The sequence below is a fragment of the Nocardia sp. NPDC003269 genome, assembly GCF_042888005.1.
Lineage (GTDB): Bacteria > Actinomycetota > Actinomycetes > Mycobacteriales > Mycobacteriaceae > Nocardia.
This window is the reverse complement of record NZ_JBIAPA010000002.1, coordinates 1231046-1344846: the sequence shown is the minus strand read 5'-3', so window position 1 is coordinate 1344846 and position 113801 is coordinate 1231046. Positions and strand designations below refer to the sequence as shown.

Sequence of the window (113801 nt, the reverse complement as noted above, 5' to 3'; positions counted from 1 at the left end):
ACAGCATGAACGCGATGATCCAGCCGACCAGCTTCTGATACGACTGCTTACCCGTCCCGGTCGCCGACGCGGCCGCGGCCAGCGGCAGCACGCCGGCGGCGACCACCAGCAGACCCTGCCGAACGATGGCCAGCACGATCTGGGCGAGCGCGCCGAGCAGGCCGACGATCGCGATGATCAGCACCAGACCGGGCGAGAACGCCTGCAACTTGGACGTCTTCACCATCAGCTCGGCCATGTTCTTGGCATTGCCGCCGGTGGCGTCCTGGATGATCCACTCCGAGAACTTGTCCGAGGCCCGGGTGCCCGCGACGATCACCGCGCCGAGCATCCACGAGCTGAACACGACCCGGGCGAACAACCGGAACGACTCGGCGGCCTCGCTCACGGCCGCCCCGCGTCTGGCCTCGGCCAATCGCCCGCCCGTGATGATCACCGACGCGATCAGCAACAGCATCTGGATCTGATAGGTGTAGTCGTTGATCTTGGTGAACAGGGCGCCGGAGTCGCTCACCGCCTCGTTGGGCACCTTCATCCAGAAGGTCAGCGCCAGGATCAGGGCCTCACCGAGACCCTTCATCAGCGAGTCGACCACCTTGCCGAAGGTGGAGTCCCACGCCTTGTCCTTGACCGCCGTGGCCGCGTCGCCCGGATGCGAGGCGGCGTTGCCCGCCTTGCACACCGCCGAGGCCGCGTCGCCCAGGGAGATCCCGGGAATGGCGACACCGTCGAGCGTGTCGTGCAATTCGTTGCAGGCCTGGTCGAAGCCGTAGGTCTGGCCGTAGGCCACGGTCGGCGTCGCGATCATCACGGTGAAGATCACCGCGACGATTGTGAGTATTCGCCTCAGCATTGTTGGCACCCCTCGATGGTCCGCAGGGAATCGATCCGGGCTGTGCTGCTGTACACCGATGCTCACCATTTCGTCCACCCCGCCAGCGATTCCACGTATTCCGTCTGGGTGTTGGTCGTCGACGACGGCTTGAGCCGCCAGTCGCCCGCGTCCCACACCACGATCATCCGCATGGCGGCATACAACTGCTTTCCGTCGATCACCGGCCCGCGCGAGGCGAGCCGCACGATCGCCATGTCGTCGGCGTAGTCATCGATCTTGAACGCGTCCGACGCCACGAAATAGCGGGTCACCTTCTCCGGCTGCTGCTTCGGCAGCCGGTCGCTCGACAGCGCCGAGTCGTAGGCGGCCAGCTGCGCGGTGCTGACCCGCACCTGTGTCACGTACAGCGAACGGTCGGCGGGCCTGGCGTTGAGCCGGTAGGTGATCTGCGCGGCGGCCAGCGCGGCACCCTGCGGGGTGCGCGCGTAGCCGACGGCAAGGCCGTCCTCGATCCGGGCCGGGCCGTCGGAGGTGGAGAACGGCACCGACGCGCCGTAGACCCGCTGCCAGCCGTGCGGTTTCGTCGTGCCCTCGGGCGCGGCGGTCAGCCAGTCCGAATCCACCGGCGAGCGCTGGATCGACTCGTCCTGTGCCAGCGGCTGTCCCGCCGGGTTGTTCGGCACGTCCACCCGCCTGCCGAACAGGTCGACCTCGGGATCGGCGAACCCCGTTCCGCCCGCGGCCTGCGCGGGCGGGGGCGCGGCGTCCTCCTCGGCGCCACCGCTGCTGGTGAAGTACACGACCGCGCCGACGACCAGGATCAGGGCGAGCAGCGCACCCGAGGCGATCATGCCGAAAGAAGCGCGGTCGCGCGCGCCCGGCTCCTTCACGCTCACTGTGGTGCCTCCAATGCCACGATGTCGGTGGGTAGTTCGTCGATCGCGTCGACGGGTCGGTCGGTGGACTGCGGATCGGGTAACTGCAGTCGCCAGTCTCCGCCGTACCAGCCGACGGTGGTGTGGTTCACGGCGCGTGATCTGTCCGAATATTCGGTATAGACATCGACTCGGGACTGTTCGTCACGGTATTCGGTAATTTTGTAGCCCAACAATCTCGGCGCGTACTCGGGCGCGGCGGGCCCGGTGATCGACAACTGCACCCGGTTGATCGCCCACTCGTCGCGGGCCGGTCCCGGCACCAGTTCCTGATTCACCACGGTGGCCCACTGGTTGTCGGGCGCCACCGACAACCGGATGGTGTGCGTCAGTGCCGCCAGCCCGGCGCCGCGCGGGGAGTGCTCGAAACCCGTTGCGGCGCCCTGGGTCACCGAGGCGGGGCCCTGGTCGGACTGGGGCAGGGCGATGCCCTGGTAGTCCTGCCAGCGCACCCCGGTCGGAGCGGCGGACAGATCGGGGCCGGTATCGCCGCCGCGGCCGCAGCCCACCGCCGCGGCCAGCAACGCGATACCGACCGCGACCGGCCGTGTCATGGTGCTCCCCCTCACGCCGGCAGGAACGCCAGCGCGATCGCGGACGCGGTACTGGCCACCGCGGCACCGAGCAGGCTCATCAGGACACCGTGCGAGGCGTCGTTGACGGCCAGGTCGGAGCGGAAGGCGATCCACAGCCGGCCTGCCGACAGGATCATCCAGGCCAGGCACGACAGCAGGACGAACCAGAGCAGCCAGTTGAGCAGCTGCATCATCGGCGCCAGCACGTCGGCCGGGATCTGCTTGTAGGCGAACACGGTGATCATCACGTACCGATGACCGCGTTCATGATGGTGCCCGCGCTGGTCGCGACGACGCCGCCGATCATGGCGCCCGCCACCATCTTCGGCGACTCGAGGCCGCCACCGGTCCAGCGCTCCCAGGCGAACTTGCCGCCGGCGTAGGTGATACCGCAGATGCCCGACAGCAGCACGAACCAGGTGAGATACCGCACCAGCTGCAGGATCTTCTCCGAACCGGGGGGAGCTTCCGGGGTCGGATTACCCACCTGGGCCAGGACGGTGCCGTACGTGTCCTGCACGGCGAGGAGGATCATGCTCATCGGGTGCCTTTCTCCCACTGTAAAGGTGTTGTGCCACAAACACTTCGACGCCGACACACGTTTGTACACCACCGGCGGCCGGCTTGCCCGGCGATCATGATCGACCCTCCCCCGGTGCGGGATCGTCGATGCTCGCGCGGATCGCGGCGACCAGATCGGTACCGAGCTCACCGATCTCGGCCGGTACCTCGTCGAGCGGATCGACCCGGCGCTTCCTGGGCGCGATCTCGTCTCCGGGCGACCACACCGGCAGCGCCTCGGACTCGACAAGCGTCCATTCCTCGATCCACGGCACCTGCCAGACGTGCCCGGCCAGCGAGCCGACCACGTCCCGGTAGCGCCGGATCTCCGGCGGTACCCGGCCGGGGCGGGCCGCGACCGTGATCAGGCCGAGGACCAGCGCCGGACCGGCCAGCAACGCGTGGTGCTGGCGCAGCAGGTCGTGCGCGCGGGTGAGACCGGAGATGGTCTCGCGCGCGACGAGGACGACGTAGGGGGATTCGCGCTCGTACACCCCGGGCCACTTGCCGCGCGCATCGGCGGCGGGCGCGAGGACGTGCGCGAGGGTGGTGGCACCGGAGCCACCGTGGACGCCGAGCAACCACACCAGGGGCGCGCGACCGACTCCGGGCACCGGCCGCTCCCAGATCTGCGCGCGCAGCGATTCGGGGGGTGCGACGACACCGACACCGGTGGGCGCCGGTTCACGACGACGACGAAGATTCATAGCGGCCGTCATGATGCCACCCCGGCGAGCAACCGCCCATAGGCCGCACGCGTCGGCTCGGCCAGCTCGCTGTGCCGAACCAGCTCACCGCGGGCCAGATGCGGGTCGTAGGGAATCTCGACGACCTCGCGGACCCAGCCGGACAGATGCTCGCGCAAATGCTCGGCTACGCGGGAGTCGTCGTGCGAATACTGGTGGGAGACAACGATCGTGGTATCGGCCACCACCCCGGCGCCGTCGTCGCCGTAGTGGTCGTCGAGCCATTCCAGCGTCACCCGCAGGCGGTTGGCCGCGTCGACGCGGGCCGGAATGGTCAGGACCAGTGCGATGTCGGCGTCGTCGAGCAGCGGGCGCAGTTGCCGACCGGCAATCGGGCTGCCGCCGTCGTAGACCGCGGTGTAGCCGCCGGTGTCCAAAGCCCTGGCGACAGTGAGATATGTCGCGCGCCTGCGCAGCGGCGTCGCGTCGCGCCAGAGCAGTCCGAAGCCGGAGGTGGAGCGGGACAGGCAGTCCTCGATCGGCGCCGGTTCGTCGTCGCCGCGGCCGTAGACCCACGACTGCAGGTTCACCGGGTGCAGGTGTTTGTCGGCGCCACGCAGCGCGAGATCGCTACCGGCGGCGGTCGCGTCCACCGCCACCGGCGCCGCCGCCTCGGTGACCAGTTCCGCGGCCAGCCCCAGCGTCGTCGTGGTGGTGCCGGCGCCGCCGCAGCCGCCGACGACGAGGATCGGCCTGCGGGTGCCCTCGGAACGTTCGCCGGACCTGCGCCGCAACCGCACCACCGGAGCCGGATCACGCGCCGCGTCACCCGACGGCTCCCCCGCGGGGGCGTCGTCGAGCCATCGGCTCCAGTCGTCTGTCATCGCCTCTGCTCCTTACCCTGCCGCGATGCCCGTGATGAGCGTGCGATCGCCGACCAGCGCTGTGCGCACCGACTGCTTGGTGTAGGTGGCCGGCGCGCCCGCGGGCCGGAACTCGGTGACCTCCACCGTGAACCGGTCGGCGGCGACGGTGGTGATCCGCACGCAGTGGGTGGTCCCCACCGGGATGGAATCGATACCGCGCTGGATCACGGCGGCCGGCGAGACATCGGCGTCGGGGGTCACGACCGCACGGGCCTGCTCCCCCGATCGGTTCACGTAGTAGGCGTACTGGAAGGCGAGCACGGCGTCGGGGCCGGAACCGGTGCCACCGGCCTCGGCGCTGCGCACGACGGCACCGGTGTTCTCGGTCGGGCACTGGCCTGCCGTCTCGGCGGTCAGGTTGCCCGCCGTGAAGTGCAGCGGCGGCGCGGCGTGCTTGGCGGTGTCGCCGCCGCGGCCGAACAGCAGGAAGAACACGCCGGTGGCGGCGAGGACGAGCACCAGCACCGACACGGCGAGCACGATCCAGGTCCGGTTGCGGTTGCGGCCGCGCAGCGAGCCGGAGGGCTCGAGCACCCGGGCCTCGTCGTATTCGTCGTCGGCGGCGTCCGTCCACGGGAACTGGACCAGTTCGGCGTCGTACTCGTCGTCGGGGCCCGGCGCGGGCCCGGCGACCCAATCCGACCAGCCGCCGGTGAATTCGCTGCGCCGCGCGGCCAGCTCGGCAGGCGGTGCGGGTGGGGGCTCCGGGGCGACGTCGACCGAGTACGGGCGCGCTTCGTGGACCGGGCGGTCGTGGTCGCCCGCGACGCCGTAGTAGTCGTCGCGGTCCTCGTCCCCTGGTGTCCGGCTCGGCTCCGCCGCCACCGGGGGCGGCACGGGCCCGGTGGGCTCGGCTGCCGGTGCGGCGGACGGGGCGCGCTCGGGGCGCTGCGAATATCGGGCGGGACCGTCGTCCTCGCCCGCCGCCGGGTCGGCGGTGTCCCGGCGCGCGGGGTCGGCCGCCTCGGTCTCCGGTTCGAGCGCCGAGTACCAGCGCGACAGTTCGTTGTACGACTTCAACATTCACCCCTTTCCGCGGCGCCGGGCACAAGGATTCGCATTGCAGACCTCTCGGTGATCAGTTCACAGAGAACGGACGGGTGGTGGGAGCGGTGGTTCCGGGTAACGCGGCAGGCGGAGTCGTCGCGCCGCCGGATGAGGCGCCATCGGCTCCTGTCCCGAACGGAAATTGTCCCCCACCGGAAGGTTTGGGTGTCGTAGACGCGCCGGTCGGGCTGGTGAAGATTCCGGCACCGCGTTTGTCCGATCCGCCGACCGGCACCGCGCCCTGTCCGGAGGCGCCCGCCGCGTCCCGCGCGACCGCGGCGAACCAGTCCGCGACGTACTGGGTCGGGGTCGCGCCCTGCGCGCCGACGCCCATGCGCGAGTAGGCGTCGTGACGCTGGGTGGTGTTCCAGTAGCGCACCCAGGTGGTCACGTCGAGCAACTCGGCGTTGTCGGTGATGTTCTGCTGCACGGCCGTGTACGCCTCGCTGACCAGGCGGACCCCGGTGGTCGGCGGCACCAGCTGCGGCACGGCGCCGACGAGCTTGGTGCCGAGCAGGGTCAGCCCGACCAGCGGGTTGGACAGTGTCGCGGTGGCCAATTCGGCGATGCTCGCCGGGTTGAGCACGGTCTTCACCACGGTGGTGACGGCGTTGAGCCCGATCATGCCGACCTTCAGCAGCGCCTGGTAGGCCGCGTTCACGTCGAGCTGACCGCGCGGGTCGGAGGCGTCGGCGATGCGCTGGGAGATCGACTTCTTCGGCGAGAGCGAGACATCGGCGAGCGTGCTGCCGGAGATGTCCTCGTTCACCACGGTCGTCGCGGTCTTGATGGAGGTGTAGGCCAGCGCCTGGGCGATCGAGACCAGCGAGCCGATCGGGTCGCCGCCGGACAGCTTCACCTGGCTGACGAGATTGGTCACCGCCCGCAGCAGCGGAGCGCCCTGTGGCGCGTCACAGGCGAGATCACCTGTCGCGCAGAAGCTCGCGACCCGGCCGGTGAGCTTGCCGAAGTCGGCGGGCTGGGTGTCGCTGGAACCGAGCCCGCCGCCGGGCGCGGGAGCCTGGCGGACCGCGGCGACGTCGTCGAGCGCGGCGCCGGAGGTGCCGGGCGCGGTGGTCGGCGTCGTCCGGTCGGGGGCGCCGGGGAACACCGGGGCGTTGGCGCCGCGGGTCGGGTCGGCGAACAGCGCGACCGCGGCGACCTTGTCGGCCGCCACCGTGCCGGTGCCCGCGCCCACTTCCTGGGCGAACAGCGAGGCCACGTGGGCGCCTTGCGAATACCCGACCACCGCGATCCGCGAGTCCGGGCAGCGCTGCACGACCTGGGTGGCCATCGACCGCAGCCGCTCGAGGCCGCCGTCGACCGACTGGGTGTAGGGCACGACTCCACCGGGTACCGCGCCGCCGAAGCCGGCCTCGTAGGGCACATACGCGCGATCGACCAGCCCCGGCTCGGCGGCCTTGGCGAACATCGGCCGGAAGACCGTCGACAGCATGCCGGTATCGGTACTGGGCGCGGCGTCCGGCGACGATTCTCCTGTGCCCTGGATCCCCAAGGCGTACAGTGCCGGACACGCCGAGATCGACACCTGGGTGGACGGGGCACCGGGCGCGGCCTCGTCCGCGGTGGCCACGCCTGCCGATACCGTCACCGAAGCGACGGTGAACGCGATGATCGTCCCCGTGAGTCGTGTCGTGCACCGAGCCATATCGATCCGCATCACAGTCCGTTTCGGCTGACCAGTGGAGCGTTGAAACGCAGTAAACCGTAACAGATTCCGGGACCCCGAACCCCTGCCCAAAGCGGCCCTTTCACTGCCCCCGGCAAACGCCGTTGTCCCAGCAATCTTCTGGCGATCCACGGCTGTGCCCGGGCAGACAGCGGCCCGGGCACCCTCGTGATCGAGAGTGCCCGGGCCGGGGTTCGGGTCAGGCCGCGGAGGTCACCCGGTAGACGTCGTAGACGCCTTCCACATTGCGCACGACATTGAGCAGGTGGCCCAGATGCTTCGGGTCACCCATCTCGAAGGTGAACTTGCTGATCGCGACGCGGTCGCCGTGGGTGGCCACCGAGGCGGACAGGATGTTGACCTTCTCGTCGGCCAGCACCTTGGTGACGTCCGACAGCAGCCGGGTGCGGTCGAGCGCCTCGATCTGGATGGCGACGAGGAACACCGACGACGGCGAGGGCGCCCACTCGACCTCGATGATGCGCTCCGACTGTTCCTGCAACGATCCGGCATTGGTGCAATCGGTCCGGTGCACGCTCACCGCGCCACCACGGGTCACGAAGCCCATGATCTCGTCGCCCGGCACCGGCGTGCAGCACTTGGCCAGCTTCGCCACCGTGCCCGGCGCGCCGGGGATGAGCACGCCGGCGTCGCCGGTGACTCGCTGCCTGCTCGGCGTCGTCGACGGTGTCGACCGCTCGGCCAGTTCGTTCTCGACGTCACCGATGCCGCCGAGCTGGGCCATCAGCCGCTGCACCACGTGGTGCGCGGAGACCTGGTGCTCGCCGACGGCGGTGTAGAGCGCGGAGATGTCGGAGTAGTGCAGCTCGTGCGCGACCGCGGTCATCGCGTCCACGCTCATCAGCCGCTGCAGCGGCAGCCCGACCCGGCGGACCTCCTTGGAGATCTGTTCCTTGCCGCTGTCGAGGGCCTCCTCGCGACGTTCCTTGGCAAACCATTGGCGAATCTTGGCCTTCGCGCGTGGCGAGACGACGAAGTTCTGCCAGTCCCGGCTCGGGCCCGCGTTCTGCGCCTTGGAGGTGAACACCTCCACGACCTCGCCGTTCTCCAGCTGCCGTTCCAGCGCGACCAGCCGCCCGTTGACCCTGGCGCCGATGCACTTGTGCCCGACCTCGGTGTGCACGGCGTAGGCGAAGTCGACCGGGGTCGACTTCTGCGGCAGCGTGATCACATCGCCCTTGGGCGTGAACACGAAGATCTCCGGCGACTTCAGGTCGAAGCGCAGCGATTCGAGGAACTCGGCGGGGTCGGCGGCCTCCCGCTGCCAGTCGAGCAGCTGGCGCATCCACGCCATGTCGTCGACCTCGGCGGCGTCCCCGGAGTGCTTGCCCTTGGTCTCCTTGTACCGCCAGTGCGCCGCGATGCCGAACTCGGCGGTGCGGTGCATGTCCTGGGTCCGGATCTGCACCTCCAGCGGCTTGCCGTCGGGACCGACGACGGTGGTGTGCAGCGACTGGTACACGCCGTAGCGCGGCTGGGCGATGTAGTCCTTGAACCGGCCCGCCATCGGCTGCCACAGCGAGTGCACGACGCCGACCGCGGCGTAGCAGTCGCGGACCTCGTCGCACAGGATGCGCATGCCGACCAGGTCGTGGATGTCGTCGAAGTCCTTACCCTTGACGATCATCTTCTGATAGATGGACCAGTAGTGCTTGGGCCTGCCCTCGACGACGGCGTTGATCCGCGAGGCGGCCAGCGTGTTGACGATCTCGGCGCGCACCTTCGCCAGGTAGGTGTCGCGCGAGGGCGCGCGGTCGGCGACCAGGCGCACGATCTCGTCGTACTTCTTGGGGTGCAGGATCGCGAACGCGAGGTCCTCCAGCTCCCATTTGACGGTGGCCATGCCGAGGCGGTGCGCCAGCGGCGCGATCACCTCGAGGGTCTCCTTGGCCTTCTTGGCCTGCTTCTCCGGCGGCAGGAAGCGCATGGTGCGCATGTTGTGCAGCCGGTCGGCGACCTTGATCACCAGCACGCGCGGGTCGCGGGCCATGGCGATGATCATCTTGCGGATGGTCTCGGCCTCGGCGGCCGCGCCCAGGTTGACCTTGTCGAGCTTGGTGACGCCGTCGACGAGGTGGGCCACCTCCTGCCCGAACTCCTCCTTGAGCTGTTCGAGCGAGTAGCCGGTGTCCTCGACGGTGTCGTGCAGCAGCGCCGCGACCAGCGTCGTGGTGTCCATGCCGAGTTCGGCGAGGATGTTGGCGACCGCCAGCGGGTGGGTGATGTAGGGGTCACCGGACTTGCGGAACTGCTTGGCGTGCCGCTCGTCGGCGACGTCGAAGGCGCGCTGCAGCAGCGCGAGATTGGCCTTCGGGTACAGCTCCCGGTGGACGGTGGCCAGCGGTTCCAGCACCGGCTTGACCGCCGCGATGCCGCGCTGACCGGTCATCCGGCGCGCGAGCCTGGCCCACACGCGCCGGGAGGCCGAGCTGGGCACGGAGGCGGTCGGTGACTGTTTGGCCGGTTCGGGGGTCGCCGGGGCACCATCGTTCCGCGGGGCGCCGGTGGAATCCTGCCCAACCTTCGCCTCGCCGAGTTGTCGAGTCATGCCACCGCCTCTCACGCTGCATTCGGACCTTGTCGGCCGAGTGCTGCAACCGCCCGGACCACCAACTTTAGTCCCCACACCGACCTGGTGTTCGGTTCCCTGCGGTCACAGGCGTGCGACGGTAGCGACTCGGCCCGAAAACCGGCCTCGACCTGCGAATTGTTCAGCGTTCGTCGACCGGTGGCCGCGGGCTGCGCAGGCTGTGGCCGTCGAGCCGCCCCGGTGGTACGCCGAGCAGGTCCAGGACGGTCGGGGTGAGGTCGATCAGCGTGTACGCGCTGGTCGCGGTGCCGGGGGCGAAGTCGGCGCCGCGGGCGATGACGAAGTTGGCGGTCTCGTCCGGCGTCTGGCCGCCGTGCCCGCCGGCCGGGCGGTGGCCGTGGTCGGTGGTGACCAGGACGGTCCACTGTTCGCGCGGATGGTCCGCGGCCCGGCGGTCGACGGCGGCGACGATCTGCCCGACCAGCGCGTCGACCCGGCGGATCGCCGCGAGATAGGCACGCGAGGCGCCGCCGTGCCGGTGACCCGCCAGGTCGATCTGGTCGAGGTGGGTGACGACCAGATCGGGCCCGGTGCGCGCGATCGTGCGCGCGACCTCGGTGGCGGTGGCGGCGTCGGTGGCCGACTCGTCGAGGTCGCCGGCCTCGGGCGCGGTGGTCAGCGCGAGGTCGGCGCGCCGGTCGCCGCTGCGCGCGATGGTCGCGAACTGGTCCCAGGTGCCGATGGAGACGGTGTGCCGGGCGGGGTCGGCGCGTTCGATCCGGGTGAACACGCTGGGGTGGGCCAGGAACGCGCTCGCGTCGAACTCGTTGCCGGTGATGCCGTGCTCGGTGTCCCACACGCCGGTCAGCGCGCTCGCCCAGGACGGTCCGGAGACGGTGATGTGCCCGGCGATGCTGCCGCGCGAGAGCAGTCCCTGCGCGGCGAGGTGCCGCAGCCGGGGTGCCTGGACGCGGTCGGCCTTGTCGAACAGCAGCCCGTCGATCCCGATCACGACGACCTTCGCGACCGGCCCGCCCGGACGCGGGACGCCGAACGCGGCCGCCGCGTCGACGGCGGGGACGGGCCGGTCGAAGGCGGTGCCGGAGCCCGCGGCCGAGCACAGCAGCGGGAGGGTCAGCAGGGCGGTGGCCAGCGCGACGAGCACGCGCGCCGGCGCCGACATCTCGCGCATGTCCTCACGATGCGGCAGCGCGGGCGGCCCGGCGAGGGCGGCACGGCGGTGTTCATCGACGTTTCACCGGTCGCGCGCGTCCCGGTCGCCCCGCTGAACGAGAAGCCAACAGCGCCTTGCCGCCTCGTCGCCTAGGCCGACGCGGCCAGTTCCTCGGCGAGGATCGCGACGGTCTCGCGGATCTGGTCGTCGGTGTGACAGGCGGTGACGAAGAACCGCAGGCGCGCGAGGTCTTCGGGGACCGCCGGATAGATGATCGGATTGACGTTGATCCCCCGGCGCAGCAGCGTGTTCGACAGCCGCATGGTCCGCAGGGAATCGCCGACGATGCACGGGATGATGGGAGTGTCGGCGCTGTCGCCGGTGTCGATCCCGGCCGCGCGGGCCAGCTCCAGGAACAGCCGCGCGTTGTGCCGCAACCGGACCAGCGGGGCGGGGTCGGTGCGCAGCTGCCGGATCGCCTCGGCCGAGGCGGCGGCGTTCATCGGGGTCATGCCGACGCTGTAGACGAAGCCGGGCGTCGTGTACTTGAGGAAGCGGATCAGCTCGGCGCTGCCCGCCACGTATCCCCCGCAGCCGGCGAGCGCCTTGGACATGGTGCCCGACCACAGTTCGACGTCGTCGCGGTCCACCCCGAAGTGCTCGCCGATGCCGCCGCCGTGCGCGCCGAGCACGCCGATGCTGTGCGCCTCGTCGATCATCAGCAGGGCCCGGTGCCGCTTCTTGATCTCGATGATCGCGGGCAGGTCGGGGATGTCGCCGTCCTGGCTGTAGACGCCCTCGATGAGGATCAGCACCCGGCGGTAGCGGGGCCGGAGTTCGCCGAGCAGCCGGTCCAGGGCCGCGTGGTCGTTGTGCGGGAAGGGCCGTCGCGTCGCGCCCGACAGCACACACCCCTGCAGGATGCTGTCGTGGGCGAGGCTGTCGTGGATCACCAGGTCGTCGGGTCCGACCAGGTGCCCGATGACGGTGACATTGGTGGAATGGCCGCCGACCAGCGCGATCGCGTCCTCGGTGCCGAGCAACCGCGCGAGTTCGGCCTCCAGTTCCCGATGCACCGGCTTCTCGCCGGAGAGCACCCGGCTCGCCGAGCAGGAGCTGCCGTACCGGGCGACGGCGTCCTGCACGGCCGCGACGACCGCCGGGTGCCCGGACAGCCCCAGGTAGTTGTAGCTGGAGAAGTTCAGCACCGGGACACCGTCGATCAGCGAGGTGTCGCGGGTGACGCCGTCGTTGATCAGGAAGTACGGGTTGTCCAGGCCCAGCGCCGCCGCTCCGGTCATCCGGTCCTCGATCGCCCGCACCTCCGGGAAGTCGGCGATCCGGTACTCGGGCGCGACCGGCCCCGGTGCCGGTTCGGGCGCGACCGGGGCCGGGGCGGGCGCCGGGGCCGCTCCGGCCACCTGAGCGGTGACGTACCCGACCACGTCCCCGACGGTGGTGGCGGCGCTCGGCCACGCCGGATCCACCTGTAGCCCTGGCAGCTTGCGCATCAGGCCACCGAACAGATCCGACAGCATCATCGAGTCGAATCCGAGTTCGCCGGTGAGGGTTTCGCCGTCGCGCAGCCGTTCGACCGCGAATCCGCTGACCCGCCCGCATTCGGCCAGCACGATGGCGGCGACGGCGTTCGGGTCGACCTCGGGGGTGCCGGGAGCGGCCGACGGCGGCGCGACGGCCGCCGTCGCGCCCGGCGCCATCCGCGCGAGCAGCGCGTTCTGTTCGCGGAAGAGCGCGATCATCTGGTCCATGGTGGTGTCCTCGGCCTGCGGGGCGGGTGGGGTGAGGGTGGTCGGTTCGATCCAGAAGCGGTGCTCGATGGCGAACTCGTAGACCGGCAGCCGCCGCCGGACCCGCTGGGCGGGCTCGTAGAGGTGGTCCCAGTCGGGGTCGAGGCCGTCGCGGTACAGCGCGGCGACGGTCTCGGCGAGTTCGCGCCCGGTCGCGCCGGGGCCGGGACTCGGCGCCAGGCACCGCGGCAGCAGTTCGGGGCGGGCCCGGCCGATGAGCGGGATCAGCTGACGGCGCGGACCGATCTCGACGACATGGGTGGGGTCGGTGTCGAGCGCGGCCGACAGCGCGTCGCCGAAAAGGACGGTGGCGCCGATGTGTTCGGTCCAGTAACCGGCGTCCATGGTCTCGGTCGGCTCGAGCAGCCTGCCGCGCACGGTCGAGTAGATCGGCAGAGCCGCGACCCGATAGGCGCGGTCCCGGGCGACGGCCGCGAACTCGTCCAGCATCGGTGCCATGAGCGGACTGTGGAAGGCGTGCGACACGGTCAGCGGCTTGGCGACGATCCCCCGTTCCGCGAGGGCGGACCGGATCCGGTCGAGCGCGATGGCGGCGCCGGAGAGCACCATATCGGCGGGCCCGTTGACCGCGGCCAGAGCGACCTCCGGTTCCCCCGCGAGCAGATCGGCGACCTGCGCGCGTGTCGCCCGGACCGCGAGCATCGCACCGCCGCCGGGCAATTCCTGCATCAGCCTGCCACGCGCGACGACCAGCCGGCAGGCGTCCTCGAGGTCGAGCACGCCCGCCACCGCGGCCGCGGCGAACTCCCCGATGCTGTGCCCCAGCACCCACGCCGGGCGGACACCGGCGTCGGCGAGTGCCTGCGCCAGTGCGTATTCCATGGCGAAGATCGCCGGTTGCGCGAGTCCGGTGCGATCGATGTCGACGGTGTCGTCGAGCAGCAGCTCCCGCACCGAGGCGCCGAGGTGCGCGGCCATCGCGGCGTCGACGGTCCCCAGCGCGCGCCGGAACGCCGGGCTCGCCGCGACAGCGGCCCCGGCCATCCCGGCGAATTGCGACCCCTGCCCGGTGAACACCCAGCCGACCCGCATCGGACCCGCCACGCCGCTGTCCGCACCGGCGCGCAGCCGGGCGATCGCGTCCGCCGGATCGTCGGCGACGATCGCGAGCCGGTGCCGCCCTGAGGATTTCACCCGATTACTCGTCCAGCACACCTGCGCGAACCGGTCGGCGGGGACCGCGTCCAGCGTCTCCGCCAGCCGACGTGCGTTGCGCTCCAGGCCTTTCGCGTTGTCCGCCGACACGGTGAGCACCCCGCCACCGGCCGCCGGCGGGTCGTCCCCCACCGGCGCGCCCGCCAGCACGAGGTGGGCGTTGGTGCCGCCGATCCCGAAGCCGCTGACCCCGGCCAGCGCCGGTCCGGTCAACGGCATCGGTTCGGCGAGCAGGCGCAGCCCGTGCCGTTCCAGCTGCAATCGCGGGTTCTCCTGCTCGGCGAACCGGGTCGGCGCGACGACACCGTGGTGCAGGCTCAGCGCGACCTTGATGAGCCCCGCGACGCCCGCCGCGCCCTCGGTGTGGCCGAGATTGCCTTTGATGGAACCGATTCCGCAGGGCCGGGCGCGGTCCCGCCCGTGCAGCCCGCCCAGCGCCTTGACCTCGATCATGTCGCCGAGGACGGTCCCGGTCCCGTGCGCCTCGATGAAATCGACCGCACCGGCCTCCACCCCGGCCCGGCGATACGCCTCGGCGATCACGTGCTGCTGGGCCCACCGGTTCGGCGCGCTGATGCCGTTGCTGCGCCCGTCGGAGTTCACCGCGCTGCCCTTGATCACGGCGTAGATCGGCAGTCCCGCGGCCTGCGCGTCGGCCAGGCGGCGCAGCACGAGCACCGCGACACCCTCGCCGCGGACGATCCCGTCGGCGTTGCCGCTGAACGGTTTACAGCGCGCGTCGGGCGCCGACAGCCCCGCCTGGGTGTAGAACACCCCGACCGCCGGGGTGAGTACCAGGTTCACCCCACCGGCGACGGCCTGCTCGCACTCGCCGGACAGCAGCGCGGCACAGGCGAGATGGACCGCGACCAGCGACGACGAGCACGCGGTGTCGACCGCGAGGCTCGGGCCACGCAGATCGAGCTGGTAGGACAGCCGGTTGGCGGTCATGAAGTAGCCGTTGCCCGAACCGTGCTGCGGGGTGATCGCCGCGTAGTCCGACATCTGCAGATTGGCCCATTCGTTGGCCATCACCCCGATGTACACGCCGGTGCGCGAACCGGATTGGGCCCGGGGGTCGAGGGTCGCGTCCTCGAAGGCGCGCCAGGTCGCCTGCAACAGCAGCCGCTGCTGGGGGTCCATCGTCTCGGCCTCGTGCGGGGTGATCCCGAAGAACTCGTGATCGAACGCGTCGGCGTCGTCGATGAATCCGCCGCTGTGGGTGTTGATGGTGCCCGGCCCGCCCGCCGGATCGTGGAAGTCCTCGGCGTGCCAGCGATTCGCGGGCACCGCCGAGATCGCGTCCCGGCCGTCGAGCAACAGCTGCCACAGTGCCGCCGGATCGGCCGCCTGCGGAAAGCGGCAATCCAGCCCGACGATCGCGATATCGCTCATGCCGTCCCCCCGCGGTCTGCCCGGGCGGTGACTCCCACCGCCGCCGCCGAGCACTGACCGTTCATGCCGCGTAGGCGAACTCGTCGGCGAGATAGCCGGCGATCGCGGCGATGGTCGGATAGTCGAAGACCAGCGTGGGGTCGATCTCGAGCGACCAGCGGTCCTCGATCTCCCCGCACAGCGAGACCGCCGAGACGGAGTCCATGCCGAGCTCGGCCAGCGGGATCGACGGATCCACCTGGTGCGGGGCGCGGTCGGTGTAGTCGGCGACCCGTTCGACGAGCCAGTCCTGGATCGAGGTCGACGGGTGGGCGGTGGTGGTGCGGAACATGGTCGGCTCCTGGCTGGTTGGGGTCGATCAGACGGTCAGCGCGTGGTCGAGCGCCGGTTCGAGGTCCTCGTGCAGTACCCGTTCGAGACGGTGGGTCAGGAAGGCCTCGCGCATCGAGCCGCGCTGGATCTTGCCGCTGGTGGTGCGATGCACCGAGCGCGCGGAGCGGGCGGCGACGAGCACGACGTTCGGGGCGGGCACATCGAAGCCACGGGCCACCGCGATCTTGATCGCGGAGGTCAGCTCGACGAGCGTGGTGTCACCGAGCAGCTCCGGCCGCACGCCCTGCATCACGACCAGCCGTTCCTTGTCGAGCACGTCCACCGAGACAACGGCACCCGCGTTGCCCGCCAGCGCCGGGTGCAGTTCCTGCACGCGTTCCTCCACATCGGCCGGGTGGACATTGCGGCCGTTGACGATCAGCAGGTCCTTGAGGCGGCCCGCGACGAACAGGTCGCCGTCGTGGAGCAGGCCGAGATCGCCGGTCCGCAGGAACGGCCCCTCGGTGCCGAGGTGGGCGTCGAAGGTCGCGCGGGTCTCGGCGGGCCGGTTCCAGTACCCGGCGGCGACGCTGTCCCCGCGCACCCAGATCTCCCCGGTGGCGCCGTCCGGCAGTTCTTCCAGGGTCGACGGGTCGACGATGCGGATCTCGAGGCCGTCGGCCGCGCGGCCACAGCCGACCAGCGGGGCGTCGCCCGGCCGGTCGTAGTAGACCGGAGCCGCGCCCATCGTCGCGGAGCTGGCCAGCAGCGTCACCTCGGCCATCCCGTAGGCGGGCAGGAACGCGGTGGGACGCAGCCCGGCGGGCGCGAAACGCTCCAGCACCGCCTCGATCGTGCGGGCCCGCACCGGCTCGGCGCCGCTGAGGGCGGCTTCGAGGCTGCTCAGGTCGAGTTCGGCGAGTTGCTCGTCGGTGACCCGGCGCAGGATCAGGTCGTAGGCGAAGTTCGGGGCGGCGGTGTAGGTCGCCCGGTACCGGTCGATGACCTGCAGCCAGCGCACCGGGCGCTTGATGAACGTCGTCGGCGCCATGAACACCAGGTTCGCGCCCGCGTAGGCGGCGCCGAGCAGCATGCCGATCAGGCCCATGTCGTGGAACTGCGGGATCCAGCTGACGCCGGTCGAGTCCGCGGTCATCCCCCGCGCGGCGATCGCGGCCTCGTTGTGCAGCAGATTGCGGTGCGTGACGACGACGCCCTTGGGCGTGCCCGTCGATCCCGAGGTGTACTGCAGGAAGGCGATGGTGCCGAGGTCGATGTCGGGCAGCTGCCAGGCGTCGGCGTCGCCGAGCGGCTGATCCGTGGCGACGACGGTCGCGCCGGTGCTGGATTCGACGAGCGGTGCGAAGTCGGTCGTGGTGAGCACGAGCCGCGCGCCGGAGTCGGCGATGACGCCGCGCACCCGCTGCGCGGCCCGGTCCTCGTGCGGCAGCGGCGCCGGAACGGCGACGACACCGGCGTACAGGCAGCCGAGGAAGGCCCGCAGGAACGCCATCCCGTCGAGGTAGAGCAGCACCACCGGCTGGGCCGCCTCCGGCTGCTGCGACAACCACTGGGCAAACGCGCGGGCGTCGCGGTCGAGCTCGCGGTAGGTGACGACCTCCTCGACCAGGTCACGCCCGGATTCCCGCAGGTAGATGTAGGAACGGGTGTCCGCGTACCGGGAGAACTGCTGCCTGACGTGGTGCACGTAGCTCGACTGCATGTCGTGGGTTCCTTCGGAGGGTTCGGGGGCGTAGCTACTACTCTGCGCTCCTCGGCCGCGCACCGGAAGAGACCTCAGGGGCCACCCGCCGAACCCTCAGGGTGGGCACTCCCGCCCCCTGGGTGGCGTGGGGAATCGCGTTGACAGCCGCGCACCGCTGTGGCCTGCTTGGCGGGTGGGGAACATCGCGCCGATCCGTCTCGCCGCCACCGCCGACCTGCACCTGCGACCGGCCGTCGCCGGGAAGTTCCGGCCCGGCTTCCTCGACCTGGACCGCCACGCCGACCTGCTGCTCCTCGGCGGTGACCTCACCGAGGGCGGAACCAGGGCCAACACCGAGTTGCTCTGCGCCGAATTGGCCGATCTCCCGATTCCGGTGCTCGCCGTCCTGGGCAACCACGACCACGACGAGAACCGCGGCGAGTTCATCACGCGCCGGCTCACCGAGACCGGTGTCGTTGTGCTGGACGGTGATTCGACGACGCTGACGATCCGCGGGCAGCGGGTCGGGGTCGCCGGGGTGATGGGCGGATCGGGCGGCTTCCCCGGCCATCCCGGTGATCCCGAGACGGGATCGGCCGAGCATCGGGCCAGGATGCGCCGCGGCCCGGTCGACGCCGCCCGCCTGCGCGCGGCGCTCGAGCGCCTGGACTGCCCCACCCGGATCGCCCTCACCCACTTCGCCCCCGTCGTCGACACCCTCGTCGGCGAGCCCACGTCCATCTATCCCGGCCTGGGATGTCACGCCACGGGCGAGGCGATCGACGCGGGACGCGCCACGCTCGCGCTGCACGGGCACGCCCACGCGGGCAGCGAGTGCGGGCATACCGCGGGCGGGGTGCCCGTGCGCAATGTGTCCTACCCGGTGCTGCGCCGGACCTACGCCGTCTACGACCTGCCCGGCTAGTTCTCGGTGACGTCGAAGGCCCACACGACCGCGGGCCTGCCGGTGGCCTTCACCCGCCGCCGCTCACCGGTGCGGTCCAGCCCCGGGATCGCGGCCAGCGTGCGATTGAGATTGGCGGGGTCGGGACGCGTGCCGTGCAGCGAGGTGCTCAGCTCGACCGCGCGGGTGGCGGGGAACTCCGCGCCCGCCAGCGCCCTGGTCAGCGTCCGGTCCTTCCACAGCAGACCGGCGAGCAGACTCCGGCTGGTCTCGACGATCCGGTTGTGGTCGAAGGCCAGCGGGGGCACCGCGTCGAACTCCACCCACTCGGCCGGTCCCTCGTGCTCGGCGACGACCGCCCACATGGCGATCGACAGCGTCGGCCCGCGCGGATCGCGATGCGGTTCGTCGAAGGTGACCAGCTGACCGACCGCGCCGATCGCCTCGACCGGCACACCCAGCTTGGTGTGCACCGCCCGCCGCGCGGCCTCGGCCAGCCGCTCGCCCCGGCCGAGCAGCACGCCGGGCAGCGCGAGTTCGCCGGTGAACGGTTCGAACTCGCGGGCGGCGATCCCGACGCGCACCGCGCTGTCGGTCTCCCAGCACCGCAACGTGACGACATCGATCGATACGACGGATTGCTCCACGTCGTCCCATCCTGCCGGAATCCCGCGCCGAATGGGAACCCACGCCGACGTCGGCGGGCGGCGCGGGTCCGCCGCGCGGAGACCGCCGCCGAGCTCATGCCACGGCCGGCCCGGCGCCCTGGATTCGCTCACGCGGACCGGGCGGCCGTCGCGACGCGGTCCCCGCCGGTCGCGCCAAGTAGAGGTCGGCGCACCCTGCGGTCCCGCCGGTCCGGCCCGTGCCCGGTCAACACGACCGGCACACCGAGGCGGTGGGCGAGCCAGTCCGCCGGGTCGCCGACGACGGGTTCGAGCATCGGGGTCGCCGCGGACAGCCGGTCGGTGAGTCGTTGCTGGTGCTCGAGATCACGCCATGGACCGGGCGTCAGCTCGGTGACCCGACCCGCCGCGGTGTCGTATGCCGCTGCGGCACCGAGGGTTCCGGGAGCATCGAGATGATTGACCACCAGTCCGTCGATCCCACCGCAGACCTCGATCGCGTAGCGGAGCAGGATCGGATCGAGGTGCCCCTGCCGGAACGCGCCCTGATAGGGACCGGTGCCGTTGTGCGGCTCCGGGTGTCCCAGCGGCGCTTCGGTCGGCAGCGGGCCCGCGCCGTGCCGGGTCATATAGGTGCGGGTGACGCCGAGCACCCTGGCCGTGCCCCCGACCTCGGCGATCAGGGCGCGGGCATGGCGCGGCTCGACCGTCGACCACGTGGTGTGCGGATGCAGTCCGCGCCACTCGTCGAGCAGAACCCCTTGCGCCCCTTCGAAGACGAGCCTGCCCCGCGCCGCGGCGCGGGTGAGCTCGCCGTCGTCGGTGACGCGGACCGCGCCGGCGAAATCGCGGTACATCGCCACCAGCGCGTCGACCGATTCGTAGCCGTGCGCGCTGGGCCCGATCAGCGCGTCGTAGTGCGCGGCCAGCCGGTCCAGTTTGTCGCGCAGGATCGCGGGCGTCCGGCAGTCGGCGACCGTCGGCGCGTCGTGTTCCAGTGCGTACCAGGCGGTTTCGCCGATGCCCCGACCGCAGGAACCGTGCCGCGAGGAACCCCTCGCGTCCTCGCGGGCACGGTTCGCCGCGATGTGGATCGGCGTGGTGAGCAGGGCCCGGCCGTCGACGGCGAGCAGCCCCAGCGGATCGCGCACCCCCAGTGCCGCGAGCCGCTCGGATTCGGCGGCGAGCGCGATCGGCTCCACGAGCACGTGCCGGGAGAGCACGGTCGGCACACCGTGGAAGGTGCCCGCGCCGAACTGGGCGAAGGTGTGGTGGCGGCCGTCGGCGACGACATTGTGCGCGGCCTGCGCGCCGCCGTTGAACCGCACGACCGCCGCCACCCCGAGGTCCGCCTCGGGTGCGCACAGCCAGTCGACCGTCGCGCCCTTGCCCGCGTCGCCGAAGCCAAGATCGACGACGACGAGGTGCTCGGTGTCGAACACTGCTGTACCCCTTCCCTTTTCGTGTGTCACTTGCCGGGCGGCAGGGCGCGGACGCCCCTGGGCGGCTGTGCGCCGAGGGCCCGGCTCACCGCGTCGGCCTCGTCGACCGACCCGACATCGCGCAGGTCGGCCAGGCCGGTGTCGACGTCGACCCGGTCCTCACCCAGCCCGATGGTCAGCGCGATCAGTTCGCAGACCGCGCCGGGATCGTCGAGCTTCAGGAAGTTCTGGCCGAGCAGGCCGCGCCAGTGCTCGGCGATCTCCGGATCCCGGTAGTACGACGACTGATTCGGCAGGATGTAGTACACGTGCCAGCGTTCGGCCAGCTCGCGATAGATCGACTCCACCGACACATCGCGCCGCACGTGATCGCCGATGACCGCCCTGATGTGGCGAGCCGCCAGCCGCGGCTTGTTCAGCTCGTCGCCGATGATGAACAGGTAGCCCCGCTTCCCGCGCTTGTCCCACGCGTCGGTCGCGACGTGCTCCGCCATGAAATAGGCGGCCAGCTCGTAGCTTTCGGACTTCTGCCCGCCCCCGCCGCCCTCGAGCAGGACGGCCCGCAACTGCTCGTCCATCCGATTGTCGGATTCGAACTGCCCGATCTGCAACGGCACCCGATCGGTGTCGGCGTCGCCGATCGCCCCGAACAGGATCTGCGGATCCTCGGCGTAGCCCTTGTTCTTCAGCAGTCCGTGCAGTTTGCCGAGCTTGTCCTGCATGATCCGCGGCACCCGCCCCATCGACCCGGTGACATCGAACAGCACGGCCACCGGCAGCGAGTTCCCGTGCTCGGCCGAATCCCGGCACTCCCGCGTTCCCACCCCGAACGGATCCAGCAACGGATGCGCACACCACGTGTCATACGGCCGCTCCCGCATCTGCGCGGTATACCCGAAATCGTCCTCCCCCGCCCGCGCCCGAAACGTCTTCCCCGCCCGGTACGCACTGTCATCCCAATGCCCATACCCCATCAGAACCACTCCCTCTCGTCAGCGTGCTTTTAGTCTATTCAACCAAAACAACAATCGTCAAGAGCCCCAGCCGATTCGCCGTTCACCGACACCATCGGCTACCTTCTGGCGCATGCCATCGGCTCCGCACGAAGTGGTGATCGATCTCTTCCAGCAGCAACCGGCGCTCGTCGCCCCGCTCCTGACCGAATTGGGCTGTCACCTACCCGAATACGAGTCGATCACGACCGTGCCAGGCGACGCGACAGTCCTGGCACCGACCGAATATCACGCCGACGCGGTAGTCGCGTTCCATCGTGGCGGCGAGCGGATCCTGGCCGTGGTCGTCGAGGTCCAATTGCGGCCGGACCCCGACAAACGGTGGTCCTGGCCGGTCTACGTCGCCTCGCTGCGCGCCCGCCTCCGCTGCCCGACACTGCTGCTGGTCGTGTGCCCTGATGCCAGGACCGCCCGCTGGGCCGCGAAACCGATCGATCTCGGGTATGGCAATCCGTCGGTGGGATTGTCCCCACTGGTGCTCGACCCGGCGGGAGTCCCGGTGGTCACCGACCTCGACGCGGCGGTCGATCTACCCGAACTGGCGGTGCTGTCCGCCCTGGCACACGCGCGCCATCCCGACCACCGCGAGATCTGGAAAGCCCTGCTCGCGGCCCTCGGCGCCCTGGGTGGCGACCGGGCCGCGCTGTACTATGACTTCATCCTGTCGACGCTGCCCGCCGCAGCGCGATCCGAGTGGGAGGCACTGATGGCCGCCGGGCTCCAAGGCTACGAATATCGCAGCGAGTTCGCCCGCAGGTACTTCGCGGAAGGCGAGGCTCAGGGCGAGGCCCGTGGCGAGGCCAAATCCGTGCTGACAGTGCTCGACGCCCGCGGGATCGCCGTACCCGCCGAGGTCCACGAGCGGATTATGAGCTGCGACGATCTCGACCAGCTCCAGCGATGGCTCCGCAAGGCACTCGAAGTCAACCGAGCAGCCGACCTCCTGGCCTGACGCCACCCGATCACTCTCTGCCCGACGACCCGGGCAGCGGGGTGAGGTGGTGGGCGATGAGGGTGGCGCCGGGGCCGGGGCGGCCGCCGGGGCCGGGGTGCCAGGTGACGTTGGTGGCGGTGAGGGGGGTGGCGCAGTGGTGGCAGACGACGACACCCTCGGTGATGTGGCCGCAGTCGCGGTGGACGACGGTCAGGGGTGGGCCGTCGGGGGCGGACAGCCAGCGGTCGCCCCAGGCCAGGAGCATCGTCAGGACGGGGTAGAGGTCGCGGCCGCGTTCGGTGAGGACGTATTCGGTGCGGACCGGATTGTCTTGGTAGACACGGGCTTCCACGATCTCGTTGTCGCGCAGCGTGCGCAGGCGATCGGCGAGGACGTTGGAGGCGATGCCGAGGTCGCGGCGCAGATCCTCGAAGCGGGTGATGCCGAGGAACAGGTCGCGCAGGATCAGCGGGGTCCACCGCTCCCCCACGATGCCCACCGTGCGGGCGATCGAGCACACGATGTCGGCGAACTCCGTCTTGGCCATACCACCATCGTAGTCCATTGCTTTTTGCAAGCTAGCTGGTTACGGTCGGATTGTCCGGGAATTCCGTCCGTGAGGAAGGAGTGCGATCGTGACCGACGCACTCGCAGACAGCCAGGTGGGCGATCCGGTCGCCCGGTTCCGCCACGCCACCACCGCCAACGACATCCCCGCCCTGCTCGACACCCTGACCGAGGACGCCGAACTCGTCTCGCCGGTCTCGGGCCGGCTGGTGTTCCGCGGCCGCGCCGACCTCGCCCCGCTGCTGACACTGATCTACCGCGCGCTCGCCGAGCTGCGCTGGACCGACACCATCGGCTCGGGCGATACCCGGATCCTGTTGGGCGAGGCCAGGTTCGGCCCGCTGCGGATGACCGAGGCGATGGTGCTCGACCTCGCCCCGGACGGGCGCATCCGCCGGATGCGCCCGCATCTGCGTCCCTGGCTCGCGATCACCGCGGTCGCGCTGTGGCTGGGGCCGACCATGCTCCGGTACCCGGCGGTCATCCGCCGGGCCGCCGCGCGGTAGCCCCCGCTACTCGACCAGTCCCTCGGGCGTGAGCTCGAGGGTGCGGGTCACCCCGATGTCGTCGAGGAACCGCGCGTCGTGGCTCACCACGATGAGCGCGCCCTCGAAACTCGCCAGCGCCTGGGTCAGGTGCCCCAGGCTGGGCAGGTCGAGGTTGTTGGTCGGCTCGTCGAGCATCAGCAGTTTCGGCGCCGGTTCGGCGAGCAGCAGGGTCGCCAACGCGGCCCGCAACCGTTCCCCGCCCGACAGCGCCGCCGCCGCGATATCGGCGTCGGCACCGCGGAACAGGAAGCGCGCCAACTGACCTCGGATCTGCTCGGCACTCGCGTGCGGCGCGGCATCGGCGACATTGTCGAACACACTGCGCGTCTCGTCGAACACGTCGAGCCGCTGGGGCAGCAGCCGCCACGGCACCTTCGGCTGTTCCTCGACGATCCGGCGCAGCAGCGTGGACTTGCCCGCACCGTTGCGCCCGGTGAGCGCGATCCGCTCCGGCCCGCTCACCCGCAGATCCACCACCGGACCGTTGGCCAGCCGCGCCTGCTCGAGCGTGACGACGTCCTGCCCCGGATACAGCCGGGTCCCCGGCAGGTCGATCCGGATCTCCCGGTCCGCGCGCACCAATTCCTCGGCGTGGTCGAGGGTTTCGCGCGCGGAGTCGAGCTTCTCGATGTGCGAGGTGCGCAGCTTGCCCGCCGACACCTCGGCGGCGTTCTTGCGCAACCCCGCCACGATCTTCGGCACCCGCTTGTTGTCCTGCATCTTCTGCGCGAACCGCTGCCTGCGGTCCAGCTTGGTCCGCGCCTCGACCAGCTCGCGGGCCTGCTTGCGGACATCGCTGCGCGCGTCGCGCACCGCCGCGCGGGCCGCCTCCTGTTCCTGCTCGACGATCCGTTCGTACTCGGTGAAATTGCCGCCGAAGGAACGGATCTCGCCCGCTCGCAACTCGGCGACGCCGTCCATCCGGTCCAGCAGTTCCCGATCGTGGCTCACCACCACGACCGTGCCGGGGAACTGCCGGATGACCTCGTAGAGGCGCGTGCGCGCGACCGCGTCGAGGTTGTTGGTCGGCTCGTCGAGCAGCAGCACGTCGGGCTCGCGCAGGAGTTCGGCGACCAGTCCGAGCAGCACGGTCTCGCCGCCGGAGAGCGTGTCGAGGGTGCGGTCCAGGTCGGCGACGGAACCGGCGACATAGTCCAGGCCCAGCTTGCCGAGCAGCGCGATCGCCTCGTCCTCGATCTGCCAGTGCACACCGACGGTGTCGAAGTCCTCGGGTGTGCCCTCGCCGCGCTCGATGCGGTGCAGCGCGGACCGCACCTCGGCGATGCCGAGCACGGTCTCCACCCGCTGTCGCGCTTGCATGCCGAGGTCCTGGCGCAGGTAGCCGATCCGGCCGGGTGCCGTGATCGAGCCGCGGTTCGGGCGCAACGCGCCGGTGATCAGCCGCATCAGGGTGGATTTGCCCGCGCCGTTGCTGCCGACCAGGCCGACCTGGCCGGGTCCGACGACGGCGTCGAGCCCGTCGAACACGACGGTGCCGTCCGGCCAGTGGAAGGACAGATCGGAAAGAGAAAGAGAGGTCATACGGATCCCCTTGAGGTGCGACGGAGACACGGTGCGCAGAGTGCGGACCGTCCGGGAGCGCTACCTCAAGAAATCAACGCATGACTCCGATCGCCGGGAACAAGACCACTCATTGATAACACCGCACCCCACCTTCGCGCCACCCCTTTTCCGGCACGGTGAGCGCGCTCACCCGGCGGCGTTCGATCGGGCGCGGGACAGTTCGGCCCCGTCCGCTACCGCTCGTCGTGACGGCTAGCCTGGACCCCAGGGTGATACTCAGCCGACGGAGGCTGGACCTGTGATCGGAGGACCGTGATGACGGAGCCGAAACGACTACGCGCCGCCGCACCGGGAGACGTGCGAGCCGCGGGCGACGCGCTCGGTGCCGCATTCCAGCACGACCCGGTGATGAGCTGGATCCTGCCCGACGAGCACCGGCGCGCCGTCGGCCTGCCCCGGTTCTTCGCCACCATGGCCCGCCATGTCTTCTTCCCCGCCGGCGCCTCCGACCTCGCGGTCCGCCCCGACGGTTCCGTCGCGGGCGCCACGCTGTGGACGCCGCCGGAGCATCAGCCCGCCGCGAGCGCCGAACTGCGCGTCGTGCCCGGTCTGATCCGCGCCTTCGGGCGTCGCACCGGGGCGGCCAAAACACTCGGTGACCTGCTCAAAAAGCATCACCCGTCGACTCCGCACTGGTACCTGGGGATGATCGGCACCCGACCGGAGGATCGCGGCGCGGGCTACGGCCACACGCTGCTCAGCTCCCGGCTCGATCGCATCGACGCCGACGGGGCGGCCGCCTATCTCGAATCCAGCAACCCCGACAACGTGCCGTACTACGAGCGCTTCGGCTTCACCGTCACCGACGAGATCCGGATCCCCGGCGGCCCGCCGCTGTGGCTGATGTGGCGCGCGGCTAGAGCTTGACGATCGAGGTCACCGGGTAGTCGCCCTGGTGCTCGCGGCCCTTCAGGAACTCGAGCTCCAGGACGACGGCGGCGGCGACCACCTCGGCGCCGACCTCGGTGAACAGCGCGGCCGCGGCGGCGAGCGTGCCGCCGGTGGCGAGCACGTCGTCGAGCAGCAGGATGCGCTTGCCCGCGAGCTCGACCCCGTCGGCCGGGATTTCCAGTGCGGCGGAACCGTATTCGAGCTGGTACTCGCGCGACACCACCGGCGGCGGCAGCTTGCCGCCCTTGCGGATGGCGAGCACACCGGTACCGAGGGTGGCCGCGACGCCCGCGCCGAGCAGGAAGCCACGCGCGTCCACCCCGGCGACGATGTCGGCGTCGGGGGCGACGGCGGCGAAGCAGTCGATGACAGCGCGGAAGCCCTCGGCGTCGGCGAAGACCGGGGTCAGATCGGCGAAACGCACACCCGGCGTGGGGAAGTCGTCGTGCCAGCGGGTCAACCGCGACACCGCGTCGGCGGCCTTGCCGGTCCGCGCGCTGACCTGGTCGTCGGACTCGACCACCGCGTGCTTGCTCATCGACACCTCTCCCTCACGGTCACGCCCCGCGTGACTGTCACCACTGCTCATCGCTGCAACACCCAGCGATCCATGTTCCACCCGGTTCCGGCCTGGGTCGGCCCGGCGATCCCGTTCTGCATGCCGTTGCCGAAGGCGATCAGGCGCGGCGTCGCGAACAACGGGATGCTCGGCAGCTGCGCCCACAGCAGGTTCTCGGCCTCGGTCAGCAGATTCAGCGTCACGGTCGAGTTCGTCTCGCCCGCAAGCTGATCGGTGATCGCATCGTAGCGACCGTTGGCGAACCCACCGACATCGAGGCCGTTACCGGCCCGCAACGCCGCGAACGCGGCCACCCCGGTGGTCGATCCGGCCGGGCCGGGGACCGCCGCGGTGCCACCGAGCACCGCGTCGACCGCGCCCTCGGCCAGCCTGGCCGGGGTGAAATCCGGTGCGCCCGCGTCGACCACGGTGATCCCCGCCCCGCGGCAGGACTCGGCGATCATGGCGACGGTCTTCGCCCGGCGTGCGTCCGGGGCCTGGTAGCCGATCCGGACGGTGGGCTGCGGCGCCCGCGCCGAGGCCAGGGTCGCCGTCGCGGCGGGGATGTCGGCGCCCTTGTACCGGTCGGCCCCGCCGATCACCGCCGGGTAGTACAGCGAATCCTGCTGCACGACATGAGCGTTGAGCGGACCGGCGCCCAGGCCGCTCTTCGGCGGGTCCCCGGCCTTGCCGAGGGTGTCGAACAGCGCCTGGCGCGGCACACACTGGGCGAACGCGCGACGGACCTCGACGGGACCGAACACCCCGCCGGTGGCGAGCACGAGCTGCTCGGCGCTCCGGCTGGCGACGGTCTGTTCGTCGAAACCGTCGAGCGCCAGGTCGGCGACCGACCCGGCACCCAGATCGACGACGCCGAACGCGTTCTCCTTCGCCTTCGCCGCGTAGTCGGTGCCCTTGGGCCACACCACGATCCGGCTGGTCGCCGGCGGGCTGCCCCACCACTTCTCGTTCGCGACCAGGACCAGACCGTCCTTCGCGGTGAAGGATTCGATCCGGTACGGCCCCGAAGACGGGAACTTGGTCAGGTCGAGCGAACCCGCCTTCATGGTCCAGCCCGCGTTCCAGAAGTCGGCGATGCGGCCCAGCACGGCACCGTCACCGGTCTGCAGGGCGCTCACCACGCTGGGCACGCCGACGGCCTGTGCCACCACGTGCGCCGGCATCAGCTCGGCGGCGGTGAACAGCGTCCGCCACGGCAGGTAGTGCCTGCCGGGGCGGAACACCACGGTGGCGTCCTTGGAGCCCGGCTGGCAGTCGACCCGCTCGATATCGGCGTAACCGGCGGTGCTCGCCGCGTCGAACAGCGGGACCGGGCCGCGCTCGCCCGGCCGGGTGAACCGGCCCGAGCGCGCCGACCAGGCGAGCACCAGATCGTCGCAGGAGGTCTTCACGCCGTCGGAGTACACCCCGTCCGGGTTGAGCCGGTACTGCACGGTCTGCGTCTCGCCCGGCACTTCCTTCGCGGTGCCCGCGTCGGTGTCGGCGACCTGCTGACCGTCCGGTCCGGTGTAGAAGAACCCGGTGAGCACCCGGCCGAACACCGCGGCCGCGCCGCTGCTCGCGCCGAGCGTGCTGCCGCCGTTGTAGCTGGCGACCGCCGCGTCGACGGCGTACCCGATGGAGGGCACCTGGTTCTTGCTCGAGCAGCCGGCCACCAGGCCGGTGCCCAGGGCCGCCGTGGCCAGGACGGTGATCAGTCGTATCGTGCCGCGTCGCATGATGAGACCCCCTGCTGTCGCCGTCAGTTCCTTCTCTTGTGCCGCTTCCCGCTGGGCCGGGCACCCGGCCGCGGCGCCCCGGCATCGCTCGGACGCGGACCACGCGGCGCGCCGGCGGCGGCACCCACCGGTACCCGGGCTGCCGGGCCCGCGGCCCGCTTGGCCAGCACCTTCTTGGTGTGCGCGGCCACCGGGCCCCAGCGCTCCTTGATCGACACCAGCACCGGGACGGCGAGGAAGATCGACGAGTAGGCGCCGACGATCATGCCGACCAGCTGCACCAGCGCGAGGTCCTTGAGCGTGCCGACGCCGAGCAGCCAGACCGCGATCACCAGCATTCCGATGATCGGCAGGATGCCGATGACGGTGGTGCTGATCGACCGCATGAGCGTCTGGTTGGCGGCGAGGTTGGCCTGCTCGGCATAGGTGCGCTTGTTCAGGTGCAGTACGCCACGAGTGTTCTCCTCGACCTTGTCGAAGACGACCACGTTGTCGTAGAGCACGTAACCCAGAATCGTGAGCAGACCGATCACCGCGGCGGGGGTCACCTCGAAGCCGACCAGCGAATAGATGCCCGCGGTGACGATGAGGTTGAAGAACAGCGACACGATCGCCGCGACCGACATGTCCCGCTCGAAGCGGATCGCGATGTAGATCATCGTGAGCGCGACGAACACCCCGAGCGCGATCAGCGCCTTGTTGGTGATCTGCCCGCCCCAGGTCTCACTGATCTCGGCGATGCTGATCGCGTTGCGGCTGACCTGGCCGTCGGAGTCCTTCGGCTGGAACGCCTCGAACAGCGCGGTCTGGACCTGCTCGGTCTGCGCCGCGTCCAGGGTCTCCGAGCGCACCTGGATGGTGGCCGAGGCACCGGAGCCGACCTTCTGCACCGACACCGGGCCGTGGCCGAGGGTCTGCGCGTAGACGTCCTCCACCTGCTGGGTGGAGATGTCGGCGGCCGGGATCTGGATGCGCGAACCGCCGGCGAAGTCGATGCCGAGGGTGAAGCCGCGCACCGCGATGCTCAGCACCGAGATCAGCAGCAGGGCCGCCGCGATGCCGTAGAACAGCTTGCGGCGGCTGACGATGGGGAAACCGCCGGTGCCGGTGTAGAGCCGCTCGAAGAACCCGTGCTTCGGGGCCTGCGACGCCTCGGCCTGGTCCAGGTACACCGACTCGTCGGTGGGATGGGCGTTGGTCATCGTGACATCTCCTTCGGCCTTGGCTGGCCCGCGGCGCGCTCCCTGGCGATCTGCTGCACCGAGCCGAGACCGTTCACCGACGGCTTCGCCCAGAACGGCGAGCGCGAGACGATCATCATCAGCGGCGCGGTGACCAGGTAGAGCACGATCACGTCGAGGACGGTGGTGATACCGAGGGTGAAGGCGAAGCCCTTCACCTGGCCGGCGGCGAGCAGGTACAGCACGACCGAGGCGATCAGGCTGACCGTCTTACCGGACAGGTTGGTGCGCTGCGCCCTGGCCCAGCCGCGCGGCACCGCCGAGCGGAAACTGCGGCCCTCGCGCATCTCGTCCTTGATGCGCTCGAAGAACACGACGAACGAGTCGGCGGTGAGGCCGATACCGATGATCAGACCGGCGATGCCGGCCAGGTCGAGGGTGAACCCGATCCAGCGCCCGAGCAGCACGATGATGCCGTAGACGGCGGCACCGGCCGCGATCAGCGAGAACCCGGCGATCAGGCCCAGCATCCGGTAGACGAGCAGGCAGTACAGCAGCACCGCGATCAGGCCGATGGCGCCCGCGAGCAGACCCGCCTTCAGCGAGGACAGGCCCAGCGTCGCCGAGACGGTCTCCGCCTCCGAGGTCTGGAACGACAGCGGCAGCGAGCCGTACTTGAGCGTGTTGGCCAGCTCGGAGGCGCTGTCGGCGGTGAAGCTGCCCGAGATCGAGGTGCGACCACCCATCTGCGGACCCTGCTGCACCTGCGGCGCGCTGACGACCTTCGAGTCGAGCACGAACGCGACCCGCTTGTAGACGTACTCACCGGTCAGCGCCTGCCAGGCGTCCGCGCCCGCGGACTTGAACTCGAGGTTCACCTCGTGCCGGGCCTGCTGGGAGTTCAGGCCGGAGGTCGCGTCGGCGATCTCCTGGCCGTCGATGCGGCTCGGACCGAGCAGGAACACCTCGGTGCCGTCCTGCGAGCAGGTGACCAGCGGCAGCGCCGGGTCGTCGTTGCCCGCCAGCGGGTCGGGCTTGGTGCAGTCCATGCTCGCCACGGCGACCTGCTGCACGGCCTGATCGGTGCTCTGCCGCAGCGCCTTGGCGTCGGCGATCTCCTTGGCCTGCTGCTGCTGGACGGAGGTGCCGCCGGGCGCCGGGGTCGGCGTCGGCGGTGCCTGCGCCGGGAACACCCGCGACTGCGGGGCAGGCGTGGTCGGCTCGCCCGCCGCGGGCGCGGTGGTCTCACCGGTCGCGGGGGCCGGCGTCTCGCCGGGCGCCGGCGCGCTCGTGGTCGGCGTCCCGCCCTGGGCGGGCGGCACCTGCGGCGCGGCGCCACCGGCCTGCGGCTGCGTCGCGGCCAGCACCGGCCGGATGTACAGCTTGGCGGTGGTGGCCAGCGCGCGGGCCTGCTGGCTGTCCTCACCGGGCACCGTGATGACGAGGTTGTCGCCGTCGATGACCACTTCGGAGCCGGAGACACCGAGACCGTTGACCCGGTTCTCGATGATCTCCTGGGCCTTCTTCAGGCTGTCCTGGCTGGGCCTGCTGCCGTCGGGGGTGCGCGCGGTCAGGGTGACGCGGGTACCGCCCTGCAGGTCGATGCCGAGCTTGGGCGTGGGGGAATGGTCACCGGTGAAGAACACCAGCGCGTAGATCACGGCCAGCAGCGCGGCGTAGACGCCGAGCAACCGGTACGGATGCGCCGATCCTTGGGAAGGTGGCACAGCAGGTCATCTCCTAGGCGGAAGTCGAGGTCGGAACGGGTGGGCACGACGATGCCCGCGCCGGTGCCTGCCGCAACGCGGGGCACCGGCGACGAGGGAGTGCGATCAGTCCTTGGTCAGCCGGGTCTCGGTCTGCTCCGCGGACTCCTCGACGGCGGCGTCGGTCGCGGGGGTGGTCTCCTCGACCGCCTGCTCGTCGGCCCGCACCTCGCGGATCGCCTGACGCAGCCAGGTGGTGACGACGTCCTCGGCGATCTCCAGGTCGACGGTGGTGTCGTCGAGGTCGACGACGGTGCCGTACAGGCCCGACGTGGTGACGACCTGGTCACCGACCTTCAGACCCTCCTGCATCGACGAGACCTTCTCGGCCTCCCGCTTCTGTTTGCGGATACCGAAGAACATCGGCACGAGCAGGGCGAGGATCAGCAGCGGAAACAGGAAGTCCATCGTCGAAGTCAGTCCCTAGTCAGTGGTGGACGTGCATGTACGCCTGACAGTCTGCCAGTTCCCCGCCGCGACGACACACCGGACACCGTCTCTCCCTCCGCGCGCCGCTCAGGCGGTGCGGCCGTAGGTGTAGTCGTCGAGCGGGAAGGTGACCGCCTCACGGTGCGCGTCGGCGGTGCTGGTCGGGCGCAGCAGCGCCGCCTCACCGTGCTGGTTGAAGTAGTAGCTGCGCGCGGTGGCGCAGTCGCCGCCATAGAACACCGAGGAGCCCAGTTTGTCGGTGACCCGGTCCAGGAACTCGGTGTTGGCCCGCTCGGTGACCTCGAAGGTCTGCTCGCCGCGCCGGAACAGCTCGGTGAACAGCCTGCCCATGTGCTTCATCTGCGCCTCGATGGTGGTGAAGTACGACAGCCCGCTGTAGGAGTAGGGGCTGTTGAGGCTGAGGAAGTTGGGGAACTTGGGCACGGTGATGCCCTCGTAGGCCTGGAAGCGGTTGTCGCGCCAGAACTTTCCGAGGTTCACCCCGTCGCGGCCGACGATCTCGATGGCCGGGAAGTTCACGTCCCACAGGTTGAAGCCGGTGGCCAGCAGCAGCGTGTCGATCTCGGTCTTGTGCCCGTCGGCGGTGACGATGCCGTCGGGTTCGACGTGGTCGATCGAGTTCGTCTCCAGCCGCACGTGCGGTTCGTTGAACGTCTTGAAGTACCGGTTGGAGAAGGTCGGGCGCTTGCAGCCGAAGTCGTAGTGCGGGGTGAGCTTGGCCCTGGTCTCCTTGTCGCGGACCTGGGCGAACAGGTGCGCCTTGGCCAGCGCGGCGGCCGCCTTGTTCAGCGGCTTGGCCTGCGCGTAGTGCAGCACGCCGACGACCATCAGCGCCTCGAGCATGCCCGTGTTGACCAGCCGGGCCGCCTTCTGGGTGAGCGGCACCTTGGCGAACAGCTCCTGGACGGCGCCGGGGATCGGGGCGTCGACCTTGGGCACCACCCAGATGGGCGTGCGCTGGAAGACGGTCAGCGCGGCGACCCGCTCGGCCACCTCGGGCACCAGCTGGACCGCGGTGGCACCGGTGCCGATGATCGCGGCCTTGCGCCCGGTCAGGTCGTAGTCGGCGTCCCAGTCGGTGGTGTGGATGATCTTGCCCGCGAAGGACTCGATCCCGGGGAACGGCGGGGTGTACGGCTGGGACAGGAAGCCGGTCGCCGCGAGCAGATAGCGCGCCGTCACGGTCTCCCCGCCGGCGATCGAGACCAACCACTGCTGGTTGTCCTCGTCCCAGCGGGCGCCGTCGACGACGGTGCCGAACCGCATCCGCCTGCGCAGGTCGTACTTGTCGGCCACGTGCTCGGCGTATTTCTTGAGCTCGGCGCCGGGGGCGAACAGCCGGGACCAGCGCGGATTCGGCTCGAAGGAATAGGAGTAGGTCACCGAGGCGATGTCGACGGCCAGACCGGGATACCGGTTCACATGCCAGGTGCCGCCCAGGTCGTCCTCGCGCTCGAGGATCACGAAATCGTGCAGTCCGAGCCGGTCGAGCTCGATCGCGGCGCCGATGCCGCCGAATCCCGCCCCGACCACGACCGCGTCCAACTGAGGTGCCACGCCGAACCTCCACATACATCAGGTGTCTGTAACAGAATGACACATCATTCCGTCGGCGGCGACAGTAACATCAGCCCGGTGACGAAGCCATCCGCCCGCGTCGAACAGCGCAAAGCCGAATTGCGCAGGGAGATCATCGACACCGCGTTCGACTGCTTCTCCGAGAAGGGCTATCACGCCACCGGCATCGCCGACATCGCCGTGCGCCTCGGCATCGGGCACGGCACCTTCTACCGCTACTTCGCCAACAAGCGCGACATCATCGACCACGTCATCGACGACGTGACCAGCCGCGTGTTCACCGCGCTGGCGACCGAGCTCAGCCCCGAGACCGCCACCACCCTCGACGAGTACACCGCGCTGCTCGACCGGATCGGCGAATCGCTCAACCGGGTGCTGCTCGACGATCCCCGGGTGCCGCAGCTGCTACTGCTGCACGCGACCGGCATCGACGACGAACTCACCGCCCGGGTGTTCGGGCTGCTCGACTCCACCGAGATCGTCATCACCGGCTATCTGGACCACGGCGTCCGCTGGGGTTATCTACGGGCTGATCTGGATACTCCCACCACGGCGAAAGCGGCGCTGGGGATGGTGGTCGCGGGCATCGTGCACGGCATGCGAACCCCTGATCCGGCGCTGCTCGCGGTGTACAGTCACGCGGTACGGCGGCTGTTCATCGAAGGCGTCCGAGTTGCTGCGCGATGACGAAAACCCGTGGGATAGAAGGGCAATCCTGACACAATGACCGCTGTGACGCCCGACGATGTGAGCCGCACCCACTTCGCCATGCCGACCCTGGGCCATCGCGGCTACCACGCAGACGAGGTCGACGCGTTCCTCGAACTGGTCTCGGCCACCCTGGACGGGCAGGGCGTCCTCACCGCCGACGACATCCGTCACGTGCATTTCGGCGCCCCGCGGTTCGGTGGCCGCGGCTATCAGGCCGACCAGGTCGACGACTTCCTGGACCGGGTCAGGACCGAGCTCGAATACCGGCAGAAGGGCGGCGCCCCCGTCCCCGCGGCCCGGCCCGGCGACGACGTGGCCGAGATGCTCACCCCCGACGACGTGCACCGCATGCGGTTCAGCCAGTCGACGGTCGGCAGGCGGGGGTATCACGAGGAAGAGGTCGACGCCTTCCTCGACCTGGTCGCCGCGACGCTGGCGCACAACGGTCCGGGCAGCCTGACCGCCGCCGACGTTCGCGGCGTGCGCTTCACCGACACCCGCCTCGGCACCCGCGGCTACTCCCGCGAGGAGGTCGACGCCTTCATCGACCTGGTGATCACCGCGCTCGAACACGCCGAACGCAGGCAGTGAGCGCGGTCTGATCAGCCCTGGATGCTGTGCAGTTCGGCCTCGCGCAGGTCGTCGGGGAAGACGTAGCGGCGGAACGCCCAGAACCGGAACGCCATGGCCAGCAGCACGCCCAGGATCTGCCCGGAGACGAAGTTGGCCACCGCCTGCACCACCGGATCCACGTGCGGCACCCGCAGATTCAGCACGTACAGCGAGATCGCCTGCGGGATCATCGTGACGCCGATACCCAGGGCGCTGACGGTGAAGAACAGCGCCGCCTCGTGGCTGCGCTGCCTGCCGCCCCTGGTGCGGAAGGACCACTCGCGGTTGAGGATGTAGGAGGCGATGGTCGCGATCAGCGCGCCGAGCAGGCGCGCGGTCAGCGGCTTGTCGCCGAGCACCGTCAGCTTCACCGCGTACACGACGCCGGTGTCGATGAACCAGGTGATCGCGCCGACGACCGCGAACTTCAGGAGCTCCCGATGCTTCAGGAGCAGGGAACGCAACGGCTCGGGGAATCGCTGCACCACCGCATGGACTGCCACCCGGCCGACAGTAGACGACGATCGGGCGCCTCGCCCACCTGGCTCAGTCGAGCAGGTCCATGCTCGGTTGCGGTTCGCGCCCACGCACTTCGATGGCGCCGATGACCAGATCGGGCGGGGGCACCAGCCCGAGATGCTCCCAGGCCGCCGCCGTCGCGACCCGGCCGCGCGGGGTCCGGGCGACGAGCCCGGCGCGCACCAGGAACGGCTCGCACACCTCTTCGACGGTGGCCGCTTCCTCGCCGACGGCGACCGCGAGCGTGGACACGCCCACCGGTCCCCCGCCGAAACCGCGCACCAGCGCGCCGAGCACGGCGCGGTCGAGCCGGTCCAGGCCGAGCGCGTCGACGTCGTAGACCTCGAGTGCGGCCATCGCGATCGGGTGGGTGATCACGCCGTCGGCCCTGACCTCGGCGAAGTCGCGGACGCGGCGCAGCAGGCGGTTGGCGATGCGCGGGGTGCCGCGGGAGCGGCCCGCGACCTCCGCGGCGGCGTCGTGGTCGATCTGCACGCCGAGGATGCGTGCCGAGCGCTGCAGGATCCGCAGCAGCTCGGCGGGCTCGTAGAAGTCCATGTGGCCGGTGAAGCCGAACCGGTCGCGCAGCGGGCCGGTCAGCGCGCCGGAGCGGGTGGTGGCGCCGACCAGGGTGAACGGGGCGATGTCGAGCGGGATCGAGGTCGCGCCGGGGCCCTTGCCGACCACGACGTCGACCCGGAAGTCCTCCATCGCCAGGTACAGCATCTCCTCGGCGGGGCGGGCCATCCGGTGGATCTCGTCGATGAACAGCACATCGCCCTCGACCAGGTTGGACAGCATGGCGGCGAGGTCGCCCGCGCGTTCCAGGGCGGGCCCGGAGGTGATGCGCAGCGCGGTGCCCAGTTCGGCGGCGATGATCATCGCCATGCTGGTCTTGCCGAGGCCGGGCGGGCCCGAGAGCAGCACGTGATCGGGGGTGGCGCCGCGCTGCCTGGCGCCGCGCAGCACCAGGGCGAGCTGTTCGCGGACCCGGGGCTGGCCGATGAAGTCGTCGAGCGAGGTGGGGCGCAGGCCGGTCTCGGCTTCGCCGTCGGAGTGCAGATACCGCGCGGTGACGGCGGATTCGTCGGGTTCGCCGGGCGCGAGCTCGAAATCGTCGTCCATGGCCTACCTGTTCTTGCCGAGCAGGCCGAGGGCGGCGCGCAGGGCGACGGAGGTGGTGGCGGTGGGCTGGTCGGCCAGGACGGCGTCGACGGCCGGTTCGGCCTGCTTCACCGGGAAGCCGAGCCCGACGAGCGCCTCGGTGACCTGCTCGCGGACGGGGGTGACCGGGACCTGCGTACCGGGCGGACCGGCGGGCACCGGCACCAGGTTCACCTTGTCGCGCAGTTCGACGACCATGCGTTCGGCGCCCCGCTTGCCGATGCCGGGCACCCGGGTGAGCGCGGCGACATTGCTCTCCGCCAGCGCCTTGCGCAGCGCCTCCGGTTCGAGGACGGCCAGCACCGCCATCGCCAGCCGGGGGCCGACGCCGGACACCGTCTGCAGCAGCCCGAACAGGTCGCGTGCCTCGGTGTCGGCGAAGCCGAACAGGGTCATCGAGTCCTCGCGCACGATCATCGCCGTGTACAGGCGGGTCTCCTCGCCGCGGCTGAGCCCGGCCAGCGTCGCCGGGGTGGCGTTGAGCCGGTAGCCGACGCCCGCGGCTTCGATCACCACATGGTCGAGCGCGATCTCGAGTACCTCGCCGCGAACCGACGCGATCACCCGCGCACCACCTTCCGTTGTTCGGCCAGCCGTTCTTCGTAGCGGCGGCGGACCTCGTCCGCCTGCGCCTGCGCGGCCGCCATCCGGTCCATCAGCGGCGCCCGCCAACAATGACAGATCGCCAGGGCGAGCGCGTCGGCGGCGTCGGCGGGTTTCGGGGCGACCTGCAGCCCGAGAATCCGGGTCACCATGGCGGTGACCTGCGCCTTGCCCGCGGTGCCGTTGCCGGTGACCGCGGCCTTCACCTCACTGGGTGTATGGAAGGCGACCTTGATCCCGCGCCGGGCCGCGGCCAGCGCGATCACCCCGCCCGCCTGCGCGGTGCCCATCGCGGTGCGCACGTTGTGCTGGGCGAAGACTCGCTCGATCGCGACGGCCTCGGGCCGATGCGTGTCCATCCAGTGCTCGGCCGCGTCGGCCACCGCCATCAACCGGTGCGCCAGCTCCGCCTCGGGCGGTGTCCGCACCACCCCGACATCGAGCGCGACGACCTTACGCCCCGGCCCGCTGTCCACCATGCTGAGCCCGCACCGGGTGAGCCCGGGATCGACGCCCATCACCCGCACCGGCAGCCCCTTCGAAGACACGAACAATTGTTCGAAAGTCTAGAGCATTCCCCCGCTGCGCCCGACCAACGACACGGACGCCACCCGCCGGTCAGGCCAGCCCGAGCAGGGCGTGATCCTTCGCGAATTCGGCCCAGACCCTGGCGGGATCGGCGACGAGCTTGCGCTCGCCCAGGTCGAGCAGACCGGCCACGTACGACACGGTCGCGGCGACCTCGCCGTCGTCCCTGGTCAGCGTGTGCTCGACCCGATAGGTCTTGCCGCCGCTCCAGGTCCACCGGCAGTCGATCTCCACGGTGTCGTCGGCGCGCAGCTCCCGGTGGTAGCGGACATTCAGCTCGAGATTCACCGGCCCGAGGCCCGCCGCCAGCAGGTCGGGCACCGAGACACCCGCCGCCGCCACACACGCGAACCGCGCGTGATCGGCGTACTGCTGGTAGGCCGAGCCGGTGACGTGCAGTTGGGCGTCGAGGTCCGTGACGCGCACGGGGATCCGGACCCGAAACGGCACAGCAGATTCCGTCATGCCCGCCAGTGTGGCAGCGGGGTCCGACAGGTTCCGCGCTCAGTCGATGGTGGCGCTGCAGGTGACGAAGCCGAAGGTGCCGGTGGAGGTGTCCTCGTCGAGCACCTTGCCGTCGCGCAGGATCCGGCAGCTGACGGTGCCTTCCTCCAGGCCGGTCGTCGTCACGGTGATGCTGCCCATCTTGGCGAAGCCGGAGACGGTGACGTCCTTGCGCCAGGGCACGCTCGACCCGTTCGCGGTGTTCTGGTCGAAATCGCCGCTGTAGTAGGTGATGTCGACCTGCGAGGCGGTGCCGCCCACCTCGTAGACCAGGTCGGCGCTGCTGTTGACCTCTTTGTCGACCTGCCAGGCCGCCACGCCGATGATCGCCGCGCAGCCGCCGCCGAGCAGGACCAGCACCAGCACGACACCGCCGACGATCCACGGCCAGACCGGCTTCTTCTTCGGCGGCTGCGGATACCCGTAGTTCGGTGGGTACCCGCCCTGCGGATACCCACCCTGACCTTGCGGATACCCGCCCTGATACGGCGGCGGTGGCGGCTGATAGGTCATCGGTCCCCCTCGGGCACAAGCGGATAGAGCCAGGACACTACCCGACGGAACCGACCGGCTACGGCGTGCTCGGCAAGCCGATCGCCGGGTCGACGAACCGGTTGGTGACGATCGCGCCCGCGGTGATGCCGTCGGGGACCGTGAGCCCGCGGGCGCGCAGGATGGGCGTGACCACGCCGATCACCCGGTCGACCCGCCCGGTGTCGAAATCGCCGAGGGTGGCGTCGGGTCCGTTCCCGACGATCTTCTGCGCGAGTTGCACCCGCACCGAATCGGTATTGCCGCCCGCGGTCATCGGCGGCCCGTCCGGAATCGTCTGAGCGATCCGCAGCAGCGCCTGGTTGACCGGCTCGGGATCACGGACGTAGTCGACCTGGGCCTGCTGCAGCATCGGCACGAGCTTGCTCAGGCACGGCGCCAGCGCGTCCAGCTCGCCGCTGCGCACCGACCACGCGTGCGGGTAGATCTCGTAGCCGGATTCGTGCACCAGCAGCGATTTCACCGGCTTGAGCCAGCCCTTCACGTCGTGCTCCCAGCGATACGGCTCGTTGGAGACGTACCCCTGCTGCATCGCCTTGCCACGCTCGGCCACGAAGCGGCTCGGCGTGCCGTCGAAGGAGGCGTCGGCCTGGGCGGCGGAGACGTCGCCGTGCGCGATCAGGTAGTCCATGAACAGCTTGCCCTCGCTGTAGACCACCGGCGCGCCGGTGCCCGGCACGTCCTTCCACGAGCTGACCTGCGGATATGTCGCCGGGTCGAACAGCACGATCTGCGGGTTCACGTCGAGGGAGGCGAACACCCCGGTCACCGGGAACTTGGCGGCGGCGCGCACCGCGTCGTCGGTCGGGACGAAGCCGAGGGTGATGCTCTGGTCCTGATACATCTGGGCGGGCACCGGCTGCCCGCCGAGGAACGGACCGCCCAGGCGCACTTCGACATTCACGCCGGTGTCACCGAGCGGGCCGGAGTAGGCGCCCTTCTGCACGTCGACGGTGCCATTCGGCCCGACCAGCTGATAGGCGGCGGCCCGCTCGGGCGTGGCGTACCAGTCGGTCTGGATGACGACGGTCGCCGGGCAGACCCCGGCGAGCGCGCCCTGACCGGTCGGCGCGGGCACCGAGGTCGTGCCGGTACAGGCGGTCAGTGCGGTGGTGCCGGCCAGCACGGCCGTGGCGAGGAGATGTTTCTGCACCGGAGGTTCCTTCGGGGTCGAGCGAATACGAGGGTGGGACAGTCGGGGTCAGGCGTCGCGGCGCAGACCCTGCGCGCGGTCGACGCGCCGGGCCAGGAAGTCGAAGAGCCAGAACAGGATCAGGCCGACGAGCGAGGACAGCAGCAGCGCGGTGAGCAGTTCCTCGGTGGCCAGCTGCTGGCGGTAGACGTCGATCATCCGGCCGATGCCGGGTTCGCCCTGCCGGAAGAAGAAGTCGGCGACGATGGACCCGATGATCGCCATGCCACCGGAGATCTTGAAGCCGGAGATCATCGCGGGCAGCGCGGTGGGCAACTGAAGTTTCCGCAGCCGCTGCCACCGGCTCGCCCCGTGCAGGGTGAACAGGTCGTGTTCGGCGGGCGCCACCGATTTCAGGCCGAACAGCGTATTGGTGACGACCGGGAACAGCGAGACCATGACGCACACGATCACCCGGCTGGAGAACTCGTAGCCGAACCAGAACCCGAACAGCGGGACCACCGCGAGGATCGGAATCGTCTGCAGCACGACCGCGTACGGGTACAGCGAGTACTCGGCCCAGCGCGCCTGGCTCATCACCACCGCGAAGCTCACCCCGAGCGCGATCGCGACGACCAGCCCGACCAGCGCCACCTGCACGGTCGACCACAGCGCGGCCAGGATGGCGGTCCGCGCGACCGGGTCGAGCAGGCCCTTGGCGATGACCTGTTCCGGCGCGGGCAGCAGGAACCGCGACTGCGGGTCGAGCAGGACGTGACTCACCAGCGACCAGCAGGCCAGCACCGCGACGAACACCACGATCGGGGCGAGGATCCGGATCGGGGAGATCCGGAACGGCCAGCGGCGCCGGGCCGGCGGCGCCGCCGCACCGAGCCCGGCACCGGGCACCACCACGGCGGTCACGCGGCCGTCTCCTGCTCGGCACCGCGCAGCGCCGCCGAGACCTCGGCCGAGATCGCCGCGAACTCCGGGGTGTAGCGCAGTTGCGGCAGCCGCGGGAAGTCGAAGGGCACCGCGATCTCGGCGGCCACCCGGCCCGGCCTGCCGGTCAGGACGACCACCCGGGTCGACATGAACACCGCCTCGCCGACCGAGTGCGTGACGAACACACCGGCGAAGCCGTCGCGCCGGAACAGCGCGCCGACCTCCTCGTTGAGTCGCTGCCGGGTGATCTCGTCGAGCGCGCCGAAGGGTTCGTCGAACAGGAACAGCTCCGGTCGCAGCGTGAGCGCCCTGGCGATGGAGGCCCGCATCCGCATGCCGCCGGACAGCTGCGCCGGCTTGTGCTTCTCGAAGCCCGCCAGGCCGACCCGCTCGATCGCGTCCCGCGCGTCCGCACGCCGGGTGGCCCGGTCGACACCGGCCAGCTCGGCGGGCAATTCGACATTGGCGGCGACGCTGCGCCAGGCCAGCAGGGTCGATTCCTGGAAGACGTAGCCCAGTCTGCCGGTGCCGACCGCGACACGGCCCGCGGTCGGCTGTTCGAAGCCGGCGGCCAGCCGCAGCAGGGTCGATTTCCCACAGCCGGACGGGCCGACCAGCGAGACGAACTCGCCGGGCCGGACCCGCAGGTCGATATCGGACAGGGCCCGGGTGCCGTCACCGAAGACGAGGGAAACGCCGTCGAAGGCCAGGGCCGGTTCGGGGTCGAGGCCGCTGTCGATTCTCGTATACGAGTCGGCGGCGGGCGACGCGGTGGAAGCCGTTGCGCTCATGGACTATTTCTAGTGACCGGTCGTTGCCGATCGCGGTCCGGCGGATTACACGCTTGTTTCGTATACGATCAATCCCCAGCGCTCAGCGCGCCGTTCGCGGCGACCACCCGGCCGCGCTTGAGCACCAGGCGTCGCGGGGGCAGCGCGACGACCGCGGCGGCGGGCGTCGCCCCGTCCACGACGCACAGATCGGCGGGCGCGCCCGGCGTCAGCCCGTACTCGGCGAGGCCGAGAACCTGTGCGCCGCCGTGGGTTCCGGCCCGCAGCGCCAGCTCGATCTCCGCGTCGGCAACCAGGCGGTCCCGGTAGGCGACGGTGCCGATCCGGCGCAGCATGTCGCCGTCGCCGTAGGGCGTCCACAGATCGCGGATGCCGTCGTTGCCCAGCGCCAGCGTCGCCCCGGCCGCGGCCAGCACCCGCACCGGCACCACCGGCGCCTCGCCGACCGCGCAGGTCACCATCGCGACACCCGCGGCGGCGAGTTCGTCGGCGATGCGGCGCTGCTCGTCGGGTTCCTGCTGACCCATCGCGTAGGCGTGGCTGATGGTGACCCGCCCCGCGAGCCCGAGCGCGCGGGTGCGTTCGATGATCAAGCCGAACTGCCAGGCGCCGAGGGAACCACCGTCGTGCAGGTGGATGTCGATCTTCGCGCCGTAGCGCTCGGCCAGGCCGAAGATCAGATCGAGGTGGCCGGCGGCGTCGTTGTCGTAGCCGGCGGGGTCGAGCCCGCCGATCACCTCGACCCCGTCGGCCAGCGCCGCCTCGAGCAGTTTCGCGGTGCCGGGGCGGCGGAGCAGGCCGCCCTGCGGGAAGGCGACCAGTTCCACGTCGACGCGGTCGCGGTGCCGGGCCGCGGCGGCCCGGACCACCTCGATGCCGGCGAGCCCGATCTCGGGGTCGACGTCGACGTGACTGCGGACGTGGGTCGTGCCCGCGGCGACCATGGCGGCGAGCAGGTTTCCCGCGTAGTCGACGTTCGGGATACCGAGTTCGACGCGGCGGCGCTCCCCGTTGGCGATGCGCCCGGCCAGGGTGCGGCCGCCCGTGTTCGGTACCCACGGCCCGCTCCACAGGGTCTTGTCCAGGTGGCAGTGGGTGTCGACCAGGCCGGGCAGCACGAGCGCGCCGTCGAGGTCGATCACCTCGGCGGCGGGCGCGTCGAGTCCGGCGCCGATGGCGGCGATCCGGCCGTCGCGCAGATGCACGTCGGCCGGGATCGGCGGGGCGCCCGGGGTCCACGGCCTGCCTCCGCGCAGGAGCAGTTCGGTCATCTCGGGTCCTCCTCGGGGACGATCGCCCTGGTCAGGCGGTGAGCAACATGGCGGTGCCCGCACCGGCACCGAAGACGATCACGACCCCACGGAACACGGTGGGCCGCAGGCGGTCGGCGAACCGCGCACCGAGCACGCCACCGGCGAGACAGGCGGGCGCCAGGAGGGCGACGGCGAGCCAATGCACGGGACCGAACAGCGCGACCGCGATCATCGCGGTGGTGGACACCGCGACGGTGAGCACGCTCTTGAGCCCGTTGAGCAGCTGCGCCGAGGCGTCGAGGCCGAGCGCGAGCGCGGTCAGCAGGACGATCCCCATCCCGCCGTTGAAGTAGGCGCCGTACGCGCCGCCGAGGAACACCCCGGCGAACAGCAGGAGCCGCGAATCCGATTGCCGCACGGCCAGTCTGCGGGAGAGCCACGGCTGCGCCGCGAACAGCGCGGTGGCCCCGAGCACCAGGTACGGCACCAGCGCCGCGAACACCGCGGGCGGTGCGGCGAGCAGCACGAGGACACCGCCGAGCGCGCCCGCGGTCCCGGCGATCACCAGGCGCGGCAGCAGTTCCCGGAACTCCCCCGTCCGCTTGCGCAGCGCCGCGGCGCCGCCCAGGTAGCCGGGCCACACCGCGACGGCATTGGTGACCGTCGCGGTGACCGGCGGCAGCCCGAACGCCAGCAGGGCGGGAAACGACAGCAGACTGCCGCCGCCGGCGATGGCGTTGCAGAAACCTGCCCCGACACCAGCGGCCAGCAGCAGGGCCATGTGCACGGGATCCATGACTACCTTTCCGAAGAGCGTGGCGCGATCGTATACGAACGAATAACGCGGGGCTCGGTGAGCGCCGGTGAGCCTCGCCACCGGCCGGTCGAGCGGCACCATGCCGTAGATTCGAGGGATATCGGCCGCGGATCGTAGACGAACAGCGCGGCACTCCCCCGCGATCGACCCTGGAGGCGATGTGAGCAGCACCGTGCGCCGGATGACGCCGCAGCAGGTCTGCCGGGCCATCCGCGACGACATCATCCGCGGCGACTTCGTCTCCGGCCAGCGCCTGACCGAGGACACCCTGGCCGAGCGCTACGGCGTCTCCCGGGTGCCGGTGCGCGAAGCGCTGCGCACCCTCGAAGCCGAGGGTTTCGCCACGTCACGGCCGTACGCGGGCACCTTCGTCGCCGAGCTGACCGAGGCCGAGGCGGCCGATCTCCTCGAGATCCGCGCCCTGCTCGAGCCGCTCTGCGCGAGCCGCGCGGCCACCCGGCACAGCCCCGAACAGCTGGGCAGGCTCAAAGAACTCACCTCGCTGGGCCAGGAGGCGGTGCGCGACGGCAGGCTCGACGAGCTGGCCCGGCTCAACAGCCGCTTCCACGAGGTACTGGCCGAGGCGTCGGGCAGCGCCCTGCTGACCCAGCTGATCACCCAGCTCAGCTGGAAGATCGCCTGGGTGTACGCGGTCGAGCTGCCGCGCCGGGCCGAGGACTCCTGGCACGAGCACGAACAGATCTGCGCCGCGCTGGAGGCCGGCGACGCCGAGCGGGCCCGCGCGGTGGTCGCCGAGCACATCGCCCACGCCGACTCCGCCTACCGGCTGCGCAACCGCCCAGCGGACGCGTAACACACCCGCAGCATAGCCTGCCTCCCCCGGAAACACGATGGTCGTATACAAAGACGGTCCCCCCGTGTGTCCAGGAGGTTTTCGTGGCCGATCTAGTGCTGCGCCGCGCCCGCGTCGCCGATGACGCCGAGCTCGTCGACATCGCCGTCACCGACGGGATCATCACCGCCGTCGAACCCGACCTGCGGGGCCCGGCGGCGACCGAGATCGACTGCGCCGCACGGGTGGTCATCCCCGGTTTGATCGAACCGCACGTCCACCTGGACAAGGCACTACTGGACACGCAGGCCACCGCACCCGACAACACCCTGGCCGGCGCCATCGCGATCACCGGGGAGCTCAAGCGTGGTTTCACCGCCGCCGACGTGGCGGCGCGGGCCCGCAAGGTGCTCGACCTCGCGATCGCGCACGGCACCACCGCGATCCGCGCCCATCCCGATGTCGACCCGATCGTGGGACTGCTCGGGGTCGAGGTACTGCTGGACCTGCGCGAGGAGTACCGCGGCCTGATCGATCTGCAGATCGTCGCGTTCCCACAGGAGGGCATCCTGCGCGCGCCCGGCACGCTCGAGCTGCTGCGCGCGGCGCTGGGGCGCGGCGCGGACGTGATCGGCGGGTGCTCCTACAACGAAGCCGACGTCGCGGACTGCGAACGCCACGTCGACCTGGTCTTCGAGCTGGCCGCCGAATTCGGTGTCCCCGTCGACATCCACGCCGATTTCGCCGACGACGCGACCGATCCGCGCTTCGCCATGGCCGACTACATCGCCACCGCCACCGAGCGCGCCGGGCTCGGCGGCCGGGTCGCGATCGGGCACGTCACCTCGCTCGCCGGCCGTCCACCCGGTGAGCGGCGGGCCACGATAGCGCGCCTGGCCGAGGCCGGGGTCGCGGTGGTCCCGCTGCCCGCGACCGACATGCATCTGGGTGGCCGCGGAGACGAGACCGCCGTGCGACGCGGAGTCGCCCCGGTCCGGGAACTCTGGGCGGCCGGGGTCACGACCGCCTACTCCTCCAACAACATTCGCAATGCCTTCACTCCCTACGGCAACGCCGACCTGCTCGATATCGGCCTGTTCCTCGCCCAGACCGGCCATCTGTCGAGCGCCGACGACTTGCGCCGGGTCCTGGCGATGGCCACCGCCGACGCGGCGGCGGTGCTCGGCATCGGCGACCGGCACGGCATCCGGGTCGGCGCGCAGGCCGACCTCGTCGTCCTCGGGACCCACCGGCTCACCGACGCCCTGCTCGACCGCCCCGACCGCTGCTATGTCGTGAAAGCGGGTCGCGTCGTCGCCCGCACCACGCGCACCACCGAAATCCTGCGCCCGGTACCGGTGCGGTGACCGGTACCGGATCTCGCGCCGCCGTCTCCGCACGCGGGTCCGCAGCGCGCGGCCCCGATCGTGGCGGGACCGCGCGCGGGCCGGCGATCAGACCGGGGTGCGGTTTCCCTGGTGGACCAGCGCGTCGATGCGCCGCTTGTAGGCGTTGAATTCCGGTGTGGTGGAGTCGCGTTCGGCGGGCAGGTCGATCTTGACGATCTCGCGCACGTGCCCGGCGTTGCCGTGCGCCGAGCCACCCGCCATCACCACCACGCGATCGGCCAGATACACCGCCTCGTCGATGCCGTGGGTGACGAAGACGACGGTCACCGCGGTCTCGCGGTGGATGCGCTTGAGCTCGGCCTGCATCTCGGTGCGGGTGAGCGCGTCCAGCGCGCCGAACGGTTCGTCCATCAGCAGCACGGCGGGGCTGTTGGCCAGCACCCGGGCGATGGCGACCCGCTGCTGCATGCCGCCGGAGAGCTGGTGCGGGAACGAGGTCCGCACCCGGGTGAGGCCGACGGTGTCGAGCCAGCGGTCGGTGATCTCGCGGATGTCGGGGCGGGTCATCCTGGCCTGCCTCGGTCCGTAGGCGATGTTCTCGGCGACGGTCAGCCATGGGAACAGCCCGTAGTCCTGGAAGACCACCCCGCGTTCCGGGCCGGGTCCGCTGATCGGTTCGTCCCCGACGGTGACGGCGCCGGTGGTGGTCTCCTCGAACCCGGCGAGAATGCGCAGCAGCGTCGATTTGCCGCAGCCGCTCGCGCCGACCACACAGACGAATTCCCCCGCGGCGATCTCGAGTTCGACGCCGTCGACCGCGAAGCCGGGTGCGCCGGGGTAGCGCTTGCCGAGTCCGTCGACGACGATCCGCGCCGGGCGATGCGGGCGGCGGCGGGTGGAGTAGATCTTCATACCGGTCCTGTCTGCGTGGTCACGGGAGCAGGGGCCTGCGCCCCGCGAGGAGCCGGACCAGCAGCATCAGCAGCCGGTCGGCGAGGAATCCGGCCAGCCCGATCACGATCATCACCGCGATGATCAGATCGGTCCGCGATTGCTCCCTGGCCTGGGTGATCAAGGCGCCCAGCCCGATCCGGATGCCGACCGTCTCACCGACGACCAGGATCACCCAGGACAGCCCGAGCGCGATCCGCAGTCCGGCGACGATGCTCGGCACCGCGGCGGGCAGCACCACCTTGTACAGCGTGTGCGCGGGTGGGGTGCCCAGCATCGCGGCGGCCTCGAGCAACCGTTCCGGGACCGCCCTGACCCCCGCGATGGTGTTGAGCAGGATCGAGAACACCGCCGCCAGGAACACCAGGAAGATGGTCGAGCGGTCGCCGAACCCGATGATCAGCAGCGACAGCGGCGCCCAGGCGGTGACCGGGATCGGGCGCACCAGGTTGATGGTCGGTTCGAGCATCCGGTACACCAGCCGGGAGCGGCCCATCACGATCCCGAGCGGGATGGCGACGGCGGCGGCCAGCGCGAAGCCCTGCACGACCCGCAGGGTGCTGGCGTAGAGGTGCAGCCAGAGGGTGCCGCTGTAGGTGTCGTCGATGACGCCGCCGACCGCGAGATCGGCCAGCCGCCGCGCCACGTCGTAGGGCGTGGGCAGGAACCGCATCTGGATGCCGAACGGCAGGGTCCAGCCGCCCGCGACACCGCGGTCCCACAGCAGCCCGAGCAGCAGCGGGACCGGCAGCGCCCACAGCACCGCGACCACCCTGCCCGGCACCCGCACCGCGCGCCGGGTGCCGGGTGCGGCGGCGGGCGGCGCGGTCGGCCGCTCGGTGGGTGGTGCGTCGAGCGCGGTCATCGTCCGACGCCCGCCGCGGTCAGGAACCCGGTGTCGAAGACCTTCGTCAGGTCCGGTGTGCGGGCCAGCTGGTCGAAGGCCCGCATCTGCTCGGCGAGCGCGCCGACCCGGCCGCGGTACGCGTCGTCGAGTTCCCAGCGCAGCCAGACGTTCCCGGTCGCGGTCTCGACGATCGCGCGGTCCAGGCCGAAGGTGCTGACGAGCCCGTCGACCCATGCCTGGTGATCGCCCTTCATGAACTCGATGGCCTGGACGAAGCTGCGCACGGTCTGCTGGACCCGATCGCGGTCCTGCTCGATCAGCGCGCCCCGGGTGCCGAAGACGATGTTCACCCCGCCGATCGGGGTGTCGTAGGGCGAGACGATCGCGTGCGCGCCGATCTGCTTGACGATCGACGGCGCGGTCTCGGCGCTGAGGAAGGCGTCGATCTGCCCGGACCTGTAGGCGTTGGCCATGTCCGAGTAGGCCAGGTTCACCAGCTGGACGTCGGTCGCCGGATCGAGACCGTGGGCGCGCAGCGTCAGCTTCAGCACGATCTCCTGGGAGGAGCCGGGCGGGAAGCCGATCTTCTTGCCGCGCAGGTCGTTCGGTGTCGCGATCTCGGGTTTGCCGACGAACGCCGACCCGCCGTCGGCGGCCGAGGCCACGATCCGCACGTCCTGACCCGCCGCGCTGCCCGCCAGCATCGACGGCGCGCCGAGGACACCGAAGTCGATGGCGCCCGAGGCGAGCGCGTTCTTGATGTCGGGTGAGTTCTCGAACAGCACGATGTCGTAGGTGGTGCCCGCGGGCGCGAACCGCTGCATGAAGTAGGGCGCGTAGAGGTGGGGCTGGCCGCGCAGGGTGCCGATCTTGATCGTGGCCGGGTCGCCGCCGCCGTCGGGCGTGGCGATGCACGCGGTCAGGCCGAGGACCAGCATCAGTGCGGTGAACAACGCCGAGAGGACGTGTCGCGATGGATGTTTCATGATGATTCCTATCGAGTGTCCGGCGCCGCCGCCCGCGATGCCGGGACCACGCCGTCGAGGTGGCGGGTCGTACAAAGGGTGGTCAGGCGGAACCGGTGAGGGCCGAGGCGCACCGGGCAGCCAGCCCGATCAGCGCGTGGTCGGTGTGGGCCGCGCCTAGCAGGCACAACCCGATGGGAAGCCCGTCGTGACGCGGTAGCGGCAGGGTGACCGCGGGCAGGCCCGCGATCGCGGCGAGACAGGTCAGGCGCAGGGTGGCGGTGCGCGCGGCATCGCGAGTGCGGACGTCGGCGTCGCGATACGGGGGCGGGCCGGCCGTGGTCGGCAGCAGCAGCACCCCGTCGCCCACGACATCGGTGATCCGCACCGACGCCTGGGCCACGAGATTCCGTGCGGCAGCGGCGCCCTCATCGGTGACCGTTGCCGCCCAGGCGAACCGGTCGGCCACTTCGGGCTCGAGGGCGCCGGGATGGGCGACGATCCAGTCGCCGTGCGCGGCCCACGCCTCGTGCGCCTGCACGGTCCGGAAGGCACCGAACCAGCGGTCCAGCTCGGCGCCGAGAGCGACCCGTACGGCACCGAGTTCGCGTGCGGCCCACAGGCACTGCTCGGCCGACGACGGCGCGGCGGCGCACAACGCCGGATCGACGACGAGTCGCCCGGGCTCGGTTCGCTGCACAGCACCCGGCACCCGCGGCGCTGCCGCCGTCCGAGTCCGGGCACGCGCGGCCGTGGGCGCGACGGGGCCGCATGCTCCACTGACTGGCGGATCATCCGGAGCCACGCGGCCTGGATCGGCCGGAGCCTGCCGCGCGGCAAACACCGCCTCGGTGACAGCGGCGAGGGTGGCGGCGTCGCGGGCGAGCCAGCCGATCGTGTCGAACGACGGGGCCAGCGGCAGCAGGCCGGTGGTGTCGAGACTGCCGTGAGTGGTCCGGATTCCCCAGAGTCCCTGGTACGCGCCGGGCACCCGAATAGAGCCCGCGGTGTCGGTGCCGAGCCCGATGCTCGCCTCGCCCCGGGCGACCGCGACCGCGGGTCCGCTGGACGAGCCGCCCGGAACACGCTGTGGCGCAGCGGGATTCACCGGCATTCCGGTGCGGCCGTTGCCGCCGGTGATGCTGTAGGCGAATTCGTCGGTGGTGGCGATGCCGGTGAGATCAGCGCCCGCCGCGAGGAGTGCGGCCACGATGGTGGCGTGCCGGGATTCGGGGGCGCGCTCGGAGAGGTAGGCGGCGACCCCGGCGCCGACGGGATACCCGGCCACCGCGAACAGATCCTTCACCGCCACGGTGTGCCCGGTCAGCGGGCCGGTGGCCGTCGCGGGGACCAGTGGCGCGCCGATCTCACGCCACACCGTGGTGTCCACCGCGTCGCGCACTCGCGCGGTCACCGGGCCCGCTCCAGGACGTAGCGGGCCAGCTCGGTGCTCGCGGTGTGCGCGAAGTCGGCGATGCGGATCTTGCCGTGCACGCCCCTGGTCAGGTCGACCGCCTGCGAGACGGTGAAATCGGCGGCGGCACTGAGGTAGAGGTAGGCGCGGCGGGGATCGGTCTCGAACAGCGCGCCCAGCAGGTCGACGGCGTTGCCGACGCACAGCGACAGCGCGGTGTCGAGATCGGGATCGAGCCCGGTCGGGATCACCAGCCCGTGGCCCGCGGCGAACGGGCCGATACCGAGATCGGCGACCTGGTCGGCCGCGATCAGGTCCAGCCGCACCGTCGCCCGCAGCGGCGCTTCCAGCGCGGTGAGCGCGACCTCCCCGTCGCCCTGCGCGAAATGCGGGTCACCGACGTAGAACAACGCGTCGGGCACCTGCACCGGCAGGAACAGGGTGGCGCCGGGCGTGAGCAGCTTGACGTCGATATTGCCGCCGTGCGGACCGGGCGGCACCGAGTGCGCCCGATCCGCGCTGTCGGTGGCGACGCCCATGATGCCGAGGAACGGCGCCAGCGGGAATCGCGCCTGGTGCGCGCTGCCGGGCGCGATCGGCATGGCGCCGAACCACGCGTCGGGCTCCCCGGTCACCGTGCAGAACTGGCCGTAGGACCCGTCGTACGCCGTGCCCGCCAGCATGCCGCGACCGTGCCGGGTGGAGATGACGCCGTAGGGCGCGCGCAGGGCCAGGTGCTCGACCCGGACGGCGAGCAGATCGCCGGGGCGCGCCCCGGCGACCGCGATCGGCCCGGTGACGATGTGCGGGCCCGCCCCGGCCGCGCGGGTCCGCCGCGCGACCACCTCGACCGCGTCGTCGAGGACCTGGTCCCTGGCCACGCCGTGACCGCCGAAGTACGCGGCCGGGTCGGAGCCCTGGTCGTCGAGCAGGCCCTCGTGGCTGATCGTGTCGATCACGACCGTCGCGCCCGGCGCCACGGTCGTCACCGGGGTGTCTCCCCGCTTCGGGAGCCTGCCCCAGAGCACCCGCGCCGGATCGGCGGGCACGTAGGTGGCCCCCGGGGCGAGTCCGGCGCCCTGTTGCAGGACCGGGAATGCTGCCGCGATCTGGTCGCCTGCCACTGCGGTCACGGTGGTTCCTCCGCTGTCAACGAGCCGATGCCGAATATTGGTCCGACCATCTGATTCGATAACGGTATGCCACTATGAAACCCCTTGCTACCGGGCGAAACTTGCGTAACAGAGGCTTTACGCCGGCGCAATATGTGCCGGTATCCAGGGGCTCGAGTAAGATTGGCCGGACCAATTCAGCCTCGTGAGGGAGTCCGTTCGTGAGCGTCGCGCCCATTCCCCCGCTCCGTCGCCGCACCGGCAGTGTCGGCGCCGAGGTGGCCGCGCACCTGGAACGGCTGATCATCGACGGCGCGCTGCGCGCGGGCGATCGGTTGCCGCCGGAGCGGGAACTGGCGGCCACGCTCCAGGTCTCCCGATCCTCGTTGCGCGAGGCGATGTTCGAACTGGAGTCCAAGAAGCTCGTCGACCGCAGGCAGGGGCGCGGCAGCACCGTCACCGATCCGTCCCGCGGCGCGGCCGAACTCCACGACAACCTCGCCGACCTCGATACCGAACTCGGCTACGCGACCGAGCTCCGCGATCTGGTCGAACCCCGCATCGCCCAGCTCGCCGCCCAGCGGGCGCTGGAATCGAATCTGCTGTCCCTGCACGCGGTCCTCGACCGCTCCGACGAGTCGCTGAGCCCCGAGGAATCGATGGCCCTCGACATCGAATTCCACACGCTGCTGGCCCATTCGGCGCAGAACCCTCTGCTGGTGACGCTGTGCACGATGACCACCGAGTGGACCAGACACACCCGGGTGCTCTCGCACCGCACGCCCCTGGGCCGCCGGATCTCGGTGCACGGGCACATCGAGATCCTGCGCGCGGTCGACGCCCACGACGGCCCGGCGGCGGCCGCCGCGATGGAACAGCACCTGCGCGAGGTCAGGGAGATCAGTTCGCCCCGGTAGCGCTCAGCCCAGGGCCGCGGTGAACACCGCGAGCGCGCGATCGTCGAACAGCACGAACCGCACCTCGTCGACGGCCGGGTCGGCCGCGCGCACGGTCGCCACGGCGATGCGGGCGCCGTCGTCCTTCGGCCAGCCGAAGATGCCCGTGGAGATGGCCGGGAACGCGACCGTGCGAGCACCCAGTTCGGCGGCGACGCGCAGGGATTCGCGATAGCAGGAGGCCAGCAGGTCCGAGCGGTCCTCGGTGGCCGACCACACCGGGCCGACGGTGTGGATCACCCAGCGCGCGGGCAGCCGTCCCGCGGTCGTCGCGACCGCCTGACCGGTCGCCAGGCCCTTCCCGTAGTGCGAGGCGCGCAGGTCACGGCACGCGGACAGGATCTCGGGCCCACCCTTGCGGTGGATCGCGCCGTCGACGCCGCCACCGCCGAGCAGCGAGGAGTTGGCGGCATTGACCACCGCGTCGACCGCCTGTTCGGTGATGTCGCCGCGTACGGCCTCGATCCGGGTCATCGGACCATTCTGCTCGCCGCGCCGAGCGCGACACCAGCGGATATCGCGGCGTACCGTCGACACCGTCGCAGATCGTCGCTCCACCCGAGCCGAGGAGAACCGCGCATGCCCACACCCACCGGCGAGCTCCAGCCGACACCCGACGGCCGTGATCTGCTGATCACCCGGTCGCTGGGCCTGCCGATCGAGGAGGTGTGGGCCCGACTGACCGATCCGCACCTGACCGCGGGCTGGTACGGCACCTGGGAGGGCGAAGCGGGCACCGGCAACACCATCCGGGTGCAGATGCGGTTCGAGGAGGGCGAGCCGTGGACGGGCATGAACATCGACGACTGCACCCCGCCGATCCATCTCGGGCTGTCCTCGACCGATCAGATCGGGGTGTGGCGGCTCGAGGTGACGCTGCTCGACACCGGGGCGGCCACCGACGTGCGCCTGGTCCACCACCTCACCTCGGAGTACCAGCTGGCCGAGATCCCGCAGATCGGTCCCGGCTGGGAGTACTACGCGGACATGTTCGTCGCCGCGTGCACGCAGACCGAGCGCCCGAAGTTCGCGGATTACTACCCGTCGATGGCGGCGTACTACACCGAGCGCGCGTCCTAGCCCGAAACACGCACCGCCCCGGCCGAAGTCCCGGCCGGGGCGGTGCGTGTGTGCGTGTGTCGCTACTCGTCGTCGAGCTCGGCGGCGACCTCGTCGGAGATGTCGACGTTGGTGTAGACGTTCTGCACGTCGTCGCTGTCCTCGAGCGCGTCGACCAGCTTGAGCACCTTGCGGGCGCCCTCGGCGTCGACCGCGACCGACACCGACGCCTGGAAGCCGGACTCGGCCGAGTCGTAGTCGATGCCCGCGGCCTGCAGGGCGCTGCGCACGGCGATCAGATCGCCGGGCTCGCTGATGATCTCGAAGGACTCACCCAGGTCGTTGACCTCTTCGGCGCCCGCGTCGAGGACGTGCTCGAGGATGTCGTCCTCGGACAGGCCGTTCTTCTCGAGGGTCACCACACCCTTGCGGCCGAACAGGTACGCCACCGAACCCGGGTCGGCCATGTTGCCGCCGTTGCGGGTCATCGCGACGCGGACCTCGCCCGCGGCGCGGTTGCGGTTGTCGGTGAGGCACTCGATCAGCACGGCGACGCCGTTGGGGCCGTAGCCCTCGTACATGATCGTCTGCCAGTCGGCGCCGCCGGCTTCCTCGCCGCCGCCGCGCTTGCGGGCGCGCTCGATGTTGTCGTTGGGGACCGACGACTTCTTCGCCTTCTGGATGGCGTCGTACAGCGTCGGGTTACCCGCAGGGTCACTACCACCAGTGCGGGCCGCCACCTCGATGTTCTTGATCAGCTTGGCGAAGAGTTTGCCGCGCTTGGCGTCGATTCCCGCCTTCTTGTGCTTGGTGGTGGCCCATTTGGAGTGGCCGCTCATGCCCTACTTCCTTCAGGTCGGTTGCGCGTCTGCCCGGGCGGACAAGCTCGATCCAGCCTACTCGGACCGTGCGCGCGCAGTGGCCGCGGGCGTTACCGTGCCGAACGAACCAGGTCGACGAACAGTTCGTGCACCCGCAGATCGCCGGTCACCTCGGGGTGGAACGAGGTCGCCACGACATTGCCCTGCCGGGCGGCGACGATGCGACCCTGCGCCGGACCGTGCGGCACCCGGGCCAGGACCTCGACACCCGCGCCGACCCGCTCGACCCACGGGGCGCGGATGAACACGGCCCGCACCGGCGTGTCGAGCCCGGCGAACTCGAGGTCGGTCTCGAAGGAGTCGACCTGACGGCCGAAGGCGTTGCGGCGCACCGTCATATCGATGCCGGACAGGTGCTGGGCGTCGGCCCTGGTGTCGAGCACCTCCGAGGCCAGCAGGATCATGCCCGCGCAGGAGCCGAAGGCGGGCAGCCCGTCGCGCAGCCGGGCGCGCAGCGGCTCGAGCAGGTCGAAGGCCTGCAGCAGCTTGGAGATGGCGGTCGACTCACCGCCGGGCAGCACCAGTCCGTCGACGGCGGCCAGCTCGGCTTCGCGCCGCACCAGCACCGCGTCGGCGCCACAGTGGTCCAGCGCGGCAACGTGTTCGCGCACGTCACCCTGGAGCGCGAGGACGCCGATGGTCGGCCGGGCGGCAGGCGAGGTTGCGTTCACAGGCGCTGAGCTTACGAGGCGGGCCGGTGTGCGCCCGCTCACGGTCTTTGTCAACATTCCGTCAACGCCGGGGTGCATTCGCCCGGATCGGGTCGACACTCGGTGTGTGATTGCACTTCTGCCACGCAGGAGCTCCGGACCAGCGCCGATCGTCGCGCACCGTCGCGGGCTCACCGTCTCGACCGGATTGGCCGGGCTGTCCCTGGACGCGATGGCGTCGGTCTCCTACGGCCCCGAGGCGATCGTCCTGGTGCTGGCCACCGCGGGCGGTCTCGGCCTCGGGATGACCCTGCCGGTGACGCTGGCCATCGCCGCCCTGCTGGCGGTCCTCATCGCCTCCTACCGCCAGGTCATCGCGGCGTTCCCGAACGGCGGCGGCGCCTACGCGGTCGCCAAGCGTCATCTCGGGCACCGCACCAGCCTGCTGGCGGCCGCCTCGCTGATCGTGGACTACGTGCTGAACGTGGCGGTGTCGATCGCCGCCGGTGTCGCGGCGCTGACCTCGGCGTTCCCCGCATTGCACCACTACACGATCTGGATCTGCCTGGCGGTGCTGGTCGGCATCACCGCGCTGAACCTGCTCGGCATCACCGAGAGCGCTCGTGCGTTCATGGTGCCGACGGCGGTGTTCGTGGCGGGGATCTTCGTGGTGATCATCGGCGGGTTGCTGCGCTCGGAGCCCGCCGCTGTCACCACCGGGACGGCGGCGGTGAGCGATATCCACACCGTGGGCGTGCTGCTGTTGCTCAAGGCGTTCTCCAGCGGGTGCGCGGCGCTGACCGGCGTGGAGGCGATCGCCAACGCGGTGCCCAGCTTCCAGGAACCTCGGGTCGAGCGCGCGCAGCGGGCCGAGGTCGCGCTGGGGCTGCTGCTCGGCACGATGCTGATCGGGCTGGCGGTCCTGATCGAGAAGTTCTCGCTGCGGCCGATCGAGGGCACCACCGTGCTCTCGCAGCTGACCGAGGCGGCGCTGGGTCACGGGGTCGGCTACTACGTCGTGCAGTTCGCGACGGTGGTGCTGCTGGCGCTGGCGGCCAACACCTCCTACGGCGGCCTGCCGACGCTGACCCGGCTGCTCGCCGACGACAATTGCCTGCCCCACCGCTTCGCCGTCGCGACGCCGCGCCAGGTGTATCGCTACGGCGTGCTGACTCTCGGCGTGAGCGCCGCGGCGCTGCTGGTGGCGGCCGCGGGCAAGATGAACGTCCTGGTCCCCCTGTTCGCGATCGGCGTGTTCGTCGGTTTCACCATCGCGCAGACCGGCATGGTCCTGCACTGGTGGCAGGCCAGGAGCGACGGCTGGCGGTGGCGGATCGCGCTCAACGGCTTCGGCGCCGTGCTGACCTTCGTCGCCGCGATCGTCACCACCGCGATGAAGTTCGCCGAAGGCGCCTGGCTGATCGTGCTGGTCCTGCCCGCGCTCATGGTCGGGATGGAGCGAATCCGCAACGCCTACACCAGGATCGGACATTCCCGCGGCATCGTCGGCGTCCTGCCCGCGCCACCGCGCCGCACCGGCACCGCCATCATCGTGCCGATCGCCGAGGTCTGTGAGCTGAGCCGGGAGGCGCTGTCGGCGGCCATGTCGATCGGTGACGACGTCACCGCGGTGCACGTCTGCCTGCCCGGCGAGTCGGCGACGGCGTTCGCCGAGGCGTGGGAGGCGTGGCATCCCGAAGTCCACCTGGTCATGCTCGAGGACAGCGACGCGACCGTCGGCGGACCCGTCGCCGCCTACGTCCGTACGCATTTCGCGGGCCGGCGCAAGGTGGTCGTCATCGCGGAGATCGATCCGCCCTCGGGCTGGGCGCGGGTCCTGCCGAGCCATCGCAGCGACGAGCTCGAACGCGTCCTGCGCAAGATGCCCGACACCGTGGTGTGCCACCTGCGCGTCCAGGTGAGCTGAGACCCCGGCCTACTTGTGGCGCGGCGTCCGGATCAGGCCCTCCTGGACGACCGCGGCGACAAGGTTGCCGTCGCGGTCCCAGATCCGGCCGCCGGTGAGCGCGCGACCGAACCCGGCCGAGGGCGAGGACTGGTCGTAGAGCAGCCATTCGTCGGCGCGGAACGGGCGCAGGAACCACATCGCGTGGTCGAGCGAGGCGTCCTGGGTCGGCTCACCGGGGTGGGCCACCTTGGACGAACCGAGCAGCGTCATATCGCTCATGTAGGCGAGGGTGCAGACGTGGAACAGCGGGTCGTCGGGCAGCTTGTGGCGGTACCGGAACCACACCTGCTGCTGGGAGACGAAGCCCTCCCGCTGGGTGACCTGATCCGACGGGACGGTGCGGATGTCCCAGTGCTCCCACTCGCGCATCGCCCACAGCCGCTCGGGGCTCATGGTGACGCTGGCGTCGGGCAGCAGGTCCGGCCCTTCGACCGCGGGCATCACGTCCTGGTGCTCCGGCCCCTCGTCGCCGCGGTGGAACGAGGCCGACATCGTGAAGATCGCCTGGCCGTCCTGCACGCCGGTGACCCGGCGGGTGCAGAAGGACCGGCCGTCGCGGATGCGCTCCACCAGGTAGACGGTGGGTTCCTCCGGATTGCCCGGTCGCAGGAAGTAGCCGTGCAGCGAGTGCACCTGGAAGGCGGGGTCGACGGTGCGCACCGCCGAGACCAGTGCCCGGCCCGCGACCTGGCCGCCGAAGGTGCGCGTCAGCTGGGATTCGGTGGCCGCACCACGGAAGATGTCCCGTTCCAGCTGCTCGATCTCGAGCGCCTCTTCGATAGTCGCCATGCGCTCGAGATTATCCCGTCGCCTGCTGTCTGGTCTGTCCGGCTCGGCACTGTGCCCCGGAATTTGCTGTGATAGTGCGGTGCCGACGTTCACGCCCATCTCCCCCGCGGCGGTGGCGGGGCTCGTCGCCGACCGGCTGGCCGCCTTGCCGGGACGACGGGTGCTCGCCGTCGACGGTGCCGACGCGGCCGCGCCGGTCGAGCTGGCCCGCCGGATCGCCGACACGCTCGCCGAGCGGGGACGGTCGGCCGAAGTGGTCGCGCTGCACGATTTCGTCCGCCCGGCCTCGCTGCGGATGGAATACGGCCGCGACGACGAATGGTCTTATCGCACAGCCTGGTTCGACTACGACGCGGTGCGCCGCGAGATCCTCGACGCGGTCCGGACCGCCGGGCGCTGGTTGCCCGCGCTCTGGGACGAGGCGCGGGACCGGTCGGCCAGGGCCTCGATCCGCCCCGCGCCCGCCGATCTGGTCCTGGTGCTCGCCGGGCCGATGCTGCTGGGTCGCGGCCTGGACTTCGATCTCACCGTGCGTCTCGAGCTGAGCGACCAGGCCGCGCTGCGCCGCACCCCGCCCGCGGAGCGGTGGACGCTGCCCGCCCTGCGCGAGCACGCCGCCGAACACCCCGAGACCGCCACCTGGACACTGCGCTGGGACCACCCGGACCGGGCGGCCCTGCGCATCGGCCCATGACCCGGATAGTCGAGAGCCCCGGCCGATACACCGGCCGGGGCTCTCGGGTCACGGGATCAGGCGCAGGCGACCGACTGCTGACCCAGGTTGGTCAGCATGGTGCACGCCCAGGCCTTCTGGACCTTCCACTTGCCGTCCTCGGCCACGAACGGCACATCGACCACATTGGTCTGACCGTTCACCGTGAAGTTCGCCTTCGCGTTCACACTGTCACCGAAGGAGGTCACCTCGGTGACCTGCACCTGCACATTGGCGTCCTTGGCCGCCTGGGCCAAACGGTTCGGCAGCTCCGGATCGGCGGAGACACCCTGCACGAAGTCGAGCTTCTGCTCGTTCGGGACGGCGGGATCCAGCGCGGTGGTGAGCTGCTCGCTCAGCTGCGGAACCGTCGGCACGGGCGGCAGGTTCGCGGCGTTCGTGGCCGGGGCCTTGGCGCTGGTGGTGGTCTTCGCGGCGGGCTTGTCGCCCTTGTCGTCGCTGCACGCGCTCAGCCCGAGAGCCGCGACCACGGCCAGACCTGCGATAGCGATACGTCCGGTCTTACCAAACTTCATCCACTCGTCCTTACGTTCGGGTCAGGCTCTTCGCCCTCCGGGCGACGGCACGGACCCGCGCCACACGACGCAGGCCTCGATGCCACGGCCCGGACGCTACCCAGCGATGGTGTGGAAACTCTGAGAACCCGGCAACGATGGTCTGTGAGAGGTGGCCGGGCGCACGACATCACACCAGGCGGTGGCCACCGTCGACGTGCAGGACCGTGCCCGTGACGAACGGGTTGCGCTGGACCGCGAGGAAGGCCTCGGCGAGGTCGGCGGGCGTGCCGAGTCGGCCGGCGGGGAGGCGGGCGGCCATGGCGCGGTGGCGTTCGGCTTTGTCGGCGGGGGCGAAGGCATTCCAGATCGGCGTGTCCACCCAGCCGGGCGACACGGCGTTGACGCGCAGCGGAGCGAGTTCCACCGCGAGCGCGGCGACCAAGCCCGCGAGCGCGGCGTTGACCATGGCGACCAGGGATCCGCCGGGGGCGGGCCGGTAGGCGGCGATACCGGAGGTGACCGTGATCGAACCGCCGTCGGCGACCCTGGCGTGTTTGGCGACGAGGGCGGGGCCGATCATCTTGGCCGCCACCACTTTCGCCGCGATGTCGGTGTCGAAGGCGGTGATCGGCTGGTAGGCGCCGGTCATGTCGGCGGCGGTGACGACGACGTGGTCGACGGTGCCGGTCGCGCCGAACAGGCGGGCGATGTCGGCCTCCCTGGTGATGTCGGCGACGACCGTGCGCAGGGTGCCCGGGTGCTGGTCGAGTTCCCGCGCCGCCGTCGCGAGCCGATCCGCCGACCGGCCCGCGATGGTCACCTCGGCGCCGTCGGCGAGCAGCCGATGCGCCAGGGCCAGACCCATGCCCGAGCTGCCGCCGATGATCACTGTGCTGTTCTCACTCATGGAGCCAGCTCAGCACCGAGGCAGGGCGAAACTCCATGTCCGGCAGCCGAACCGGCGTTCGCCGATCCCTAACAGCCCAGCTCACGGGCCACGAGCGCACCGCCTGTCGCACGATGCGCTCGTGCCCGCGACGGTCAGCGCAGCGCGGCGACCGCGGCGACCAGCCGGGCACCGGTCGACGCGTCGGCGGCCGCGATCAGCCCGTGCGGCGCGGTGTGCAGCGGGCCGCCCGCCAGGTTGGTGACGGTGCAGCCCGCGGCCTCACACACCGCGATGGCGGCGGCGAAATGCACGCTGTCGCGCAGATCTCCGCCGGTGACGTACGCGGCCCGGCGACCGGCCGCCACCCAGGCCAGGGCCAGTGAGGTCGACAGCACGCGCGCGTGGAACTCCCCGGCGAAACCGGGCGCGTCGAACAGGCGCGCGGGACTCGACCAGGGGAAGTCGTGATCCAGATCGACATCGACGAGCCGGCTGTCGGCCCGGGGTAGGAGCGGTTGATCCGCGCCGTCGCTGCGTAGGTAGGCGCCGTCGCCCGCCGTCCAGAACACCTCGTCGGCGAACGGATCGGCGACGGCGGCGACCCCGATGGCGGCGCCGGTCCGCAGCGCGACGTTCACCGCGACGAACTCCGTGCCCACCGCGAAATTCCGTGTCCCGCACAGGGGGTCGACGAGCCAGGTGCGGTCGCTGCGGGCCGCGCCGGTCACCCCCGATTCCTCGGCGAGAAAGCGATCACCCGGACAGGCGGTCGCGAGAACATCGAGAATGGCCTGTTCGGCGGCGAGGTCTGCCTGGGTGGCGAAATCGTCACCCTCCTTGGCGTACCGGGTGAGCGGCGCGTGGAACGCGGACCGGATCACTCCCGAAGCGACTTGTGTTGCGTGAACTGCGATTTCAACATCCGAGTGGTGCACCGTCTCCAGGCTACGCACCCCGAAGATCACCTGCGGGCGAACGAGAACCGGCCGTCACATCGGCGCACGCCACCGGCCCGCCGCGGTGGTCTCGGCCACCGCGGCGTGGATCGGATGCCCGCTCGCGGCCCGCCATACCGCCACGTAGTCGACCGGGATCGGGCCGTCGCGCAGCGGGCGCCACGCGAGACCGGGATGGTCGCGGACCCGATCGGAGCTCAGGCCGACCAGATCGGTGCGATGCGGGAGGACCGCGAGCAGCTGCGCGTGTCCCATCGCGCTGTCGCTCAACCGGATTCGGGCACCGCGTGCGGCCAGTTCGGCGAGCAGCGCGCGATGCAGGCCGGGCGCGGAGTCGCGGGCGAAGAGCACCAGTTCGTGGTCGTCGAGCAGCTCGGGGGTGATCTCGGCGTGCCCGGCGAGGAGATGCCGCGCGGACATCACGAGGCCGAGTCCCTCACTGGCGATCGGCCGGGCGGTGAACTGCTCGGGAATCTCGAGCGGCCCGCGGACCAGCGCGAGGTCCACCTCGTCGGCCGCGAGCATGCGCAGCTGATCGGCGGTGGTGCCACCGGTGAGGACCAGGCGCGCGCCGACCGCACCGGCGAGCGCTTCGAACCGCGCGGGCAGCCAGGCAGGCGCACCGTTGAGCAGGCCGAACCGCACCACCTGGGCACCGTCGGTACTCGCGCGCCGGGTCTCGCGCACCGCCGTCTCCGCGGCCGCCAGGACGGCGCGGCCGGTGCGCACCAGGGTCTCCCCCGCCGCGGTGAGCTCCACGCGTGGTTCGCGCACCAGCAGTGGACCGCCGAGTTCGCGTTCGAGTACCCGGATCTGCTGACTCAGCGTTGGCGCCGTGATGAACAGGCGCTCGGCCGCGCGCCGGAAGTGCAGTTCCTCGGCGAGCACCACGAAGTACCGCAACTGCCGAAGTTCCATTCCCCCGACCCTACCGACGTCAGCGGGCCAGGTAGACGGCCAGACCGAGGCCGAGGACGCCGACGGTCACCCGCAGCAGCGTCGGCGGAATCACCTTCACCACCGGCGGACCGCACCAGCCGCCCGCCAGCGCGCCCAGCGCCAGCGCGAGCGCCGCGCCCCAGTGCACCGGGCCGAAGGCGGCGAAACCGACGGCGGCGACCAGATTGGCGATGCCGAGCAGGAAGCTCTTCAGAACCGAAGCGCTCCAGAGCGATTCGGAGGTGCACAGCAGCATCATCGACAGATAGATGACCCCGGCGCCCGCGCCGAAATAGCCGCCGTAGGTGGAGATCAACAGGATCCCGAGCGGCACGATCCAGGGCGCGCTCAGCTCACCGACATGACGGCGCACCAGCGGCTGCACCAGCAGGGCGATCGAGGCGATCGCGACCAGGAACGGCACCACCACCTCGAACGCGCCGTCGGGTGCCACCAGCAAGGCCAGCGCGCCCAGCAGCCCGCCGATCGCCGAGAGCGCCGCCCAGCGCACCAGGGTCGGCCCACGATCGACGAGTTCGCGCCCGGAATTGGCCGTCGCCCCGACTCCGACGGCCACCATCGCGACCGTGTTGGTGACATTGGCGGCGACGGGCGGCAACCCGGCGGCCAGCAGGGCCGGGTAGGAGACGATCGAGGCCATCCCGGTGACGAACCCCACCAGTCCGGTGAAGAATCCCGCGACGACCAGCAAGAAGAAGTCGAGCGCGGTCACGGACCGACTGTACGGTATGTCCACACGGCAGCAATTCGGCCCTCGGGCCCCCGACGACGGTGGGCGCCGTGCTCACGCACGACGCCCACCGGTACCGACGACTTCGAGGCCGGATCGGCCTCAGCTCACCAGCCGCGCTCGGCGAGGCGGTGCGGCTGCGGGATCTCCTCGACGTTGATGCCGACCATGGCCTCGCCCAGGCCGCGCGAGACCTTGGCCAGCACGTCCGGGTCGTCGTAGAAGGTGGTGGCCTTCACGATGGCGGCGGCGCGCTGCTCGGGGTTGCCCGACTTGAAGATGCCGGAGCCGACGAACACGCCCTCGGCGCCGAGCTGCATCATCATCGCGGCGTCGGCCGGGGTGGCGATGCCACCGGCGGTGAACATGACGACCGGCAGCTTGCCGGTCTGGGCGACCTCGCGGACCAGCTCGTACGGGGCCTGCAGTTCCTTGGCGGCGACGAACAACTCGTCCTCCGACAGCGAGGTCAGGCGGCGGATCTCGGCGCGGATGGTGCGCATGTGGGTGGTCGCGTTGGACACGTCACCGGTGCCCGCCTCGCCCTTGGAGCGGATCATGGCCGCGCCCTCGGTGATGCGGCGCAGGGCCTCACCCAAGTTGGTGGCGCCACAGACGAAGGGGACGGTGAAGTTCCACTTGTCGATGTGGTTGGCGTAGTCGGCGGGGGTGAGCACCTCGGACTCGTCGATGTAGTCGACGCCGAGGCTCTGCAGGATCTGCGCCTCCACGAAGTGGCCGATGCGGGCCTTGGCCATCACGGGGATGGAGACGGCGGAGATGATGCCGTCGATCATGTCCGGGTCGCTCATCCGGGAGACGCCGCCCTGGGCGCGGATGTCGGCCGGGACCCGCTCGAGCGCCATGACGGCCACCGCGCCGGCGTCCTCGGCGATCTTGGCCTGGTCCGGGGTGACCACGTCCATGATCACGCCGCCCTTGAGCATCTCGGCCATGCCGCGCTTCACGCGGGCGGTGCCGACGGTGGTGGTGGTCTCAGGCGTAGTCACGGCTGTCTCCTGTGTCATGTGCGCCAATCAGGTCGCTCGGTATGGACACCGTCGATTCTAGAACCGTCCCCATTCGGCCTTCATAGCCAGTTGAGGTCCACTGGCCTTGCCGCGACCAGCGGCGATGCCGCCGCCACCCGTCGCTGGCCTGCTCCGGTGGCCCGCCGCTCAGCACGCGTCGGCCGTTTCCACGGTCGGCACCGGGCGGCGTCCGAACCGGTCGGCGAGCACGATCAGCGCCGCGCCCGCGGCCGCCGCTGCGCCGCACCACAGCGCCGCGACCGGGTCGCCCACCCGATCGACCACCACCCCGGCGGCCACCGGACCCAGGATCGCGCCGATGTTCAGCGCGGTGGTCGCCAGCGCGCCGGCGAGACGGGGCGCGGTGCGCGCCGAGGTCCGCACGATGGTCGCGATCAACGCCGACCCGACGCCGAACGCGGCCGCGCCGGTGACGAACGTCATGACCGCGACACCCGCCGTCGTCCGCGCGGTCAGGGCCGCGAGTGCCCAGACCGCGACGAGTCCGGCCGTGCCGACGGTGATGATCGACGGGCCGAACCGGTCGCTGAACCGGCCGGTGAGGGTCACCCCGGCGAACGAGCCGAGACCGAACACCGCCAGGGCCGCGGGCACCCAGCCGCTGTCCGTCCCGGCGACTGCGGCGGTGATGGTGCCCAGGTAGGTGAACCCCGCGAAGGTCGCGGCGTTGACCAGGACCCCGGCGGCCACCGCGACCCGCACCGGACGCACGCCGAGGACCGCCCATTCGGCGCGGATCGAGGTGCCCGCGGTGGTGTCGGCGGCCCGCGGCAGCAGCAGCGCCACCGGGACGAGCACCACCGCGCTCACCAGCGCGACCGCCCAGAAGGCCGAACGCCACCCCCACAGCTGACCGAGCACGGTGCCCGCCGGAACCCCGGCGACGCAGGCCACCGTCACGCCCGACACGACCACCGAGGTCGCCCGCCCGATCAGCGCGGGCCCGACCAGCGTCGGCAGCGCGGCCAGCACGATCGCCAGGAACCCGGCGTTGGCGACCGCGGCGACGACCCGTGTCGCGACCAGCACCGTGATGTCGCCCGCGAGCGCGCCGACGACGTGGGCGAGACAGAACACCGCGAGAAACGTTGTCGCCGAACGCCGCAGCGGCCACCGGCCCGCGGTGAGGGCCATCGTCGGCGCGCCGAGCACCATGCCGACCGCGTACACCGCGGTCAGCAACCCGACGGTCCCGAGCGAGACGCCGAGGTCGCCGGCGGTCCGCGCCAGCAGCCCCGACATCATGAATTCCGATGTGCCCTGCGCGAATACCGCGACAGCGAGCACGAAAACCCCGATGGGCATGGTTGATCAACTCTCCGGAGATCGGGACACCGCACGCGCGGTGTCCGAGAGGACGCGGCACGGGCGGAGTACGGCCCGCCGCGAGGAATCGAGGATCATCCGGCATCGCGAACGACACGTCGCCCCGGTCATCGGACCGAGGGAGCTCGTTCACGCGACGCCATCCGGCCCGTGGGCCGGACGGCTACCTTCTGGATGCCTCCGGAGAATTCACCCGCCCACCGTATGCGCGGGAACATCGTCCGCGCCAGTTGTTTTGCGCCCGATCGGGTCAGCGGATCGAGCGGACGACGTGTTCGGTGTCGTCGGAGGCCACCGCGGCGGCCTCGGTGAGGAGTTCGTCGAGGTGGTACGGGTAGACCGCCTCGCCCTGATCGTCGAGGGCGCGGATGTCGGCGGGGGCGCACCAGCGGTGATCGGTGATGGTGCGGCGTTCGAGCGCGTTCAGGGCCGCGGGCCGCCACTCGAAGCTCGGGGCGCGCAGTGTGAAGAACAGTTCCTCGGAGCGGATGAGCTCACCGTTGAACGGGAACACCGCGACCCGGCGCCACAGCGGACCGCGCAGCGCGGCCGGATCGACCCGCTGGCCGGTCTCCTCGTACAGCTCGCGCACCGCGGCGTCGCGCAGGCTCTCCCCCGGTTCGACCCCGCCGCCGACGGTGAACCAGAACGCCACCTCGGGCAGCATCGGATCGTGGCCGCGCAGCAGCAGCACCCGGTCCTGCTCGTCGAGCAGGACCACCCGGGCGGAGGTGCGGGTGGTGTTCACGTCCAGGCCGGTCGCCGCGGCGGGCGTGGCCCGCTCGGTGATCTCGAAGTAGTGCGGCAGCGGCGCGGTACCGCCCAGGTGCAGCACCCGCACCGGCCGCCGGGTACGCAGCGCGAGGGTGTCGCGGACGGCGTCGTTGTGGAATCGGCGCGCGATCAGCACGCGTGCCTCGGCGTCGGCGAGCTCGGCGACCAGCTGCGGCCGCAGCTGGTCGATGTCGACCAGGCTCAGCGCGGCGGAGAGCTGGTTCTCGACGGTCTCGCGGTCACCGCGATCGGCCCGCTCCGCGCGATCGGCCAGCGCGGCGAGCTGGGCGGCCCGCTCACCACGCCGCGAGTCGGTGCTCACCGGCCCGGCGATCGCCATCGCCACCGCGCGCGCTACCACCGCGCGCCGGGCCAGCGCCGCGTCGAGCGCCTGCCAGGACTGATCCGAGCGCACGTGCAGCCGGTCGAGCCGGTTGGCCGTGGAGTACGCCCAGACACCGAGCGCGAGGACGAGGACGGCGATCAGCCCGAGAACGAGGACCGAGGTCGCGGAGAACGTGATCATCCGGCGGCCCGCACGCGGAGATCGCCGACGGTGACGGTCTCGTAGACCCGCAGGATCTGCTCGGCCACCACCGGCCAGTCGTAGGCGGCGACCACCTGGGTCGCGGTGCGCACCAGTCGCTGCCTGGTCTCGTCGTCGGTGAGGACGGTGTCGATCGCGGTGGCCAGGGCGGCGGAATCGCCGACGGGGGTGAGCAGGCCCGCGGTCCCGTCGCGCAGCACCCGGCGGAAGGCGTCGAGCTCACTGGCCACCACCGGGGTGCCCGCGGCCATCGCCTCGATCAGGATGATGCCGAAGCTCTCCCCGCCCAGATTCGGCGCGACGTAGACATCGGCACTGCGCATCGCCGCGGCCTTCTCCGCGTCGGAGACCTGGCCGAGGAAGCGCAGGTGCCCGGCGTGCTCGCCCGCCTCGCGGCGCAGCCGGTCCTCGTCGCCGCGCCCGACGATGAGGATCTGCACGTCGGGATGCCGGTCGATCAGCGTGGGCAGCGCGCCGAGCAGCACGTCCATGCCCTTGCGCGGCTCGTCGAAGCGGCCGAGGAACAGCACCGTCGCACCCGCGCGCGGATAGCCGTCGAGCAGCGGGCCGCGGGCGAACGCCGAGACGTCGACACCGTTGGGGATCTCCACCGCGTCCGAGCCGAGCGCCTCGACCTGCCAGCGCCTGGCCAGCTCGGAGACGGCGATGCGGCCGTTGATCTTCTCGTGGTACGGCCGCAGCACGCCCTGAAAAGTGCTCAGTACCAGCGATTTCGTGGTCGAGGTGTGGAAGGTCGCGACGATCGGGCCCTCGGCGATCTTGAGCGCGAGCATCGACAGGCTCGGCGCGTTGGGCTCGTGGATGTGCAGCACGTCGAAGTCGTTGCTGTCGATCCAGCGCCGGATCCGGGTGTAGGCCATCGGCCCGAACGACAGCCGCGCCACCGACCCGTTGTACGGAATCGCCACCGCGCGGCCCGCCGACACCACGAAATCGGGTAGCGGGGTGTCGTCGGAGGCGGGCGCGAGCACGCTCACCTTGTGTCCGCGTTCGAGGAAGACCCGGGCCAGCTCGACCACATGGGCCTGCACCCCGCCGGGAACGTCGAAGGAGTACGGGCACACCATGCCGATCTTCACCGCGCTCCCCCTGTCTGCGCGGCGGCGATGCGGGCCCGTCGCTCGGGCGACAGATCGGCTTCCCACAGCGGTTGCAGCATGTGCCAGTCGGCCGGATGCTCGGCGATATTGGCCGCGAACCGGTCGGCCAGCGCCTGGGTGGCGGCCGCGACGCCCACGGAGACATCCAGTGGCGCTTCGGTTTTCAGTCCCCAGTTCTCGGTGCCGTCGGCCTCGACGGTGAACCACCCGTGCACCGGCATCAGCGCGGCGCCGGTCTCGATGGCCAGCTTGGCGGCGCCGGCGGGCATCCAGGTGCGCTCGCCGAAGAAGTCGACCGGCACACCCTTGCCGGTGAGGTCGCGCTCGCCCATCAGGCAGACGATCCGGTTCTGCCGCAGCCGGTCCGCGAGCTGCCCGAACGGCGGCTGCTCACCACCGGTCAGCGGGAACACCTCGAAACCCAGGCTCTCCCGATAGGCGACGAAGCGCTCGAACAGCGACTCCGGCTTCAACCGTTCGGCCACCGTGGTGAAGGTGTCGTAGTGCTGCACCAGCCACACCCCGGCCATGTCCCAGTTGCCCGAGTGCGGCAGCACGAAGATGACGCCGCGGCCCCGCTCCAGGGCCGCGTCGAGGTGTTCGAGGCCGTCGACGTAATAGTCGATGGTGCTGTGGTCCATGCTGGGCAGCCGGAACGCCTCGCGCCAATACCTGGCGTAGGAGCGAATGCTCGCGCGCATCAGGTCCGCGGGCACCTCGTCGGGACGCACCCCCAGCACGCGCGCGAGATTGCGCCGCAACTGCTCCGGTCCCCCGTTCTTCACCGCCCGATCGGCGCCCAGGTCGAACACCTTGCGCACCAGGGGTTCCGGCGCCGACCGCACCACGCGCCACCCGGCGGCGTAGCCCAGATCGCTCACCCGCTCGGCGAGGGTCACGACGCCGCACCTCCGGTCGCGCCGGGCTGCGGGGCAGGCGGGATGACGGTCCGCGCGCCCGGCGAGTTGCGCACCGCGAGCACCCGCTGGAACACGGTGATGACGCTGGCCACCACCAGGATCCACATGGCCACGTAGACGGCCCAGGTGAGCCATTCGATGCCCCAGTGCCCGCCGATGCCGGTGAGCCCGGCGCCGACCAGCACGATGACCAGCCGGTCCGGCCGCTCGATCAGCCCGCCGTCGGCGGACAGACCACTGGCCTCGGCGCGCGCCTTCGCGTACGAGATCACCTGCGAGGTGACCAGCACGATCAGCGTCGCCGCGAACAGCTCCTTGCTCTGCTCGTGGTAGACCGCCCACCAGGCCAGACCGCCGAAGATCGCGCCGTCGGCGACCCGGTCGCAGGTAGCGTCGAGGACCGCGCCGTACTTCGTGCCGCCGCCGCGGGCCCGGGCCATCGCCCCGTCCAGCATGTCGAACATGACGAACAGCCAGATGACCATCGTGCCCCAGAACAGGTGCCCGGTGGGGAACAGGGTCACCGCGGCCGCGATCGTCGCGGTGGTACCGATCAGTGTCATCGCGTCCGGGGTGAGCCCGGTACCGACGAGCGCTTTGCCCAGCGGCGCAGTCGCTTTCGCAAACGTCTGGCGGCCGAAGAAGCTGAGCACGGTTGTTATTCCTCCCACGCCTCCGCCAGCAGCTGCCGCGTCTCGCGCAACAGCTGAGGCATCACCTTCACCCCGCCGACCACGGTGATGAAGTTCGCATCCCCACCCCAGCGCGGCACGATGTGCTGGTGCAGGTGGTCGGCCAGCGAACCACCGGCCACGCCGCCGAGATTGAGCCCGACATTGAATCCGGCGGGCCGCGAGACCCGCTTCATCACCCGGATGGCCCGCTGTGTGAAGGCCATCAGCTCCGCGCTCTCGGCGGCCGTCAGATCCTCCAGGTCGGCGACCCGGCGGTACGGCACCACCATCATGTGCCCTGGGTTGTACGGGTACAAGTTGAGCACCGCATAGACCTGTTCGCCGCGCGCGATGATCAACCCGTCCTCGTCCGACATCTTCGGGATGTCGGTGAACGGGTGACCCGTGGCGTCCTTGGGCTTGATCTCGCCGGTGATGTAGGACATCCGGTACGGCGTCCACAGCCGCTGCAACCGGTCGGGCTGACCGGCACCCGCGTCGACGATCGACCCGGCCTCCGAGGCGATGCTCTCACTCATGAGGACGCCTTCGCCGCGCCGACGACCTCGAACCCGTCCGCGGTGGGCGAGGTGTTCTCGCGGTTGGCGATCCAGCTCAGGACGGTGGCGACCGCGTCGTCGACCGGCACGCCGTTGACCTGGCTGCCGTCGCGGAACCGGAAGCTGACCGCGCCGGCCTCCACGTCGCGCGCGCCGGCCAGCAGCATGAACGGCACCTTCTGCGCGGTCTGGTTGAAGATCTTCTTCTGCATCCGGTCGTCACTGCGGTCGACCTGGGCGCGCACGCCCCCGTCCCGCAGCCGCTCGATCACCGCGTCCAGGTGCGGGGCGAAGTTCTCCGCGACCGGGATGCCGACGACCTGCACCGGCGCGAGCCAGGCCGGGAAGGCACCGGCGTAGTGCTCGGTGAGCACGCCGAAGAACCGCTCGATCGAACCGAACAGCGCGCGGTGGATCATCACCGGACGCTGCTTGGTGCCGTCGGAGGAGGTGTATTCCAGGTCGAACCGCTCGGGCAGGTTGAAGTCGAGCTGGATGGTCGACATCTGCCAGGTGCGGCCCAGCGCGTCCTTGGCCTGCACGGAGATCTTCGGGCCGTAGAACGCGGCGCCGCCCGGGTCCGGCACCAGGTCCAGGCCCGAGGCCTCGGCGACCTTGGCCAGGGTCTCGGTGGCCTCTTCCCACAGCTCGTCGGAGCCGACGAACTTCTTCGGGTCCTTGGTGGACAGCTCGAGGTAGAAGTCGTCGAGGCCGTAGTCCTTGAGCAGCGACAGCACGAACTGCAGCGTGGTGGTCAGTTCCGCGTGCATCTGCTCCTTGGTGCAGTAGATGTGCGCGTCGTCCTGGGTCATGCCACGCACGCGGGTCAGGCCGTGCACCACGCCGGACTTCTCGTAGCGGTACACCGAGCCGAACTCGAACATCCGCAGCGGCAGCTCACGGTAGGAGCGGCCGCGCGAACGGAAGATCAGGTTGTGCATCGGGCAGTTCATCGGCTTGACGTAGTAGTCCTGGCCGGGTTTCCGCACGGAGCCGTCCTCGTTGAGTTCGGCGTCGAGGTGCATGGCCGGGAACATGCCGTCCCTGTACCAGTCGAGGTGACCGGAGACCTCGAACAGATGCCCCTTGGTGATGTGCGGGGTGTTGACGAACTCGTAGCCCGCGTCGATGTGGCGCTGCCGCGAGTACTCCTCCATCTCCTTGCGGATGATGCCGCCCTTGGGGTGGAACACCGGCAGGCCCGAACCGAGCTCGTCGGGGAAGCTGAACAGGTCCAGCTCGAGGCCCAGCTTGCGGTGGTCGCGGCGCTCGGCCTCGGCCAGCAGGTGCAGGTACTCGTCCATCGCCTCGGCCGATTCCCAGGCGGTGCCGTAGACGCGCTGCAGGTCCTCGCGGTCCTGGTCACCGCGCCAGTAGGCGGCCGAGCTGCGGGTCAGCTTGAAGGCGGGGATGAACTTGGTGGTGGGGATGTGCGGGCCGCGGCACAGGTCGCCCCAGATCTTCTCGCCGGTGCGCGGGTCCAGGTTGTCGTAGATGGTCAGCTCGTTGCCGCCGACCTCCATGATCTCCGGGTCGTCGATGCCGGACTTGTCGCTGATCAGCTCGAGCTTGAACGGCTCCTTCGCCAGTTCCTCCCGCGCCTCGTCGATCTCGACGACGCGACGCGAAAAGCGCTGCGCGCCTTTGATGATCTTCTTCATCCGGGACTCCAGCTTGGCCAGATCCTCGGGGGTGAAGGGCCGGTCGACCCGGAAGTCGTAGTAGAAGCCGTCCTTGATCGGCGGGCCGATGCCCAGCTTGGCGTCGGGGAACTCCTGCTGCACCGCCTGGGCCAGCACGTGCGCGGCCGAGTGCCGGATCACGCTGCGGCCGTCCTCGGTGTCGGCGGCGACGGCCTCGACCTCGACGTCGGTGTCCGGGATCCAGGACAGGTCCTTGAGCGCGCCCTCGGCGTCGCGGACCACCACGATCGTGTCCGGTCCCTTGGTCGGCAACCCCGCTTCCCGCACCGCCGCGCCCGCGGTAGTCCCGGCCGGCACCCGGACGAGGGCGACAGGGCTGATCGGTGCAGAGGTGGTCACGGGAATGCTCTCCTTGACGTCACGTCCGGCGGGGCTGTCCCGCACGGCGCAGGCTCGATCCTGCGAACGCGACCATGCTAGCTGTTCCGCCTCCCCGCGATTCTGGCCAGAGTCGTGTTCGTGTCGCGGATCGCGGGCGGCCGGCGGTTCGCATCGAGTCGCCGCCGCGCGCGGCACTCGGTCGCGAGAGCGAAATCCGGTCCCGCCGCCGTTCAGGTTCTGCGCGAGATGACCATGAGGTATTCGCAGGGAGCGTCCGTCCGGTTGGCGAAACCGTGGTCCGCGTCGGCCTGGAAGAAGATCGAGTCGCCCGCGTTCAGCGTCTCGATGATGCCGCCGATCGCGACGGTGAGGGTGCCGTCGAGCACCACGAGTTGCTTCTCGCTCCCCGGCGGATACGCGGGCAGCAGCCCGGTGGAGACCTGTGCGGGCAGGTAGTGGGCGACCATTTCGCCGCCGCCCACGCCAGGGGCCGCCGACACCATGTGCCGCTCGAAGCCGGTGTCGGGGTCACGGAAAACGGGGCGATCGCTCTTGCGCAGCACAACGGCCACACCGGATGTCGTAGCGGCTCCCCCGCCGATCAGGTCCGACAGCGACGCGTCGAGCGCGTGGGCGATCCGGGAGGCGACGCCGATCGTCGGACTCTTCTCGCCGCGTTCGACCTTGGACAGCATCGCCCGGCTGACCGAGGACTGCGTGGACAGCTGCTCCAGCGTCAGACCCGCGTCCTCACGGCGTCGCCGGACATTGGCACCGAACGCACCGGCCAGGTCGTCACCCCGGGGTGGTTCGGCCACGTCTCCGCCTTGCTCGACCACCGCGCTCCTCGGTTGCTGGGTATCCGCCGCCCACAGTGTAGACATTCTCCTATAGGAGAACTAGTCTCCCAAAGTAGAGGCGCAGCGGCGCCCACGACGGAGGCTTCCATGCGTTTGATCTCGACCGGCCGGCACCATGCCACGTTCGAATTCGGTGACCTACACGTGATCTCGTTGCGCGACGGGTACATCGACATGCCACCGACCCGGCTCCGCGACGAGGAAGGGCGCCCGCTCCCCGTCCTGCCGACCGCCGTGCCGCTGGCCGGCGACAATCTGCGGCTGTCGGTCAACGCCTTCTTCGTCACCGACGGCACCCGGTCGGTGCTCATCGACACCGGCGCGTCCGACGTCTGGCACGACCCCACCATGGGCTTGATCTACGACGCACTCGACGAGGCGGGTATCGACCGCGCGCGGATCACCGACGCCGCCATCACCCACAACCACGAAGACCACGTGAGCGGCCTGATCACGCCGGACGGCGCGGAGGCGTTCCCCGAACTGGAACGGGTGTGGATCGGCGCGGGTGACACCGCGGTGTTCACGGGGCGGCTCGCGCCGCTCCGCGACCGGGTCGTCCCCGTGACCGAGCAGGTCGCGATCAACGACTGGGTCACCGCGATCCCGACACCGGGCCACACCCCCGGCCACACCGTCTACGACGTCAGGAGCGGCGCAGGCCGCCTTCTCGTCTGGGGCGACACCGTGCACGTTCCCACGCTCCAATTCGATCAGCCGAACTTGTCCTGGGAGTTCGACGGCGACCAGGCCCAGGCCCGCGTCGCACGCGCGGCCCTGCTCGAACAGCTGATTCGACCGGATCACTTCGTCGCGGGCGCCCACCTCGACTCCCCCGGCATCGCCCGCGTAACCCCCTCCGGCGCCGGTTACGCGCTGGAGTATCTCGCGCCACCGATCGGCTGATCGAGGTCCTCAGATCACGCCTCGGCCAGCAGGGCCTCGCGTTCGGACGCGGGGCGTTTCGGGCAGCTGGTGCACATCTGGCAGCCCGGTACCTCGTAGACGAGGCAGCAGGACAGGCGTTTGACGAAGGTGCGCTCGCCGACGGTGACGAAGCGCGGGGCGAGCAGGCGCGCGCCGACCTCGCCGGCCAGCCGGGTGGCGGCTTCGGGCGCGCCGGCGTCGAGCGCGCGGTTGCCGATCGCGTCGGTGACCACGGCCCACAGCGCGGGCACACCCGCACCGGAAACGGCGGCGACCTGCAGGATCACCGCGGTCAGGGTCTCCCGCAGGGCGGTGCCGACCGCCTCGGTGGCGGCGTCGCGGTCGGCGGGCGAGGCGAGCGCGACCCTCGACCGGAAGCGCACGTGCTCGACGCCGCCGTCGGGGCGGATCTCGCAGTCGAGCTCGTCCAGCGCAGCGATCGGGGCGGGGACGCCCGCGGCGTAGGCGGTGGTGATCTGGTCGACGAGCGCGGAGGCGACCATGCACCACCACAGCGTGCCGCCGACGCGCGGGGTCTCGGTGCCCCACGCACGGCTCATCTCGCCGATCCGGTCCGCGACCCACGCGGGATCGGTGAGCAGGCGTCCGGGGACGGTGCTCACGACATCAGGGGACTGCGCAACCATGGCCAATCGACTCCGATCCACCCTGAGACCATCGAAAATGTGCCGAGCACCCACAGCGTCGCGACGACGAGGGCGAAGGTGGCCACCGCGCCGAGGATCTTGATCGTCCACCCGCGTGAGGTGTACCAATCCATGACGATCCGGTACTTGCCGCGCACCCAGGTCAGGGTGTGGTGGGCCCAGACGAACTCGGTGGCCAGGATGCCGAAGCCCGCGAACACCAGCGCCCAGCCGGGTCCCGGGTACGGGATCGTGACGATCCCGATCAACAGCACCAGCCCACCGACCACGCCGACGGCGATGCGGTAGCCGAGATTCAGGGTAGGGCGGTGCTCGATGCTCGCCCGGAAGGCGCGCCAGCGGTGTGTGGAGACCCGCTCGTCCGCCGACGCCCCGGCGGTGGAATCCGCCGGGGCGTCGGTGGTCGGGGCGGTCGGCTTGCTCGTCATCGTTCCAGCCTACGAGCCGCCGATGCCGGAATCACCCCGTGACCGGGGCCTCGTCCCGATCGTCGATGGTGCGCACGCCCTCGGCGGTGACCTCGATCACCCGCGCGCCCGCGATGTCGAAGAACAGTCCCGACACCGCCAGCCCGCGTTCGGCGACCGCGCGGCGCACGGCCGGATGCCGGTGCAGCGTCTCGAGCTGCACGGCGACATTGACCATCCCGAGCTGGTCGACCTCGTCGAAGCCCGCGGCCCGCGCCGCCACCGCGACCGGATGATCGGCCCGGAACCGGTCCAGGCTCGCCTCGGCGTGCCGCAGCCACGAGCTCAGCCCGCCGTCGGCCTCGGCGCCCCGGTAGACCGCCTTCATGGCGCCGCAGGCGGAGTGCCCGCACACCACGACCGAGCGCACGGCGAGCTCCTCGAGCGCGAACACCAGCGCCGCCTCGACCGAGTCGTCCCCGGTGGTCGGCACGAGATTGCCGACATTGCGGACGGTGAACAGGTCACCGGGCCCGCTCGAGGTGATCACATTGGGCACGATCCGCGAGTCCGAGCAGGTGAGGAAGAAGGAGTCCGGGTCCTGCCGGTCGCGCAGCTCATCCAGGTGCGGGCGCACCACGTGGGCGTGACTGCGGTGGAACGCCGAGACGCCCGCGGTCAGCGCGTCGCTGCCGGACTTCTGGTGCCGCCACGGTCCGAGCAGCTCGTCCCAGGTCGCGCGGCCGAAGCCGCGGGCGGGCGGGGCGCCGACGGTGTCGGCCATCCTGGCGCTGCCGATCTCCACGAAATCGACACTGCCGCCGCCGCTTTCCTGCTGGTGCTGCCAGCTCTCGATGGCCTCGAAGGCGGCATGGTCGAGGAAGTCGACCGTCATCTCCACGGTGACGTCGGCGCCAGGGGGCACCTTGCCGAGTTCGGCGGACAGTTTCGGCAGGGCCAGGAAGGTGCACGACCCATCGATGCGGACCAGCCAGCGCTCGCCCACGGGCAGCGGCGTCGCCGCCACCTGTACGCGCACCACGCGCCACAGCAGCAGCCCGAAAGCCAGTGCGAGACCGATGATCACGCCCTCGAGCAGGTTCAGGAACACCACGCCGAGCACGGTGACCAGGTACACCAGCAGGTCGCCGGTGCGCCGGGCCAGCCGGATGTGGGCCAGCTTCACCAGCTGGATGCCGATGACGATGAGCAGCCCGGCCAGCGCGGCCTTCGGGATCTGCTCGACCAGGCCGACCAGGGCGACCGAGAACAGCAGGATCCAGCAGCCGTGCAGGATCGTCGAGGCGCGGCTGCGCGCGCCGGCCTGCACATTGGTGGCGCTGCGCACGATGACGCCGGTGATCGGCAGACCGCCGACCAGGCCCGACAGCACGTTCGCCGAACCCTGGCCGACGAGCTCGCGGTCGAAATTGGTCCGCGGACCGGTGTGCATCTTGTCCACCGCCACGGCGGAGAGCAGGCTCTCGACGCTCGCGATGAGGGCGATGGTGAGCACCATCATGGCGATCGCCGACCAGTTCCCGGACGGCAGCTCCGGCAACTGCAACGCGTCGAAGAGCGAGCCGCTCAACACGATCCGCTCCACCTCGGCGGGCAGCACCATCGACAGCAGGGTGCCCGCGACGACCGCGACCAGCGGACCGGGCACCGCGCGAATCTTCGGCGGCAGGTACTTCCAGCCCAGCATCACCACGATCACGACGGCGCCGACGAACGCGTCACCGCCGTGCAGCGACAGCAGCTGGCCGGGCAGCTCGATCAGATTGCGCCAGGCGGTGCTGTGCGAGGAACCACCGAGCAGCACATGGACCTGCTGCAACGCGATGGTGATGCCGATCCCGGCGAGCATCGCGTGCACCACCACCGGCGCGACGGCGAGCGCGGCACGGGCGATCCGGCTGAGCCCGAACAGGATCTGTAACACGCCCGCGGCAACGACGATGAAACAGGTAGTTCGCCAGCCGAATTGGGCGATGGATTCGGCGACGACGACGGTGAGGCCCGCGGCGGGGCCACTGACCTGCAGCACCGAACCGCCGAGCACACCGGCGACGATGCCACCGATGACCGCGGCGACGAGACCGGCGGCGACCGGGGCGCCGGAGGCGACGGCGATGCCGAGCGACAGCGGCAGGGCGACGAGGAAGACCACGATCGAGGCGGGCAGATCGTGCCGCAGCAGGGTCTGCCGCCAGGACGGCGGCGCGGGTTCGGGCGTGGGCGCCGCCGATGCGGCGGGTGGAGCTAGGTCGTTCGCGACAGACATGGTTCTCCTTCGGCGACGCGGCGCGCGGCCGTGGTCGATGGACGATCTACGTGTCGTGCGCGGTCGGTCGACCGCGGAACAGCTTCCCGTGATGAAGCGACGAGAACCCCGGTACGTCGGCGAACCGGGGTGAGGTGCCAACCACCGTATTGGTAAAGACTTGGCAAAACCAGTGTGCCGCACGAAGAGTGGGTGTCGCCATAACCGCAGGCCCGGTGTGGTGTGACCCACACCGGACCCGGGCGCTCACACCGGTTCGGCGGCGACACGGCGGTGACTGTCGTCGAATTCGGCGATCCCGTCGGCGGTCACCTCGATGACCCGCGCGGTCGCCAGATCGAAGAACAGACCCGACACCACGACCCCGCGCTCCGCGATCCCGTCGCGCACCGCCGGATAGTCCATCAGGGTCTGGACCTGCCGGGCGACGTTCACCATGCCCAGCTGGTCGACCGGGCCGAAGCCCGCCCGCCGGGCCGCCTCGGCCACCGGATGCCCCGCGTGGAACGCCGTCAACGTGGGCGCGGCGTGCGCCAGCCAGTCGTCGAGACCGGGACCCGCCTGGACCTGCGCGTACAGCGCTTCCATGGCCCCGCACCCGCTGTGCCCGCACACCACGACCGCACGCACGTCGAGCTTGTCGAGCGCGTAGATCAGCGCCGCTTCCACCGAGACGTCGCTGCCGCCGACCGGCACCAGATTGCCCACGTTGCGGACGGTGAACAGGTCACCGGGCCCGCTGCTGGTGATGACATTGGGCACGATGCGGGCATCGGCGCAGGTGAGGAAGAAGGTGTCGGCGTCGGGACGGTGCCGCAAGCCCGCCAGGTGCGGGCGCAGCAGGTGCGCGTGCCCGCGGTGGTAGGCCGCGATGCCGGCCGCGATCGGGTCGACGCCACCGCTGCGGCGCCACGGCCGGATCGCCTCGTCGACCGCCTTGCGGGCGTGGCCGTGCTCGGGCGGCCCGTCGTGCGCGCGCGCCATCCGCGCGGTGCCGAGTTCGACGAAATCGACCGTGCCGCCGCCGGATTCGCGCGCGTCGGCCCACTCGGAGAGCAGCTCGCAGGCGGCGTGGTCGAGGAAGTCGACGCTCAGCTCCACCGTCACGTCCACGCCGGCGGGCACTTTCGCCAGTTCACTGGTGAGCCGGGGCACGGCCAGGAAGGTGCAGGTGCCGTCGATGCGCACCAGCCAGGTGCCGTCGGTGCGCGGCGCCGCGGCGATGGTGAACTTCACGACCCGCCACAGCAGCAGCGCGAACGAGGCGATCAGGCCGATCACCATGCCCTGCAACAGATTCAGCGAGACGACGGCCACCACCGTGACCAGGTAGACGTAGATGTCACCGGTGCGGCGGGCGCGCTTGATGTGTGCCAGCTTCACCAGTTGCACGCCGATCAGCACCAGCAGCCCGGCCAGCGCGGCGGTCGGGATCTGCCGGACCAGGCCGACCAGCGCGATCGCGAAGACCAGGATCCAGCAGCCGTGCAGCACGGTGGCGGCCCGGCTGCGGGCGCCCGCGTTGGCATTGGTGATGCTGCGGACGATGACGGCGGCGATCGGCAGGCCGCCGAGCGCGCCGGAGGCCATGTTGGCGGCACCCTGACCGAGCAGTTCGCGATCGAAGTCGGTGCGCTGCTGGGGCCGCATCTTGTCGACGGCGACGGCCGAGAGCAGGGTCTCCACGCTGGCGATGAGCGCGACGGTGAGCATGGTGAGCGCGATCGGGACCCAGCCACCGTGCGGCAGCGCGGGCAACCCGATGCCGTCGATCAGCGAGCCGTCCAGGCGCACCCGGTCCACCGTCAGCGGCAGGACCAGCGAGACGACGGTGGCCACCACCACCGCGACCAGCGGGCCGGGCACCACCCGGACGCGGCGCGGCAGGTACTGCCAGCCGATCAGGATGGCGATCACGAGCAGCCCGACGAACAGGTCGCCCTTGTGCACCGACATCACCTGGTTGGGCAGTGCCACGATGCTCGCCCACGGCGAGCTGACGGTGGTCCCGCCGAGCAGCACGTGTACCTGCTGCAGGGCGATGATCACGCCGATCCCGGCGAGCATGGCGTGCACCACGACCGGGGCGATGCCGAGCGCGGCGCGCGCGATCCGGCTGAGCCCGAACAGGATCTGCAGAAGACCGGCCCCCACGGTGATGAAACACATGGCGGCCCAACCGAATTGCTGGACGGCACCGGCGACGACGACGGCGAGACTGGCGGTCGGCCCGCTCACCTGGACCGACGAGCCGCCGAGTAACCCGGCGACCACGCCGCCGATCGCGGCGGCGATGAGTCCGGCGACGACGGGGGCGCCGGAGGCGAGCGCCACCCCGAGGGAGAGCGGCAAGGCGACGAGAAACACCACGAGTGATGCTGGAAGATCTTGCTGAAGAACAGCTTTCAGCGAATGGCCCGGATCATTGTCGGTCATCATTCTCCTTCGCCGGGGCCGCTCGGCTCCCGGTTCATCGGTCGAACATGCACTGGCAATTGATGCTGAGCTGCGAGCGAACGGCGGCGGAACGGCACTGCTCGAAGAGAGACTCGACCCGAGACACAGGGTCCGGCCAATAGTAAAGAACTACCCAAGCGTATGGAAAGTTCTCGAGGCGAATGGGACGAATCGCGACTCAACTGTGACGTGCACCACATGCAATACGTCCGGGCCCGCTCCCCCTGCCGGCCGGAACGATCAGGAATCGAGAAGCGCCGTGCCCGGGGTCGGTGGAAACATCGTTTCCGCAGACCAGACAACGAAAGGGTTCCCGATGACCAGCACCTGGGTACGCCGATCCCACCGGTGGCTCGCCATCGCTTTCACCACGATCGTGGTCCTCACGATGGTCGTGCTGGCGCTGAGCGGACCGGAGTGGGTCTCCTATCTCCCGCTGCTCCCCCTCGCCGGACTCTTCCTCTCCGGCAGCATCCTGTTCGTCCGGTACTACCGCGCCAGGGCACGGCAGGCAGCGGCGACCGGCGGGCGCGCCAATGCCCGTCGCCTGCATCGCTGGTCGGCCGCGGTCTTCGTGGTCACCGTCGTCGCGACCGTCATCGCCCTCTCCCTGCCGGAGCCGATCGTCTGGGTGTCCTACCTCCCCCTGATCCCCCTCGCCGGACTGCTGTTCTCCGGCCTGTACATGCTGGTGGCGCAGCGACTTTCGGCCCGGCGCCGCGTCGCCGCCTAGGCTTCCTCTATCGACGTCATGCCCTCGGCACAGGAACTACCCTTTGCCGCACACGCATGGGTCGAAGCAGACGGCGAGCTGGTCGGTGAGCCGGGCGGGATGGACACCTACCGTCGGCTGATCGTCGTCGGCCGACAGGGGGACGTGAGTGACGATGTCGGTTGACAACGATAATCCGCCACCGAGTAGCTCGTGGCTCCGCAGAGTCGGTGCGCTGCTGACACTGGTCGCACCACATCGGGGCTCGTTGGCGGGCGCGACCGCCCTTCTCCTGGTGGGCACCGGGCTATCACTGGTGCAACCGCTCCTGGCCGGGCAGGTCGTTCGTGACGCGGTCGCGGGTGAGGCGATCGGATGGTCACTCGCGGCGCTGGTCGGGGCCTATTTCCTCTTCGCGGTGACAGACACCGGCGGGCACTACATCCTGGAGCGATCCAGCGAGTCGATGCTCTTGACGGTGCGCAGTCGGCTGGCCGGGCATCTGCTGAGATTGAGAATTCCCACCCTCGAGTCGCTGCGGGTCGGGGACCTGATTTCCCGCGTGACGCTCGATTCGACGGTGGTTCGCAACGCCATCGGTTCCAGCCTCGTGCAGCTCCTGACAGGCGCGATCACCCTGGTCGGCACGATCGCGGTGATGATCTACATCGACTGGCTGCTGTTCTCGATCGTCATCGCCACCGTTTCGGTCGCCGCGGGCGCGATGTTGCTGGTCATGACGAGAATCGAGAAAGCTTCGACGCAGTTGCAAGCGAGCGTCGGCGCGCTGTCCGCGGACATCGAACGAGCACTCACCGGGGTGCGCACCGTCAAGGTGAACAATGCCGAGGACCGTGAGCACGAACATCTGACCGAGCTGGCCGAGGTCGCGTTCGCCGCCGGCATGCGTGCCGCCAGGCTGAAGGCGCTGGGAAATCCGGCCATGCATCTGGCGGTGACCGGGTCGTTCGTCGTCTCACTCCTCGTCGGTGGTGTCCGGGTGGCACATCACCAGATGGAGTTGAGTGGTCTGGTATCGATGATGCTTCTCGCCATGAATCTGCTGATCCCGGTCAGCGACCTCTTCAACGGATCGGTCGGGCTGCAACAGGCGCTGGGCGCGCTCAGCCGGATCCAATCCACCCTCGACCTGCCTTCCGAGGAGGTCGACGACGTCCGGCGGAACGACGCCGAACCGGCGAGCACAACGTGTGCGGAGCGCGCCGACGACAGCGATCACGCGCTCGAGTTCCGGGATGTGCGCTTCTCCTACGATGAGCGGACCATCCTCGACGGAGTGTCCTTCGCGGTACCACCGGGCGGCCATGTCGCGCTGGTCGGGCATTCGGGCGCGGGAAAGTCCACGGTCTTCTCGTTGGTGAGCAGGTTCTACAACCCGAACGGCGGTGACATCCTGCTGGCCGGTCGGTCGTATGTCGATCAGCCGCGTCGAGCTTGGCGCTCGGAAATCAGTCTGCTGGAACAGAACGCGCCGCTGTTGTTCGGTAGCCTCCGCGACAATGTGACCTATCGACAGCCAGGTCTCACCGACGATGATCTGCGGCGCGCGATCGAGCTGGCCGGCCTGGCCGATCTCGTCGCGGGGCTACCCCGTGGCCTCGACACCCCGGTGGGTGAGCACGGTGTTCTCCTCTCCGGCGGCGAACGGCAGCGAGTGGCATTGGCACGGGCATTGATTCGGCGGCCCGTGCTGATGATGCTGGACGAGCCGACCGCGATGCTGGATGCCGAGACCGAGCAGGCGTTGAACGTGACGATCCAGTCCGTGCGGAAGGAGTGCGCGCTGTTGGTCATCGCGCATCGCCTGCCCACGATTCGTGAAGCGGACACCGTCGTGTTCCTCAAGGAGGGACGGATCGTCGACACCGGCCCGCACGACGACTTGGTTGCCCGCAACGGTGACTACCGGCAACTCGTCGGCGCGAAGGTCTGACCTGCCCGGGCCCGGGTGGGCGACGTCGGTCTCAGCCGATGTCGACCACCCGCGCCCAGGCGGGAGGCAGATCCGGAACGTAGTCCGGGTCGGACTCGCTCCACGCGCCCGGCCGGCGGAACAGCCCGACGATCGTCCGGCACGGCGGACGGGTGGCCGGCCACGGGGTCTGGCCGTCGGTCAGGGCCACCACCACGTCCGGGTGGGTGCGCAGGGCCGCGGTGAATCCGGTGCGCAGATCGGTGCCGCCACCACCCATCAACGTCATGCCCTCGGCCCGGCACAGCGGGTCGGCGATCCAAACCGCGGCGTCGCACGACAGGACGGTGACCAGGTCGCGGCGGCCGCCGACCGCGCGGGTGATGGCGGCGACTTCCAGTAGCGCGCTGCCCAATTCGACATCGCTGACCGACCCCGAGGTATCGATGACGACCGCGACCCGAGGGGGGATGCGGCGCAGGCTGGGCAGCACCACCCCGGGCAGCGCGGCCGAGCGCCGTGCGGGGCGGCCGTAGGTGTAGTCCGCGCCGACGCCCGGGGCCGACGCCGCCGAGCGGAGTGCGGCGCCGAGCAGGTCCCGCCACGGCTGCGGCGGATGCAGAGCCGCCTCGGCCCACCGCTGCCATCCCTGGGGCGCGTCGCCCGGCCTGCCGACGATGCCCTGCGCCACCCGGAAGCGGACCGCGTCGCGTTCCTGCTCGCTGAGGCCGTCGGCACCGTCGGGACCGAGTTCCCAGACCCGGTCGAGTCCGTCGGCGCCGCTGCCGCAGTCGAGCCAGGCGAGGTGCTCGGTCAGCCGTCCCAGCCGGAACTGACCGAGGTAGTCCTCCATGAGCTCGCCCGCGGGCAGACCGAGGTCAGCGGGCAGGACCGCCCCCGCCGGCGTGACGAGACCGTCACCGAACGCGTCGTCGTTGATCTCGGCGTCGGCGGCGATGTTCATCCGCAGGCGCTCCGCCGCACCGGTCAGCTCGTGCGCGCGAGCGTAGCGATCGCTGCGCGCGTGATGATCGCGCAGCAGGTGCGACACCTCGTGCACCAGGATCGAGGCGAGTTCTTCCACCGGAGTACCGGCCACGAACGCGGGTGAGACATAGCAGCGCCAATACTTGTCCACCCCCATCGTCGGCACCTGCCGGGACTCGACGATGTGCAGCGCGTACAGGGCGGTGGCCAGGTAGGGCCGCGCCGACACCGCGAACAGCCGTGCGGCATACAGCTTCTCGTGATCCAGCACAGTCGTCATCGGCGTGCCCCGGTGACGCGGGCCGTGGCCTGCTCGGCCTGACGCGACACCGAGACGGAGCCGGCGAGGTGCTCGATCGCGGCCGGGATCTCCCAGTCGTCGCGGCGCAGGGTGGCCAGCGTGGTCGCGGGGACCACCACCAGATCCGGCGCCCCGGTCGCCACGGCTCCGGCCAGCAGCGCCCACGCCGCCTCCCAGCGCGCCTTCTCCGGGCGCCTGCGCACGGCGGCCACGACGGCGTCGAGCACGGCTTGGCGCAGATCGCCCCGGGCGGGCAGCGCGGCGGCCGCCGGATCGGCCAGCAGCACTTCGGGATCGGGCAGGTCCATCCGGTCGATGCTGGTCAGCAGCTCGAAGCCGGGGCCGTCACCGACGGCGCCGCGCACCAGGGTCGACAGCACATCGCGGTCGGTGCCCGCCGCGGTGGCGAAGGCGATCAGCCGGACGGTCATCTCCCAGCTGCGCGGCGACGGCCACGCACCGCCGCGCCGGGTCTCGGTGGTCGGCAGCTGGTGCACCAGTTTCGGGCGGCCCGCGAGCAGCTCGCACACTGCGCGCCGCGCGAAAGCCACTGCCTCCGGCAGTTTTTCGGGATTCAGCCGGGGCAGCGTCGCCCGCGGCCAGGTCCCGCCGAGGCCACGCACGACGACCTCGTGGTCGTGCGTCCACTGCAGGTGCACGAAGCGGTTGGCCAGCGGCGGGCTCAGTTCCCAGCCGTCGGCGGCCGAGGAGCGCGGGTTGGCCGCGGCGACGATGCGGACACCGGGCGGCAACTGCAACGAGCCGATCCGCCGCTCGAGCACCAGCCGCAGCAGGGCGGCTTGCACCGCGGGCGGTGCGGTCGACAGTTCGTCGAGGAACAGCAGACCGCGCCCGGCCCTGACCAACTGCACCGCCCAGTCCGGCGGCGCCATCGGCACGCCCTGGACCGCCGGATCGTCGCCGAGGATGGGCAGGCCCGAGAAGTCCGACGGCTCGTGCACACTCGCGATCACGGTGGTCAACGGCAGGTCGAGCGAGTCGGCGAGCTGGGTCAGCGCGGCGGTCTTGCCGATCCCCGGCTCGCCCCACAGCAGCACCGGCAGATCGGCGGCGACGGCGAGGGTCAGGGCTTCCAGCCGGGTATCGGGGCGTGGTTCGGTCGTCGTCGCGCCGAGCAGGGCGAGCAGTTCGTCGGCGACGCGGAGCTGGGTGCCGGTCGTCGGACGCGGCGGGAAAAGGGTACGCACAGTCATGGGGAATCACCTCGGGGTCGAAGAGGAATGGGGAGTCGCGCGCAGGTCCGGCGGTGGCGCCCACGTCGTTGTCGGACGGCGGTCGTCCAGACGATGGGTGAGCGCGGCGCGGGCCTGCCGCGTGCGGGTCAGGAGGTTCGGGTGTGACGCGGATGCGCCGCCCGCGCACTGCGGGGACGCGGGGCGGACCGGTCGAGACCGTGGCCGGGCGCGGACAGCCCAGCCCGGAACAGGCCGTAGGTGATCCGCCGCCGCACGGCGGATTCCAGTTCGTCGCGCAGCGGTCCGTCGCGCAGCTGCGCGCCCGCGCCGAGCAGGCCCTCGACCACGGCCAGCGCGCCGTCGGTGTCGCCGTGGTCCAGCCGCTCCCGGATACCGGCGAGGCGGTCGGGCCGCCGATGCGCCGCGTCGATGGCCCGCAGGCACGGCAGCGCGGTGCCGGTCAGCGCGACCAGCAGTTCCTCCCGCCGGATTTCGGCCGGGTCGTGATCAAGCGCGGCGAGCGTACCGTTCACGAAGCCGATCCGGTGCCGCGCGCCCCGGCATTCGACGATCCGCGGGCCACCGGCGTCGGGATCGCGGTCCGGGCCGACCGATCTGCCGTCCGGGTCGAGGGCCGCGGTGACCAGAGGATGGAGCCGATCCGCGGTGATCGCGCCGGCACGCAGCAACAGCAGATCGGGGAGGATCCAGGTCGCGGCATCGGGCAGCACCGGAAGCGCGGATTCCGCTCCGCGCGTGTGGTTCCGCGCGATCCGCGGCAACGGTTCGGCGTCGAGCACGCCCGATGCCGCGGGCTCCTCACTCAGATCGAGGACCATCCGCTGACGGGCGCCGTAGCGCACGAGAACCAGACCGGCGGGTGACCGCTCGGCGCGCAGCAGGATCGCGGCCTCGGCGGCCCATCGACCGACCGCGCATCCCTCCGACTCCAGGGCTGTCCACGGCCCGTTGTCAGCGGTGGATTCCGTTGTCCCGGTGGGCATCCAGCGTGCTGCCGGGCCGGAGCCAGCGCCGGATCGGCCCGGCAGTTCGCCGGTCCTGCGCGCGTCCCACAGGTGCCGGTGCAGATCGAGCCGGAAGCGCCGGTGCGGCCGGGCGTGCGGGTGCGGGCTCGTTCCGGAACCGTCCCAGAGCGCGAGCGTGATCCGCTGCCCGGCCTCGGCCCACGCCGGTGCGGTCCGCACCACCAGGTGCACGAATCCGTCACTGCCACCGGAGGTTTCGGTGCTCGGATAGCGCGCCAGGGTGATCGTCAGGCCCGGCCGGAGCAGTCCGTCGGGTGCGACCCTGGGCAGGTGCCAGCGCAGCAGGTCCGGTGCCAGGTGACGCAGATCGGCGCGCACCCGCGCGGCGAGTTCCCCGCCGTGGGTCCGGGCGAGCGCGCGGAGATCGATGTCGATGTCGACGTGGGCCGCGGCGCAGGCTCCGACCCAGTCGCCGACGCGCCGCCGTGCGGTGGCGCGATCGATCATGGTGGGTGGTACCGCGAATTCACGGACCCGCAGCCAGCAGGCGAGGCGGGCAGCGTCACCGGGTGGGCCGGACGCGCGCGGATACTGCGGGATTTCCGCTCGATCGAGCGGGAGGGAAGCCGGTGCGATGACCGGCAGGGGGCTCAACGGCCCGGGCGCCGAACGCCCTTTCGACTGGATGTCATGTGCCCAGTATGCACATCGCCGCCCGGCTCGACAACGCGAGGGCCGGGCAGGCGGGCGCCGACCGGAGGTCGCGCGCCCGCCTGATCCGCAGGTCGCGGTGCGAATTACCGCCCGTCGGCGGCCGCCAGCGCGGGCTCGGCGGTCGGCGCGCCGATCTGCGGGTAGGTCGGGTACTCGATGCCCGAGATGTACTGCACGGTGCGCACGACCTGGCACGAGTAACCGAACTCGTTGTCGTACCAGACGTAGAGGATCGCGGTGTCGCCCTCGACGATCGTGGCGTTGGCGTCGATGATCGACGCCGCGCGCGAGCCGATGAAGTCGCTCGAGACCACGTCGTTGGCGGCGGTGTAGTCCAGGTTGCGGCTCAGCGGACCCGCCAGCGAGACCTGACGCAGGTACGCGAGCACGTCCTCCTTGGTCGTCTCCTGCGCGAGCTGCAGGTTCAGGATCGCCACCGAGACGTCCGGCGTGGGCACCCGGATCGAGTTACCGGTGATCTTGGCCTTGAAGTCCGGCATCGCCTTCGCGACGGCGGACGCGGCGCCGGTCTCGGTGAGCACCAGGTTGAACGGCGCGGACCGGCCGCGACGGTCGGCCTTGTGGTAGTTGTCGAGCAGGTTCTGATCGTTGGTGAACGAGTGCACCGTCTCGACATGTCCACGCAGGATGCCGAATTCGTCGTCCATCGCCTTGAGCGGCGGCACGATCGCGTTGGTCGTGCAGGAGGCGCAGGAGAAGATCTGCTGGGACAGGTCCAGGCTGCGGTGGTTCACGCCGTGCACGATGTTGGGCACATCGCCCTTGCCCGGCGCGGTCAGCACGACCTTGGCGATACCGGGACGCAGGTGCTGGGACAGACCGTCGCGATCGCGCCACCGGCCGGTGTTGTCGATCAGGATGGCGTTGTCGATGCCGTACGCGGTGTAGTCGATCGTGGTCGGATCATCGCTGTAGATGAACTTGATGACATTGCCGTTGGCGGTGATCGTGTCGTTGTCGGTGTCGACCTTGATGGTGCCGTTGAAGTGGCCGTGCACCGAGTCCCGGCGCAGCAGCGAGGCACGCTTGGCCAGATCGTCGTCGCCGCCCTTGCGCACCACGACGGCACGCAGGGTCAGCCCGTTGCCGGAGCCCGCCTTCTCGATGAGCAGCCGGGTAACCAGCCGACCGATGCGGCCGAAGCCGTAGAGCACGACATCGCGCGGGCCCTGCGGCTCGGCCTTGTTGCCGTCGATCACCTCGGCCAGCACGGTCGCGGTGAACTCCGCGATGGACAGTCCGCGGTCGTCGGCGCGGTAGGCCATCACCAGCTGACCGAGGTCGATCTTGCACGGCCCCAGGTCCAGCTCGCTGAGCGCCTGCAGGAAGGGCAGGGTCTCGTCGACGGACAGTTCCTCGCCGGCGATCTGCCGCGCGAACCGGTGCGTCCGCAGGATGCTGATCACCGACTTGTTCACCAGCGACCGGCTGTGCAGCAGGATCGTCACGCCCGTGCCGCGGTACAGCGTGCCGATGATCGGGATCATCGCCTCGGCGGCGGCTTCCTGAGCGTTCCAGCGGTCAAGTTGTTCGGTGGTCACCACACGTCCTCAGGTTCTCGTTGACAGTCACCATCGATGCTAAGGAGCACCGCGTTTTCACTGCGACCGGCTCCCCATCAGTGAGGTTTCCGCCACTCCGCCGGCCACGACGGCATCACGATGCCAGGGCGTGGCGAAGTCGTCGAGACCGGCCCCGGCGTCGGCAGCGGGCATTCAGCCACTCGACCCTTGACTAACAATACGGGTAGACCCGTATTGTTAGTCGCATGAGTTCACCCGCTCCGGTCGGGCGCCCCCGCGATCACCGCACGCACGCGGCCATCCTCCACGCCGCCGAAGAGCTCGTCGTCGAGATCGGCTACTCGGCAACCTCGATCACCGGTATCGCCGCGCGCGCCGGTGTCGGTAAGGACGCGATCTACCGACGCTGGACAGGGAAGCCCGAAGTCGTCTACGAGGCGGTGTTCACCCGCGTCGACCTGGGACCGGTACCCGACAAGGGCACAACGCAGGCCGACGTCACCGACCTGATCGACGCCTTGATCGACGAGCTCAGCGCACCCGCCGCAGCCGCCGCGTTCCCCGGCCTGCTCGCCGACTTCGCCGCCGACCCGAGACTGCGCACCGTACTGCGTGATACGTTCCTGGCTCCCGCGAGGACGCGGATGGGCGAGATCTTCGAACGCGCGCGGGCGCGTGGCGAGGTGGGCGAGGACGTCGCGATCGAACTCGTCCTCGACGCGATCGCGGGCACGATCTTCTTCCACCTCGGCGTCCTCGGCGAACCACCGACACCCGACCTCGCCGCCCGGCTCGGCAGAATCGTCACAGCCGGAATCGGGCCGCGATGAACGGGTACCTGCTCACCGCCGGCCTGCTCACGACGGTCGTGTCGGCGATCCATCTCGTCGGCGGGCATTTCGATCCGGTGCGACCGCTGCTGGCCTGCTCGCTGGCCGATGTCACGAAGCGGACGCTGCACGCGGTGTGGCACATGGTCAGCGTCGACCTGCTGGCGACCACGGCGACCCTGCTCTCCTTGGCGTGGTGGCACCCCGCCGGGACCGAACTGGTCGCGGCCCTGACTGCGGCGCGGTTCGCGGGATACTCGCTTGTGTTCTTCGTGATCGCGCTACGCATGCCGGACCGCGCCCCCTTGCTGCGGTTGCCGCAGTGGATCCTGTTGGCGCCCATCGCGATACTGGCCGCGCTCGGCGCATCGTAGACCTCGACGAGCAGGGCCTCGGGCGTCGGCGACGGGATCAGCCGGGTCCGTGTTCGACCGTCACCGCGCGATGGCATCGACGGCGCGGGCGGTCCGGTGCGGATCGTTGGCGATGATGGCCTCGACCAGGTCGGCGTGGATGGCGACCCGCTCGACGAGGTAACCCTGGTCGTCGTCGGCGGTGGCCTGATCTGGCTGACTCGGCAGGCCCTGCACGTGCGCCATCGCGCTCAGGTACACGCTCTGGGCGAAGGGGTTCCTGGCGATATCGGCGATCCGTCGGTGCAGATCCCAGTTGTCCCGCATGAACTCGCGCGGTCGGTCGCGTGCAGCCACATCCGCGCGATGATCCGTCGCAGGTCGGCGGCGTCCGCCGCCGTGCGATGCCGCGCGGCATCCACATCGACCGCTTCCTGACGGAGGAGCAGCAGCGCGTCCTCCGCGCGCTCGTCGACTGCTATCTGGACCGGCTCCCGACGGAGGCCGCGCGCCGCCACCGGCGAGCTGTCCGCGACCGTGGCCACCGCCGACGACTACGGAATTGTCCAGTTCCGTTCACACGGCAGTCGCGGCAACAACAGCGCGGCTGTGTCGGCCAGCGTCGTGGCGATGGCATCGGTGTGCGTAGCGTTGAAAGCGGCCACGAATCGGCGCGCGGCGCTCGTGCACCCTCGTGGCGCGCACGCTGTCGCCGCGGGTGCAGAGTCTGATCGGCTTCCGCTCGCAATACCCGAAGGGCACCGCGGGCTTGTGGATGAGCGACTACCACGAGCTCTCGGACTACCTGGGCCTCTGAGCGGTCCCCGAGCGGCACGCATTCTGCACGAAAATGGCGAAAGCGACATCTGGACTCCCCCAGCCACCCGCGCCTCGACCGAGCCCTCACCGGCTCCGGTCCTATTCGGGCAGCCCCGCGTGACCGAACCACGCCTCGACGACACCGCAACACTCCCGTGGCGTTTGTCGAAGTAGGGCACGGTTTCCAGCACAATCAAGCGATGCTCAAGTGGGTGAGCGCCGCTGGCGCACGAGCGCGAATGAAGTCGACCGCGATGCGTGCGCGAATGGACCGGGCGGCACTGAGTCGCCGCACAGGTCGGATCCGATTGTTCGCCGCAGTTGGGCTCATGCTGGTCGCCGGACTGGTCGTGGCGTTCGCTGCCTACGGGCTCCTTCGCTGGATTACGCCTGTCGATAAGGCCAAGGCCGCGGCCGAGATCGACGTGACCAGGATGGCGTTGACGGTTGTGGCGGGTGTGGGTGGTGTGGTCGCGCTGGTGATCGCCTACAGACGCCAGCGTGATCTCGAGCAAGGCCGGTTCGTGGAGCGCTTCGGTGCCGCAGCGGCCCAGCTCGGGGCGACCGACGTCGCCGTCCGAATCGCCGGGGTGTACGCGATGGCCGGCGCCGCCGACGAATCCGAGGGCCTACGCCGCCAACAGTGCATCGATGTCCTCTGTGGCTATCTGCGTCTGCCCTATGACGCCGAGCACGGCGCCAGTGGCCGGACCAAGTTCGTGGTCAAAGCGCCCCGCGTCGAGCACGGGCGAGTTCGTGGGGAAACCGAGGAACACATCGAGTATCGGCAGAATGACAGCGAGGTCCGGAAGACCATCGTGCGAGTGATTGCCGATCGCCTGCGACCGGAGGCCGAATACAGTTGGTCGGCAAGCGACTTCGACTTCCGCACCGCTCACCTCGAAGACGCCGACTTGAGCCGTGCGGCATTCTCCGGCGCCGCGAGGTTCGCCGAGACAACGTTCACCGGTGCCGCGACGTTCGAAGGCGCAACATTCACCCGTAGCGCCATCTTCGAAGACGCGACGTTCACCGGCTTCACCACCTTCGACGAGGCGACCTTCACCAGCGCCGCAAACTTCAGTAAGGCGACGTTCACCCGCGTCGTCTCCTTCGACGGGGTGACGTTCAACGGTGACGCGATCTTCGACAAGGTGGCCTTCACCAGCAGCGCCACGTTCAACAAGGCGACGTTCACCGCCGACGCCACCTTCGAAGGGTCGACGTTTACCGGGCTGTCCGTGTTTCAGGGGGCGACGTTCAGTGACGCCACATTCGACCGGGCGACGTTCAGCGATGGCTGGTTCACCAAGGTGATCTTCACCGGCGACGCCAGGTTCGAAGAGGCGACGTTCATCGGCTTCGCCAAGTTCGACAGGACGACGTTCACCGGCGACGCGACGTTCGACGAAGCGACGTTCACCAGCTTCGCCAAGTTCGACGAGGCGACCTTCACCGGCAACGTCACGTTCCACGATGCGACGTTCACCACCAACGCCACGTTCGAAGAGGCGACGTTCGCGGGCATATCCAGTTTCGTAGCTGCCGACTTCGGCTCGGGGCGAATAGCCTTCACCCGGCCGCGGCAGTGGGGTCCGCCTCCGCCGGTGTTCGATTGGGGCGATGATGGCGTCGGGAAGCCGAACAATGTCGAACCACGAATTTGGCCGCCCGTCGCGAGCACCATGAACTCCCCACGCGTATGCGACCGCACAGCAGTCGAGAATTGATCGCTCTCGACCACACCGAGCTGGGTCTAGGGGTATGCGGGCTGGCCGTTGGCGCCTCCTGCGTGCCGCGGCCTAGGGACTGATCTGCCATATCGTGGGTCACGAGCTATGCCGCAGCCCGTAGATCGGTCGGCGCTGCCGAGCTCTCGGGATTCTGCAACCGCCCCACGTGGCAGGTGTCGCCATGACTGCGGCGCTCGGCGAGCCAACTCGCAATCCGCACGTCGAAGGCTAGAGGTGCGCCGGACGCGCGCGATATCGATCGCACCGCGTGCAGGTCCGCCACATAGGCGACTACGTTCACGTTCGTCGAAGTCGGCCGCATTTCTGCACGCATTATGCACGAAAAATGGCTGGCCGACACGGGAAACCATGTCTGACCAGCCATTATGTGTGGTCCCAGCTGGTTTCGAACCCGCCAACACTCAGTCGCCGAAACCGGCCCCTACCTCGATAAAACTTGGCCCGACCAGGGCGATCGCGCACCGCCCCGCCCGAGCACGCGTAGGCATCAATGGGCAGGATTGGGCTGCGCTATTGCACGTATATTGCACAAACGACCGAACCGGCTCGAGGCCGGCCGGGTCGCGGATGCGAGATCTTTAGACGGGGATGACCGTGTCGAAGTGCTCGTCCGCGGAGGCGATCCAGGCGGCGGTGGCACCGACGCGGAGTCCGAGGCAGTAGACCCGGTCGTAGTCGGTGAGGCGGCGTGCGGTGTAGTCGAGCAGTCGGTGGGCCAACCCGGTGGGTCCCAGGGTCGCCGTGAAGCCCAGGGCGTTCGATGGCTTCGACTAGCGGGATTCGCGCACTGGCGCAGTGGCCGCGTCGTCGATTCCGGTCCACGGGACGAAGTCCGGTATGTCAGCAGGGACGCGCCCGGGGAAGTCCGGGCGGCGCCGTTGGAGGAACGAGGTGATGCCCTCGACCGCGTCCGCACTGTCGACCAGTCCCCCGATCAGCTTGGAATCCAGTGCGTGTGCGGGGTACGGGCTGTCGAAAGCGCTCAGCCGCAACAGCATCTGCCTCGTCACCGCTACCGACACCGGCGAGGTGTGCTCGATGAGATCCTGTGCGTAGGCCCGGGCGGCGGGCAGGACCTCGTCGGGCTCGACAACCTGGTGGACGAGCCCGCCGGCCAGCGCTTCGGCCGCGGGAAACACCCGCCCGGACAGCATCCAGTCCATCGCCCGCCCCATACCCACGACGCGCGGCAGATGCCATGCCGAGGCGCCCTCGGGGAAGAATCCGCGCCGGGTGAAGACATAGCCGAAGCGGCTGTCGGTGGCGGCGATGCGATAGTCCGCGGGCAGGATGATGGTCGACCCGGCGCCGACGGCGGCACCACGGATCGCGGCGATGACAGGTTTGGTGCACTCGAAGATCCGGCGCGAGCACTGCCCGGCGGGTTCGAGCCAATCGTCGTCGACGTCGCCGCCCGGTGCACCACCGGACAGGTCCATACCGACGCAGAAGTCGGTTCCCTCACCGGTCAGGATGATCGCGCACACGTCCGGGTCGCGGTCTGCCACCGTGAACGCCTCGCCGAGTTCGGCGGCGATGGTCAGCGTGTATCCGTTGCGTTGCTGGGGGCGGTTCAGGCTGATGGTGGCGATGTGGTCGCACACCGAGTACAGGATCTCTTCGTAGGCCATATCGTCCTCGGAGGTGGTCGGTGGATTCAGGAAACGGGCAGCAGGTCGGTCGTCGCCAACGCGGTCAGGCGTCGGCCCGCTTCGGTGTACTCACGCGTCAAACGTTCGATCAAGGACGCCACGGGCACGACTTCGTCGATCGTCCCGATCCCCTGACCCGAACCCCAGATGTCGCGCCAGGCCTTGGCATCGGTGTTGCCACCGGAGCCGAAGTTCATCGCCGAGGGGTCCGAGACCGGCAGATTGTCCGGGTCGAGTCCGGCCGCGATGATGCTGCCGCGCAGATAGTTTCCGTGCACGCCGGTGAACAGGTTCGTGTAGACGATATCGGCGGCCGCTGACGAGGAGATCTGCTGTTTGTAGGCGTCCGCGGCGTCGGCCTCCTCGGTGGCGATGAACGCCGAGCCGACATAGGCGAGGTCGGCGCCCGCGGCCTGGGCGGCCAGGACCGAGCGCCCGTGTGCGATCGCGCCGGAGAGCAGGAGCAGGCCGTCGAACCATTGCCGGATCTCGGAGAGCAGGGCGAACGGCGACAAGGTTCCCGCGTGTCCGCCGGCGCCGGCGGCGACCGCGATCAAGCCGTCGTACCCGGCCTCGGCGGCCTTGCGGGCGAACCGGTTGTTGATCACATCGTGCAGGACGATGCCGCCATAGGAGTGGACCGCGCCGACGACCTCGGACCGCAATCCGAGCGAGGTGATGACCACCGGCACGCGGTGTTCGACCACCGCCGCGAGATCGGCTTCCCAGCGGGTGTTCGACCGGTGCACGATCAGGTTCGCGGCGTAGGGCGCGCCGGAGACCGCCTCGCCGATCTCGGCCAGCCAGTCCCGTAGCGATTCCACCGAGCGCGCGTTCAGGGTCGGGAACGATCCGATGACGCCGGAACGCGACTGTGCGACAACCAGCTTCGGTTTGGAGATGAGAAACATGGGCGCCGCGACCACGGGCAGGGTGAGCGAGCGCGCGAGTTTCGTGGGGTCCAGCACGATATTCCTTTCCGGCACGACTATGCCGACGTAGTGGGAGCGGCAGGGGCCTGCCCGCGGACCTTGCGCCCGGCGGGAAGGAAACATCCTGTCCCCCAGTCGGTTCCGAGACCGTCGGCGAACTTTCCATCGCGGTAGACGATGCGGCCGTTGACGATGGTCGCCGCTACGGCGCGATCATTGCGGTTGACCATGCGGCGCAGGCCGTTGTACTCGGGGACTTCCTGCTCGGCGAGCTCGTGCACCTCACCATCGAGCCCCTGCGGGTCGACGATGACGATGTCGGCGCGGTCACCGACGCGCAGGTGGCCTGCGTCGAGGTCGAACCAGTCGGCCAGCTCGCCGGTGAGCCGATGCACCGCGTGTTCGAGGGTGAGGAACGGCTGAGGCTTGCCCTGCGACGACTTGACGCGTTCGAGCAGCCGCAGGTGATAGTTGTAGAAGGCCATGTTGCGCAGGTGCGCCCCGGCGTCGCCGAAGCCCATGTGCACGTGCTTGTTGGCGGCGAGCTTGTCGGCGTACGCGGGGCGGTGGTTGGCGATCGTGGTGCGCCAGCGGATCTTGCGGCCGTGCTCGACGACGAGGTCGAGGAAGGCGTCGACCGGATGGATACCGCGCTCGTCGGCGAGTTGCCCGAAGCTCTTGCCGATGTGGCCGGGGTCGGGGCTGTCGACGACGGTGGCGTCGTAGAGGTTGCGGTGCCAGATCTTCGGGGTGAGCTTGTTCTCGTAGTCGCGGCGGAACCAGCGCCGATACTCCTCGCCGCGCAGCAGTTCGTTGCGCTCCACGTGGTCTTTGATGTCGAGTGCGGCGGCGCCGGAACCGAACTCCTCGAACACGACGAGGTCGATACCGTCGGCGTACACCGTGAACGGCACCGGCAGGTGCTGCCAGCGGAATTCGCCGTTGAGCAGGCGGTTGATGATCGGCGCGCCGTACATCATGAAATACACCAGGGGCGGGTAGGCCTTGGAATCGGCCGCCGCCAGCAGCGAGACCTTGAGCCGCTTGCGCCGGAACCGGCCACCCGCGGCGAGGAAGAACTTGGGCAGATTGGGCGTGAGCGAGATCTCCGGGGTGCTCTGCAGGATGCGATCCCGTTCGCGCAGGACCTTGTTGAGCGCGCGGAACTCCCGTCGCTTGACGAACGTGGTCGGCAGCGAGCGGGATCGGTACAGGTCGCCGTCGAGTTTGTCGATCCAGTTGGTGGTGGCCGACATACCGACGAATCCGGCGTCGAGCGCTTCGCCCAGGATCGCGGTCATCCGGTCGAGTTCGGCGGCGGTGGGCTTCGCTTTGTCGTCGACTGCCCGGTCCATCCCCATCACGTGGATGCGCATGTCGGACTGGCCGAGAAAGGTCGCGACGTTCGGTCCGAGGTTCAGGGCATCGATCGCGGTCGCGTACTCGGTCGGGGTCGACCAGGTCCGGTGCTCGTCCAGGGTGCCGATGACGATCTCGCGCGGCACTGCCTCGACGCGGCTGAAGATGTCCGCGCACTCGACATTCGAGGCGAGAATGGTGGTGAGCGAACAGTTTCCGATGATGGTGGTGGTCACGCCGTGACGGAGTGACTCGGTCAGCGCGGGGGCGGCGAGCATCTCGACGTCGTAGTGGGTGTGGATGTCGACGAAGCCGGGCATCACCCACTTGCCGGCGGCGTCGATCGCCTCCACAGCAGAGGTGTCGTCGAGCGGCCGGGAGCTGACCTCCACGACCTCACCGTTCTTGATGCCGATATCGGCGACGCGCGCCGGCGCTCCCGAACCGTCGAACCAGATCCCGTCGCGGATGACCAGGTCGTAGCTACCCACACCGGCCCCTTTCGTGCTTCATTGCATGTCGTACAGGTCAAGGATCGAGCATTGACGTAGCAGGACAACTGGCAACTACCTGAGCCTTTGCTACATCCGCAATTGACGATACTTCACGTAACATGTAAAACCATGCACTAGTGAATGTGAAATTGCAACACCGTTCCGGCTACGGGACCGAAAGGGCGCACATGTCGAGCACCACTCCCGTACCGAGGCGGTTCCGGTCGAACACGGCCGAACTGGAAGCGCTGACCTGGGGTGATCCCGGCGCCCCAGCGGCTCTGCTAGTGCACGGGTTTCCCGACAGCGCCTGGACCTGGGAAGTGGTCGGGCCCGCGCTCGCCGCGACGGGCCGGTATGTCGTCGCTCCCTTCACCCGCGGCTACGCCCCCAGCTCCCTGGCCACCGACGACGACTACTCGATCGGCTCACTGGTCAACGACATCGTCGTCATCCATCGCGCCATCGGAGCCGACAAACGGGCGATCGTGGTCGGGCACGACTGGGGCGGTGCGATCGTCAGCGCCCTGACCGCGGCTCACCCTGAGCTGTTCGACCGCAGCGTGCTCGTCGCGATCCCACCGCTGGCCACGGTCAAGGCATTGTTCGCCCCGTCGCGGCTCCCCCGGAACTTCCGTCGGCTCACCCGGCAGGCCCCGCGCAGCTGGTACATGACAGTGGTCTCCCTGCCCTGGCTTTCCGAGGTGATCGGTGGATGGTTGATCGACCGGCTGTGGCGGACGTGGGCGCCGAACGCGACGACGACCCGCTACCGCGAACTGGGTTCAGCAGCACTCGCGGGCCGTGCGCGCCGGCGTGCCGCATTCAGCTACTACCGGGCCGTCTGGAATCCGCTCTACCGGCGCGCAGCCGCCTACCGCTACGAGCAGCTGGCCGCGTTCGCCGCGCCACGGGTACCGACGCTGTACCTCCAGGGTGCCGAGGACACGTGCGGTCTGGTCGACACCGGCGCCGACGCACTCGAACACCTTCCCCTGGGCAGCCGTCGGACCATCGTCCCTGCCGCGGGCCATTTCGCGCATCTGGATCAACCCGATCTCGTCACCCGGCACATCATCGACTACGTCGGCAGAGGAGCCTGACCATGAAGTTGCGCAAGAAGAGCCGATTCCCGATGGACTCCGTCGACATCGGACCACTGCAGCTCAAAGCCCGTCAAGTGTCCTTCGATCTGACCGCAACGCCACTGCACTGGATTCCCGGTCATCCAGTCGCCTCGCACACGGTGAGCGCCTACCACCTGTTGTTTCCCGAGGTCGAGCGATTCTTCATCGAGGCGTTCAAGGAAGCATTGCCCGACGTTCACGACCCTCGCCTTCGCGAAGACGTGCTCGGGTTCATCGGCCAGGAGACCATGCACTCCAACGCACACGAGGAGTCACTCGACGACTTCTTCGGACGCAACGGCATCGATCCTGAGCCGCTGCTGGCCCAATCGCGGTTCCTGCTCGGCAAGGTGCTCGGCGCCAGAACCTATCGCAATCCGCGCCGGGTTCGGCAACATCTGATCAACCGATTGGCGATCACCGCCGCACTCGAGAATTTCACTGCCTTTCTCGGACATTTCGTGCTCAACTGCACGTGGGACGAGTACCGCGCCGACCCGAACATGACGGCGCTGTTCCGCTGGCACGGCGCCGAAGAGATGGAACACCGCAACGTCGCCCACGATCTGGCCGAGTACTTCGACAACCGGTACTACCGGCGAGTGCGCACCATGCTGCTGGTGTTCCCCATGACGATCTGGCTGTCGAGTCGGTTCATCTGGTACCTCGTCAAGAACGACCCCGCCGCGCCTACGTCGCGGCTGCGGGTGTTGCGCGACGTGCTGCGCGGCGGACGGCTCGGGCTGCTCCCGACGTTGACCACCGTCCTGAGCTCTGCCTTCGACTACCTCAAGCCCCGATTCCGCCCCGACGACACCGGCTCGATGGCCCAAGCGCTGTCCCATCTGGCCACCATCGAGTCCCGTCCCACGGCACAGCAGGGGTGATCATGTCCTACCGGCTTCGTCTGCGCGACGTACCCGCCCATGCCCACGGGCGATTCCGGCGCGATCCACTGATGGCGCTGATCGCGACCGGCATCGACGTCCTGAACTGGATCGACGGCTTCACCGAGCCACCGGAGCGCGTGCCCGGGCAGCCTCAGCAGTTCTTAGGCGTGGTGGTCACCGACCGTCGTCTGGTCGCCCTCGACGAGAATGTCGTCGCGTTGACCTTCGAACTGCCCGACGGCGGGCAGCTGCCGAACTGGCGGCCGGGTGCGCACCTCGATGTCGAGCTGCCCTCGGGCACCCTGCGCCAGTACTCGCTGTGCGGTGACCCCACCGACCGGGCCCGCTATCGCATCGCGGTCCGTCTCATCCCGCACGGCCGTGGCGGTTCCGCCGAAGTCCACCGAGAGCTGCCGGTGGGAGCCGAGCTGCGGATCGGCATGCCGCGCAACGCTTTCCCGCTCGCGGTCGGCGGCTACAATCAGCGCACGACCGCGGTGCGCCTGATCGCAGGCGGTATCGGCATCACCCCGATCCTGCCGATGATCGCGCTGCTCGAGCAGGTGGGGATGCCGTGGTCGATGATCTACTGCGGACGCACCATCGACTCCATGGCCTTCCTGCCTGAGCTCGAGCCCTATCGGCACAAGATCACCGTCCACAGCGACGACGAGTCCGGCTTCGCCGCGCCCGCCACACTGCTGGGCGACCTGTCCGGCACACCCGCGGTGTACACCTGTGGACCGGCGCCGATGGTCGACGCGCTACGCGCCGCCCTGGCGGACCGGCCAGATGTCGAGTTCCACTACGAACGGTTCTCCGCGGCTCCGGTCATCGACGGCGAAGAATTCGACATCTGTCTGGCGGGCACCGGCGAGGTCTTGACCGTCGGAGCCGAACAGACGGCGTTGGACGCGATCCTGTCCGCCCGCCCGGACGCTACCTACTCCTGTCAGCAGGGGTTCTGTCGCTCGTGCGCTGTGCGCGTGCTCGCGGGTATCCCCGACCACAGGTCGACCGCCCTGACCCCGCAGGAATTGGAGGCGGGATACTTTCTCCCATGTGTGTCACGTGCCGAGGGATCGCTGACTGTCGAGCTGTAGGTCGGCGATGACCGCGAGCTCGCGACGCCGGCAACAGAACGAGAACGGCGTCGCTACTCATCAGCGCATCGTGGAGGCGGCACTCGAAGTGCTCGCCACCCGCGGCTGGCGCAATGCCAGCGTCGCTGAGGTGGCCGAGCGCGCCGGGGTGACCCGTGGCGCCGTTCAGCACCATTTCAAGGACCGGGACGGGCTGTTCACCGCCTCGGTTGCGCACATCATGGACACCCGTATCCGGGAGATCGAGGCGTTCCAGCACGCAGCCGGCCCGGGTCCCGACAGCACTCGCGACACCGTCCACCGGATCGTCGAGCTGCATCAGGGCCCGACGTTCAAGGCCGCCCTGCAACTGTGCATCGCCGCCTCGGACGACCCGGTGCTCGCACCGCGGGTCGCGGCTATGGAACTCGAGGTCGGTGCCCGCGGCTTCTGGGCCCTGATCGAGTTGCTGCATCTGGACGGCAACAACCCCACCGTGCGTACCACTGTCCAAGCCTTCCTCGACAGTGCTCGCGGCCTCGGCCTGGCAGGCATGCTCAACGACGACTCCCGCCGTCGCGGCCTCGTCGCCGACCGGTGGGCACAGATGCTCGACGAACTCCGTTAGCCGATACGATCGGCGGATGCCTGCCGCCAGTCCGCTCGACCGCGCTCTCACCGCGCGGTCGGCCATCTTGAGCGTCCTGCTCGGCGCGCATCCCGCCGAAGCGACGGCCAGGTCGATCGTTCGGGTCGGGACCGCGCTCGGCCTGCAGGAGTCCGCAGTCCGGGCCGCGTTGACTCGTATGGTCGGGGCGGGCGATCTCGAACGCAGTGACGCGACCTACCGGCTCTCCGAACGCCTCGCCGAACGACAGCGCCGCCAGGACGCCGCCGTCTCCCCCAGCCCGCGGCCGTGGCAGGGCCAGTGGGTGCTTGCCCTGGTGACCGTGGGCGCCACCGATTCCACCGACCGGGCCGCGTTCCGGGAAACCTTGCGGCAGGCCCGGTTCGGTGAACTCCGCGAGGGTGTGTGGGGCAGGCCGGACAACATCGCCCTCAGCCTGCCCGACGCTGCCCGCGACCGCCTCACCCTGTTCCACGGCCGGCCAGAGGAGCCGTCGAACGCCCTGGCCGACCGGCTGTTCGAGCCCGCCCGCTGGGCCGCCCGCGCGGACGAACTGCTGGCCACGTTCGCCGGAGCAGGCACTCTCACGGCCCGTTTCGAGGTCGCGGCCGCGATGGTCCGTCATATCCTCGACGATCCGGTCCTGCCGGACGAACTGCTGCCCGCCGACTGGCCGGGCACCGCGATGCGCACCGCTTATGCCGGGTTTCGCAGCGAGTTCTACGACTTCGCGGTCGAGCACCTCGGCGAGCGGCCGCCGCAGATCCTGTGATTCACGCCGGCTTCCGCGAGCGATCGGGCTCACCCCGGTGCCGTGACGCCCGTCCATCGATGCCGAGCACCCGCCATAGTCTCCGGGACACCGCGTTCATCAAACCGATCTCTTCGGCCAGCATCCGCACGTCACCGAAGTAGCCGCGCAGCGTCGCGCGCGCAGACGGCGATCCCCAGAACACCTCGCGCCGCACCTCGTCCGGGATGTCGAACTCGTTCCAGAACGTCCGTGGCGGCACCACGATCAATTCGCAGGCGACCCGCAGCGCGATCGGGAAGACCAGCGACAACAACAGTCGTGCGGGCGCGGACGCGCGCGGAACGTGCCGGCGCAGGAATTCGTGCGCGAAAGAGATGTGGCGGGCTTCCTCGGCCACATGAATCCGCATGACACCGCGGACCAGCGGGTGGTAGTCGTCCTCGCCGCGCAGATACTGCTTCTGGACGTGGTCGATCGGTTCCTCACCGGCGAGCACGCACATGAAGAAGAACGACGCCGAGATGCGCGGGAACAACGCGACCAGCGGCGAGACCAGCTGGAACAGCGGACCGAATCCCGGTGCGTCGACCCCGGTCCGGTTCACCGCCTCCTGGAACATCAGGGTGTGGTTGCACTCCTCGATGACCTCGTGGGTGCCGTAGCGGAATTCGGCCGATCCGTTCGGCAGCCGCACCAGGTAGACCATGAAGCCGGCGATGAGCAGCTGTTCGAACTGCAAACCGACTCGTGCCGTGTTCGCCTGCCGGTACATGCCGATGGCGATCTGCCGTTCTCGTGACTGCGCCCGGTACCAGGGATGGCCGCCGATCGGGTCGAACGCGGGCAGGATCCAGCGCGGGTCATCGGGCACCACCCGGGCTTCTGATGCGTCCCACGGCACGTCACGATAGGGATCGAAGTGGCGGTGGACGGAGGCGTCCGCCAGTTCGTGCAGCAATCGCGCGTAGTCGGCCGGTTCACCGGCGCGATTGCGATCATCCGGCAACCGTTGAGCTGCGGTCATCATTGTCTCCTTGTCCTAGCCGAGTTTCGGGGTGAGCCGGTCGATGATCGCTCCGGTGTCCAAGCCGACCGGCAAGGTGCCGAAGACATCGCCGCGGTCACGGCCGAGCCGCGTGCGGGTGAAAGCGTCGGCGACGGCGGGGTGGCCGAAGCGGACCAGCAGCGAACCCTGCAGGACCAGCGCCATGTCGCCGACGATGCGGCGGGCACGGTGCTGCGCGGTCTCGAAGTCGGTGAACTCGCCCTCCAGCCGGGTGACCGCGGCATCCAGCTCGGCGTCGGCGCCCGCGGCGAGTTTCACCTCGTCGAGGAAGGCCCCGAGTGCGGCGGGCTGTTTCGCCATGGCCCGCAACGTATCCAGCGCGGCCACATTGCCCGAACCCTCCCACACCGACATCAACGGCGCTTCGCGATAGAGCCGCGGCATCCGGGAGTCCTCGACGTAACCGTTGCCGCCGAGGCACTCCAGGGCCTCGGCGGTGTGGATCGGCGCACGCTTGCACACGTAGTACTTGCTGACCGCCAGGCTGATCCGCCGCAGCAGATCGGCCTCCTCGTCGCCGGTGACGGCCAGATCGGTCAGCGCGGCCAGCCACAGCGCGGCCGTGGTGGCTCCCTCGGCCTCCACCACCAGATCCGCCAGTACATTGCGCATGAGCGGCTGGTCGATGAGGTTCGCGCCGAAGGCCTTCCGGTACACGGCGTGGTGCACGGCATTGACCGCGCCGGTGCGCATGACGGTCGCCGATCCGAGCGTGCAGTCGAGGCGGGTGAGGTTGACCATCTCGATGATGGTCGGCACGCCACGGCCCTCGTCACCGACCAGCCAGCCGACCGTGTTGTCGTACTCGACCTCGCTGCTGGCGTTGGAACGGTTACCCAGCTTGTTCTTCAGCCGCTGCAGGTGGAACGGATTACGGGTGCCGTCCGGCAGGACTCGGGGGACGAAGAAGCACGACAGTCCGCCCGGCGCCTGGGCGAGGACCAGGAAGAAGTCCGACATGGGCGCCGAGGTGAACCACTTGTGCCCGGTGATCCGGTAGCTGCCGTCGGCCTGGACGACGGCGGTCGTGGTGTTGGCGCGGACGTCGGAGCCGCCCTGCTTCTCCGTCATCGACATGCCCGCGATCAACCCGGGCTTGCTCGCGAGCGGGGCGAGCACGGGATCGTAGACGCGCGAGGTCAGCAGCGGTTCGAGCTGGGCGGCCAGCTCCGGGTTCGCCCGCAGAGCGGGCACGACGGCGTAGGTCATCGAGATGGGGCAGCCGTGTCCGCCGTCGACCTGGCTCCAGACGCTCATCTTCGCCGCCCGGACCAGATGCGGCGCGGGCCGGGTGTCGGCCCACGGGGAGCCGTGCAGTCCGAACCCGGTCGCCAGGCTCATGAGCTCGTGGTAGGCGGGGTCGTAGCGGACCTCGTCGACGCGGTGGCCGTAGCGGTCGTGGGTGTGCAGCACGGGCTGATGGGCCTCGGCGAGGTCACCGAGTTCCTGGGCGTAGGCGCTGCCGGCCAGGCGGCCCAGCTCGTGCAGTTCAGGCAGTGCGTGCTCGGCGCCGCCACGACGCAGGGCTTCCAGGACGACCGGCTGGTCGGCGGCGTCGAAGTCGACCAGGGGCAATGCCTGGTTGGTGACCGAATGGGTCGGCATGGGGCAGGTCTCCGTTCACCGGACGGGCCGCGGACCGGCAGACGGGATCGCGGCAGATATCTATTACGAGTTTGAAGCGCGCGATGTAAATTTGCAATACACATCCCGACGTCGATCCCTCCGACGACGGGTCATCCGAAAGGAGAACCGTGCCTGACCAGCACGAACACGACGGCCTGCGGCCTGCCGCCTGGTACGAGAACTGGACCGAGGTCCCGGGTTCCCCGTGGGCGAACCGGGGCGAACCCCCGGCCGGACGTGAATACCGGACCCTCACCTACGAGCGGGACGGGCGCATCGCGCGCATCACCTTCGACCGGCCGGAGAAGGGCAACTCCATCACCCCCGACACCCCGGTCGAGCTGGCCGACGCGGTCGAGCGCGCCGATCTGGACCCTCGCGTACACGTCATCGTGGTCTCCGGCCGCGGCAAGGGGTTCTGCGGCGGCTACGACCTGAGCATGTTCGCCGAACAGGGCACGCCCGCCGAGGGCACCGAATCCACCGAGGGCACTGCGATCGACCCGGTCGCCCAGGCGATCAACCACAACCCCTGGGGCACCTGGGACCCTATGCTCGACTACGCCATGATGAGCCGCTTCAATCGCGGCTTCGCCAGCCTGCTGCACGCGAACAAACCGACCGTCGCCAAACTGCACGGCTTCGCGGTCGCGGGCGGCACCGATATCGCCCTGTTCTGCGACCAGATCATCTGCGCCGACGACACCAAGATCGGCTATCCACCCACCCGGGTCTGGGGCATCCCGGCGGCGGGCATGTGGGCGCACCGCCTCGGTGACCAGCGCGCCAAGCGGCTGCTGTTCACCGGTGACTGCATCACCGGCAAACAGGCCGCCGAGTGGGGCCTGGCCGTAGAGTCCCGTCCCGCCGACGAACTCGACGAGCGGACCGAGGCGCTCGTCGCGCGCATCTCCCGCATGCCGGTCAACCAGCTGATGATGGCCAAGCTGGCGCTCAACTCCGCACTGCACAGCCAGGGTGTCACCAACTCGGGCATGATCAGCACCGTCTTCGACGGCATCTCCCGCCATACCCGCGAGGGTTACGCCTTCCAGCTGCGTTCGGCCACTGCCGGTTTCCGCGAGGCCGTGCGCGAACGCGATGAGCCCTTCGGCGACCACAAACGCCACCGTTCCCGCACCGGAGAGCAGGCCTGAGATGAGTGCCACCACCGTCGTCACCGAACAGCGCGGCCCTGTCACCCTGATCGGGATCAACCGCCCCGAGGTGCGCAACGCCGTCGATCTCGCCACCGCGACCGCCCTCGCCGACGCCTTCCGCGCCTTCGACACCGACCCGGACAGTGCCGTGGCCGTGCTCCACGGCATCGGCGGAACATTCTGTGCCGGAGCCGATCTCAAGGCCGTCGCGTCGGGGTCACCCAATCGCTTCGCGCCCGACGGTGACGGGCCGATGGGCCCGACCCGAATGATGCTGGGCAAACCGGTGATCGCCGCGATCGCCGGTCACGCGGTCGCAGGCGGTCTGGAGCTGGCGATCTGGGCAGACCTGCGGGTCGTGGAAGAGACCGCGGTCCTCGGTGTCTTCTGCCGCCGCTGGGGCGTACCGCTCATCGATGGCGGCACCTACCGGCTCCCGCGGCTCATCGGCACCAGCCGCGCCATGGACCTGGTACTGACCGGCCGCCCGGTGGACGCAGCCGAAGCACACGCCCTCGGCCTGGCGAATCGCGTCGTCCCACCTGGCCGTGCCCTGGACGAGGCGGTCGCCCTCGCCGAACAACTCGCTATCTTTCCGCAGACCTGCCTGCGGCACGATCGCCTGTCACTGCTCGAACAGGACGGCCTGACCGAGACCGAGGCGGCGGCCGGCGAATTTCGGCACGGTTCGATCTCCCTCGCCGCAGACACTCTCACCGGCGCCGGGCGGTTCGCCGCCGGCGCGGGCCGACACGGCAGTTTCGACACCACCGGAAGGACCACCACCTGATGAACACCCTCACCGACCGCGTCGCCCTCGTCAGCGGCAGCGGCCGCGGCATCGGCGCCGAGATCGCCCGCAAACTCGCCGCCCACGGAGCGCGGGTCGTCGTCAACGATCTCGACCCGGCGGCCGCGGCGGAGGTCACCGCCGACATCACCGCACGCGGCGGCACCGCCGTCGCCTGCGCGGGCGACGTGACCGAGGCCGGTTTCGCCGACCACTTCGTGGCCACCGCGGTCGACGAGTTCGGCGGGCTGGACATCATCGTCAACAACGCCGGCTACACCTGGGACGGGGTGGTGCAGAAGATGAGCGACGAGCAGTGGGACGCCATTCTCGACGTCCACCTCAAGGCGCCCTTCCGGATCCTGCGTGCCGCCCAGCCGGTGATCAGCACGGCCGCCAAACGTGAACAGGCCGAGGGGAACCCCGTCACCCGCAAGGTCGTCAACATCTCCTCGCTGGCCGGGTTGTCCGGCAACGCGGGCCAGATCAACTACTCCTCGGCCAAGGCCGGGCTACTCGGCATGACCAAGGCGATGGCCAAGGAGTGGGGCCGCTACCGCGTCACGGTGAACGCCGTGGCGTTCGGCCTCATCCGGACCCGGCTGACCGAAGCCACCGCGGGCGAGGATGCCTCGATCACCGTCGGCGACCGCGAGATCCGCGTCGGGGTGAATCCCCTGGTCCTGCAGGCCGCCCAGCATCTGGCACCACTCGGCCGCCTCGGCACACCCGAGGAGGCCGCGGGAGCGGTCTACCTGCTGTGCCTGCCGGAGTCCGACTATGTCACCGGGGAGGTCCTGGCATGTAGCGGCGGCCTCGTCGGCTGATCGACGGCCCAGCTCGCGCGGGGAGCACAGCTGGTCGCGGACGGTGTAATCGAATCAAGGCTCATCCCCGCCGTACGCACCGACATCGGCCGACCCGCCGCGCTCTCCAAGCGCCTGTCTGCCCCACCCGGGCGCCCGTTTCCCCGTGCGAGAGGCGGGCGCCCCGACCGGGTTCAGGGGAGTTGACCGAAGGCTGCACGGCCCTCGGAAGTACTCACGATTCTGCACGCATTCTGCACGAAAAAATGGCTGGCCGACATGGGAAACCATGTCTGACCAGACATTATGTGTGGTCCCAGCTGGTTTCGAACCAGCGACCTTCCGCGTGTGAGGCGGACGCTCTCCCGCTGAGCTATGGGACCGAACACTGTGTCGAGAGGATTTGGAGGGCCTCTCGAACGAGATGGAACATTAGCACGGTGCACCCGGGTGACACCAAATCGCCTCGTGAACGGGGGCTTCGGGGTCCACAGCTTGTTCTGTGGACCGCCGCCCGCGCGCCCCGGGTTCAGCCGGGGTTCCACCAGTCGCATGGTTTAGTGCGCATATCTACGTTATTTCATGTAAGAGGCGGCAGCTCGATCGAGAGCTCGGCCCGACCGGGAAGTCCAAGCCCCGACCGCAACCGTCACGGACGATTCGGCGCGCATCCACCGCCGCCACACCCCGCCGACGACCGAACAACACGTCTGTAATTCACATTTAGGCCCATCTACCAGCCGATTTGTAGTCTGCGCCGACCGTCGGCTAATGTTTTCCTCGCACCACGGAGAGCAGCCAAGCCGCAAGGCCGACAGCCTCCGGAAGTGCGAATGCGGATGTAGCGCAGTGGTAGCGCATCACCTTGCCAAGGTGAGGGTCGCGGGTTCAAATCCCGTCATCCGCTCGAGAGGTAGGTTAGGCATTCATGTCCATCCTCCTTTGCGCGGTGGAGTGGCCGAGTGGTGAGGCAACGGCCTGCAAAGCCGTGCACACGGGTTCGATTCCCGTCTCCACCTCGCGCGATTAGCTCAGCGGGAGAGCGCTTCCCTGACACGGAAGAGGTCACTGGTTCAATCCCAGTATCGCGCACCACAAGAAGGCCCCGGTTTCGACCGGGGCCTTCTTGCGTTTCCGGGCCCGACGGGCCACGGCATGTAACCCAGGTCACTCCCGGCCCGGATTCCGTCGGCGCTCCCCTAGGATCGGCACTCGGCGTCGCCGGGCCGGTGACGGCGACGCGGACCAGCAGTACGGAGGGGCGAGCAGTTGAGGCAGATCCTGTTGTCGGCGGGGATCGCCCTGTTCGTCACCATCACCCTCACCCCGGTCCTGATCCGGGTGTTCGCGCGCCGCGGCTTCGGGCAGGAGATCCGGATCGACGGACCCGCCAGCCACCAGACCAAACGCGGCACCCCGACGATGGGTGGGCTGGCGATCGGTGCGGGCGTGTGGGCCGGATTCCTCGGCTCGCACCTGATCGGCCTGCTGTGGGACGCGCCGGGGCCCAGCGCTTCGGGCATTCTGGTGCTGCTGCTGGCCTCGGCACTGGGCATGGTCGGCTTCCTCGACGACTCGATCAAGCTGCGCAAACACCGCAATCTCGGCCTGACCGCGGCGGGCAAGTATCTCGGGCAGATCGGCGCCGCGGTGGTGTTCGCGGTGCTCGCGCTGCGTTTCCCCGGCGCGACCGGGCTCACCCCCGCCGGCCACAATCTCTCCTACGTCCGCGACATCAACACCATCGCCTTCGGGTCGCTGATCTTCGTCGCGTTCATCTGCCTGCTGGTGGTGGCGTGGTCGAACGCCGTCAACATCACCGACGGGCTCGACGGTCTCGCGGCCGGTTCGATGAGCCTGACGCTGGGCGCCTACGTGGTGATCACGCTGTGGCAGTTCGAGAACTCGTGCGAGCTCAGCCCCGGGCGCGGCTGCTACAACGTGCGCGATCCGCTCGATCTCGCGGTGGTCAGCGCCGCCGCCGCGGGCGCGTGCATCGGGTTCCTGTGGTGGAACGCGGCGCCCGCCAAGATCTTCATGGGCGACACCGGCTCGCTCGGCCTCGGTGGTCTGGTGGCCGGACTGTCGATCACCAGCCGCACCGAACTGCTCGCGGTGGTGCTCGGCGCGCTGTTCGTCGCGGAGATCATGTCGGTGGTGCTGCAGATCGTCGTCTTCCGCACCACGCACACGCGGTTGTTCCGGATGGCGCCGTTCCATCACCACTTCGAACTGAACAACTGGCCCGAAACCGCGGTGATCATCCGGTTCTGGGTGCTCGCGGGCATCGCGTCGGCGATCGGGCTGTGCCTGTTCTACGGCGAGTACATCACCGCGCTGTAGCCGGGAACTGTCGGCCCGCCCCGCTACGCTGACCCGACACGAGCGAGCGGGAGGTGGCCCAGTGAGTACCGGGAGTGGGCGGGAACTCGATCACGACATCGCTACCGATGTCTCCTTCGAGCTCGAGGAACTCGACGAGCTGGTCGCCGAACTGCTCACCGAGCACGCCGAACGCGCGGCCAGGGACGCGCGCATCGTCGCCCTGCGCTTGGGCATCGGCGGGCAGCGCCCCGAAACCCTCACCCGCATCGGCGCCCGCTACGACCTGGCCCGCGACCGGGTCCGCCAGCTCTACGCCAAGGCGATCGGGCAGCTCGTGCGCGAAGCCGCCCGCTCCGGGCATCGCTGCGCCGAGGTGTTCGGGCACCGCTACCCGCGCGACGCGGGCGATCTGCGGCTGGTGCGGGAACTGCTCGCCGAGACCTACGCCACCGACACCGATCTGGTGGCGATGGAATGGTCGTATCTGAAGCTGCGCCTGGCCGGGCACGACCAGGCCGACGCCAAGCGCGTCGCCGGATACGTGATGCAGCGAATCCTGGGCTGGCAGAAGAAGACCGCCAGCATCCTGGCCAAACTGCACCCCCTCGACGAGACCGACGAGCTGGGGCCGCTGCTCGACGACGTCGAGTGGGCCACCGGCACCCCCGCTCCCCTGCCGACCGCCTCGGCCCGCGTCGCCGACGGTGACGACGACGGCCGCGGCCGCTTCTATCTCGCCACCGTCGGCCGCGACGTCGCCTACGACTCCGCGCTGGCGGCCCGGCTGCTGCGCACCCTCGACGCCGGCGCCGCGGTGACGGCGTTCCAGGAGGAACCGACGGCGCTCACCTACAGCTTCGACGGCGCGGACCACGTGCACTATCCGACGGCCGCCGCCCAGCTCGCCGACGGCCGGATGGTGCTCGTCGACGTCGTCCCGCTGGGCCGGATCGCCTTCCACCACACCCGGATCCAGAGCGAGCTCGCCCGCGCCTACGCCCACGACCACGGCTGGGGCTGGCTGGCGTGGACCGGCAGCGCGCTGGACCCGGCCCGGCTACGGGCCCGCGCCACCGACCCGGCGATCGAGGAACGCATCGCCGCCGATCTCGACCGGGGCCCCTACGATCGGGGCGCGCTGGCGAGCCTGCGCGCCGAGACCGGCCTCGAGCTGCTCGACCTCGCAGGTCTCGTTCTGCGCAACGACTGGCGGTGGGATCGGACGCCCATGCGCCTCAGCGCGTCACCATCGCACCGGCCAGCACGGTGATCACCAGCAGCATCGCGCAGCAGGTGAGCCACTGCCACTGATTGATCGTGCGGTCCATCCGCCCGATCGTCGCGCGCAGGCCCGCCGCGATCCGCTGCTGGGCGACCAGCTCGCTGCGCACCCCGGCCAGGGTGATCGCCTCGGCGTCGGCGTTCACGCCCGCGCGGTCGATCCGGTGGTGCAGGCGGGTGACCAGCTTCTGCTTGTCGCGCACGGTCTGTCGCGACACCGCCAGCTGGACCCGCTGGTCACGCAGTTCCCCGCGCTGATGCTCGATCATCGCGGCCTGCGCCGCGGTATGCCGTTCCCAGGTGTCCACCTCGGCCCACCCTCCTGTCGTCGAATCCGCGTGACCCCAGTGGATCTCGCCGGTCACCCACCCCGCGAGGAAGTCACGCAGTTCCCAGCCCGGCCGCACCGGACCGGCGAAACCCGTCTCGCCTGCGGCGAGCATGCCCTGGTCGATGCGGTAGTCGGCGGCCGCGGGCGAGAAATCGGCGATGCCGACCGCGGGCACCAGCGGCACCCAGTAGCCCTGCGGGCAGACCCACAGCACGTCGTCGATGCCCACCGCCTGCAGGCGTCTGCGGTGTGCGCGGGCCGCGGTGATGTCGAGGGGGCCGCTGCGCACCTCGACCACGCAGCGCCGGTCGCCGCGTCGCCAGAAGATGTCGACCGGGATGTCGCCGACCCGGGCGTCGACCTCGGCTTCCTCGGCGCCCGCCGCTGTCAGCCTGCCGCAGATCCAGTGTTCGAGCCGCTGGGTATTCCATTGGGTCGCCACGCATTCGGGGCAACCACAGCCGTATCCGGTGCGTTCCGGCGCCGCCCGCCGGGTCCCTTCGGAGATGCCGAGTTCGTCGAGCAGCGCCCGCCGTCCGCACACCACCTGGGTGTCGCTTCGCCGCTTCGTCCTCACACCACACTCCCTCACCAGGGACCCTGACGTGTGCCCGCGCCCACGCCCTGTTCTCCAGGTTCCCGCAGCCACCGACAGGCCGCCAGCCCCCTTGACCCGCGCTCGGGTGCGTCACCGACCGGTGATCGAGATCACAAACGCGACTCCACTTGAATATCAAGCTATTTCATTGTGCCGACGTCGCAGAACGTCGCCGAGATCTTGATCATTTCGATACACAGACCGGGCCTGTTGCCCGTCCATTTCGTCCGGATTACGAAACGCTTCGGCGCGTCGCCGATCCGGTCACCGGGACATCGCGACGACGCGGCCGCAGCGCCCGGTGGATATGATCGCTGCGGCCGGGGCGGGCACGCTCGCCGAGCACGGGAAGTAGGGTGTGCATGAACCACGCTGAGCACGACGAGTCCATCGGGTCGATGCTGGCGAGTATCGCCGCGGCGCTGCGTGAGGTCAGTGACAAGCTCGATATCGTCGCCGCCCGGGTCCAGCAGGAAGTCCCCGCCTTCCCCGCCGACGAGGATCTGCCCGACCAGACCAGGATCCGCAGGCTCGAGACCTGGGCATTCCATGCGTCACAGGACATTTCCCGGCTCAGCGCCCGGCTCGACGCCCTCGACGGTGGCGATCCCGAACCGGCACCCCGCGCCCGGGGCACCCGCAGCCGCCGGGAAGTGCGGGAGGCCGCCGAAGCCGCCGAGCGCGCGGCCACCGATCCGGGCGCGGGAGAAGAGTTCTCGGCCCCGCCCGGCGACCGGCCGCCGCTGGAGCGCCGGCATTCCCGGACCGATCACCTCGGCGACCCGACCTGGCCGCTCACCGTCGCCCCGGTCCCCCGTTCCTCGACGAGCTTCGAACCGGTCGGTGAGTCGGCTTCCGAGGCAGCGCCGTTCGCCGATACCGCGCGGGCTGTGCGCTCGGGTCGCGCAGGACGGTCGGCTGAGGGGTCTGCGACAGGGGGCTTCGGGTCACCAACCGGGTCGGCCGTGGGGACGCTGTCGGAGGATGCCGCCGGGTCGGTGCCGCCGGTGAACGGCAGCGATCGTGCGGTGCGGGTGAACGGTGTGAGCCGGGTGGCCGGTGATGGCACCGACCGTGTGCCACCCGTGAACGGCAGGGCGCCGGTGAACGGTGCGTCCAGAGTCAATGGTGTGAAGCCGCGCAACGGGGTTCGGGTGCTCGACGAGGCGGGGGCGGTGCACGAGCTGCCTGCGCGGGGAGAGTCGGGCGTCGGTGACCGTGTGCTGGGTGTGCGGATCGCCGCGCCGGTGGCGGACGGGTCTGCCCTCCCCTTGTCGGCGGGTGCGGGTGCTGCGGCAGGCTCGGATGCCGGAGCCGCCGCGCGGGTCGATGGATCGCGAGGTGTCGGCGGATCGGCAGCGTCGGCGGACGACGCCGCGGCGACGGTGTCGGCGAAGGGAATCGAGCGGGACGACGCGAAGCTCGCGGCGCGCGAGCCGGGCACTGGTGTGTCCGTACCGCAGCAGCAGACCGAGGAGACGAGGGTCGCGACCGCGCAGCCGGTCGATGATGTCGCCGCGGCCGAGTCCGCGCGGCGGTGGGCCGATCGGCTCGCGGCGGCGGCCGCGGACCAGCCGACGGGCGACGTCGTCCCGACCGCGGCCGCGCGGGAGTGGGCCGACCGGCTCGCGGCCGCCGCGCAACAGCAGGTCGACGATGTCGTTCCCACGGCTACCGCCCGCGAATGGGCCGACCGCCTCGCCGCCGCGGCCGAACTGGATATGCGCGCGGCCGCCGCCGAACGGAGCCGGGAGGCCGCGACCGCGGAGCGGGCCGGGACGACCGGCGGTGTCGCCGCGCGGTTGGGGTCAGCGAACGGCCGGGCGGTCGAGTTGTCGGACGACAGTGTGATCGAGGCCGTGGACTGGCAAGTCACGCAGCGGTTGCCGCAGAACGGCGCGAGCCTGGGTGGTGCGGCCGGCGCTTCGGGTGGTGACGCCGAGGTCGCCGGGCGGACGGTGTCGATCTCCGCGCTCGGGCGCAATGGGGTGTCGCCGGACGCGGGGCTGTCAGGGGTGACGACAGGGGCTATGGCTGGGGACGGAACCGCAGCTGAGGTCGGAACCAGGATTGGGGCCGGAGCCGAGACTAGGGCCGAGACCGAGATCGGGGCCGGAACCGACATCGGGACCAGGGCCGGGGCCGAGATCAGGTCCAGGACCGAGATCGGGCCCAGGACCGAGATCGGGGCCGGGGCCGGGGCCGGGGCCGGGGATGAGCTCACCGTGCCGGGGCGGACAGCACCGGGGGTTGCCGCGCGTGGCGGTGATGGCGTGATCAACGGTGTCGTGGCGCCGCAGGCTAGTGCCGCTGCCGTCGACGCGCTGTCGGATCCCCCGACCGAGACCGGGGTGCGACCGCCCGGCGAGGCGGGTGTGGAGCGGGCCAGGCCGGTCGGCAGGCCCGTAGGCGGGACAGTCGCGCCCGTCGTGGGTACCGGATCATCGGAGGCATTGTCCGGCAATCGGATCGATGTCTCGAGCGGCGAACCCGAGCGGGTCGTGAGCGATCCCCGATCGGCCGGTCTCACCGCCGGTGTTCGTGGCGAGACCGCGGCGAACACCCACCAGGTGAACGGGTTCGATCCGCGATCCACCGCGGCACCGGGATCCGCCGGCTCGGGCACCACCGCCAGCGGCATCCATTGGACCTTCACCGACGAGGACCTGACCACACCGTCCACCCCGAGCTCGAACGGCCACGCCCGCAACGGCTTCACCGGTGACACCCAGCGCCCCGGATCGATCTTCGACGACGCGGCCCCGCGAGAGCGCCTGACCGCCCCCGGTGACACGTCGCCGTCGTCACCGCCCGCCCGCCTGTCCGCGCCGAAGGACACCACGCAGACCACCGGCGGTGAAGCACCGGCCGGATTCGGCGCCTCGCCGACCGCCACGCCGAACACGGGCCCGGAACCCACGGCCCGATTCGGCGCACCGACAACCGACCAGCCGAGCATGGGCCTATCGCCCGCAACCGGATTCGGCACACCTACGACCGACTCGGCAGGCGCAGGCACAACGCCCGCCAGCGGATTCGGCGCCTCGACGAGCACCCGAGACAGCGCGGGCATCGAACCCACGACCCGATTCGACGGCTCTACGACCGACCACGGCGGCACGGCCTTCGAACCCACGACGCGATTCGGCGCACCTAGCGGCGATGACGGAAGCGCGCGCCTGGAGCCTACGACTCGATTCGGGGAGACCCTGAGCGACCGAGGCGACGCGGGCATCGAACCGACAACGCGATTCGGCGCCTCGACGAGCAGCCGAGACAACGCAGGTATCGAACCCGCGACCCGATTCGACGGTTCGACCACCGACCACGGCGGCACGGCCTTCGAACCCACGACGCGATTCGGCGCACCTAGCGGTGATGACGGAAGCGCGCGCCTGGAGCCTACGACTCGATTCGGGGAGACCCTGAGCGGCCGAGGCGACGCGGGCGTCGAGCCCACCACGCGATTCGGCTCTTCGACGACCGACCACCGGTACCCGGGCATCGAGGCCGCGGGTGGCTATGGCGGCGAGCGGACGCAGACCGGCGGGTTCGCCGCGGCGAATCCAGGCGGGCCGGATGCGCCGGCGACCAGCCCGCTCGATCGGGTGAGCTCCGATCCGGTTCCGCCGACCGCGACCGATGCGGCGGGGATCACCGTGACGGGGACGTTCCGTGCCTTCGATATCGAACGGGCGAACGTCGACAAGCTGCAGGCGATGCTCGACGAGCTGAAGCGATCCGCCGGGCTGCCGCCGGGACGGCGCGACGTCTTCGGACCACCGACAACCGACGCCGGCTGAGCTGCGGCGCTGTCCTCCGGTACGGGCACACACCCGGACACCGCGCCGGACCACTGACACGGAAGCCGCGCCAGGGCTCCGCCAGCGGCACCAGCCGGGCACTGCCACGACAGCGGAGTCCGCACCAGACCTCGCACGCACCAGGCCTTGACACGCGCCCCGGCCGCTGCCGACGGCGCAGGCCGAGCTCCGACGTCGGTGCCCAGCCTGCGCCGCGCCCCGAAAACCGCGCCAGGGCTCCGCCAGCGGCACCAGCCGGGCACCGCCACCGACAGCGGAGTCCGCACCAGGCCTCGGCACGCACCGGGCCTCGGCACGCACCATGCCTCGACACGCGCCCCGGCCGCTGCTGACGGCCCACGCCGAACTCCGACGCCGGCGCCCAGCCCGCGTCCCAGCCGCTGCCGACACCCCACACCGAACTCCGACGCCGGCGCCCAGCCCGCGTCCCAGCCGCTGCCGACACCCCACACCGAACTCCGACGCCGGCGCCCAGCCCGCGTCCCAGCCGCTGG

Annotated in this window: 105 protein-coding genes and 4 tRNA genes (1 of these 109 cut by a window edge); 33 read left to right on the top strand and 76 right to left on the bottom strand. The window is 70.2% G+C overall.

The features are described from left to right. The 14 genes from ACFYWJ_RS16600 to ACFYWJ_RS16535 form a co-directional block, all read right to left on the bottom strand. Positions 1-823, bottom strand: partial view of a hypothetical protein gene (locus tag ACFYWJ_RS16600; RefSeq protein WP_355277210.1) — the 5' portion only. The gene continues 596 nt to the left of window position 1, outside the view; the window shows 823 of its 1419 coding nt (coding positions 1-823); the start codon lies at positions 821-823; its stop codon lies off the left edge, out of view. A 92-nt stretch (positions 824-915) separates the two neighbouring features. Next, the gene (locus ACFYWJ_RS16595) at positions 916-1731 is read right to left on the bottom strand and encodes a hypothetical protein (RefSeq protein ID WP_355277211.1); all 816 of its coding nucleotides are present in this window, start codon (positions 1729-1731) and stop codon (positions 916-918) included. Next, positions 1728-2324, bottom strand: coding sequence for a hypothetical protein (locus ACFYWJ_RS16590; RefSeq protein ID WP_355277214.1), 597 nt, complete (start codon positions 2322-2324; stop codon positions 1728-1730). The genes ACFYWJ_RS16595 and ACFYWJ_RS16590 overlap by 4 nt, the downstream gene beginning before the upstream one ends. Before the next feature lie 11 nt (positions 2325-2335). Further along, on the bottom strand, positions 2336-2590 hold the full coding sequence (locus ACFYWJ_RS16585) for a hypothetical protein (protein ID WP_218716423.1): 255 nt from the start codon (positions 2588-2590) through the stop codon (positions 2336-2338). Next, a complete protein-coding gene (locus ACFYWJ_RS16580; RefSeq protein WP_022566424.1) occupies positions 2590-2886 on the bottom strand; it encodes a hypothetical protein in 297 nt (98 codons plus the stop codon). Before ACFYWJ_RS16580 ends, ACFYWJ_RS16585 begins: the two co-directional genes overlap by 1 nt. Positions 2887-2980: 94 nt before the next feature. Beyond that, complete coding sequence (locus ACFYWJ_RS16575; protein ID WP_355277218.1) at positions 2981-3625, bottom strand: hypothetical protein; 645 nt, start codon at positions 3623-3625, stop codon at positions 2981-2983. After that, on the bottom strand, positions 3622-4476 hold the full coding sequence (locus tag ACFYWJ_RS16570) for a hypothetical protein (RefSeq protein WP_355277221.1): 855 nt from the start codon (positions 4474-4476) through the stop codon (positions 3622-3624). Before ACFYWJ_RS16570 ends, ACFYWJ_RS16575 begins: the two co-directional genes overlap by 4 nt. 12 nt (positions 4477-4488) lie before the next feature. Next, positions 4489-5541, bottom strand: a complete 1053-nt coding sequence (locus ACFYWJ_RS16565) for a hypothetical protein (protein ID WP_387162609.1) — start codon at positions 5539-5541, stop codon at positions 4489-4491. A gap of 55 nt (positions 5542-5596) precedes the next feature. Continuing rightward, positions 5597-7177: a cutinase family protein gene (locus tag ACFYWJ_RS16560; protein WP_355277226.1), complete on the bottom strand. Its 1581-nt coding sequence runs from the start codon at positions 7175-7177 to the stop codon at positions 5597-5599. Positions 7178-7454: 277 nt separating this feature from the next. Beyond that, positions 7455-9824, bottom strand: a complete 2370-nt coding sequence (locus ACFYWJ_RS16555; RefSeq protein ID WP_387208199.1) for a RelA/SpoT family protein — start codon at positions 9822-9824, stop codon at positions 7455-7457. 163 nt (positions 9825-9987) lie between these two features. Further along, positions 9988-10998 carry an alkaline phosphatase family protein gene (locus ACFYWJ_RS16550; RefSeq protein ID WP_355277230.1) on the bottom strand — a complete coding sequence of 337 codons (1011 nt, stop codon included), beginning with the start codon at positions 10996-10998 and terminating at the stop codon, positions 9988-9990. Between the two features lie 131 nt (positions 10999-11129). Then, the gene (locus tag ACFYWJ_RS16545; protein ID WP_355277232.1) at positions 11130-15359 is read right to left on the bottom strand and encodes an aminotransferase class I/II-fold pyridoxal phosphate-dependent enzyme; all 4230 of its coding nucleotides are present in this window, start codon (positions 15357-15359) and stop codon (positions 11130-11132) included. 61 nt (positions 15360-15420) lie between these two features. Next, positions 15421-15690 carry an acyl carrier protein gene (locus ACFYWJ_RS16540; RefSeq protein WP_355277235.1) on the bottom strand — a complete coding sequence of 90 codons (270 nt, stop codon included), beginning with the start codon at positions 15688-15690 and terminating at the stop codon, positions 15421-15423. Positions 15691-15717: 27 nt separating this feature from the next. Further along, complete coding sequence (locus ACFYWJ_RS16535; RefSeq protein WP_355277237.1) at positions 15718-17394, bottom strand: fatty acyl-AMP ligase; 1677 nt, start codon at positions 17392-17394, stop codon at positions 15718-15720. A gap of 175 nt (positions 17395-17569) precedes the next feature. Between ACFYWJ_RS16535 and ACFYWJ_RS16530 the strand changes: the two genes are divergently transcribed. After that, positions 17570-18301, top strand: coding sequence for a metallophosphoesterase (locus ACFYWJ_RS16530; RefSeq protein ID WP_355277239.1), 732 nt, complete (start codon positions 17570-17572; stop codon positions 18299-18301). Here ACFYWJ_RS16530 and ACFYWJ_RS16525 read toward each other — a convergent pair. From ACFYWJ_RS16525 to ACFYWJ_RS16515, 3 genes are all read right to left on the bottom strand, one after another. Further along, positions 18298-18927, bottom strand: coding sequence for an NUDIX domain-containing protein (locus ACFYWJ_RS16525; RefSeq protein WP_355277241.1), 630 nt, complete (start codon positions 18925-18927; stop codon positions 18298-18300). The two genes, ACFYWJ_RS16530 and ACFYWJ_RS16525, sit on opposite strands and share 4 nt — an antisense overlap. A gap of 128 nt (positions 18928-19055) precedes the next feature. Continuing rightward, the gene (locus ACFYWJ_RS16520) at positions 19056-20348 is read right to left on the bottom strand and encodes an adenylosuccinate synthetase (protein WP_355277242.1); all 1293 of its coding nucleotides are present in this window, start codon (positions 20346-20348) and stop codon (positions 19056-19058) included. Between the two features lie 26 nt (positions 20349-20374). Then, positions 20375-21322 carry a hypothetical protein gene (locus ACFYWJ_RS16515; RefSeq protein WP_355277245.1) on the bottom strand — a complete coding sequence of 316 codons (948 nt, stop codon included), beginning with the start codon at positions 21320-21322 and terminating at the stop codon, positions 20375-20377. A gap of 112 nt (positions 21323-21434) precedes the next feature. Between ACFYWJ_RS16515 and ACFYWJ_RS16510 the strand changes: the two genes are divergently transcribed. Next, positions 21435-22313 (top strand): hypothetical protein, encoded by an 879-nt coding sequence (locus ACFYWJ_RS16510; protein ID WP_355277247.1) that lies wholly within the window; start codon positions 21435-21437, stop codon positions 22311-22313. 10 nt (positions 22314-22323) lie between these two features. Here ACFYWJ_RS16510 and ACFYWJ_RS16505 read toward each other — a convergent pair whose 3' ends face one another. Further along, positions 22324-22842 (bottom strand): helix-turn-helix domain-containing protein, encoded by a 519-nt coding sequence (locus ACFYWJ_RS16505; RefSeq protein ID WP_355277249.1) that lies wholly within the window; start codon positions 22840-22842, stop codon positions 22324-22326. 88 nt (positions 22843-22930) lie between these two features. Between ACFYWJ_RS16505 and ACFYWJ_RS16500 the strand changes: the two genes are divergently transcribed. Continuing rightward, on the top strand, positions 22931-23368 hold the full coding sequence (locus ACFYWJ_RS16500) for a nuclear transport factor 2 family protein (RefSeq protein WP_355277251.1): 438 nt from the start codon (positions 22931-22933) through the stop codon (positions 23366-23368). A gap of 6 nt (positions 23369-23374) precedes the next feature. Here the strand turns inward: ACFYWJ_RS16500 and ACFYWJ_RS16495 are convergent, their stop codons facing one another. Continuing rightward, a complete protein-coding gene (locus ACFYWJ_RS16495; RefSeq protein WP_355277254.1) occupies positions 23375-24952 on the bottom strand; it encodes an ABC-F family ATP-binding cassette domain-containing protein in 1578 nt (525 codons plus the stop codon). A 297-nt stretch (positions 24953-25249) separates the two neighbouring features. Here ACFYWJ_RS16495 and ACFYWJ_RS16490 point away from each other — a divergent pair, with 297 nt between their 5' ends. Then, positions 25250-25861, top strand: coding sequence for a GNAT family N-acetyltransferase (locus ACFYWJ_RS16490; RefSeq protein ID WP_355277257.1), 612 nt, complete (start codon positions 25250-25252; stop codon positions 25859-25861). Here the strand turns inward: ACFYWJ_RS16490 and ACFYWJ_RS16485 are convergent. The 6 genes from ACFYWJ_RS16485 to ACFYWJ_RS16460 form a co-directional block, all read right to left on the bottom strand. Then, positions 25851-26423 (bottom strand): adenine phosphoribosyltransferase, encoded by a 573-nt coding sequence (locus tag ACFYWJ_RS16485; protein WP_355277260.1) that lies wholly within the window; start codon positions 26421-26423, stop codon positions 25851-25853. The genes ACFYWJ_RS16490 and ACFYWJ_RS16485 overlap by 11 nt on opposite strands. A 47-nt stretch (positions 26424-26470) precedes the next feature. After that, positions 26471-28183: an ABC transporter substrate-binding protein gene (locus ACFYWJ_RS16480; RefSeq protein WP_355277262.1), complete on the bottom strand. Its 1713-nt coding sequence runs from the start codon at positions 28181-28183 to the stop codon at positions 26471-26473. Positions 28184-28206: 23 nt separating this feature from the next. Beyond that, a complete protein-coding gene (secF, locus tag ACFYWJ_RS16475) occupies positions 28207-29385 on the bottom strand; it encodes a protein translocase subunit SecF (protein WP_355277264.1) in 1179 nt (392 codons plus the stop codon). Next, the gene (secD, locus tag ACFYWJ_RS16470) at positions 29382-31091 is read right to left on the bottom strand and encodes a protein translocase subunit SecD (protein WP_355277266.1); all 1710 of its coding nucleotides are present in this window, start codon (positions 31089-31091) and stop codon (positions 29382-29384) included. Before secD ends, secF begins: the two co-directional genes overlap by 4 nt. Before the next feature lie 105 nt (positions 31092-31196). Next, positions 31197-31538: a preprotein translocase subunit YajC gene (yajC, locus tag ACFYWJ_RS16465; RefSeq protein ID WP_355277268.1), complete on the bottom strand. Its 342-nt coding sequence runs from the start codon at positions 31536-31538 to the stop codon at positions 31197-31199. A 108-nt stretch (positions 31539-31646) separates the two neighbouring features. Further along, entirely contained in the window at positions 31647-33137 is a 1491-nt protein-coding gene (locus ACFYWJ_RS16460; RefSeq protein ID WP_355277271.1) for an NAD(P)/FAD-dependent oxidoreductase, read from the bottom strand. A 36-nt stretch (positions 33138-33173) separates the two neighbouring features. Here ACFYWJ_RS16460 and ACFYWJ_RS16455 point away from each other — a divergent pair, with 36 nt between their 5' ends. After that, positions 33174-33845 carry a TetR/AcrR family transcriptional regulator gene (locus ACFYWJ_RS16455; protein WP_387162622.1) on the top strand — a complete coding sequence of 224 codons (672 nt, stop codon included), beginning with the start codon at positions 33174-33176 and terminating at the stop codon, positions 33843-33845. 36 nt (positions 33846-33881) lie between these two features. Further along, positions 33882-34460, top strand: coding sequence for a DivIVA domain-containing protein (locus ACFYWJ_RS16450; protein WP_355277276.1), 579 nt, complete (start codon positions 33882-33884; stop codon positions 34458-34460). An 11-nt stretch (positions 34461-34471) separates the two neighbouring features. On the opposite strand, the gene ACFYWJ_RS16445 is transcribed toward ACFYWJ_RS16450, so the two are convergent. From ACFYWJ_RS16445 to ACFYWJ_RS16395, 11 genes are all read right to left on the bottom strand, one after another. Beyond that, a complete protein-coding gene (locus ACFYWJ_RS16445; RefSeq protein WP_308248646.1) occupies positions 34472-34984 on the bottom strand; it encodes a GtrA family protein in 513 nt (170 codons plus the stop codon). A gap of 43 nt (positions 34985-35027) precedes the next feature. Beyond that, positions 35028-36125 carry a Holliday junction branch migration DNA helicase RuvB gene (gene ruvB / locus ACFYWJ_RS16440; protein ID WP_355277279.1) on the bottom strand — a complete coding sequence of 366 codons (1098 nt, stop codon included), beginning with the start codon at positions 36123-36125 and terminating at the stop codon, positions 35028-35030. Between the two features lie 3 nt (positions 36126-36128). Next, positions 36129-36728 (bottom strand): Holliday junction branch migration protein RuvA, encoded by a 600-nt coding sequence (gene ruvA, locus ACFYWJ_RS16435; RefSeq protein ID WP_355277280.1) that lies wholly within the window; start codon positions 36726-36728, stop codon positions 36129-36131. Next, a complete protein-coding gene (gene ruvC / locus ACFYWJ_RS16430) occupies positions 36725-37294 on the bottom strand; it encodes a crossover junction endodeoxyribonuclease RuvC (protein WP_355277825.1) in 570 nt (189 codons plus the stop codon). The genes ruvA and ruvC overlap by 4 nt, the downstream gene beginning before the upstream one ends. A 91-nt stretch (positions 37295-37385) precedes the next feature. Next, complete coding sequence (locus ACFYWJ_RS16425; protein WP_355277282.1) at positions 37386-37820, bottom strand: acyl-CoA thioesterase; 435 nt, start codon at positions 37818-37820, stop codon at positions 37386-37388. A gap of 39 nt (positions 37821-37859) precedes the next feature. Beyond that, positions 37860-38372, bottom strand: coding sequence for an MmpS family transport accessory protein (locus tag ACFYWJ_RS16420; RefSeq protein ID WP_355277285.1), 513 nt, complete (start codon positions 38370-38372; stop codon positions 37860-37862). 58 nt (positions 38373-38430) lie between these two features. Further along, entirely contained in the window at positions 38431-39564 is a 1134-nt protein-coding gene (locus ACFYWJ_RS16415) for an ABC transporter substrate-binding protein (RefSeq protein WP_355277288.1), read from the bottom strand. A gap of 48 nt (positions 39565-39612) precedes the next feature. After that, on the bottom strand, positions 39613-40467 hold the full coding sequence (locus tag ACFYWJ_RS16410; RefSeq protein WP_355277290.1) for an ABC transporter permease: 855 nt from the start codon (positions 40465-40467) through the stop codon (positions 39613-39615). Then, the gene (locus tag ACFYWJ_RS16405; RefSeq protein WP_355277293.1) at positions 40464-41279 is read right to left on the bottom strand and encodes an ABC transporter ATP-binding protein; all 816 of its coding nucleotides are present in this window, start codon (positions 41277-41279) and stop codon (positions 40464-40466) included. Before ACFYWJ_RS16405 ends, ACFYWJ_RS16410 begins: the two co-directional genes overlap by 4 nt. Before the next feature lie 68 nt (positions 41280-41347). Continuing rightward, positions 41348-42550 carry an amidohydrolase gene (locus tag ACFYWJ_RS16400; RefSeq protein WP_355277295.1) on the bottom strand — a complete coding sequence of 401 codons (1203 nt, stop codon included), beginning with the start codon at positions 42548-42550 and terminating at the stop codon, positions 41348-41350. A gap of 31 nt (positions 42551-42581) precedes the next feature. Next, positions 42582-43328, bottom strand: a complete 747-nt coding sequence (locus ACFYWJ_RS16395) for a sulfite exporter TauE/SafE family protein (protein WP_355277297.1) — start codon at positions 43326-43328, stop codon at positions 42582-42584. 181 nt (positions 43329-43509) lie between these two features. On the opposite strand from ACFYWJ_RS16395, the gene ACFYWJ_RS16390 reads away from it, so the two are divergent. Next, on the top strand, positions 43510-44163 hold the full coding sequence (locus ACFYWJ_RS16390) for a GntR family transcriptional regulator (RefSeq protein WP_355277300.1): 654 nt from the start codon (positions 43510-43512) through the stop codon (positions 44161-44163). Positions 44164-44246: 83 nt separating this feature from the next. Further along, complete coding sequence (locus ACFYWJ_RS16385) at positions 44247-45509, top strand: amidohydrolase family protein (RefSeq protein ID WP_355277302.1); 1263 nt, start codon at positions 44247-44249, stop codon at positions 45507-45509. A gap of 87 nt (positions 45510-45596) precedes the next feature. Here the strand turns inward: ACFYWJ_RS16385 and ACFYWJ_RS16380 are convergent, their stop codons facing one another. The 5 genes from ACFYWJ_RS16380 to ACFYWJ_RS16360 form a co-directional block, all read right to left on the bottom strand. Further along, positions 45597-46403: an ABC transporter ATP-binding protein gene (locus ACFYWJ_RS16380; RefSeq protein ID WP_355277305.1), complete on the bottom strand. Its 807-nt coding sequence runs from the start codon at positions 46401-46403 to the stop codon at positions 45597-45599. A gap of 19 nt (positions 46404-46422) precedes the next feature. Next, the gene (locus tag ACFYWJ_RS16375; RefSeq protein ID WP_355277308.1) at positions 46423-47307 is read right to left on the bottom strand and encodes an ABC transporter permease; all 885 of its coding nucleotides are present in this window, start codon (positions 47305-47307) and stop codon (positions 46423-46425) included. Continuing rightward, complete coding sequence (locus tag ACFYWJ_RS16370; protein ID WP_355277311.1) at positions 47304-48275, bottom strand: ABC transporter substrate-binding protein; 972 nt, start codon at positions 48273-48275, stop codon at positions 47304-47306. Before ACFYWJ_RS16370 ends, ACFYWJ_RS16375 begins: the two co-directional genes overlap by 4 nt. 82 nt (positions 48276-48357) lie before the next feature. After that, positions 48358-49668, bottom strand: coding sequence for an amidase family protein (locus ACFYWJ_RS16365; RefSeq protein WP_355277314.1), 1311 nt, complete (start codon positions 49666-49668; stop codon positions 48358-48360). Next, positions 49665-50801, bottom strand: a complete 1137-nt coding sequence (locus tag ACFYWJ_RS16360; RefSeq protein ID WP_355277316.1) for an acetamidase/formamidase family protein — start codon at positions 50799-50801, stop codon at positions 49665-49667. Before ACFYWJ_RS16360 ends, ACFYWJ_RS16365 begins: the two co-directional genes overlap by 4 nt. Before the next feature lie 200 nt (positions 50802-51001). On the opposite strand from ACFYWJ_RS16360, the gene ACFYWJ_RS16355 reads away from it, so the two are divergent. Continuing rightward, on the top strand, positions 51002-51697 hold the full coding sequence (locus ACFYWJ_RS16355; protein WP_355277319.1) for a GntR family transcriptional regulator: 696 nt from the start codon (positions 51002-51004) through the stop codon (positions 51695-51697). 3 nt (positions 51698-51700) lie between these two features. Here the strand turns inward: ACFYWJ_RS16355 and ACFYWJ_RS16350 are convergent, their stop codons facing one another. Further along, entirely contained in the window at positions 51701-52210 is a 510-nt protein-coding gene (locus tag ACFYWJ_RS16350) for an O-acetyl-ADP-ribose deacetylase (protein ID WP_355277321.1), read from the bottom strand. 105 nt (positions 52211-52315) lie between these two features. On the opposite strand from ACFYWJ_RS16350, the gene ACFYWJ_RS16345 reads away from it, so the two are divergent. Continuing rightward, positions 52316-52816: an SRPBCC domain-containing protein gene (locus ACFYWJ_RS16345; protein ID WP_355277323.1), complete on the top strand. Its 501-nt coding sequence runs from the start codon at positions 52316-52318 to the stop codon at positions 52814-52816. 62 nt (positions 52817-52878) lie between these two features. Here the strand turns inward: ACFYWJ_RS16345 and ACFYWJ_RS16340 are convergent, their stop codons facing one another. Beyond that, a complete protein-coding gene (locus ACFYWJ_RS16340; RefSeq protein WP_355277325.1) occupies positions 52879-53634 on the bottom strand; it encodes a YebC/PmpR family DNA-binding transcriptional regulator in 756 nt (251 codons plus the stop codon). Positions 53635-53726: 92 nt separating this feature from the next. After that, positions 53727-54347 (bottom strand): pyridoxal 5'-phosphate synthase glutaminase subunit PdxT, encoded by a 621-nt coding sequence (gene pdxT, locus ACFYWJ_RS16335; protein WP_355277328.1) that lies wholly within the window; start codon positions 54345-54347, stop codon positions 53727-53729. A 211-nt stretch (positions 54348-54558) separates the two neighbouring features. Between pdxT and ACFYWJ_RS16330 the strand changes: the two genes are divergently transcribed. After that, the gene (locus tag ACFYWJ_RS16330; RefSeq protein WP_387162799.1) at positions 54559-56253 is read left to right on the top strand and encodes an APC family permease; all 1695 of its coding nucleotides are present in this window, start codon (positions 54559-54561) and stop codon (positions 56251-56253) included. A 9-nt stretch (positions 56254-56262) separates the two neighbouring features. Here the strand turns inward: ACFYWJ_RS16330 and ACFYWJ_RS16325 are convergent, their stop codons facing one another. Beyond that, positions 56263-57084: an acyl-CoA thioesterase II gene (locus ACFYWJ_RS16325; RefSeq protein ID WP_355277334.1), complete on the bottom strand. Its 822-nt coding sequence runs from the start codon at positions 57082-57084 to the stop codon at positions 56263-56265. Positions 57085-57163: 79 nt separating this feature from the next. Here ACFYWJ_RS16325 and ACFYWJ_RS16320 point away from each other — a divergent pair, with 79 nt between their 5' ends. Beyond that, positions 57164-57778: a hypothetical protein gene (locus ACFYWJ_RS16320; RefSeq protein ID WP_355277337.1), complete on the top strand. Its 615-nt coding sequence runs from the start codon at positions 57164-57166 to the stop codon at positions 57776-57778. A 56-nt stretch (positions 57779-57834) separates the two neighbouring features. Here ACFYWJ_RS16320 and ACFYWJ_RS16315 read toward each other — a convergent pair whose 3' ends face one another. The 14 genes from ACFYWJ_RS16315 to ACFYWJ_RS16250 form a co-directional block, all read right to left on the bottom strand. After that, positions 57835-58332 carry a hypothetical protein gene (locus ACFYWJ_RS16315; RefSeq protein ID WP_355277339.1) on the bottom strand — a complete coding sequence of 166 codons (498 nt, stop codon included), beginning with the start codon at positions 58330-58332 and terminating at the stop codon, positions 57835-57837. Between the two features lie 169 nt (positions 58333-58501). Then, entirely contained in the window at positions 58502-59221 is a 720-nt protein-coding gene (locus ACFYWJ_RS16310) for an SDR family oxidoreductase (protein ID WP_355277342.1), read from the bottom strand. 134 nt (positions 59222-59355) lie between these two features. Then, positions 59356-60138 (bottom strand): inositol monophosphatase family protein, encoded by a 783-nt coding sequence (locus ACFYWJ_RS16305; RefSeq protein ID WP_387208196.1) that lies wholly within the window; start codon positions 60136-60138, stop codon positions 59356-59358. Positions 60139-60192: 54 nt separating this feature from the next. Next, positions 60193-61077 (bottom strand): LysR family transcriptional regulator, encoded by an 885-nt coding sequence (locus ACFYWJ_RS16300; RefSeq protein ID WP_355277347.1) that lies wholly within the window; start codon positions 61075-61077, stop codon positions 60193-60195. A gap of 19 nt (positions 61078-61096) precedes the next feature. Then, entirely contained in the window at positions 61097-61831 is a 735-nt protein-coding gene (locus ACFYWJ_RS16295) for a sulfite exporter TauE/SafE family protein (RefSeq protein ID WP_355277350.1), read from the bottom strand. A gap of 125 nt (positions 61832-61956) precedes the next feature. Beyond that, positions 61957-62877 carry a pyridoxal 5'-phosphate synthase lyase subunit PdxS gene (pdxS, locus tag ACFYWJ_RS16290; protein ID WP_355277352.1) on the bottom strand — a complete coding sequence of 307 codons (921 nt, stop codon included), beginning with the start codon at positions 62875-62877 and terminating at the stop codon, positions 61957-61959. 150 nt (positions 62878-63027) lie between these two features. After that, the gene (locus tag ACFYWJ_RS16285) at positions 63028-64206 is read right to left on the bottom strand and encodes a Cmx/CmrA family chloramphenicol efflux MFS transporter (RefSeq protein ID WP_355277353.1); all 1179 of its coding nucleotides are present in this window, start codon (positions 64204-64206) and stop codon (positions 63028-63030) included. 271 nt (positions 64207-64477) lie between these two features. Then, positions 64478-65524, bottom strand: a complete 1047-nt coding sequence (locus tag ACFYWJ_RS16280; protein ID WP_355277828.1) for an NUDIX domain-containing protein — start codon at positions 65522-65524, stop codon at positions 64478-64480. Then, positions 65524-66648, bottom strand: coding sequence for a glycosyltransferase family 4 protein (locus ACFYWJ_RS16275; RefSeq protein WP_355277354.1), 1125 nt, complete (start codon positions 66646-66648; stop codon positions 65524-65526). The genes ACFYWJ_RS16280 and ACFYWJ_RS16275 overlap by 1 nt, the downstream gene beginning before the upstream one ends. Continuing rightward, entirely contained in the window at positions 66645-67568 is a 924-nt protein-coding gene (locus ACFYWJ_RS16270; protein WP_355277356.1) for a phosphatidylinositol mannoside acyltransferase, read from the bottom strand. The genes ACFYWJ_RS16275 and ACFYWJ_RS16270 overlap by 4 nt, the downstream gene beginning before the upstream one ends. Next, complete coding sequence (pgsA, locus tag ACFYWJ_RS16265) at positions 67565-68242, bottom strand: phosphatidylinositol phosphate synthase (RefSeq protein ID WP_355277359.1); 678 nt, start codon at positions 68240-68242, stop codon at positions 67565-67567. Before pgsA ends, ACFYWJ_RS16270 begins: the two co-directional genes overlap by 4 nt. Before the next feature lie 5 nt (positions 68243-68247). After that, a complete protein-coding gene (locus ACFYWJ_RS16260) occupies positions 68248-68802 on the bottom strand; it encodes an HIT domain-containing protein (RefSeq protein WP_355277362.1) in 555 nt (184 codons plus the stop codon). Beyond that, a complete protein-coding gene (gene thrS / locus ACFYWJ_RS16255; RefSeq protein ID WP_355277365.1) occupies positions 68799-70865 on the bottom strand; it encodes a threonine--tRNA ligase in 2067 nt (688 codons plus the stop codon). The genes ACFYWJ_RS16260 and thrS overlap by 4 nt, the downstream gene beginning before the upstream one ends. 212 nt (positions 70866-71077) lie before the next feature. Beyond that, positions 71078-71665 carry an XRE family transcriptional regulator gene (locus ACFYWJ_RS16250; protein ID WP_355277367.1) on the bottom strand — a complete coding sequence of 196 codons (588 nt, stop codon included), beginning with the start codon at positions 71663-71665 and terminating at the stop codon, positions 71078-71080. 129 nt (positions 71666-71794) lie between these two features. Between ACFYWJ_RS16250 and ACFYWJ_RS16245 the strand changes: the two genes are divergently transcribed. After that, positions 71795-72613: an MBL fold metallo-hydrolase gene (locus ACFYWJ_RS16245; RefSeq protein ID WP_355277370.1), complete on the top strand. Its 819-nt coding sequence runs from the start codon at positions 71795-71797 to the stop codon at positions 72611-72613. Positions 72614-72627: 14 nt separating this feature from the next. On the opposite strand, the gene ACFYWJ_RS16240 is transcribed toward ACFYWJ_RS16245, so the two are convergent. The 4 genes from ACFYWJ_RS16240 to ACFYWJ_RS16225 form a co-directional block, all read right to left on the bottom strand. Continuing rightward, complete coding sequence (locus ACFYWJ_RS16240; RefSeq protein ID WP_355277373.1) at positions 72628-73257, bottom strand: (2Fe-2S)-binding protein; 630 nt, start codon at positions 73255-73257, stop codon at positions 72628-72630. After that, on the bottom strand, positions 73254-73730 hold the full coding sequence (locus tag ACFYWJ_RS16235) for a TIGR02611 family protein (protein ID WP_355277376.1): 477 nt from the start codon (positions 73728-73730) through the stop codon (positions 73254-73256). Before ACFYWJ_RS16235 ends, ACFYWJ_RS16240 begins: the two co-directional genes overlap by 4 nt. Before the next feature lie 31 nt (positions 73731-73761). Further along, positions 73762-75996 carry a bifunctional SulP family inorganic anion transporter/carbonic anhydrase gene (locus tag ACFYWJ_RS16230; protein WP_355277379.1) on the bottom strand — a complete coding sequence of 745 codons (2235 nt, stop codon included), beginning with the start codon at positions 75994-75996 and terminating at the stop codon, positions 73762-73764. A 246-nt stretch (positions 75997-76242) separates the two neighbouring features. Further along, on the bottom strand, positions 76243-78435 hold the full coding sequence (locus tag ACFYWJ_RS16225) for a SulP family inorganic anion transporter (protein WP_355277382.1): 2193 nt from the start codon (positions 78433-78435) through the stop codon (positions 76243-76245). 334 nt (positions 78436-78769) lie between these two features. Here ACFYWJ_RS16225 and ACFYWJ_RS16220 point away from each other — a divergent pair, with 334 nt between their 5' ends. Genes ACFYWJ_RS16220 through ACFYWJ_RS16210 form a run of 3 tightly spaced genes read left to right on the top strand, consistent with a single transcriptional unit; the run spans position 78770 to position 81119 of the window. Continuing rightward, entirely contained in the window at positions 78770-79186 is a 417-nt protein-coding gene (locus tag ACFYWJ_RS16220; RefSeq protein WP_355277384.1) for a hypothetical protein, read from the top strand. An 18-nt stretch (positions 79187-79204) separates the two neighbouring features. Then, positions 79205-79351, top strand: a complete 147-nt coding sequence (locus ACFYWJ_RS16215; protein ID WP_355277387.1) for a lasso peptide biosynthesis protein — start codon at positions 79205-79207, stop codon at positions 79349-79351. Beyond that, positions 79341-81119 (top strand): ABC transporter ATP-binding protein, encoded by a 1779-nt coding sequence (locus ACFYWJ_RS16210; RefSeq protein ID WP_355277390.1) that lies wholly within the window; start codon positions 79341-79343, stop codon positions 81117-81119. Before ACFYWJ_RS16215 ends, ACFYWJ_RS16210 begins: the two co-directional genes overlap by 11 nt. 31 nt (positions 81120-81150) lie before the next feature. Here ACFYWJ_RS16210 and ACFYWJ_RS16205 read toward each other — a convergent pair whose 3' ends face one another. The 4 genes from ACFYWJ_RS16205 to ACFYWJ_RS16190 form a co-directional block, all read right to left on the bottom strand. Continuing rightward, positions 81151-82365 carry a VWA-like domain-containing protein gene (locus ACFYWJ_RS16205; RefSeq protein ID WP_355277393.1) on the bottom strand — a complete coding sequence of 405 codons (1215 nt, stop codon included), beginning with the start codon at positions 82363-82365 and terminating at the stop codon, positions 81151-81153. After that, complete coding sequence (locus tag ACFYWJ_RS16200; RefSeq protein ID WP_355277396.1) at positions 82362-83600, bottom strand: MoxR family ATPase; 1239 nt, start codon at positions 83598-83600, stop codon at positions 82362-82364. Before ACFYWJ_RS16200 ends, ACFYWJ_RS16205 begins: the two co-directional genes overlap by 4 nt. A gap of 128 nt (positions 83601-83728) precedes the next feature. Then, positions 83729-85075, bottom strand: coding sequence for a hypothetical protein (locus tag ACFYWJ_RS16195; protein WP_355277399.1), 1347 nt, complete (start codon positions 85073-85075; stop codon positions 83729-83731). 290 nt (positions 85076-85365) lie between these two features. Next, positions 85366-86844, bottom strand: a complete 1479-nt coding sequence (locus ACFYWJ_RS16190) for a glyceraldehyde-3-phosphate dehydrogenase (RefSeq protein ID WP_355277402.1) — start codon at positions 86842-86844, stop codon at positions 85366-85368. Between the two features lie 227 nt (positions 86845-87071). On the opposite strand from ACFYWJ_RS16190, the gene ACFYWJ_RS16185 reads away from it, so the two are divergent. Further along, positions 87072-87656 (top strand): TetR/AcrR family transcriptional regulator, encoded by a 585-nt coding sequence (locus ACFYWJ_RS16185; protein WP_355277405.1) that lies wholly within the window; start codon positions 87072-87074, stop codon positions 87654-87656. Beyond that, positions 87653-88030, top strand: coding sequence for a hypothetical protein (locus ACFYWJ_RS16180; protein WP_355277407.1), 378 nt, complete (start codon positions 87653-87655; stop codon positions 88028-88030). The genes ACFYWJ_RS16185 and ACFYWJ_RS16180 overlap by 4 nt, the downstream gene beginning before the upstream one ends. Before the next feature lie 60 nt (positions 88031-88090). Here ACFYWJ_RS16180 and ACFYWJ_RS16175 read toward each other — a convergent pair whose 3' ends face one another. Beyond that, entirely contained in the window at positions 88091-88366 is a 276-nt protein-coding gene (locus ACFYWJ_RS16175) for an FCD domain-containing protein (protein WP_355277409.1), read from the bottom strand. Positions 88367-89028: 662 nt separating this feature from the next. Between ACFYWJ_RS16175 and ACFYWJ_RS16170 the strand changes: the two genes are divergently transcribed. After that, positions 89029-90558, top strand: a complete 1530-nt coding sequence (locus ACFYWJ_RS16170) for a pentapeptide repeat-containing protein (protein WP_355277411.1) — start codon at positions 89029-89031, stop codon at positions 90556-90558. A 602-nt stretch (positions 90559-91160) separates the two neighbouring features. Here ACFYWJ_RS16170 and ACFYWJ_RS16165 read toward each other — a convergent pair. Genes ACFYWJ_RS16165 through ACFYWJ_RS16150 form a run of 4 tightly spaced genes read right to left on the bottom strand, consistent with a single transcriptional unit; the run spans position 91161 to position 95016 of the window. Then, positions 91161-91301 carry a hypothetical protein gene (locus ACFYWJ_RS16165; RefSeq protein WP_355277412.1) on the bottom strand — a complete coding sequence of 47 codons (141 nt, stop codon included), beginning with the start codon at positions 91299-91301 and terminating at the stop codon, positions 91161-91163. A gap of 51 nt (positions 91302-91352) precedes the next feature. After that, positions 91353-92213: an enoyl-CoA hydratase-related protein gene (locus tag ACFYWJ_RS16160; protein WP_355277414.1), complete on the bottom strand. Its 861-nt coding sequence runs from the start codon at positions 92211-92213 to the stop codon at positions 91353-91355. A 26-nt stretch (positions 92214-92239) separates the two neighbouring features. Further along, on the bottom strand, positions 92240-93202 hold the full coding sequence (locus ACFYWJ_RS16155) for a nitronate monooxygenase family protein (RefSeq protein WP_355277416.1): 963 nt from the start codon (positions 93200-93202) through the stop codon (positions 92240-92242). A gap of 20 nt (positions 93203-93222) precedes the next feature. Continuing rightward, positions 93223-95016: an amidohydrolase family protein gene (locus tag ACFYWJ_RS16150; RefSeq protein ID WP_355277417.1), complete on the bottom strand. Its 1794-nt coding sequence runs from the start codon at positions 95014-95016 to the stop codon at positions 93223-93225. A 191-nt stretch (positions 95017-95207) separates the two neighbouring features. On the opposite strand from ACFYWJ_RS16150, the gene ACFYWJ_RS16145 reads away from it, so the two are divergent. From ACFYWJ_RS16145 to ACFYWJ_RS16125, 5 genes are read left to right on the top strand one after another with little or no spacing between them, the layout of a single operon-like run. After that, positions 95208-96122 (top strand): alpha/beta hydrolase, encoded by a 915-nt coding sequence (locus ACFYWJ_RS16145; protein WP_355277419.1) that lies wholly within the window; start codon positions 95208-95210, stop codon positions 96120-96122. A 2-nt stretch (positions 96123-96124) separates the two neighbouring features. Continuing rightward, positions 96125-97033: a metal-dependent hydrolase gene (locus tag ACFYWJ_RS16140; protein ID WP_355277422.1), complete on the top strand. Its 909-nt coding sequence runs from the start codon at positions 96125-96127 to the stop codon at positions 97031-97033. Between the two features lie 2 nt (positions 97034-97035). Continuing rightward, positions 97036-98139, top strand: coding sequence for a PDR/VanB family oxidoreductase (locus ACFYWJ_RS16135; protein WP_355277424.1), 1104 nt, complete (start codon positions 97036-97038; stop codon positions 98137-98139). Positions 98140-98146: 7 nt separating this feature from the next. After that, positions 98147-98746, top strand: coding sequence for a TetR/AcrR family transcriptional regulator (locus ACFYWJ_RS16130; protein ID WP_355277425.1), 600 nt, complete (start codon positions 98147-98149; stop codon positions 98744-98746). Between the two features lie 16 nt (positions 98747-98762). Then, entirely contained in the window at positions 98763-99518 is a 756-nt protein-coding gene (locus ACFYWJ_RS16125) for a PaaX family transcriptional regulator C-terminal domain-containing protein (RefSeq protein WP_355277427.1), read from the top strand. Between the two features lies 1 nt (position 99519). Here the strand turns inward: ACFYWJ_RS16125 and ACFYWJ_RS16120 are convergent, their stop codons facing one another. After that, positions 99520-100524 carry a diiron oxygenase gene (locus tag ACFYWJ_RS16120; protein ID WP_355277430.1) on the bottom strand — a complete coding sequence of 335 codons (1005 nt, stop codon included), beginning with the start codon at positions 100522-100524 and terminating at the stop codon, positions 99520-99522. 15 nt (positions 100525-100539) lie between these two features. Then, a complete protein-coding gene (locus ACFYWJ_RS16115) occupies positions 100540-102171 on the bottom strand; it encodes an acyl-CoA dehydrogenase family protein (RefSeq protein WP_355277433.1) in 1632 nt (543 codons plus the stop codon). A gap of 149 nt (positions 102172-102320) precedes the next feature. Here ACFYWJ_RS16115 and ACFYWJ_RS16110 point away from each other — a divergent pair, with 149 nt between their 5' ends. The 3 genes from ACFYWJ_RS16110 to ACFYWJ_RS16100 are packed head-to-tail and all read left to right on the top strand — an operon-like array spanning position 102321 to position 104969. Continuing rightward, complete coding sequence (locus tag ACFYWJ_RS16110) at positions 102321-103349, top strand: crotonase/enoyl-CoA hydratase family protein (protein WP_355277436.1); 1029 nt, start codon at positions 102321-102323, stop codon at positions 103347-103349. 1 nt (position 103350) lies between these two features. Continuing rightward, positions 103351-104142: a crotonase/enoyl-CoA hydratase family protein gene (locus ACFYWJ_RS16105; RefSeq protein ID WP_355277438.1), complete on the top strand. Its 792-nt coding sequence runs from the start codon at positions 103351-103353 to the stop codon at positions 104140-104142. After that, positions 104142-104969, top strand: coding sequence for an SDR family oxidoreductase (locus ACFYWJ_RS16100; protein WP_355277441.1), 828 nt, complete (start codon positions 104142-104144; stop codon positions 104967-104969). Before ACFYWJ_RS16105 ends, ACFYWJ_RS16100 begins: the two co-directional genes overlap by 1 nt. A 290-nt stretch (positions 104970-105259) precedes the next feature. Here the strand turns inward: ACFYWJ_RS16100 and ACFYWJ_RS16095 are convergent. Beyond that, a tRNA-Val gene (locus ACFYWJ_RS16095) sits at positions 105260-105331 on the bottom strand. Between the two features lie 452 nt (positions 105332-105783). Between ACFYWJ_RS16095 and ACFYWJ_RS16090 the strand changes: the two genes are divergently transcribed. The 5 genes from ACFYWJ_RS16090 to ACFYWJ_RS16070 all read left to right on the top strand — a co-directional run bounded on the left by ACFYWJ_RS16090 (position 105784) and on the right by ACFYWJ_RS16070 (position 108543). After that, positions 105784-105855, top strand: a tRNA-Gly gene (locus ACFYWJ_RS16090). A gap of 41 nt (positions 105856-105896) precedes the next feature. Beyond that, a tRNA-Cys gene (locus ACFYWJ_RS16085) sits at positions 105897-105967 on the top strand. 1 nt (position 105968) lies between these two features. Beyond that, positions 105969-106043, top strand: a tRNA-Val gene (locus ACFYWJ_RS16080). A gap of 174 nt (positions 106044-106217) precedes the next feature. Next, entirely contained in the window at positions 106218-107291 is a 1074-nt protein-coding gene (mraY, locus tag ACFYWJ_RS16075; protein ID WP_355277444.1) for a phospho-N-acetylmuramoyl-pentapeptide-transferase, read from the top strand. 61 nt (positions 107292-107352) lie between these two features. Next, the gene (locus ACFYWJ_RS16070; RefSeq protein WP_355277447.1) at positions 107353-108543 is read left to right on the top strand and encodes a hypothetical protein; all 1191 of its coding nucleotides are present in this window, start codon (positions 107353-107355) and stop codon (positions 108541-108543) included. On the opposite strand, the gene ACFYWJ_RS16065 is transcribed toward ACFYWJ_RS16070, so the two are convergent. Beyond that, positions 108509-109462: a hypothetical protein gene (locus ACFYWJ_RS16065; RefSeq protein ID WP_355277449.1), complete on the bottom strand. Its 954-nt coding sequence runs from the start codon at positions 109460-109462 to the stop codon at positions 108509-108511. The genes ACFYWJ_RS16070 and ACFYWJ_RS16065 overlap by 35 nt on opposite strands. 383 nt (positions 109463-109845) lie before the next feature. Here ACFYWJ_RS16065 and ACFYWJ_RS16060 point away from each other — a divergent pair, with 383 nt between their 5' ends. Beyond that, positions 109846-113286, top strand: coding sequence for a hypothetical protein (locus ACFYWJ_RS16060; RefSeq protein ID WP_355277451.1), 3441 nt, complete (start codon positions 109846-109848; stop codon positions 113284-113286). The last annotated feature ends 515 nt before the right edge of the window (positions 113287-113801 follow it).

What these genes read in the sequence shown, in the direction of transcription:
- ACFYWJ_RS16590 (WP_355277214.1), bottom strand. Translation starts at nt 2,324, where the DNA reads ATGACACGGCCGGTCGCGGTCGGTATCGCGTTGCTGGCCGCGGCGGTG.
- ACFYWJ_RS16585 (WP_218716423.1), bottom strand. Translation starts at nt 2,590, where the DNA reads ATGATCACCGTGTTCGCCTACAAGCAGATCCCGGCCGACGTGCTGGCG.
- ACFYWJ_RS16580 (WP_022566424.1), bottom strand. Translation starts at nt 2,886, where the DNA reads ATGAGCATGATCCTCCTCGCCGTGCAGGACACGTACGGCACCGTCCTG.
- ACFYWJ_RS16575 (WP_355277218.1), bottom strand. Translation starts at nt 3,625, where the DNA reads ATGACGGCCGCTATGAATCTTCGTCGTCGTCGTGAACCGGCGCCCACC.
- ACFYWJ_RS16570 (WP_355277221.1), bottom strand. Translation starts at nt 4,476, where the DNA reads ATGACAGACGACTGGAGCCGATGGCTCGACGACGCCCCCGCGGGGGAG.
- ACFYWJ_RS16565 (WP_387162609.1), bottom strand. Translation starts at nt 5,541, where the DNA reads ATGTTGAAGTCGTACAACGAACTGTCGCGCTGGTACTCGGCGCTCGAA.
- ACFYWJ_RS16555 (WP_387208199.1), bottom strand. Translation starts at nt 9,824, where the DNA reads ATGACTCGACAACTCGGCGAGGCGAAGGTTGGGCAGGATTCCACCGGC.
- ACFYWJ_RS16550 (WP_355277230.1), bottom strand. Translation starts at nt 10,998, where the DNA reads ATGCGCGAGATGTCGGCGCCGGCGCGCGTGCTCGTCGCGCTGGCCACC.
- ACFYWJ_RS16545 (WP_355277232.1), bottom strand. Translation starts at nt 15,359, where the DNA reads ATGAGCGATATCGCGATCGTCGGGCTGGATTGCCGCTTTCCGCAGGCG.
- ACFYWJ_RS16540 (WP_355277235.1), bottom strand. Translation starts at nt 15,690, where the DNA reads ATGTTCCGCACCACCACCGCCCACCCGTCGACCTCGATCCAGGACTGG.
- ACFYWJ_RS16535 (WP_355277237.1), bottom strand. Translation starts at nt 17,394, where the DNA reads ATGCAGTCGAGCTACGTGCACCACGTCAGGCAGCAGTTCTCCCGGTAC.
- ACFYWJ_RS16515 (WP_355277245.1), bottom strand. Translation starts at nt 21,322, where the DNA reads ATGGGGTATGGGCATTGGGATGACAGTGCGTACCGGGCGGGGAAGACG.
- ACFYWJ_RS16510 (WP_355277247.1), top strand. Translation starts at nt 21,435, where the DNA reads ATGCCATCGGCTCCGCACGAAGTGGTGATCGATCTCTTCCAGCAGCAA.
- ACFYWJ_RS16505 (WP_355277249.1), bottom strand. Translation starts at nt 22,842, where the DNA reads ATGGCCAAGACGGAGTTCGCCGACATCGTGTGCTCGATCGCCCGCACG.
- ACFYWJ_RS16495 (WP_355277254.1), bottom strand. Translation starts at nt 24,952, where the DNA reads ATGACCTCTCTTTCTCTTTCCGATCTGTCCTTCCACTGGCCGGACGGC.
- ACFYWJ_RS16490 (WP_355277257.1), top strand. Translation starts at nt 25,250, where the DNA reads ATGACGGAGCCGAAACGACTACGCGCCGCCGCACCGGGAGACGTGCGA.
- ACFYWJ_RS16485 (WP_355277260.1), bottom strand. Translation starts at nt 26,423, where the DNA reads ATGAGCAAGCACGCGGTGGTCGAGTCCGACGACCAGGTCAGCGCGCGG.
- ACFYWJ_RS16480 (WP_355277262.1), bottom strand. Translation starts at nt 28,183, where the DNA reads ATGCGACGCGGCACGATACGACTGATCACCGTCCTGGCCACGGCGGCC.
- secF (WP_355277264.1), bottom strand. Translation starts at nt 29,385, where the DNA reads ATGACCAACGCCCATCCCACCGACGAGTCGGTGTACCTGGACCAGGCC.
- yajC (WP_355277268.1), bottom strand. Translation starts at nt 31,538, where the DNA reads ATGGACTTCCTGTTTCCGCTGCTGATCCTCGCCCTGCTCGTGCCGATG.
- ACFYWJ_RS16455 (WP_387162622.1), top strand. Translation starts at nt 33,174, where the DNA reads ATGACACATCATTCCGTCGGCGGCGACAGTAACATCAGCCCGGTGACG.
- ACFYWJ_RS16450 (WP_355277276.1), top strand. Translation starts at nt 33,882, where the DNA reads ATGACCGCTGTGACGCCCGACGATGTGAGCCGCACCCACTTCGCCATG.
- ruvB (WP_355277279.1), bottom strand. Translation starts at nt 36,125, where the DNA reads ATGGACGACGATTTCGAGCTCGCGCCCGGCGAACCCGACGAATCCGCC.
- ACFYWJ_RS16425 (WP_355277282.1), bottom strand. Translation starts at nt 37,820, where the DNA reads ATGACGGAATCTGCTGTGCCGTTTCGGGTCCGGATCCCCGTGCGCGTC.
- ACFYWJ_RS16420 (WP_355277285.1), bottom strand. Translation starts at nt 38,372, where the DNA reads ATGACCTATCAGCCGCCACCGCCGCCGTATCAGGGCGGGTATCCGCAA.
- ACFYWJ_RS16405 (WP_355277293.1), bottom strand. Translation starts at nt 41,279, where the DNA reads ATGAGCGCAACGGCTTCCACCGCGTCGCCCGCCGCCGACTCGTATACG.
- ACFYWJ_RS16400 (WP_355277295.1), bottom strand. Translation starts at nt 42,550, where the DNA reads ATGACCGAACTGCTCCTGCGCGGAGGCAGGCCGTGGACCCCGGGCGCC.
- ACFYWJ_RS16395 (WP_355277297.1), bottom strand. Translation starts at nt 43,328, where the DNA reads ATGGATCCCGTGCACATGGCCCTGCTGCTGGCCGCTGGTGTCGGGGCA.
- ACFYWJ_RS16380 (WP_355277305.1), bottom strand. Translation starts at nt 46,403, where the DNA reads ATGAAGATCTACTCCACCCGCCGCCGCCCGCATCGCCCGGCGCGGATC.
- ACFYWJ_RS16375 (WP_355277308.1), bottom strand. Translation starts at nt 47,307, where the DNA reads ATGACCGCGCTCGACGCACCACCCACCGAGCGGCCGACCGCGCCGCCC.
- ACFYWJ_RS16370 (WP_355277311.1), bottom strand. Translation starts at nt 48,275, where the DNA reads ATGAAACATCCATCGCGACACGTCCTCTCGGCGTTGTTCACCGCACTG.
- ACFYWJ_RS16350 (WP_355277321.1), bottom strand. Translation starts at nt 52,210, where the DNA reads ATGACCCGGATCGAGGCCGTACGCGGCGACATCACCGAACAGGCGGTC.
- ACFYWJ_RS16345 (WP_355277323.1), top strand. Translation starts at nt 52,316, where the DNA reads ATGCCCACACCCACCGGCGAGCTCCAGCCGACACCCGACGGCCGTGAT.
- ACFYWJ_RS16340 (WP_355277325.1), bottom strand. Translation starts at nt 53,634, where the DNA reads ATGAGCGGCCACTCCAAATGGGCCACCACCAAGCACAAGAAGGCGGGA.
- ACFYWJ_RS16330 (WP_387162799.1), top strand. Translation starts at nt 54,559, where the DNA reads ATGGCGTCGGTCTCCTACGGCCCCGAGGCGATCGTCCTGGTGCTGGCC.
- ACFYWJ_RS16325 (WP_355277334.1), bottom strand. Translation starts at nt 57,084, where the DNA reads ATGGCGACTATCGAAGAGGCGCTCGAGATCGAGCAGCTGGAACGGGAC.
- ACFYWJ_RS16315 (WP_355277339.1), bottom strand. Translation starts at nt 58,332, where the DNA reads ATGAAGTTTGGTAAGACCGGACGTATCGCTATCGCAGGTCTGGCCGTG.
- ACFYWJ_RS16310 (WP_355277342.1), bottom strand. Translation starts at nt 59,221, where the DNA reads ATGAGTGAGAACAGCACAGTGATCATCGGCGGCAGCTCGGGCATGGGT.
- ACFYWJ_RS16300 (WP_355277347.1), bottom strand. Translation starts at nt 61,077, where the DNA reads ATGGAACTTCGGCAGTTGCGGTACTTCGTGGTGCTCGCCGAGGAACTG.
- pdxS (WP_355277352.1), bottom strand. Translation starts at nt 62,877, where the DNA reads ATGACACAGGAGACAGCCGTGACTACGCCTGAGACCACCACCACCGTC.
- ACFYWJ_RS16285 (WP_355277353.1), bottom strand. Translation starts at nt 64,206, where the DNA reads ATGCCCATCGGGGTTTTCGTGCTCGCTGTCGCGGTATTCGCGCAGGGC.
- ACFYWJ_RS16260 (WP_355277362.1), bottom strand. Translation starts at nt 68,802, where the DNA reads ATGAGTGAGAGCATCGCCTCGGAGGCCGGGTCGATCGTCGACGCGGGT.
- ACFYWJ_RS16245 (WP_355277370.1), top strand. Translation starts at nt 71,795, where the DNA reads ATGCGTTTGATCTCGACCGGCCGGCACCATGCCACGTTCGAATTCGGT.
- ACFYWJ_RS16235 (WP_355277376.1), bottom strand. Translation starts at nt 73,730, where the DNA reads ATGACGAGCAAGCCGACCGCCCCGACCACCGACGCCCCGGCGGATTCC.
- ACFYWJ_RS16230 (WP_355277379.1), bottom strand. Translation starts at nt 75,996, where the DNA reads ATGTCTGTCGCGAACGACCTAGCTCCACCCGCCGCATCGGCGGCGCCC.
- ACFYWJ_RS16225 (WP_355277382.1), bottom strand. Translation starts at nt 78,435, where the DNA reads ATGATGACCGACAATGATCCGGGCCATTCGCTGAAAGCTGTTCTTCAG.
- ACFYWJ_RS16220 (WP_355277384.1), top strand. Translation starts at nt 78,770, where the DNA reads ATGACCAGCACCTGGGTACGCCGATCCCACCGGTGGCTCGCCATCGCT.
- ACFYWJ_RS16215 (WP_355277387.1), top strand. Translation starts at nt 79,205, where the DNA reads ATGCCCTCGGCACAGGAACTACCCTTTGCCGCACACGCATGGGTCGAA.
- ACFYWJ_RS16210 (WP_355277390.1), top strand. Translation starts at nt 79,341, where the DNA reads ATGTCGGTTGACAACGATAATCCGCCACCGAGTAGCTCGTGGCTCCGC.
- ACFYWJ_RS16205 (WP_355277393.1), bottom strand. Translation starts at nt 82,365, where the DNA reads ATGACGACTGTGCTGGATCACGAGAAGCTGTATGCCGCACGGCTGTTC.
- ACFYWJ_RS16200 (WP_355277396.1), bottom strand. Translation starts at nt 83,600, where the DNA reads ATGACTGTGCGTACCCTTTTCCCGCCGCGTCCGACGACCGGCACCCAG.
- ACFYWJ_RS16195 (WP_355277399.1), bottom strand. Translation starts at nt 85,075, where the DNA reads ATGATCGATCGCGCCACCGCACGGCGGCGCGTCGGCGACTGGGTCGGA.
- ACFYWJ_RS16185 (WP_355277405.1), top strand. Translation starts at nt 87,072, where the DNA reads ATGAGTTCACCCGCTCCGGTCGGGCGCCCCCGCGATCACCGCACGCAC.
- ACFYWJ_RS16180 (WP_355277407.1), top strand. Translation starts at nt 87,653, where the DNA reads ATGAACGGGTACCTGCTCACCGCCGGCCTGCTCACGACGGTCGTGTCG.
- ACFYWJ_RS16170 (WP_355277411.1), top strand. Translation starts at nt 89,029, where the DNA reads ATGCTCAAGTGGGTGAGCGCCGCTGGCGCACGAGCGCGAATGAAGTCG.
- ACFYWJ_RS16160 (WP_355277414.1), bottom strand. Translation starts at nt 92,213, where the DNA reads ATGGCCTACGAAGAGATCCTGTACTCGGTGTGCGACCACATCGCCACC.
- ACFYWJ_RS16145 (WP_355277419.1), top strand. Translation starts at nt 95,208, where the DNA reads ATGTCGAGCACCACTCCCGTACCGAGGCGGTTCCGGTCGAACACGGCC.
- ACFYWJ_RS16140 (WP_355277422.1), top strand. Translation starts at nt 96,125, where the DNA reads ATGAAGTTGCGCAAGAAGAGCCGATTCCCGATGGACTCCGTCGACATC.
- ACFYWJ_RS16135 (WP_355277424.1), top strand. Translation starts at nt 97,036, where the DNA reads ATGTCCTACCGGCTTCGTCTGCGCGACGTACCCGCCCATGCCCACGGG.
- ACFYWJ_RS16130 (WP_355277425.1), top strand. Translation starts at nt 98,147, where the DNA reads ATGACCGCGAGCTCGCGACGCCGGCAACAGAACGAGAACGGCGTCGCT.
- ACFYWJ_RS16125 (WP_355277427.1), top strand. Translation starts at nt 98,763, where the DNA reads ATGCCTGCCGCCAGTCCGCTCGACCGCGCTCTCACCGCGCGGTCGGCC.
- ACFYWJ_RS16120 (WP_355277430.1), bottom strand. Translation starts at nt 100,524, where the DNA reads ATGACCGCAGCTCAACGGTTGCCGGATGATCGCAATCGCGCCGGTGAA.
- ACFYWJ_RS16115 (WP_355277433.1), bottom strand. Translation starts at nt 102,171, where the DNA reads ATGCCGACCCATTCGGTCACCAACCAGGCATTGCCCCTGGTCGACTTC.
- ACFYWJ_RS16105 (WP_355277438.1), top strand. Translation starts at nt 103,351, where the DNA reads ATGAGTGCCACCACCGTCGTCACCGAACAGCGCGGCCCTGTCACCCTG.
- ACFYWJ_RS16100 (WP_355277441.1), top strand. Translation starts at nt 104,142, where the DNA reads ATGAACACCCTCACCGACCGCGTCGCCCTCGTCAGCGGCAGCGGCCGC.
- ACFYWJ_RS16060 (WP_355277451.1), top strand. Translation starts at nt 109,846, where the DNA reads ATGAACCACGCTGAGCACGACGAGTCCATCGGGTCGATGCTGGCGAGT.